Below are 115343 nucleotides of genomic sequence, written 5' to 3' on the forward strand. Positions count from 1 at the left end.
TCCCGCAACCTACGTTTCCAACGCGCTTTCGCCCGCCAAGGTCACCCGCGTGACCATCGACGAGGATAACCATTACGCCACCGTCGTCGTGCCCGACGACCAGCTTTCGCTCGCTATCGGCAAGGAGGGCCAGAACGCCCGCCTCGCCGCGCGCCTCACGGGCTGGCACATCGACATCAAGAGCGCTTCGTTTGCCGGTGAGCCGCCTGCGGTCGATAACGTGCTTATCGACGAGGAATCCGCGATCGACGAGGAACTCGTCTGCGCCCATGTGAGCGAAGACGGCGTGAGGTGCCGCAACCATGCCCGGCCGGGCAGTCGGTTCTGCGGCATCCATGCGGACGACGAGGCGTAAGAGGGCGTCGCGCGATGGCTCAGGTGCAAAAACCCAAACGCGAACGCAGTTGCATAGCATGCGGCTGCAAAGCGACCAAGGGGGAGCTTGTGCGCATCGTGCGCAGAAGCGACGGAGCCGTGGCGTTCGATGCGACGGGCAAGGCAGCGGGCAGGGGCGCGTACGTGTGTTCGGAAGCCTGCTTCGAGAAGGCCGTTCGAACGAAACGGCTCGACCGGGCGCTCAGGGCATCGTTGACCGAAGAGGATTACGAACGGATCGCATCGGATATGGCGGGCGCGATCCGTGGAGCTACAGGATAGAATGAGGAGAATGTATGGCCAGCATGCGTGTACATGAGTTGGCGAAAGAGTTCGGCATGTCCAGCAAGGAACTGCTCGATCGGCTCCAGGAGATGAAGATCCCTGCGAAGAGCCATGCGAGCATGCTTGCAGATGCCTACGTAGCCAAAATCAGGAAGAACTTGGAGCCTGAGATAAAGCAGCGCGCCGGTCAGCTTGAGGATAAGGAAGCAGCCGCACTCGCCGAGGAGCAGCGCGCTCAGGCTGAGAAGAAGGCCGAAGAGGAGCGCAAGCGCCGCGAAGCGGTCGAAGAGGAGCGCAAGCGCCGCGAGGCGGAGCGTGCCCGTCGCATGGGGGATGCGCCCGCATCATCGGATTCGCAGGGGGAGGCGTCTTCCGAGGATGCGTCGGATGAGCGTGCTGCGAACCCGGCTCCCGCATCTTCGGCGTTCCAGAAGCTCGCGAGCCAGATAGAAAGCGAAAAGGAACGCGTGGCGCGCGAGGCCGAAGAGGCCAAGGCACGTGCCCGTGCTGCCATCGCTGCCAAGGAAGTCGCCAAAAAGCAGGCTGTCGCCGAGGCGCTTGCGGCACGCAAATCGGGCGGCAAGGGCGCGAAGCAGTCCGAAGGCCCCAAAAAGGCCCCGGTGCTCGGCGCGAAGCCCAAATCGTCCTTCGACTCGCTGCTTTCACAGATCGAAAGCGAGAAGGCCCGCATCGAGCAGCAGAAATCCGAGCGCCAAAGCGCTCCCAGGCAGGGTGCAGCGAACCAACAGCGGCAGAAGCCGCAGCGCACCGATGCCAAAAAGCAGGCGACACCTAAGCAGGGCCAACAGAAACGATTTGAGCCCGAGGTTCCCGAGCTCGTCGACCAGGCATCCGGTGAGGACCGCTACGCCCAGATGGCCGTTCAGGCCGAGAAGCTCCAGCGCGACAAGGTGCTTGCCGAGGCGCGCGCCGCGGTTGAGGCCGCTACGCAGGAGGGCGGCGAAGGCCGCCGTAAGAAGCGCAAGGAGAAGCGCGAGGCTGAGAACCGCGAGCGCTTGGAGCTCGAAGCCATCGAAAAGGGCCTCGATCCCACGCTCGTGCTTGACGATTCGGTTGTCGAGGTTCCGCAGGGCACCACGGTGTCCAAGTTTGCCGAACTGCTCGGCGTCGCGCCCAACGACATCATCAAGCGCCTGTTCATGCTCGGCCAGGTGCTCACGCTCACCCAGTCGATGGGCGACGATCTCATCGAGCTCATCGCCGACGACATGGGCCGCAAAGTGCGCGTCGTGTCTCCCGAAGAGGAATACGCCGTCGTGTACCACGATCGCGACGAGGATCTGAAGCCCCGTCCGCCGGTCGTTACCGTCATGGGCCACGTCGACCACGGCAAAACCTCGCTTCTCGACGCGATCCGCCATACGGGCGTTGTCGAAAGCGAAGCGGGCGGCATCACCCAGCACATCGGCGCTTCGGTTGTCGAGATCGACGGACGCCAGATCACGTTCATCGACACGCCGGGCCATGAAGCGTTCACCGCCATGCGCGCCCGCGGTGCGCAGGTAACCGACGTCATCGTGCTCGTCGTTGCCGCTGACGACGGCGTTATGCCGCAGACCATCGAGGCCATCAACCACGCGAAGGCTGCCGAAGTGCCCATCGTCGTGGCTGTGAACAAGATCGACAAACCCGGTGCGAACCCCGACCGCGTGCGCCAAGAGCTTACCGAGTACGGCGTTATCCCCGAGGAATGGGGCGGCACGAACATGTTCGTCGAGGTTTCCGCGAAACAGAAGCTGCACATCGACGACCTGCTCGAAACGATCCTTCTGCAGGCAGACGTGCTCGAACTCAAGGCGAACCCCGATGCCTTCGCTTCGGGCTTCGTCATCGAGGCGAACCTCGACAAGGGCCGCGGCCCTGTGGCTACCGTGCTCGTGCATCGCGGCACCTTGAGACCCGGTGATTCTATCGTGGCGGGGTCCTCCTACGGGCGCGTGCGTGCGCTCGTGAATCCGCGCGGCGCCCACGTCGAGGCTGCCTATCCCGCTGATCCGGTGGAGATACTCGGCCTCAACTCGGTACCGACCGCAGGCGACGAATTCCGCGTGTTCGAAGACGAGCGCGATGCCCGCAAGCTCGCCGAGGAACGTGCGCTGCGCATGCGCCTCGCTGAGCAGGAAACGAAGTCTCATATGAGCCTCGACGACCTGTTCAGCCGTATCGAGGAAGGCAAGCAGACCGACTTGAACCTCATTGTGAAGGCCGACGTGCAAGGCTCCATCGAGGCGCTGCGCGATGCGTTCGACAAGATGGACCAATCCGAGGTGCGCATCAACATCGTGCACTCGGCCGTAGGCGGCATCACCGAGACCGACGTCACGCTCGCTTCGGCGTCCGACGCCATCATCATCGGCTTCAACGTGCGCCCGACGGGCAAATCGAAGGTCCAAGCCGAGAAAGAAAAAGTGGACATCCGCCTGTACCGCGTCATCTACCAGGCGATCGAGGAGATCAACGCGGCGCGCGTGGGCTTGCTTTCGCCCGACATCGTCGAAGAGGACACCGGCATCGCCGAAGTCCGCGAGACGTTCAAGGTGCCGAAGGCCGGAACCATCGCCGGATGCTACATCGTCGAGGGCGAGATCTCACGCGACGACAAGGTGCGCGTGGTCCGCGACGGTACCGTGGTGTTCGAAGGCACGATCGATTCGCTGCGCCGTTTCAAGGACGATGTGAAATCGGTCCGCAGCGGCTATGAGTGCGGCATCGGCATCACCGGCTATCAGGACATCAAGATCGGCGATACGATCGAGGGCTACAAAATCGTCGAAGTCGAGCGTACGGAATAGCACAGGTTCGCTACGATAGTGCGCTCATGTCGATGGCTCGGAGTATCATGTACCGGGCCATCGGCGTTTGACCTCACCTCTTCTTCCGAAAGGAGACGGACATCATGAAACAAGGTTCTTCCAACCGCAAGGTTAACGAGCAGGCCCGCGAAGTCATCGCGAGCATCCTTCTGTTCGAGATATCCGATCCGCGCCTTGCGCTCGTCACCATCACGGGCTGCGAAGTGAGCTACGACCGCAGCGTCTGCAACGTCTTCTACACGACCGAACCCGAGCGCTACGAGGCGGTTGCCGATGCGTTCTCCAAAGCATCCGGCCGCATCCGCTCGCTCATGGCCAAGCAGCTGTCATGGCGCGTGGCGCCCGAGCTGCGCTTCATGCTCGACAAGAGCGTTGACGAGGCGGAGCGCATCGCGTCTGCCCTGCAGCGCGACGCGGTGCGCAATACGGCGAGCGGCCATGCCGACGGCGATGCGACCGCCGACGCATCAGGCGATGCAGCAGCCGCAAAGGATGCAGTCGATGTGCGCGAAACGGACGGTGAATAGGTGGCAGTAACCCCGCAGACCAACTCCGATCTTGCCGGTATCGCAGAAGCGCTCCGTACGGCTGAGCGCTTCGCGGTATGCGGACACGTGAGCCCCGACGGCGATTGCCTCGGCTCGCAGCTCGTCGTCTACCATGCCCTCAGGACGCTCGGAAAAGACGTGACCTGCCTGCTTGCGAAACCCGATCCGATCGAGGCTGGCCTGTTGTTTCTGCCCGGCATCGAAGACATGGTCCCCGCCGCTGATTACGACGGGGCGCCCGACGTGTTCATTGCCGTCGACGTGCCGACTCCCGAGCGCATGGGGGCTGCGGCGGCTGCCGTGCAGGCGCGTTCGCAGACTACGGTTACGATCGATCACCATGCAGCCGATGATGCGATGTCAACCTATACCTTCGTCGATCCCGACGCAGCGTCCACGACGATGCTCGTGTGGGAGCTTGCCGGCCTGCTCGGCATCGAGCGCTCGCCTGAGATGGCAACGTGCGCCTATACGGGGCTCGTCACCGACACGGGCCGCTTCCAGTTCCAGAACACCGACCAGGCGGCGTTCGCGGCGGCCTTCGAGATGGTGCAGGCGGGGGCTGATCCCGCCGCCGTTGCCCGCGAAGTGTTCCAGAACCGCTCGATCGCATCGCTCGAGCTCGAGGGCATCGCGCTTGCGCGCATGCGCTTCGGCATGGACGGAGCTTACGTTGCGAGTTACCTCACGCGTGAGGATTTTGAGAAGACCGGTGCCGTGAAGTCGGATGCCGAGCCGCTCATCAACACCATCAGGGCTGTCGCGGGAATCCGCGTCGCCTGCATGCTGCGCGAAGAGCCCGAGCACGTACGGGGCAGCTTTCGCGCGAAAGACGATACCGACGTCGCCGCCATCGCGCGCACGATGGGCGGGGGAGGCCATAGGGCTGCGGCCGGGTTCACGCTCTACGACTCGCTCGATCAGGCAATCGAGCGAGTCGATGCGGCTGTTGCCGCCGCCCTCGGTGCGAGCGGTCCTTCAGGTGACGGGAGTGCGCAACGGTGAAGCGGGGCACTTCGGGGATGTCGCTTGTCGTGGGAGTCAACAAGCCGGCGGGTATGAGCTCGCACGATGTCGTGAACCGGTGCCGCCGTATCTTCGGTGAGCGCCGCGTGGGGCATGCGGGCACGCTCGATCCTTTGGCGAAGGGCGCGCTGCTCGTATGCGTGGGTCCCGCTACGCGGCTCGATGCCTTTTTCACCGAGCATGACAAGCGCTACCGCTTCCGCGTGTCGTTCGGTGCGGGCACCGATACCGACGACGCCGCAGGCGAGATCATCAAAAGGGGCGATGCGCCCCCTCAGGTGTTCGATAGGGAGTTCGCCGAGCGTTTCGTCGGTGGTCTTACGGGCAAGCAGAAGCAGATGCCTCCCGTCTATTCGGCCATCAAGGTGGCAGGGCAGCGCTCCTACAAAGCCGCCCGTGCGGGTACGATCATCGATCTGAAGCCCCGCGACATCGAGATTTACGAAGCGAGCCTCGAGCGCGTCGTCGAAGCGGGCGAAGACGGGCTGCCCGCGTGGGATATCTCCGTTTTCGTTTCGAAGGGAACCTATATCCGCTCGCTGGCGCGCGACATCGGCGCAAAGCTAGGGTGTCCCGCGTACGTGAGCGAGCTTGTACGAACGCAGGCGGGATCGCTTGAACTGTCGGAGTGCGTCACGCTCGAAACGCTTGAAGAACGCGGCGAGGCGGCGGCGCTCGATCCGGTACGTCTGCTCGGGTTCAGGTTCCTGTTTGCTGACGAAGCCGTTGCACGCGCGGTTTCGAACGGGACCGCTTTGCCTGCGGGTGCGTGCGAGATCTACGAGCGGAGAAGATCATCCGCTGCGCTCGAAATGTGCGCCTGTACGGCCGGCGTACTGAAGAGCTGTACACCGTTATCGTCCGGCGAAATCATCTCGGTGATTGCCGAGAACAAGCTGGTTGCACTGTACGAGTACGATGAGGCACGCGGGGTACTGAAGCCCCGGTGCGTGTTTGCTGTGGGGGTTTCACGTGGCAGAGATTCTTAAATGCGATGAGTCGTTCGATCATTCGTTCTTCTCCGGTTCGTCATGCGCGTTCGGCGTGTTCGACGGCGTGCATCTCGGGCATCGCTACCTGCTTGACTGCGCGCAGAAGACGGCGGCAGAAAGCGGTGGCAAAAGCATAGCGCTCACTTTCGATATCGATCCCGACGAGGTGTTTCATCCTGAGCGTTTGAAAAAGCTCATGACCAATGACGAGCGCATCGGCGCGCTTGCGCACAGCGGCGTCGATGCGGTGGTGGTGCTTCCATTCACGAAGCGGTTCTCGGCTTCGAGTCCCGAAGAGTTCCTCGTGAATACGTTCAACGGCCATGCTCCTGCATACTTGCACGTGGGTTACGACTTCAGGTTCGGGGCCCGCGCGAAAGGGACGGTCAAGGAGCTTTCGAGCTGGGCCGAAGTAGCTCAAACGAATATCTGCGCGCACGATTTGGCAAGCGCGGACGGAGCGCCCATCACGGCAACGAGGATCCGTTTGCTTCTTGCAGACAACGATATCCTCGAAGCGAACAAGCTGCTCGGGCATCCGTACTACATCGTGGGCACGGTCGAGCAGGGTCGTGGTGAGGGTAAGGATTTCGGCTTTCGCACGGCGAACCTCAAGATGCCCTCGCAACTGCAGGCCCTCGGGGCCGGGGTGTACGGGGCATACGCCTACGTCGATGGCGTTCGCTACAAAGCGGCCGTATCGGTGGGGGTGTCACCCGTGTTCGAAGACCGTACCGACGCCACCTGCGAGGCGCACCTGCTCGATTTCGAAGGCGATCTGTACGGCAAGCCCATCAAAGTCGAGTTCCATCACTTCCTGCGCCCCATGATCAAGTTCGACAACGTCGACGAGCTCATAGCAACCGTGATGGGCAACATCGCCTGGGTACGCGAATACCTGTAGCCCGCATGATGCACGTTGCGGGCTGTGTGCGGCAGGGATGCACAATGCCAACAGGCTTTCCTGCCGACGAAGCCCTCCGCCTACGGTCAGAGCAGCTTGCCCTTATGATCCGAACAGAAGGTTGTGTTGCACGATCGCGAGTTCGCCGAGCGTAGCGGCAATGCTTTCGGGGACGCCGTCTTCATCGCGGCCGTCCGACCAATGCCACAGGCCGCTGTCGTCCCGGTAGCCGTTGAGGTTGATGACCGGTATCGTCTGCTGCGCATCGAGTAGAAACTGCTGGTAGGCCGGAAGGGGAAGCTGGGCCGCCGCCAACAGATGCGCGCTCAGGTAGTTCAGGCTCATGTCGGTTCCGTCTTGGTACAACGGGCGCTCGAGCTCGTCGAGCACGGGTGCCATATCTTCGGCAAGAGCCGCCGCATTCGCCTTCGTTGCGCGGTCCGATTCGAAGTTCGTCCATATCAGGTAGGGAACCTCATAGCGCGCCTGTACTTCCTCGAGCGTGAAGTCCGAAACGTCCTTGCCGAAGGCGAGGCTTGCGAGCCAGTCCGAAAAGCCGGGCTGGTGGTCGCCGAAGATGCAGAGGACGACAGGACGATCCAGTTCGGAGAGGCCTTCGATCAGGTACTGCAGATCGAGGTCGGATTGGCGGATGCAGCTTACGAACTCTTCCAACTCGGCGGTGCGGTCGCTTTCGAGCGGCACCGAAACGGCCATTTCGTTGGGAATGAGGCCCGTGTCGTACCCGCCGTGGTTCTGGAGCGTCACGTCGAAGATGAACTGGGGGTTTTCATCGGTAGCGAGGCGTTCGAGAATGAGGTCGTACGTGGCTTTGTCGGTGGTGAATCCGCGCAGCGTGTCGGCTCCCTCGAAATCGGTCACGTCGAAAAACTCGTCGAATCCGAGTTGGCTGTACACCGTGTCGCGCCGCCAGTTTGTCGCATCGGCGGGGTGGATGGCGGTGGTATCGTAGCCGAGATTGTTGAAGTATGAGGCGAGGTTGCCCGTGCCCTCGAGGTCGTAGAGCATGTAGGGGTACACGCCGTCTCCGAGGTTCGCCATGGTCGCGCCGGTGAGAAATTCGAACTCGCTGTTGCAGGTGCCTGCGCCGAGCGCCGAAGCGTAGGCGGTGCCCTTGAGGTAAGCGTCGGAAATCGAGTTGAAGTACACCGGTCCGTCGTAGATGTCGGCGAGGTTCGGGTAGAGCGAAAGGTCGGAGAACGTCTCGTTCATGATGGCCACGACGGCGGGCATTTCACCGTCCACGCCGTATCCGGTTTCGTCCGTTCCGCGCGCTTCGTCATCGCTCGTTTCGTAGCGCGAAAGGATCTCGGCTGCGGCATCGTGCGAGTAGCCTTCCGGGGCAGCGGGCGAGAGGTCCTGTACGCGCTTGAGGAAGCACAGAACCGACCCTTGCTGCGAGTACGAGCTCGACGCGGCCCAGCCGTCGACCTGGACCCCGTAAGCGTGTTCGATATCGACGGACGAGAACCACGCGCCGAATCCGAGCACGCAGACGAGCGCAACCGCGCCGTTCGCCACGCCGCGTTTCAGGGCGAACTTCGTTTTCGGAAGGTAAGCGACTAACACGATGCCCGCCGCGAGGGCGGCGAACGCGGTTGCGATGTCGTCGTTTATGACGTAGGTGTAGCCGCCGCCGACCGCCGCCGCCGTGCTGAGTGCGAAGATATCGGCAGGCAGAACCGGCTGCCCCTTGAACGCGATGACGAAGTAGTTGGCCGTTCCCGCGATGAAGCACAGCGCGAGAAACGCGACGGCGGAGGCTTTGGTCTGCTGGAAGGCGAAGTACACGATGGCGAACAGCACCGCGATCACGCACAGGTTCACGAAAGCGTAGAAGGCTCCGATGCCGAAGAGCCCGGGATTGTACGGCTTCTCGAACAGGTAGAACGCGAGCGCTACGAGGGCGACCAGCACGAACGGCTTCGCGCGCCTCGCAAGCGGCTCGAAGCGCTTGAGCAGGTAGGGCCTTGCCGCGAGGGCGCAGAGCGCGCAGGCGAGTGTGAGCGCGACGGCGGGCGTGGTCCAAGCGCTGTCGTGCGCGACGAACCCGGCGGCATCGAGGGCGAGGTAGGCGGCGAGAAGGACGGCGAACGCGACGATGCTCGCAACCGTCGGCCTGTCCCACGCCGCCATGAGGGGCTTGAGGCGGTTCATAGGTCGGGTGCTCCTGTATATGGTATGCGCGCCGAGGGGCATGCGCACGGTAAGCTGTTACTTTGGTCATCGCCATTATAGCAGACGCCTCTCGCCGTCCATGCGAATAACGCAATGGCGGGCGATGCTCGCCATCGGACGCCTCCTGCTCGCTCTTTATTGATAAGGTGCTTTTGTGTGAAAACGGCTCCCGGATGCAGGCCAATCGCCGCTTTGCGATCGGGAAGTGGTTCCATGAGGTCTCCGAAGTCGAAACGCCCCTGCATATCGCCTGTTCGCGGTAAGTCAAGGTGAACATTCAGGCGTTAAAGAGGCGCTGAAGCGCGATTGCGCGTCGCAAAGCGGCGATTGGCCTGCACTGAAAGGCTGTTTTCCGACAAAAGTATGGGCGGACGCGCCTTCGCGGCGCACTTTTGCGTAACCCGATAGGATACTCATGCGCTTCGGTTTTCGTCGACGCTCGCGTTTGAGATAGGTAGTATATGACTGGTCAGTACGGGCACCATTTGCGAAGTTTTTAGCCGTCGCGTTCGGGCATGGAAAATCGAGGTTCGTGTATGCCCAGCTCACAGCCTCATGCCCTCGGATGAGCAGAAGTTAGCCAAAGGTACCCTTCTCAAATGATGCCCGTACTGACCAGTCGTAGGTTACCTTTTGCTTGTTTGCCCTCGTTGCGCTTGAAGCTCGAGGTTTGGGCGCCGAGGCCGACCGGCCCGCGACCGGCTAGGGTGCAGAGGTGCGCGATCGTGCGGGATGCATACCGTCGTGCGATCATGCAGGATGCCCACCGTCGCGCGATCACGCAAGTCGCCAGCCGTCGCTGCCCGTCGCATCCCGAACGCCCATGCTCCTTGCGGCTCGGCGCCCGCGCCCACGGGTTCTTCGCCGTGCTCTTGCCTCAAGCGGTCGAAAAATGCCGCATTCGCAGTTCACGAGCGCGGGCAAATACCCTAAAATGGGCCAGGTGCGTTTTTCCGGCCCTAATGCCCGGCTCGAAGGGCGCACGAAACCGGTACGACAACACAAGGAGGAAAACAAGTGACCGTCCAAGTCGCATGGATGGCCCCCATCTGCGCCCTGATAGGCATATGCATGGCGGGCTACCTCGGTTCGTGGGTCCTGAAACAGGATCCGGGTCCCGACAAGATGAACAACATCTCGCTGAAGATCCAGCAAGGTGCCAAAGCGTTTCTCATGAGCGAGTACAAGCTGCTCGTCATATTCATGGTCGTGGTCGCCATCGTCATGGCGATCGCCCTCTCGCCGATCACCGCCGTGGCTTTCGTCACGGGCGGCATCCTCTCGGCGCTAGCGGGCTACATCGGCATGCACGTGGCAACGCGCGCGAACACCCGCACCACCTACGCCGCCGAGGAAAGCGTGGCGAAGGCCTTGAACATCTCGTTCAAATCGGGCCTCACGATGGGCCTTTCGGTCGCGTCGTTCGCGCTTCTGGGCCTGTCGCTGTGGCTCATCCTCATCGTGTTCGGCGTGGATACGTTCGACCTCATGCATGAGCACATCGGCATGGTCGAAGGCTTCGCAACCGGCGCTTCGGCTGTGGCGCTCTTCGCTCGTGTGGGCGGCGGCATCTACACGAAGGCGGCCGATGTGGGCGCGGACCTCGTGGGCAAGGTCGAGGCGGGCATTCCCGAAGACGACCCGCGCAACCCCGCAACCATCGCCGACAACGTAGGCGACAACGTGGGCGACGTGGCCGGCATGGGCGCCGACCTGTTCGAGTCCTATACAGGCTCCATCCTCGCACCCACCATCCTCGCCGTCACATTCGGCGCGCTCGGCTACTTCGGCGGCATCGGCTCGGTCGACGCGACGTGGGCCATCGTGGTTCCCGTTATGATCGCCGCCTGCGGCATCATCACTTCGATCATCGGTTTGTTCGCGGTCCGCACCAAAGAGGGCGGCGAACTGCATAAGGCGCTCAACCGCGGCACGTACGTGGCTGCTGGCATCGAGATCGTCGCCATCCTCGTGATCTTCTTCCTCTGGAACGGCCAGAGTGCCTCTCAGCCCATCTGGCTGTTCGGTTCGGTGCTTTGCGGTTTGGTTGCCGGCCTTCTCATCGGCAAGACCACCGAGTACTTCTGCTCCGACCACTACAAGCCGGTCCATCAGATCGCCGAAGCGTCTGAGACGGGTGCGGCCACCAACATCATCCAGGGCCTCTCTACCGGTATGCTCTCCACGATCATCCCGATCCTGCTCGTGGCGTTTGCTATCATCGGCGCGTACACGTGCGGTAACATGGCGTTCGCGAACGTCGTCACCCCCGAGGGCGGCATCGCGGTGGGACTCTTCGGCGTCGCGCTTGCGGCAACGGGCATGCTCTCCAATACCGCCATCACCATCGGCGTTGATGCGTACGGTCCCGTGGCCGACAACGCAGGCGGCATCGCCGAGATGGCGGGCTTGCCTGAGGAGGTACGCGAGCGTACCGACTCGCTTGACGCGGTGGGCAATACCACGGCGGCCATCGCGAAAGGCTTCGCTATCGCCAGCGCCGGCCTCTCGGCCATCTCGCTGTTCGTATCCTACCAGGCCACCATGCATCATTCGATCGAGAACTTCGAGCTTACGCTTACCGATCCGCTCATCATCGCCGGCATCTTCATCGGCGCGATGATCCCGTTCATGTTCGCGGCGCTCACCATGGGCGCGGTGTCGCGTGCGGCCCATGCGATGGTCGAAGAAGTGCGTCGTCAGTTCCGCGAGATCAAGGGCATCATGACCTACGAGGCCGAGCCCGAGTACGATAAGTGCGTGGCCATCTCCACCACCTCAGCGCTGCGCGAGATGATGCTTCCGGGCATCCTCGCCATCGTGATCCCCGTCGTCATCGGCTGCTTCAACCCGGCCATGCTCGGCGGCTTCCTCGCCGGTGCGGTTGCAACGGGCATGCTGCTCGCCATCTTCATGTCGAATGCAGGAGGCGCATGGGATAACGCGAAGAAGTACATCGAGGGCGGTGCGCACGGCGGCAAGGGCTCCGAAGCCCATAAGGCTGCCGTTGTCGGCGACACCGTGGGTGATCCGTTCAAGGATACGTCGGGTCCGTCGATGAACATCCTCATCAATCTCATGACCATCGTATCGCTTACGTTCACCCCGCTTTTCATCTTCTTCCAGACGATGCTGTAAGGGCGCGGCGCTCGCATACGTGCAAGAGAAGGGTAGGGCCTGTGGCAAAAAGCTGCAGGTCCTTTCCTGTTTCATGCGGCGCAACTGGCTTACGAGTAAGATACCCGTAAGCCAGTTGCCTACGGGTATCCGCATCGACCCCCGCCAGTACGGTATACGGGAGTCCGCATCAGCCCCGCCTGCAGGCGCTTTATGCAGGCGGGGGATCGCATCAGGCCTTCCGGCTGCGGCTGAGGAAGAACCTGCTTGCCATCACGGCGCCGGCTGCCAGCACCGCTATCATCACCAGCACGGCCGCAGGGGCTGAAGCATCGCCAGTGGCGGGAGCCACAGAGAGGGGCTTGGCGCCCTCGCCGGTCAGGGCGATAGCCTGAGAACCCGCGCCCGCAGATTCGATCCAGAGCACGCCTGCATAGGTCTGGATCGAGGTGGGGGTGAACGTCACGACAAGCTCGCCGCCCGTGCGCGGGTCCCACCCCTCGCCGGGCTCGACGGCAAAGCCCTCGGGCGCCCGGAACGCTATCTCGGAGTCGAACCCTGGGGCGGCCACGTTCACCACCTGCGCGGCGCTCGTGGTGCCCACGTCCTGCGCGCCGAACGTCAGGCTCTTCGGCGTGGCTGAAAGCGCAAGCTCCCTGCCTTCTCCCGTGAGCGCCACTGCTGCGGCGTTCGCTTTGTTGGAGCCGATCCAGAGGATGTCGCCGTAGGCCCGCTCGTCGGTCGGATCGAACGTCACGAAAAGCTCGCCTCCCGTGCGCGGATCCCAGCCCTCGGCGCACTCGACGGTGAAGCCCTCGGGCGCGGCGAAGGCCATGTCGGCCGTGAGCCCGGAGGCCGTTACCCGCACGCGCTGCTCGGCGCTCTTCGTGCCCACCTGGTGCGTGCCGAACGCAAGCAAGCCCGCGCTCGCCTTCACTGCCGGGCTGCGACCCTCGCCGGAAAGCGCCACCGCCGCCGCGTCGGCATCTCCGGATTCGATCCACATGACCGACCCGTAAGCCCGCTCCTCGGTCGGGTTGAACCTCACGTGAAGCTCGCCTCCGGTTCGAGCATCCCAACCTGCAGCTGGCGTAACCGAGAAGCCCTCGGGTGCGGAAAAGGCCATATCGGCTCCAAGCCCCGAGGCGACAACCCGGATGCGTCGCTCGTCGCTCGTGCTTCCGAGCGGCTGGAAGCCGAATGCTGCAAGTCCCGGCACAGCCGCAATGGCCTTTTCGCGGCCCTCGCCGGTGAGCACCACCGACACCGCATCAGCCCCTTCGGCCTTGATCGACAGGAGCGAACCGTATTCTTTGGCCTCGGCCGGGCTGAACGCCACGCGAAGCACGCCCCCCGCGCGCGCATCCCATCCCTCGGCGGGCGCGACCATGAAGCCGTCGGGCACCTCGAAGCTCATATCCCCCGAAAGCCCGTGCGCTCCTACTGTTATGCGCTGCTCGGCGCTCTTCGTGCCTACTGGCTGATTGCCGAAGAGAAGGGCGGAAGGCGCCGCCTTGATGGCCGAAGCGCGCCCCTCGCCGGTTAAGGTTACCGGCTGGGAGGTGGTGCCGTCGGCGTGTATCCACATGATGTCGCCGTAGTCTTTCGCTTCGGTCGGTTTGAACGCGATGCGCAGCTCGCCTCCGCTGCGTGCGCTCCAGTCATCGGCCGGGACTACCGTGAAACCGTCGGGAACGGTGAAGGAAAGATCGCTCGTCAAGCCTGCGGCGGATATCAGTATGCGCCTTTCAACGCTCTCGGTACCCACCGGTTGATAGCCGAACGCCGCCAAAGCGGGCTCAGCCTCGATGGAAGAGGCGAGTCCGCTGCCCGCAAGCGACATCGACGCCGTATCGGCTCCGTTGGCTTCGATGCGCATGAGGGCGTTGTACGCTCTGGCCTCGACGGGAACGAACGTCACGCGAAGCTCGCCGCCCGTGCGCGGGTCCCACCCCTCGGCGGGCTCGACGGCGAAGCCCTCGGGGGAGCGAAACGAGAGGTCGCCCGTAAGCCCCGAGGCGGCCACCCGCACGCGCTGCTCGGCGCTCTTCGTGCCCGCAGCCCGGCCGCCGAACGACAGATGACCGGGCACGGCCTTGATGGTCGCGTCGCGGCCCTCGCCGGTGAGTACGACGGGTACGCCGTCGGCTCCAACGGCTCTGATCCACATGACGCCGCCATAGGACTTGACCTCGGTCGGGCTGAAGGTCACCCGCAAATCGCCGCCCGTACGCGGGTTCCAGGTATCGGCGGGCTCGGCGGCAAAACCCTGCGGAGCGGAATACGTCAGATCGCCGGTAAGCCCGTGCGCCTCAACATGCACGATCTGCTCTACGCTCTTTGTGGCAAGAGGCTGGTACCCGAACGCCATCAGCTCCTGCGAGGCCCCCACGGACGCGGCCACGCCCCGCCCGGTCAGCGTCACCGATTTCGCGTCGGCCCCGTCGGCCGACACCTCCATGACGCCGCCGTAGAGCTTCGACTCGGTCGGGTCGAACGTCACGCGCAGCGTGCCGCCGGTGCGTGCGTTCCAGCCGTAGGCCGGCGTCGCCGTGAAGCCCTCGGGCATGTCGACGACCAGATCGTTTTCAAGCGCGTACGCCTCGACCTTCACCAGCTGCTCGGCGCTCTTGGTGGCCACCGCCTGCTTGGCGAAGTCCAGGCGCGCGGGCGCGACCTCGATGTTCGCCATCCGGCCCTCGCCGGTCAACACCACCGGGACGGCGTCGACACCGCCGCCCGCATCAACCCACATGACGTCGCCGTAGGGCTTCTTCTCGGTGGGACTGAACGCCACCTTCAGGGCGCCTCCCAGCTTGCCGTCCCACCCGTCGGCAGGCGTGACGACGTACCCGTCCGGCACGTTGTAGGTGATGTCCTCGCCAAGGTTGTGACCCCGCACCTCCACCCGCTGCTCGGCGCTCGTCGTGCCGATGGTCTGGAACCCGAAAACCAGCATGCCCGGCGAAACCTCAACGGATTGGGTCACACCCGTGCCGCGCAGCGGCACGGTAACCGCATCGGCGCCGTCAGCCTCGATGCGCAGCGTCTGGCCGTACGCCTTCGCCTCGGTCGGGTCGAACGTCACGCGCAGGTGCCCGCCCTTGCGCGCGTCCCAACCGTCGGCGTGCACGGTGAAGCCGGTTCCGACGAGATCGCTGTAGTAAAGGTCGCTTTCGACGTTGGCCGCGCGCACCTCGACAAGCTTCTCGAAGCTCTTCGAAGTCACGGCCTGCTTGCCGAAGTCGAGGTCGGTCGGCGCGACGTCGATCTTCGCCGCGCACCCCGTGCCGTTGAGCCCCACTGCGCATACCTCGGTGCCGTCTCGCTGCACCCGCAGGAAGTCGGCGTACTCCTTCTCCAAGGTGGGGTCGAAGGTCACGCGCAAATATCCGCCCAAGACCGGGTCCCAATCCTCGTGCGGCGTGACGGTGAAGCCGTCGGGCGCCGTGTAGGTCAGGCTTCCCGGAGCGTCGGCCGGCTCGATCTTCACCAGCTGCTCGGCGCTTTTAGTGCCCACCAGCTGCGAGCCGAAGCTCAGGTATTCAGGCACCGCCTTCACCTTGTTCTCGAAGCCCTGGCCGGTCAGCGTCACGGGCACCGGATCGGCCCCCTCGGCCGTGATCCACAGAACGCCGCTGTAGGACACCGCCTGGGACGGCTTGAACCTCACCTTCACCCAGCCGCCTTTTCGACCATCCCAATTCGTTGGCGTTTCCACCTCGAAGCCTTCGGGGGGCGTGATGACAAGGCTGCTCGCAGGCAGGTCGGCCTCCACGAAGAACTCCTTCGCCTGAGACGTCTCCCCTGCCTTCGTGAATCCAAACGGAATGTTACCCCTGTCGGACGTGATGATGTTCTTGCACCCCTCGCCGGTGATCACGACGGGCACGCGGTCCACCCCGGGCAGCTCGATCCATATGGTGCCCTGGTACGTTTGCTCGGTCTGCGGGGTGAACGAGACGGATAGCGTGCCTCCTTTTACGTTCTCCCAGCCAGGCATGGTTTGGGCGTTTATGCCGGAGGGAAGCCCGGTCTGATCTACGACTATGTTGCGAGTGGTGTTAGACCCGTGCGCCTTCACCTCGATTCCCGCCATGCGGCTATGGCCTATCGGCGCCTTGCCGAACGCGACCAGCCCCGTGCTCACCTCAAGGGACACGTCGCGGCCGGTGCCCGTGAGCGACACCGATGCCCCGTCGGCCCCGTCGGCCTCGATGCGCAGCGTCTGGCCGTAGCCCTTCTCCTCCGTTGGGTCGAAGGTCACGCGCAGGGTGCCGCCCGTGCGGGGGCTCCACCCCTCGGCGGGCGTCACCGCGAAGCCCTCGTCGGGCTCGATGATGCGCATATCCTCGGCAAGGTCGTTCGCCTTCACCTCGACGAGCTTCTCCAAGCTCTTGGAGCCCACGGCCTGGTCGCCGAAGGACAGAAGCTTCGGGCTCACCTCGATGTCGGGCACCACGCCCTCGCCGGTGAGGGTGAGCGGCTCCGCATCGGCGCCGTCGGCCTCGATCCACATGACCGCGCCGTAGGACCTCTCCTCGGTCGGGTCGAACGTGATATGCAGCTTGCCGCCCGACTTCGCATCGAAGCCCGCGTCGGGAACGACCGTGTAGCCGTCGGGTGCCGCGAAGGCCATGTCCTGGGCGAGGTTCGTGCCCTTCACCTCCACCACGCGCTCGGCGCTCTTCGTGCCCACCTGCTGGGTGCCGAACGCCACCGTCTGCGGGTCCACCTCGATGGACGAGCGCGTGCCCGTGCCGTCAAGCACGACCGTCGCCGCATCCGCGCCGTCGGCGTCGACCTGCAAGAGCTCGGTATAGTGCTTCTCGTCGGTGGGAGCGAACGTCACGCGCAGCGTGCCGCCCGTGAGGGGGTCCCAATCGGCGGCGGGATCGATCACGAAGCCGTTCGGCGCGTTGAGCTGCATGGTGCCGGTCAGGCCCGTCGCAACCACGTGCACGCGCTGCTCGGCGCTCTTCGTGCCCACGGCCTGCGAGCCGAATGCGAGGCGCTCGGGCGCGACCGTGATGGTGGCGGTGCGTCCCTCGCCCGACACAGCCACAAGAGCCTCGTCAGCCCCGTCGGCGCTGATGCGCACGTGACCGGCGTAGGACTTGGCCTCGGCGGGGTCGAACGTCACGTGCAGCGTGCCGCCCGCTTGGGGATTCCAGTTCGCATCGGGCGCGGCGGTGAAGCCCGCGGGCGCGTCGACGGTCAACTCGCCCGCCAGTCCCGATGCCGTCACCACAACATCTTGCTTGGCGCTCGTCGAGCCCCTCGCTTGGGGTCCGAAGTCCAGATGATCGGGCACGGCTTGGATAATCGAAGCGCGCCCCTCGCCGGAAAGCGCTACGATTGCGGTTGCGTTCGCAGTCCCGATGCGCAAGGTGCCTTGGTACGATTTGGCTTCGACCGGGTTGAACGTCACGCGCAGCTCGCCGCCCGTGCGCGGATCCCAGGCGTCGGCGGGTACGGCCTCGAATCCTTCCGGCGCCTCGATGGCAAGCTCGCCCGCAAGCCCGACGGCGCTTACCCCTATGCGCATCTCGGCGCTTCTCGTGTTCGCCGCTTGAGCCCCGAAATCCACGTTCGGGGTCGAGGCTTTGACCGACGGGGTCACGCCCTCGCCGGTGAGTGCGACCGGCGCGGCATCGGCCCCGGCGGACTCTATCCACAAGGTGTCCGCGTAACCGGCCGATGCGGTGGGTGCAAACGTGACGTACAGCTGCCCGCCGCGGAGCGGATCCCACGAGTTACCCGGTACTACCTTGAAGCCCGCAGGCGCCGCGTAGGTCAAATCAGAGGACAGGCCCGCAGCCGAAACCGTCACGGTCCTCGTCTCGCTCTCGGAGTTCACGCCTTGCACGCCGAACGCGAGAAGCCCCGGACCGGCCACTACGGCCACAGCGCGCCCTTCGCCGGTCAGCGCCACCACGGCTGCATCCGCACCGCCGGTTCCTATCGTGAGCACCGCGCCGTAGGGTTTCGCCTCGGCAGGGTGAAACGTCACGCGCAGGGTGCCGCCCGTGCGCGGACTCCACCCCTCGGTGGGCTCCACCGTGAAGCCCTCGGGATCGTTCCATGTCAGATCGCTTGTAAGCCCCGACGCGGTTATCCGCACGCGCTGCTCTGCGCTTGCGGTGGCCACGGGTTGGTGCCCGAACGACAGGCGGCCCGCCGATGCCTTCACCGTCGAGACGCGGCCCTCGCCGTTCACCGCCACCTGCGCGCTCACGTCTTTCGCCGATCCCTGCGCGCGGAGCCAGAGTATGCCGCCGTAGGGTTTCACCTCGGTGGGTTCGAACGTCACCAGCACATCGCCGCCGGTTTTCGGATCCCACTTTTCGCCGGGTACTGCGGAGAAGCCCTCCGGCGCTTCGATTGCAAGCTCACCGGTCAGGTTGGTCGCCTGCACCTGCACGCGCTGCACGGCGCTTTTCGTGGACACCGCCTGGTAGCCGAACGAAAGCAGGCTGGGGCCGGCCGTGATGGCCGAATCGACGCCGTAGCCCTGAACCGCAATGGTTTCGAAGGGCGCGTCCCCCGAACGGAGTATCAGAAGGTCGCCGTAGGGCTTCGCCTCTGCGGGGGCGAACGTCACGCGGAGCTCTCCGCCCAAGCGCGCATCCCAACCTTCGGAGGGCGCAACCGAGAAACCTTCGGGCGCCTCGATGGTCATATCGATGAGAAGGCCGCTTGCCTTGACGGAGACGACCTTCTCGACGCTTGCGACGCCCACCGCCTGCGATCCGAAGTTGAGCAGATCCTGATCGGCTGCGATGAGGGGATCGGGAAGCGGGGTGCCGGCATCGTCGTACGGTTGGACTTCGGGGGGCGCGGCGCCGATCTGGATAGCGGCGTCCGATCCGCCCGAGGTGTTGTCGGCGGTTGGCGAGCCGGTGGGATCGGCGGAGTTCGGGGGGTTTGTGCCATCGGGGCCGACGGGAGCTACGCTGATCGAGGGAGTGCCGCTGCCGCCTTCGGGGTCGACCGGCGAGATGCTGATCGAGGGGGAGTTGGAATCGCGGTTTTGGCCGTCGTCCGATCCGGCCTCCCGTGCGGGCCCCACCGTGATCGAGGGACCGTCCGCCGCGTTATCGGCGGTTGCATCCTTTATGCCGGCGGTGTCCTCATCCTGCTCTGCCTGCGCCGCCGCGGGGGGGGGCGAATCTTTTCCCGCAAGCGCAACCGGCGGAATTCCGGTTGTCACGGCCAACGCAACCGCGAGAAACACTGCTCCGAGCTTCCACCGGCGAGATTTCATAGAGGCCCCCTGTTCGTACTGTCATGCCTGCATCCTGTGCGGTCAACAGAGCGTCTTTCGGTTATCGGCACCGCTTTTACGAACCATTACCGAATAGCTCAGTGTAGCAGATCCGATCATGGTTCGCGCCCGGCCAAACGCAGACGCGCATCCTCGAATTCCCGCATACGGCCATGATTGCACAGACGGCAGCACCCGGCTCAACCATGACGATTTTGTCAGCTTTCCGCGTTTGCGCCCGCGCTTCGGCCGTGTGCGTTGGCTCGGCCCCGATAAAGGGCGCAAGGGCGCTTGCAGGTCTGCTAGAATTTACGATGATGAAGCAACGTAGCATTTAGCGCGCAAGGCGGCGCTTCGTGCAAAACGGCGGCTTTGCTGTATTCGCGTGCTTCGCCTACGGTCGTCAAGAGATTCGTGCGGTGCGCGCCGTGGCGTTGAAGCGCTGTTCGGCAGCCGTCGCGTCGTGCGGTGGCGATGAAGGAAGGGGTGCATACGTGGAACGAAAGCGCGAGCTGCGATCGCTTCTGATCGTGCTTTCCGTCATTCTGCTCGTGTGCCTCTCGCTGCTCTACCTCAGAAACCCGTACCGCTACGACCTCGTCGACCTGGTGAAGGTCGAATCGGAAGCGGGCACGTGGGATTTGACCGAGGTGGATTTCTCGAACACCGTCGTCCAGCTTATGGGCGAGGTGGAATACGTAGACGACGCCATCCTCGACCCCGACGAGTTCGACTCGGCAGACGGGGTAGAAGTGGGAAGTCCCGGTTACGCGTACCAAGCGGCAACGAGCCGCATGCGCGTGCTTCTGCCCGAGGAGCGCACCTACCTCATCGCCGATTCGAGCATCGATTTCGCGCACCGTCTGTTCGTGGACGGCGAGGAGCGCTATGCGGCGGGAACTCCCGCAGAGACGGCCGACGCGTTCGAGCCGGGCTACGGGCGGTTCTCTCTTGAGGTGTATGCGCAGGGCGGCAGCATCGAGATCGTACAGCAGGCGGCGAACTTCGTGCACCGCGAAAGCGGCGGCCACGACGGGATGCTCATCGGCTTGCCTGCGGTGGTGCATGCATTCAGCGACGTGAAGCCCGCCGTCGAGCTTGTCACGGTCGGCCTGTTCCTTGCGCTGTTCCTCGTCCATCTGGCGCTCTGGACGTTCTTCCGCTCGTACAAGAGCAACCTCGTCTTCGCGGCGCTCTGCCTCACGTGGGCCGTGCGGGCGAGCGTCACCGGGTCGAAGGCGCTCTACTCCATCTTCCCCCTGCTTCCATGGGAGCTCGCGTTTCGGGCCGAATACCTCACGCTGCCGCTCGGGTGCATCCTCGTGCTGCTGCTTATCCAGGACCAGTTCCCGCACGTCATGCACGCGGCGGTGCGCCGTGCGGGCATCGCGGTGTCGGCGGCGTTCGCGCTCTCGTTCGTGCTCGCCGATACGCTTTGGATGAGCAACGCGCTCACGGCGTATTACGGCGTGTTCACGGCGATCATCGTCTACCTGATCGTGCGGTTCGCCCAGAAGGTGCCCTCCATGGTGCGCGCCCGGACGCTCACGACGGGGCAGGCGGTCGCGCTCTTCGCGCTGGCCGTGTTCATGTACGCCGCCGTGCACGACGCGCTGTACTACCTCGGCATCTACCTGTTCGGCGTGAAGAGCTCGCTCGCCGAGGGCGCCATGCTCCTGTTCGCGCTGTTCCAGATGGTCGCGAACTTCTACGGCACCATGCGCGAGGTGGCCGACGCCCGCGAACGCGAGCGGCGCGCTGAAGACGAGCGGGCGGCCCTCGCCGAGATGAACCGCCTGAAAAGCGAGTTCTACGCCGACGTGTCGCACGAGATGAAGACGCCCCTCACGGTGATAGCGGCCAACGCGCAGTTCGCCGCACAGATGCTCGAAGCGGGCGAGGCCGATGGGGAAACCGTGGGCGATCTGCACGCCATCTCGTCGGAAGCGCGCCGTCTGACGGAGCTCGTGGCGGGCATGGTGGATGTGAGCCGCATGCAGCAGGGCGCTGCGCGCTGCGCGTCGGTGGACGCGGGCGAGCTCGTGCGCGATACGGCGCAGATGTACCGCTCGCTTCTGGCGCGGCGGAGAAACGAGCTCGTCGTGGAGGTCGGGGAAGGCGTGGGCGAGGTGGAGGCCGATGCCGACCAGCTGACCCAGGTGCTCGTGAACCTGCTCGCGAACGCGAACCGCCACACGTTGGGCGGCACGGTGAGCGTTTCGGCGAAGCGGGTCGAAGGCGGCGTGCGCGTGAGCGTGTCCGACACCGGCGAGGGCATCGACGGCGAGCTGCTTTCCCGCGTGTTCGAGCGGTCAAGCAGCGGGGAAGGGCGAAGGTCGGGGCTCGGGCTTCCCATCTGCAAGGCCATCGTGGAGCGCCACGGCGGGACGATGGAGATCGAAAGCGCGCCGGGCGCGGGCACGCAGGTGCGGTTCACCCTGCCCGTGCCGGACGAGACGAGATGAGGACGGCTATGGGAACGAGCGCCGATACGGTATTGCTGATCGAAGACGATGAGAACGTGCAGCGGACGAACCGCCGGGTGCTCGAGTACGCGGGCTACGCGGTGCAGTGCGCCGCGACGCTCGACGAGGCGTGGCGGAGCCTGCGCGCGCGTCCGCCCGACGCGATCGTGCTCGACATCCTCATGCCCGACGGCAGCGGACTCGATTTCTGCGAGAAGATCCGCCCTCTCACCCCGGCGCCGGTGCTGTTTCTGACGGCGCTCGACGAGAAGAGCGAGGTGGTGGGGGGCCTGAGGGCGGGCGGCAACGATTACATCACGAAGCCCTACGACGTCGACGAGCTTGTGGCGCGCGTGGACGCCCTGCTCTCGCTCGTGCGCATGAACCGCGTCGCCCAAAGCAAGACGCTCGTACGCGGGCCGCTCGTGATCGACCTCGTTGCCCACCGGGCCTACGTGAACGGGCGCGACCTGCTGCTCACGGGCAAGGAGTACGCGCTTCTGCTCGTGCTCGCGCGCCGCGCCGGGTGCACGCTTGCGCCCGAGCACCTGTACGCCACCGTGTGGAACGAGCCGTACGCGACGGGCACCGCAACGCTGCGCCGCCACCTCTCGTCGCTGCGCCACAAGCTCGAAGAGGCGGGCGGCGGCTGCACGGTCGAGGCCGTCTACGGCAAGGGCTACCGGTTCGAAACGCCGTAAGGCGGCTTCGGGATTCGGGCGCGCGGCGGTGTAGCCGCGCCGACACCGCGAGATTGTGAAATTCCCGTAATCTTTTCTTTATGCAGATGCGTTCGTGGTTCGATACGACGATAGGTAAAAAGGCGCGAGAAGGGCTGTTCATGTTGGGATGTGCACCAAGTAAGCAGGTAGGACGAATGGTGTTTGCGGTGGCGATCGGAGTATTGCTCTGCGTTGGTGCGGGCTTACTCGCAGCGATGCCCGCAACTGCCCACGCCCAACCGGTCCAGCACACGATCACGATCACTGCCGATGACAATGTGGCGACCGATCCTGCCGGGTCGCCTCTCCACTCTCCCACGAGAACGCTACAGGTGAACGAAGGCGACGACGTAACGTTCATGATCATGCCGCTATCTGGCTACGCCATCAAAGAGGTGAAGGCAGACGGCACGAACGTGCCCATCAGCGATCTCGTGAGCGGCACCTACACGTTTCGCGACGTGCGCGCAGACCACACGTTCGAAGTGTCGTCCAAAACGAGCACTCAGAATATAGAGAATTTTCCAACCATATATTCTATAGTGGAGGGCGATACGGTGAGCTGGACGCCTTCGATCTCGGGCGGCACGTGGTGGATATCCGATCCGTCGTATATTTCGTATCGGGAGACCAGTCCCGGCACCTACGAGTTCACGGCCCTCAAAGTCGGTTCTCCCTATGCCATGTACGCTGTGGGCGACTTGACAAGACGGGTGTCTTTCGGAATCACCGGCGTACCGTTCGATTCGGGCGACTTGAAATACGAGGTGACCAGCGAGCGCGCTACCGGGGGTGCGGGTGCGCCCGGCGAGAACACGGTGATGGTGAAAGGTCCCGCTGACGGAAAAACTCCGACCGACATCGTCATCCCGGCGCAGGTTTCCGGAAACCCGCGCAGTCCGGGTACCGTGTACGAGGTGACGAGGATTGCATCGAGCGCTTTTTCGGATAACGGTGCGCTCGAGACCGTCGATTTCTCGAACGTGACCCTTACTCCCAACTTCGTCGGGAATGACGCTTTCTGGACGTGCGGCAACCTCAACGCGCTCGTATTCGGGCAGCTCACGGCGCCCGAGATCGTCAACGGTTTCTATAACTCGGGCCCAAGCGGCGGCACGGTCTACTATCCCAAGGGGGCAACAGGCTACGTGCCATCCATGTTCAAGCCTGGCGACCCTAGCGATCCGTACCATCTCGCTGGTTGGGACTACGAGCCCTATCCCGCTCCCAGCGCGCCGCAGAGCTTTGCCGTTGCGGCGGGTAACGGCACGGCCGATCTTGCGTGGCAGGCTCCGGCCGAAGGGATGGGAATCTGGAAGTACCAGTATTCCGTCTCGTACGACGGCGTGGACGCCTGGCAAGACGTTCCCGATTCCGACCGCTCGACCACGAGCATCGCGCTTTCGGGTCTTGAGAACGGGAAGACCTACGAATTCAAGGTGCGTGCCGTGAACGGCGCGGGCGAGGGAGAGGCAGCGCTAGCATCGGCTGTGCCCGCTGCCAGGCTCCTCAGCATCCAGGCGCCGAGCGCGATCACGGGCATCTCGCACGCAACGTCTCTGGCCGACATCCTGCTGCCGGGCCAGCTGACCGTTGCCGCCGAAGACGGGGAGTACAAAGCCGATGTCACCTGGGACCGGAAGTCGGCAAAGCCCGCCTACGATCCCGAAAAAGCGGCCGAGCAGACGTTCGTTCTCAAAGGCGTGGTAACCCTGCCCCCGAACGTGACCAACCTTGACAACCTTCCCCTTGAAACGAGCATCTCGATAACCGTGGAGGCGGCCCCGGCGAAGCTGGCTACCGTGGGCGATACGGCGCTGCCGCTTGTCGCGCTTGCGGTTGCAGCGCTTGCCGCGTTCGTTGTCCTGGCCGCACGGAAGAAGCTGAGCCGCCGGTAGGCGCTCCCGCGCGGCCGCCTCGTCGGGCGAGAGCTTCGCGCGGCGGGTAACCTTGCTGCCGTCCGCGGCCTCCGAGCTTTCTCGCGTGTTGGGTACGCGGTGCCGGAGCGAGGCGCCTTTCAAAGGTAGGAAACGGGCAGCGCCCAGGCATCGTCGGGAAGCGGAAGCGGGCTATTCGTTCTGCAGACGACGACGCCGGGTTGCCGGTGGTATCCTTTGAATGCGTCGAGCGCCGCGAATGCCCGCGTATCGGCGGGTCGTGCGATCTCGGCCTTCTTTATCTCGATGGGGAACAGCTGGCTCCCGCGCTCGATGACGAGATCGATTTCGCGGCCGTTCGAGTCGCGATAGAAGTAAAGCGAGGGTATGGATCCGCTTGCGTTCAGGAAGCTTTTGACGATTTCGGACAGCACGAATCCTTCGAAGAAGGCCCCCGCTTGCTGGCTGCGTTCGAGTTCTTCAGGGCTTTCACATTCGCAGAGGCGCGCCGCAAGGCCCGAATTGAGGAAATAGAGCTTCGGTGTTTTAACGAGCCGTTTCGTGGTGCTCGCGGTAAAGGGTCTGAGCAGATAGACGATGCTCGATGCTTCGAGTACGGAAAGCCACCGGTCGACGGTGTTGAAGCTCGCATCGATTTTGTCGGCGAGGTCGCTTTTGTTGAGCATCTGCCCGTGGGCGCGGGCGACGATTCGTATGAACCGGTTGAACTTCGCAAGGTCTCCCACATGCGCGAGATCGCGCACGTCCCGCCGAAGGTACGTTTCGATGTACGAGTCGTAGTAGCGCGTGATGCTCATAGCCGGGTCCACGGCCAATTCGGGAAGGTCGCCCCTGAATATCGTCGTCCAGATATCTTCGGTTTCCCGTTTTGGCTGGCGGCCTTCAATATAGTCTACGGTCGGAACGAAGGGCTTGTCGAACGGGTCGCGACGAAGCTCGCGAAGCGAGAGCCCCAGCATTTCGACGATACCGGCGCGCCCGGCGAGCGATTCGTCCACGCCCTGCATCATCTGAAAACGCTGCGATCCGGTAAGGAGGATGCGTCCCTTGCTTCGGGGGTGGGCATCGCTCTCGAGCTTGATGTAGCGAAAGAGATCGGGGGCGTATTGCACCTCGTCGATGACTGCGGGCTTCGGAAGCGCTCGCAGAAAGCGTTCGGGTTCCTGCTCGGCAGCCTCGAGCGCGTCGAGCCGATCGAGGGTGGTGTAGGAGGCGTCGGGCGCGACGTGCGAGAGCAGGGTGGTCTTGCCTGCTTGTCGTGGTCCGGTCACTAAGGTGACGGGGAAGGTTCTCGCCGTTTCTTGCACGACGGATGCGAGGTGGCGGGGTATGTAGTCCATAGAAAGCTCCTAGCCTATGAAAATCATTCAGTAGAAGTATGAAATAGCATAAAATATAGTGATGAATTTGCATAAAGTCAAGGATGCTTGGGTAACGGTTCACCATCTTAGAGGCTGGGAGCGTACCGCTATTGGATCAGGCAACGATATAGTTTCGGGCTGGTTGGGCTGCCCTGAAAGAGAATCGCGCCCGGCAGACTACAGCGAAAGCCCCATCGCCACCGAGGCGAAGGCGATGAGCACGCCCACGATCGATTCGCCCCCGAGCAGGCCCGACGCTACGACGAGCCCCGTTTCGCCTTGGGCCTTCTCCCGCGCGGCCGCCTCGTCGGGCGAGAGCTTCGCGCGGCGGCGTTTGCAGACAGCATCGTAGCCCACCTTCGCCATCGCGCCCAAAAACGCGGTGAGCGACATGTAGAAGGGCAGGTAGATGCCCAGCCCGAGCATCATGACGGGCAGGCCGAGCATATACAGCGCGCATCCGGCGACAAGACCTGTGGCGAAGGCCGGAACCGATGGGATGCCGCTCACCATGGTGGCCACCACGTTCGCCTGGGCGGCCACGAACGCGCCTTCGATGCCGAACGCGTCGGCGCCGTAGGCGGTCACGAGGACCACCATCACGGCGACCGCCACGAGCGCGCCGAGCACGCCGCCGATGGCCTGCCCGATCCACTGCGCCTTCGGATCGGTGCCGAGCACATGCCCCGCCTTGAAGTCGTTCATCACGTCGCCCGCAAGGCCGCACGCCACCGCGATGATGCCTGCGACGAAGAAGAGCTGCACCTGCGCCACGTTGGATGCGGCGGCCACGATCAGAAGCACGATGAGGCCGAATATCTCCATCGGATCGATGCCGGTCTGCCCGACGCTCTGCGCGCTCATGGCGCAGGTCACCCATGCGAGCAGCACGACGATGACGCTTGCGAGCGGGTCGAGCGAAAGGCCGATCGAGACGATGAGCGCCACGGCGGCCACGGCCAGCGCCGCGAGTCCGGCGGTGAGTCGCATGCGGCGCTTGTTCGGCTGCACGCCCTCGTGCACGACGGGTGCGGCGACGAGGCGAAACGTCGATGACGCGGCGCCCGCTTTGAGCATGCGGGCGGCCTTCGGCAGGATGTTCTTGAGGATGACGCCCACGCCGCAGCCCATCATCACGCCCATGCCGGCACTCGAGGTGATGCCCTGTCCGGTCGCTGTGTCCCAGAAACCGAGCGCCGATCCGCCCACGATGATGCCGAAGTTGCCGATGAGCGCCCCTAAGAACCACACGGACACCGCAACGGTTCCCACCAAGAACCCGACCGCGAGCAGCATGGGGGAGAGGTAGACGCCGAACGCGACGCCCGGGATGGCCGCATTGCCGAACAGCATGGCGGGGATCGCGCCGAACCAATCGCGCAGCGCGCAGAACGCGCCCGCAAGGCCCATCGAGCCGAAGAGCTTCGCGCCCGTTTTCCCGCCCGTATCGCCCGCGATGAGCGTTTGGGCGGCGGCTTCGCCGATGGGGAACTCGAGCGCTGCGTCCTCGATGAAGTGCTTGCGGATGGCCGCGGTGCACACGAGCCCGAGGATCACGCCCGCAAGCGCCACGATGAGCATCTGCCACCAGTCGACGACGGGGGCCTTGTTGATGATCCAGATGCCCGGGATGGTGAAGGCGAGGCCGCCCGCAACCATCGCGCCCGCCGACATGATGGTGTGCGTGACGTTCGCCTCGTTGAGGTTGGTTTTGCCGAGCGCCTTGAGGAAGAACAGGGAAATGATTGCGGCGAAGATGATGGGCCAGGGAAGCGCCCCCATCTTGAGGGCCGTGTAGGCCGATGCAGCCGTGATGATTGCGCAGCCGATGCATCCGATGACGATGCCGCGCACGGTCAACTGACCTTTCGCAGGGTTCATGCGTGCTCCTTTGAGTATATCCGCTTCCTCGAGGAAGTCGGGTTACCAGACGGACTCGTACAGTATAATCGCCCTAACGCGCGATTGCACGGGGCAATTGCGCAGACGTGAGGAAGTACGGACGGTGCGTATGATGAAGGCAAGCGAAGGCGGGCGGGGCGATACCGGGCGGTCGGACGAGCGGGCGGTCGTGCTCGCGGTGGACGTGGGGAACACCGTGACGCGTTTCGGCTTGCTCGCGGGCGGGGAGCTTGCGGCATCGTGGGAATTCACCACGCCGGGCGCGATGACCGCCGACGAGGCCCGGCTTCACATCGCGAACTTCCTCTTCATGCTCGAGCACGAGGGGCATGCGGGCGACCGAGGGTTCCATGGGCGATCGGCACCTGGCGATGCGGCTTGTGTCGGCCCCGTCGCTTCGCCCGCCGATGCGATCCTCTCATCGGTCGTGCCCGACTTGACCGACGTGTGGGTGCGCGCACTCTCGATCGAGTGCGGACGCAAGCCGTTCGTGGTGGGGCCGGGGCTCAAAACGGGGCTCAAAATGCACTACAACGATCCGTCGGAGGTGGGCTCGGACCGCGTCGCCACGCTGGTTGCCGCACGCGAGACGTACGGCTACCCGCTCATCGTAGTCGATTTCGGCACGACGACGAACTTCGACGTGCTCGACGCGGACGGCGCGTTCGCGGGCGGCGTGATCGCGCCGGGCATCGCGCTTGCGGCCCGGGCGCTCGCGCAGGCCGCCGCGCGCCTCCCCGTCATCGAGATCAAGGTGCCTGCGTCGGTGATCGGGAAGAGCACGCGCGAGGCCATGCAGGCCGGAGTGGTGCTCGGGGAAGTCGCCCGCATCGACGGCCTCGTGGACGCGATCTGGGCCGAACTCGGCTGCACGACGAAGGTTGTCGCGACAGGTGCCCAGGCGGCGGCCGTCGCCGCGCTTTCGCAGCGGATCGAGAGCGCCGACGAATCGCTCGTGCTGCGCGGCCTCGGGATGCTGTACGCGCTCAACGCCAAGCGCTGAGCAGGCAGCCGCCTGCGGGATTCGAGGTTGCGCCTCACGGCTTGGCGATAAAGGATTGGTAACCTATGACTGGTCAATATGGGCACGGTTTGCGAAGTTTTTGGAAGCCGCGCGCTTGGTTGAGAAATCGGGCTGCGAATATGCCCAGCTCACAACCTCGTCCGCTTCGGCGACCAAAAGTTAGCCACTAGCGACCTTCGCAAATGGTGCCCATATTGACCAGTCGTAGGTTACCTATCGGTGTGGGAGCCCGTGCAGGGCTCGGGCGGCTGCGGGGGCGAGGCGCACTAACAACCATGCGCCTCCGGCGCGCAACCGAGCCGTACGGGGGTCGGCCGGTGCCGAGGAACGGGGTGGCGAAAGGCCTACCGATCCGATACGTGCTCGCAGAAATCCCCGTACAGGGAGTACTTCTCGCCCGCGACGATCTCGGCTCCGTCGTAGGGGTCGAGCGCGATGAAGTTCGCGAGATCGAGCGCATCGGGGTCTTCGACGTCGCGGTATCCGATAAGCGTGATCCAGTGCTCGTTGTAAGCTCCCATGACGTGGATGACCGTCGGCTTTCCCGAAGCGATCTGGTCGTAGGCTTCCCTCAGCAGCGCATCGTTCGAGCCGAGCGAGCGAAACGACGAGTTGCCGCCGCCCCATCTGGGCCAGGTGCACATGCCGCATCCGTAGACCGCGTGGTCGTTCGCGACTCCCTGCACGATCGCATCGCCGTACGCGCACGCGAATCCCGGGCAGCAGATCGTGTGACCGCTTTCAGCCTGGTTGCCGATGGCGGCGATGAGGGCCGGGTCGTACGCGAGCCGTTCGTCGCGTGCTTCGCGGGCGAGCTTCTCCTGCTCTTGCTCGTAGGCCTGCCTGAGCTCGGCGAGCGGATCGCTCGTGTCGAGGGAAAACGCCGAGAAGGGGAGCGTCGAGGAAAGCGACTGTACGGCCGCGTGCGCATCGGCGAGTGGCGCGGGCTCGTCCGGATCGACGGGGCCCGCCGCCTCGTCAGCAGGTGCGATGGCGAGCGCGGCTGGGGGCAGCGCTTCCGATTGCGCGGCGGGTTCGGGTAAGGGGGCTGCGAAGGCGGGCGCGGCGAACAACGGGTACGCCGCAACGGCGGCAAGGGCGATGGCTGCCCCGAGGTAACGACATTTCAGCAAGAGGCTTTCCTGCCTTTCGCGACCGGGTAGTGGATAGATGGCTGTGTTTCCGGTCTCAAAACGCGCTCGATGGTACCGCACCTGCGATCTCGAAGCGCACTGATCCGCCATCCTGCAGCGAAGCGCCACACGTGATGCATGAAACCTTCATAACGGTTCGGTAACGGTTCGGCGGGCTCGGCGGCTGGCGGGTGCTACCGTCTGCGGATTCGGTAGGCGGCCGGTGCAGAGCCCTGCCGCAGACTCCGGCGGCAAGGCATGCGCTCTGCGGCCGGTGCAGGGCCCCTATCGCAGAGCCAGCGGCAAAGCATGCATGCGCTCTGCGGCCGGTGCGGGCCCCTACCGCAGACCCCGGCGGCAAGGCATGCGGACGCTCGCCCGTTCGCTCACGCGTTTTCTCTCTTTCACGTCACCAAGACCTTCCCTTTGTGGCACAATTTGAAAGATTGGTTCGGGGTAGGGCCCGAACTGCCGCTTGGGCGGTATCGGATAGAAAAGGGGATGACACGTGAGCAAAAACAAGCCAGTGCCCACCATGGGGGCTCAAGACAGCCCGGATGCCGTGTACGATGCACGCACGCTCGGCGCGCCGAAGATGACCGTATTCGGTTTGCAGCACATGTTTGCCATGTTCGGCGCGACGATCCTGGTGCCTACGCTGACCGGCCTTTCCGTTTCAGCTACGCTGCTGTTCGCCGGCGTGGGAACGCTTCTCTTCCATTTTCTCTCGAAAGGGAAGGTGCCGGCGTTTCTCGGGTCGTCGTTCGCGTTCATCGCGGGCTATGCCGCCATCGCCCCCAACGGTGAAGTGGACTTGCTGCCCTACGCCTGCTTAGGCGTTGCCTGCGCAGGCCTTCTCTACCTTGTGCTGTCGGCGCTGTTCCGCGTGTTCGGACCTGCGCGCGTCATGCGCTTCTTCCCGCCTGTAGTGACCGGTCCCATCGTCATCGCGATCGGGCTCATCCTCGCAAGCTCAGCCATCGGAAACGCGTCGACGAACTGGTTCATCGCCATCGTTGCCATTGCGGTTATTGTCGTATGCAACATCTGGGGCAAAGGCATGATCAAGATCATCCCCATCCTGATGGGCGTCGTCATCTCCTACATTGTCGCTGCGGTGGCGGGCGAGGTCGACTTCACGCCGGTGGCTGAAGCCGCATGGATCGGTGCGCCGTTTTTGTGGGATAATACGGTGTTCTCTCTCTTCGGAGCCGACTTCAACGCGGGGCTTGCCATCACGGCCATCATCACCATCATGCCGCTTGCCTTCGCCACTATGATCGAGCACATCGGCGACATGACGGCCATCTCATCGACCGTCAACCGCAACTACATCGCGGAGCCGGGCCTGCATCGCACGCTTCTGGGCGACGGCCTTGCAACCATACTCGCCTCGCTGTTCGGCGCTCCGGCCAACACCACCTACGGCGAGAACACCGGCGTACTCGCGCTCACTCGCGTGTTCGATCCGCGCGTGATCCGCATCGCCGCGCTGTTTGCCATCGTGTTCTCGTTCTGCCCGAAATTCGCAGCCGTCATCGCAGCCATGCCTGCATGCGTGATTGGCGGCGTGTCGCTTGTGCTTTACGGCATGATATCGGCCGTGGGCATCCGCAACCTCGTCGAAAACCACGTCGACTTCATGAAGAGCCGCAACGTCATCATCACGGCGCTCATCCTCGTGCTCTCGCTCGGCATCGCGTACAGCGCTGCCGGAGGCATCATCATCTTGGTAGGCGGCATCACGATCTCGCTTTCTGGGCTCGCCGTCGGCTCGGTCGTGGGCATCGTCTTGAACATCATTTTGCCGGGCCATGAGGATGTGCCGGGCGAAGAGCCGATAGCCCTCGAAGAGTTTGACGATCTCGAGGGGCCGCTGCCGCTCGAGGGATCGTACGAGGGGATTTTGAAACAGAAAGATTAGCGCGCGGCCGATGGGCGCGCCGCTCTCGTTCGTGCGTCTCGGTGCACCCATCGGCTTTTTTGCTAGTCCCAAAAACTCTTTGTGGCCTCGAGGATGTCGGAGGCGGGAAGCACCGTCGCATCCGCGATGTCGGTGCCCGTTTCGATAAGGAACTGTTTGACCAGATGATAGCCGCATGCATATCCGGCGCAGTAGGGAAGGCCCGCCGTCGGATAGCCTTGGAGCGCGGCTATCTCGTCGCCGTACAGGTAGGCCGAAAGCGCCGCCATCCCCTGGACGCCCAGGGCCTCGCGCAGCTTCGGCTTGATCGCGTGCCTCAACGTCTCCTCGCTCGTCTTGGTCACCCAAGGGCCCACGTTCTTTTTTCCGAACAGGCTTTCCGCAAAGTTCTCGGCCAACCCCTCGCTCACGAGCATCTCGGCTAAGGTGATGTCGTTGGACCATTCGATGAACTGGAAGCGAACGTTGTGGTTCGCTTCGTGGGCGAGCGCTGCGGGCATGCGTGAAAGCGTGAGGTCGTTCGGGTCGAGCCAGACGAGGATAAAACCGGGAATGCCCCCGTCGCCCGCGTATCCTTCGCTTGCCATGACGGAGGGATTTGCGGGGTTCGCAAGCAGTACGGTGAAGCGGTACTCCCAAACGGGCAGCTCAATGCCGCGTTCGGCGAACCGGGACAGCGACCGCTCGACGGCGACTTGGCACGTGTTCCAAAATCCGTCGTCCGATATGAGCGCAATTTTTTCGAGGAGGCTTTCATCGACTGAGGACGGCGCGAGGATGCCGAGCATATCGCTTGCCATGACGACGTCGTAGCCGCCCGGTCTCGACGCCTTGACCGGAACGTGATAGCAATCCCATTTCTTCTTGAGTGGAGTCATGAGCTCGTATCGGTAGATGTCGTCGCGCTTGCTTTCCGGTGCGAGCGCCATGGCACGGTAGGCATCGTCTGACCTGATGGACTGTACGTTCATTGCCGGTATCCTTTCTCGTGAAGCTTGCTGTGTGCTCATCGTAAACTCTGACGTTGCGTGAGGGTCAAGCCAGGATTCCGCAAGCAGCCGTGGCTTTCTCGGCTACCGACCCAAGACGGCGATCGGCGATGGGATTGAACTCGCCGATGTCCGAAGGTTTCGTGGGCGACCGAGCCCCACGCCAGAAATCGGCCAAATGGATGATTTCTGCCATTGCTGCGCGCGCCGTTCCGAGCGCTTCGAAGAGCCGTGAACATCGTGCCTGTTCAGACGATCGACAGCGCAGGGCCCGCCGGTTATCCTCGCCAAAGATCATCCATTTGGCCGATTTCTGGTACGCGCACGCCGCCGTCGCCGTTGAGGCAGGGGCAGCTGCCGTTCGGAGCGCTCGAGCACTGGACCGCCATCCGGCGCTCTGCAAGGCTGTGCCGATCCCGGTTTTTTGGGCGGAAGCGGGGCCGCTGTCCGCCAACCGTCGCTACACGACATTTTCTGGGGTCGGTTTTCAAATTAGAAATTTCTGAACAGGCTTTATTCAGATTATGAATACCTGAAATGTCGTTTAGCGGACCTTGACGGACATCGCGCGATCGACGTTCGTATTAAAAGTTAGATTTAGTTAACTTATGATATCATAGTTGGCGGCAATACGACGAAAGGCGGTTTCTATGGTGGTTGGCGTGCGCAAGTCGCTTGAAGAAGGCCGGGTTTACACCTACGACGCTTTGCGCGATCGGTTCGGGCTTACGGGCGGGGATTTCGAGCGAATACTCGATCTTCTCGTCGAACGCGATTGTTTGAAGCCCATGGTTTTCGATTGTTCGGCGCGCGCCGACCGAGCCGCATTCGTGTACGCATCGCGTGAAAACCATCTCAGATGGAAGGCGGCCCATCGCTCGACTGATCGGCATTTGCCTGCCTGCCGGCGTATGCGATTGCGGCATACCGAATTTATTGAGAGGTTGCTGCGGGGCTACGCAACGCGCGTGGAGGATGGAGCGCCGCTTTCGGGCGTCGGCCGTCGGGCGTCGGACGACGGCGAATCGTCACCGCCCGCGCCATCAAACGGAAGCTCGGCGGACGCGAGGCGGCTGCGGCGGGGTAAAGCGATGCGGACCGCCTCGCCTCGGCGGCCCTCGTCGTTAATAAATTAACTACGGTTTACATTTTGCATGGATTTCGGTACTATGTACGGTATAAGTTAACTAAAGCGAACAAAATGATACGAACCGATGCGAGGAGATACGTATGCCACTAGGCGAATTCGAACTGGCTGGAGATGTGGCCAAGGGCGCGGGATGCGGTTCTACTGTGCGGGATACCCGACGGGAATCCGCCGCGCGGGATAGCCGATGCGCTTCGCAGAGCGCCCCCGAGCCCCAAGGGCGCACGAGCGCAACCAAGGCGCTGTGGGCAGTCGGCGGTTTCGCGTGCTTCGGGCTCGGTGTGCTCGGAGCCGTCCTGCCCATCATACCGACGACGCCGTTTCTCCTGGCAGCTGCGTTCTTCTTTGCACGTTCGTCCGACAAGCTCAACGCGTGGTTCAAATCAACCGCGCTCTATAAGCGGGTGCTCGAGGGCTACGCAACCAAGCGGAGCATGACCGTCAAGGCGAAGCTCGCAATTCTCGTACCCGTGACGGTTCTGCTCGCCATCGGATTCATGCTCATGGCGAACGTGCCTGTCGGCCGGGTGGTGCTCGCCGTCGTGTGGATTGCCCATGTCATCTACTTCGGGTTCGTCGTTAAGACGGAAAGGGCTTCGTAGCGTCGAAGCGTCCGCTTGAATCCTTCGGCGAAAAGTTGACCGAATCTAACCGCAATGTGTTAGGCTTGGATAACAACTTTTTCAGGACTGCGGAAACGGGGATACATGTTCAATAAACGGCTTTTGGCCATGGTGCCGACGGCCATGCGCTATATTCTAGCCAATGTGCTGTTCCAATGGATCGCTCTTGTCGCCAACATCGCAGTGATGGTAACCATCGGGTTGTTCATCTACGACACGCTCGGTCGCACCGAGGCAGCCATGCCGCTCGTCCAGGTGCTCGCCGTAGCCGCCGTAGCTATCGCGGTTCGGATGCTCTGCACGACGTTTGCGCAGTCCATGAGTTTCAAGGCAGCGTCGATTGCGAAAAAGACGATGCGTCAAGCCGTCTACGACAAGCTTGCACGCCTCGGGCCTTCCTACGCCGAAAACGTGTCGACGAGCGAAGCGGTGCAGATGAGCGTCGAGGGGACCGAGCAGCTCGAAGTGTACTTCGGATCGTATCTCCCTCAGGTGCTCTATGCGATCGCGGCACCCGTCACGCTGTTCTGCTTTCTTGCACCCTGGAGCTTCCCTGCGGCTGTCGTGCTGTTCGTGTGCGTGCCGCTCATCCCCGTATCGATCATAGCCATCCAGCGCATCGCGCGCCGTGTCGTTCGCACGTACTGGGGTAAATACGCCGATTTGGGGGCGACGTTTCTTGAGAACCTGCAAGGCCTCACCACGCTCAAGATATACCGAGCCGACGGCGCGCGCCACGAGCGCATGAACGAAGAGGCCGAAGGCTTCAGGCAGGCGACCATGAAGCTGCTCTCGATGCAGCTCAACTCTATCAACGTGATGGACCTGCTTGCGTACGGCGGCGCTGCGGCGGGCATCATCGTCGTGTTGTTCCAGTTCGCGGGCGGCGCGGCTTCGCTTGCGGCGGCCTTCATCATTGTGTTCCTCTCGGCCGAATTCTTCATACCCATGCGTACGCTCGGCTCCTTCTTCCATACCGCGATGAACGGCATCGCGGCGGCGGAGAAGATGTTCGATCTCCTCGATACGCCTGAGCCCGAGCGCGGAAACGAGCGGATCGATCCGGCGAACTGCTCGATCAGCTGCCGCAGTCTCACGTATTCGTACGACGGTAAGCGCACCGTGCTCGATCACATCTATTTCGATGTGAAACAGAATCGTTTCACGGCGATCGTCGGCGAGAGCGGCTCGGGTAAATCGACACTCGCGGGCATTCTTTCGGGGAAGAACGCGGCGTTTAGCGGAACGGTGACGATAGGCGGCACCGATGTGAACGCCATTTCGCGCGAATCGCTCATGGAATCACTCACCACTGTCTCGTTTTCGAGCTACCTGTTCAAGGGCAGTGTGCGGTCGAACCTACTTATGGGAAACCCCGAAGCGACCGACGAAGAGCTGTGGGCCGTCCTCGACCGATGCCGCCTCGGCCAGTTCGTGCGCGCTTCGGGCGGACTCGATATGCCGCTTGCGGAGCAGGCGGCGAACCTCTCGGGCGGGCAACGCCAGCGCCTCGCCATGGCGCGGGCGCTTCTGCACGACAGCGCCATCTACCTGTTCGACGAGGCCACCTCCAACATCGATGCCGAAAGCGAGGCGGCTCTGCTCGAGGCGATCGACGAGCTTGCGCGTACGAAGACCGTCATCATGATCTCGCACCGTTTGGCGGCCATCAAAGGTGCCGATTGCATCTATGCGATGGAGGACGGGCGCATTGCCGAGGTGGGCACGCACGACGAGCTCCTTGCGCACGGTTCGGTGTACGCGCGGCTGTGGAACCAGCAGGCGAGTCTCGAGGCGTACGTCGCGTCTGAAGAAGCCGCGTGCGGAGCTGCTGAGCATGCGGTGTCGCTCGGGGGCTCGGCAGCTTCGTGCGGCGTTCAGGAAACGGACGGTTGCGGCGTAGGGGACGAACGCCGCCAGAGCGGCGCCCCCGCGGTCAGCGAATGCGGCTCTGGGGTCGGTGGTGCCGCGGTCGGCCTTCGCGCGGACGACCTCGTTGCGCGCGGAACCGTTACCGCCGCCCCCGACGCCGCCGTGTCCGCAGAGGCGCCGCGGCGCAAGCGCTCGAACCTCTCGATCATGCTGCGCCTCATTGCGCTCGTGGGACCGCTGCTGCCGGTCATGGTGCTCGCCATCGCGCTCGGCGTCGGAGGTTTCCTCGCAGCCATTTTCCTCACCACCTTCGGCGCGTACGGCATCACCGATGCGGCCGGCATGCCCGCGGGCATCGGCTTCGCGACGGCGTGCGTGCTCGTGACGGTGTGCGGTATCGTGCGCGGGCCCCTTCGCTACGGCGAGCAGCTCTGCAACCACTTCATCGCCTTCAAGCTGCTCGCGCTCATCCGCGACAAGGTGTTCGGGGCGCTAAGATCGCTCGCCCCGGCGAAGCTCGAGGGACGCGACAAGGGCAACCTCATCTCGCTCATCACTTCCGACATCGAGCTTCTCGAAGTGTTCTACGCGCACACGATCTCGCCGATCGCCATCGCGATCATCGTCTCGCTTGTCATGGCGGCGTTCATCGGGTCGTTCTCGGTGCCGCTCGCTCTGCTCGCGGTGCTCGCGTACGCGGTTATCGGCATCGTCGTGCCCCTTGCGGCCTCCCGCGCTTCGGGAAGATCGGGCCGCGCGTTTCGCGACCAGGTGGGCGATATGAACACGTTCGTGCTCGACAGCCTGCGGGGGCTTCGCGAGACGCTCCAGTACGGCTTCGATCGGAAACGCTCCGTCGAGCTAGGCGCGCGCACCGAAGGTCTCGCATCGGTCGAAGCGGGCCTCAAGCGCTCGACTGCGCGGTTCATGGCGCTCACCGGCGCGCTCGTGCTCGCTTTCGACGCAGGCATGGTGGCGGTTGCGTTTTCGCTGTACCAGGCGGGTTCGGTGGGCTTTTCGGGCGCGCTCATCTGCACGATGGCGTTCATGTCTTCGTTCGGACCGGTGATCGCCGTTGCGAATCTGGGTTCCACGCTTCAGCAGACGTTCGCTTCGGGTGCGCGCGTGCTCGACGTGCTCGATGAGGATCCGGAGGTACGCGATGTGGAAGACGGCGTCGATATCGCGTTTGACGGAGCCGAAGCGCGCCATGTCTCGTTCTCCTACGGCGCCGAACCCATTCTCGACGACGTGACGCTCGCGATTCGGCCCGGGTCTGTTGTGAACATCGCCGGGCGCAGCGGCTCGGGAAAATCGACGTTCCTCAAGCTGCTCATGCGGTTCTGGGATGTATCGGACGGCTCGATCGTGCTGTCCGATACCGACATTCGCCGCATCAACGCCGAGAGTTTGCGCGATTCCGAAAGCTACATGACACAGGAGACGCACCTGTTCTCCGGTACGGTGCGCGAAAACCTTACGCTCGTCAAGCCGGACGCAACCGATGAGGAGCTCGATGATGCGTGCCGCAAGGCGGCGATCCTCGAATTGATCGAGCGTTTGCCGAAAGGCTACAACACGCCGGTCGGCGAGCTGGGGGATACGCTCTCGGGCGGCGAGCGGCAGAGGATCGGCCTTGCGCGCGTGTTCCTCTACGATGCGCCGTTCGTGCTCCTTGACGAGCCCACCTCGAATCTCGACAGCCTGAACGAAGCTGCCGTGCTCTCTGCGCTCGAAGCGAGCAAGGTGGGCAAGACGATCGTGCTCGTGAGCCATCGCGCTTCGACCTGCCGGTTCGCCGATGTCGTGTATTCGGTCGAGCGGGGAAGGGTGAGCTAGTGGACGGTGCGGCGCTCACCGCTTCTGCGCAGTCGGGCGAATCGGGCGCGTTTTCCGGCAGCATGGCGCGGCCCGCTGTTCTCGTGAGCGCGTGCTTGCTCGGCGAGCCGTGCCGCTATGACGGGCGGGCGTGTGCCTGCGAGGGCATCGGGGCGCTTTCTGCCGCCGTCGAGATCGTGGCCGTATGCCCCGAGGTTGCGGGCGGTCTCCCGATTCCACGCGAACCAGCCGAACTGTCAAGGGGCCGCGCAACAACCCGAAGCGGCGTCGACGTCACCGAAGCGTATCGTCGCGGAGCCGCAGAGGCGGTTCGCCTGGCTTGCGAGCGGGGCTGCCGCTTCGCCGTGCTCAAGGAGCGCAGCCCTTCCTGCGGATACGGCGAAGTGTACGACGGCACATTTGCGGGCATACTTGTCGAAGGCGACGGTATAGCCGCAGCTCAGCTTGCGAAAGCGGGTATCGAGGTGTTCGGTGAATCGCGTATCGACGAGCTGATTACCCTGGTCAAGCGGTGAGGTTGCCTGATTCGTCTACTCTTAGTACGTGATGGCCGACTGGCCGAGCGTTGGGAGCCGGACCAGCCGGTCACAGCTCGACCAAAATCGTGCCATTTGGCATGATTTTTGCTCTGCTTCCCTCTGCATTCATGAGCAGAATGAAAGCGTCTCTGCGTAATACCAGATCAGAAGCGTATATCACTTTTTGAGGATATTGTCTCACGATGAGGACCATGCCAAATGGCACGATTTTGGTCGGAGCTCGCCCGCTGGGTTGCTCCACCGATCCGGGATCTTTTTGCACTCGCCGAGCCGGTTCGCGGCGAACGAGAAAAACCGGGCCGAAGCCCGGTTTTCGCTTGGATCCGTTTGCTTGCTGCGGGAGGCACATGCGCACGATGCGCCTTTGAAGCGACAAACGAGCAGGCGCTTACTTCGCCGACTTGAAGAACCTCCAGATGAGGGCAGCCAATGCGGCACCGACGAGCGGGGCTGCGATGAATACCCACACCTGCGAGATGGCTGTGGCGTCGATCGGCGCCATGAAGAGCGCCGGACCGAAGCTGCGGGCGGGATTGACCGAGGTGCCGGTCAGCGGGATGCCCATGATGTGCACGAACGTAAGCGTGAGGCCGATGATAATGCCCGCGTACGGCGCGGTCTTCTCGTTGGCCGTAGAACCGAGCACCGAAAGCACGAAGATGCAGGTGAGGATGACTTCGACCACGAGCGCGCCCGCAAGGCCGAGGCCCACCGATGAAGCGGCGCCGTAGCCGTCGCAGCCGAGCCCTGTTGCCGCAACGCCGCCGAGGGCGGTGCTGCTCGAGATGATGAAGTAGAGGATGCCCGCGCCGACGATGCCGCCGATGAATTGCGCGATCCAGTATCCTGCGAGGTCTTTGCCCGACAAGCGCTTGTCGAGGAACAGACCGAAGGATACGGCGGGGTTGATGTGGCAACCCGAAACGTTTCCGATGACGAACGCCATGGCGATGATCGACAGTCCGAACGCGAATGCGATGCCGAGCGTGCCGAGCACCGCCCCCGCAACAGCAGCGCTTCCGCAGCCGAACAGGGTGAGCACGCAGGTGCCGAACGCTTCGGCGGCGTACTTCTTGATGGAAGATGCTTCCATGCTTTGTCCTCCTTGCTAGATGATGGTGTGCAACCGCACATGCTACCACCCAAGCAGGGGATACGTTCTTGGTTCATCTAATAGTTGCGCCCCATTGCGGGGCGGTTCGGGCTGGGTGCACGGTCGGGCGCCGGCCTGCTGTCGCACGGCGCGGCGGAGTCGACACGGTTGCGCTTTACATGGCCCGCAGTGCGGCGCATGCGCCCGCCCGATCCGCCGGTCGAGGCTTTTGCCCGGGCGCCGACCTTCTTACCGGGCGGGTGGAAGCGCTCTCTCGGCAAGCGTTGTCCCGTCGAGCCCCTTGAGGGCGAACGCACCGTCCTTATAGACTGCGTAGCTCGCCGATCCGTCCTTCGGGATCGAGATGCTGCCGGGGTTCACGAGCAGGATGCCGCTTTGCTCTTCAAGCAGCTTTACGTGCGTGTGTCCCGAGATGAAGGCGCTGCCGGGCGCAAGGTAGGGAAGTTCGTCGGCATCGAAGAGGTGCCCGTGGGTTGCGAACAGCGTGCGCCCCCGGTCGATCAGCTCGATGTAGTCGCCCCCGCAGGGAAACTCGAGCACCATCTGATCCACCTCGGCATCACAGTTTCCGCGAACGGCGATGATGCGCTCTTTGAGCGCGTTCAGCATCTCGGCTACGGCCATCGGATCGTAGCCTTCGGGCAGGGCGTTGCGCGGGCCGTGGTACAGAAGGTCGCCGAGCAGAAGGATGCGGTCGGGTTCTTCTGCGTCGATACGGCAGACGAGCTCGCTGCAGAAACGGGCCGAGCCGTGCAGATCGGATGCGATGAGCAGTTTCATGGGCTGCCTTACTTTCTCAGATCGGCGCAATAGTCTTGCGTGATGATGTGCTTGTCGCTTTTCGGGAAGAGGAACGCGTAGAGCGTCGTGAAGTAGCTGTCGGTCATCGACGCCATGTAATCGACGACGATCTGGTTCGGTTCTTCCTCAAGGTACTCCTCGGCGCGCACCGTGCGCGATTTTGTTACGAGGTTTGCGATGTGGTGCTTGAATATGGGTGACTCCTCGTTGTGCGCAAGCAGGTCGGATAGCAGCCGCTCGTACATTTCGGAGAACATCTCGCCGACGATGTTGCCGTATCCGGAAATCACGCCCTCGTTGTAGTAAATCTGCTCGTAGTTCTGCCGCTTCGCGCGCTTGAGGTCGTCGAACACCGCCTTGCTCATGGCGATGCGATCGGTTCCGTAGCTGTTGTTGACGATATCGACGGTGAGGTTATTGATGATCTGGGCATTTCCCCGTCCGATTACGTCTGAGTCGAACGACGAGAGCGATCCGAGCACGCCCATATCGATGGCGTCCTGGCGGTCTTTGCCCACGTACGCGATCATATCGCTCACGCGCACGACGCAGCCTTCGAGCGTCGAGGGCCTGAGTGTCTTGATCGTCGACTCGTCGACGTAGCAGCGCTCGACGGTTGCATCGAAGTCGTCGAAATTCGAAAGTTCGCCCATGACAAGTACCTGCTGGGCAAATTCGCCGTTGTGGCACAGCACGCCGTCGAGCGTTTGCAGGCTGATGTTGCGGCGGAAGAGCTTGTCGAGCACGCGCACCGAGTGCACGTTGTGGTTGAAAAAGCGCCCGGTGTTGCCGCGGTAGAGCTCATTCAGGAATTTCTCGCCCGCATGGCCGAACGGGGTATGCCCCACATCGTGGCCGAGTGCGATGGCTTCGATGAGGTCGATGTTGAGTCCGAGTATGCCGCCGATGTTGCGGGCGATGCGGCTTACGAGCTGGACGTGCAAGCCGCGCCGCGAGATGTCGTCGTTTTGTATGAACGAGAACACCTGGGTCTTGTCGGCGTAGCGGTTGTACGCGGGGACGTTGATGATCTTCTCGATGTCGCGTCCGAACGCAGGGCGCGTGAGCGTGGCTTCGTCGTGGTCGTTGCCGAGGCGGCGCATCACGTTTCCATCATCGAAGCGGTACGGGTTGCGTGCGCCGCTTTCCCGATCCTCGCGGATCGCATCGGCGATGTGCGGATCGAGCGAAAGGTAAGGGATGGTGCTTCGGGTACGTGCCGCCTCATCCGAAGCGGTTTTTTTGGATTCCATAAATCGTGTGCTCCTCAGCGAGTGTCCGGGTGCAGGTTGCCGTGCGTGTTGTTCGCCGCTATTGTATCGCATTGCGGATGCACCGTCTTTCCGCGTCTGCAATGCGGTGCGCCCTGACACTCTGCGGTATCGCGGTTTGTTGCGTTTCGCGGGTGCCGTCGCGCCGCATTCTCGTGGTACCATTGAAAAGGCGCACCGAAACGCCTGTTCCGGCTTGCGTTTACCCGCCTTGAGAAAAAGAGGTATGTCAGTATGAAGCTTGACCAACGATCCGACCTCTCGCTCCAGCAGCATTTGCACCTTACGACCGAACTGAAGCAGGGCATTGCCATTTTGCGCATGTCCGCATCCGAATTGAGCGAATACGCGCGTAAGTGCGTCGAGGAGAATCCGTTTTTCGACGAGGACGATTGGATCGAGCCGCGTCACCCGATGGTTCCCGAGCGCTACGAGCAGGATGTGAGCGCCGACGCGCTTTTCGAGAAGCGCGGGCACGGCAGCCCTGAGAACTTCGACCGGGAGCGCGGCGATATGTCGCAGCGCCAGTTCTCGTTCGACCGGTACCTCACGGTGGGGGATTCGCTTGACGAGCATCTCATCGACCAGCTGCGCATGCAGTCGGATTGCGAACGCACAACGGTCATCGGTTCGTACCTTATCGGCAACGTCGATGGAAACGGGTATCTGCAAGTTTCAATCGAGCAAGCTGCGGAAGCGCTCGGCGTACCCGCCTGCGACGTTGCTTCGGTGCTTGCGCTCATCCAGCAGTTCGAGCCGACCGGCGTCGGCGCGCGCAACCTTGCCGAGTGCCTCGAGCTGCAGTTGAGGAAAAACGGCGATTTGACCGCGACGCTCGAGCGTCTGATCAAAAACTACCTTTCCGATTTCGAGACGCGCACCCCGGCTTCCATTGCCAACACGATGGGCATCACGCTTGCCGAGCTCAACGATGCGCTCGATGTCATCCGCACCTGCAACCCCCGCCCCGCGAGCCAGTTCGGCAGCCCTTCGCGCCCCGTTTGGCCGGAAGTGGTCGTGGAACTGCTTCCGGGCGGCGAGTACACGGTGAGCCTCCAGGATTTCTATCTGCCCCACATGAAGATCAACCCCACGTATCGCGCGCTTGCGTCGAGCACGAAAGAGCGCGAAACCCAGACCTACCTCAACGAGAAGCTCAAAGAAGCCGAAGGCCTCATCAACGGCGTCGCGTTCAGGCACGCGACGCTGTACAAGATCGCCTGCTGCATCGTGCAGATGCAGATCGAGTTCTTCGAGAAGGGCTACGATTGCCTGAGACCCCTTACCATGGCTCAGGTCGCCGAGGCCACAGGCGTTTCCGAATCGACAGTGAGTCGCGTGGCGAGCGACAACTACATGCAGACCCCGCGCGGCGTGTTCGAGCTGAGGTTCTTCTTCCACTCGTCGGCCTACCAGGCGGCCGATCGCGTAGTGTCGTCGGTGAGCGTGAAGCACCGCATCAGCGAGCTCATCGCAAAGGAAGATCCGTCGAATCCCCTGAGCGATCAGGCCATCTCGGAGCTGCTGGCCAAAGACGGCGTTGCGGTGTCGCGCAGAACGGTTAACAAGTACCGCGACGAGCTGGGTTTTCCCGCCCGATCGGCGCGTCGGCGCAGCTAGGGTGCCTCATCGGGCGAGTATATCCCGTCTTATTTTGGTACTAATCTCATACATTCTCATATCGCGACGAGTGCGGCGCGGCTTCGGCGACCGTGCGCTCAACTGTGCGCTCAACTGACCTGCTTTTTCCTCCGCGTCAAAAAGTGGCACGGTTTTTGCATTGATGGGTACAAGGCGTTTTTCGGTTCGGCTGAAAAGGGATCAGCCGAGTGAGGGGGCGCGCAGCTTCGCGGGGGATCGTGGGCTGCTATCCCTGTGTCCGCTCAAGTCGAGTGCGCTTCGAAACCGGTTTCATGCATAGACGGGTATTGCCGGAATAAGGAGGAATCGGATTGACTAAAAAACAGAAGACGGCGGCCGCATGGGTCGTCGTGATCATCGCGTTCTTCGGCGGCTTCGCACTCGCCAATGTCCAAAACAAGACCCCACCGTGCCTCGATGTCATCATGCTGTACTTCAATATCGGCGAGACGGATGCGGGATGGCTCACGTCGATATTCACCATTATGGGCATGGTCACCGCCATTCCCGCTTCCATGCTCATGCGCAAGCTCGGCCCGAAGAAGATCGGCGCCATATCGCTTGCATGCGCGGCCGTCGGCGGCATCATCGGCGCGTTCGCGACCGACCTGTCCGTGCTCATGGCAACCCGCGTGCTCGAAGGCGTCGGCGTCGGCATGATCGCCGTCGTCGGTCCTGCGGTCATCGCGATGTGGTTCCCTGCCGAGAAGCGCGGTCTGCCCATGGGCCTGTGGGGCTCGTGGATGATGTGCTCGCAAACGCTTCTGTTCTTCATCGCGGGCGGTCTCACCACGGCGTTTGGCTGGCAGGGCGTATGGTGGTTCTGCGTCGCGTTCTGCGTCGTCGTGCTTGTCCTGTACATGTGGAAGGTCGACGCGCCGCCCGAGGGCACCCCGAACTACGCAGAGGGCGAAGATGAGGAAGAATTCAAATTCGGCGACGGCTTCAAATCGGCTTCGACCTGGATCCTCACGCTCGCCGGCACCATCTTCACGTTCTGCTGCTTCGGCTTTGCCACCTACATCTCGCTGTACTGGGCGCAGACGTTCTTCGGTGGCGACATGAACCAGTCAAACTGGTGGGTTTCCATCATGTACGCCATCGAGATCCCCGTGGTCATCCTGATCGGCTGGTTCCTGAACCATATTAAGATCAACAACCGCCGCTTCGTCGGCGTGGTCGGCTTCGCGCTGTACACGTTCATCCTGTTCTTCTGCTTCAGGATGAACGAGCCCGGCTTGCTGATCCCGTTCATCATCCTGTATCCGTTCCTCGAGGGCTCCATCCCGACCGTGTACTGGACGTTGATCGCTTCGACGGCGAAGAAGCCTGAATACTCCGGCACCGCCATCGGCATCCTGAACGTGGGATTGAACGTCGGCACGCTGCTTGGCCCCCCGGTAACCGGCTACTTCATCGAGTTCCACGGATGGGAAGCCGCTACCGTTCCTTTGGCTATCGCCTCCATCGTCGGAGCGATCCTGTTCATATTCGTGAAGACGTACGATCACGATTCGAGCAAGGCGACCTCGCGTGCGGAGAAGGCGAACAGCTAGCACAGTATAGTGAGCAAGCGTATCAGTAATCGGAAGGATTGGGTTTTATGAAAACGAAACGAGCCTGGATCGTCGCTTTTGCGACCATCTTCGCAGGAGTCTCCCTGGCGCTCGTGCAGAACAAAGTTGCACCCAGCATGACCACCTTGATGGAAGCGTTCAGCATCGACATGGCTACGGCCGGTTGGCTGAGTTCGCTCTTTTCCTTGGTGGGTATCGTGATCGCGATTCCGGCAGCCGTCATACTCAACAAGGTCGGACCGAAAAAAGGCGGCATCATCGCGCTTGCGTGCGCCGTCGGCGGCTCCCTCATCGGCATTCTCTCCGGGGGCAGCGTCGCGGTCCTCATGGCGAGCCGCGTCATCGAGGGCATGGGCGTCGGGCTGATGTCGGTCATCGGGCCATCGCTCATCGCGATGTGGTTTCCCGAGGCGAAGCGCGGCTTGCCCATGAGCATTTGGGCAGCGTACCAGATGGGTGCGCAGGCCGTCATGTTCTTCTTGGGTGCCGTTCTCACCGCGAACTTCGGATGGCAAGGCGTGTGGTGGTTCGGGCTCGTTGCGTGCGTTGTCGCGCTCGTGTTCTACGTTGTCTGCGTGAAGAGTCCGCGGCCCGAAGACAGCTACGCGGATGTGGAAAGCGAGAACGTGTCCATTGCCGAGGGCATCAAATCCCCGTCGGCGTGGGTGCTTGCGTTGGCGACGATGCTGTTCTGCATCGGCTGCTTCGGCTTCGTCAACTGGATAGCCACGTGCTGGGCTCAAACGTTCAGCTGGTCTGAGGGCGAGGCCAACATGTGGGTCGGCTACTTCTCCATATTCGGCGTCGTAGCGGCGGTCATCATCGGTGCGCTGCTCAACCGCGTCAAGAACCGCAAAATATTCGGCGTGGTCATGCTCGTGGCCTACGGTGCGGCATCGGTGTTCGGCATGTTCATGGACAATCCGAGCTTGCTCATCGGATTCGTGATCATTTACGGATTCGTCGATGCGGGTTTTCCGTGCGTGCTGTGGACCATGGCGGCCCAGACGGTCAAAAAACCAGAGCTTGCAGGCGTTGCTCTGGGCGTCGTATCGATCGGGTTCAACGTGGGTATCCTGCTCGGCCCCCCGATCATCGGAGCCATCGTGGAAGCTGCAGGCTGGCATGTGGGCGCACTCGCCATCTTCGCCTCCTGCGCGCTCGGTGCCGTGGTGCTGCTGTTCACCAAGCTCTACAGTGCCGATGACGAACCGGCTCAAGAAGAATCTGTTGCACCTGCGCTCTCATAGGGTGCCCAGCGACACCTCAGCGTCTTCAGAGCGTGCTTACGCGGAGGCGCCGGGTTCCAAGCAAGGAAGCGGACACGTGCTCAGCGCCGTGTCCGCTTCCTGTTTTGCTTCCTTGCAAAGCACGCGCGATACGACTGCGCGTGGCCGAATGGATTCTCAAAACGAGCAAGGATACGCGATCGTCTCAATATGCGAGCAGCTTCGCGCCGTGGTCGCGGCATGCGAGAAGCAAATTGAGAAAGCGCGTGCGACGGACGGCATACGCGTGCGGACGCTTTGCGGTTAAAAAATTAATCACAAGCGTTTGAACAGGGAAAATAAGAAATTTTCAGTTAGTTTAGCCCCTGTTGGCACGGTGCATGCAACTACCTATAGCAGAGTGTGCGTGCGGTGGGAAAGCCGCGGGGGCGCATTCAATTCACGGTTAAGGCCATGCTGCAGGCATGGCAGAAGAAAGTCGGAAGGAGGGCATGTACATGGCAGAGAAGAAGAGGCTGGATTTGGACAAGGACTTCCAGGAGAAGCGCAAGACGCAGCACCTGGCCGATCCCGACAAGAACAAAGAGGCATGGGAGCAGAAGGCACAGGATGCTTCGGGGCGCGATTGGACGAAGCCTCGTCGTCCGACGTTGAAAGACGGAGAAGTGTAGATCCGCCAGACGAGGAGAATCAGAGAGAGAGGGATAGCAAGTTATGCTTACCAATGAACTCGAAGGCGTCAACAAAGACGTCTACAAAACCGATTGGCAATGGCAGGAAGGCGAGTACACGGTCACGCGTACGAACATGTGGACTGCCCCCGGTTGCCATAACGGTTGTTCCGTTCTGTACTACACCAAAGACGGCAAAGTCGAGAAAATCGAAGGCGATCCGCTTTCGCCGTACAACCAGGGCCGCCTTTGCATGCGCTGCCTGGACGTCGTTGAGACGTTCTATCATCCGGACCGCTTGAAGTACCCCCTGAAGCGCGTCGGCGAGCGTGGCGAGAACAAGTGGGAGCGCATCACGTGGGACGAGGCGTACGACGACATCGCCGAGCATGTCCGCGCGATCTGGGACGAGTACGGCCCCGAGAGCATCGTCTCCATGCAGGGTACCGGCCGTAACATCTGCTGGCAGACCCCGTATCTGAGCTACGCCGCCTTCGGCAGCCCGAACTTCGTGCTCGGCTTCCTCTCCGGCGACGCCTGCTACCTGCCCCGTACCACTATCGGCCACTGCTTCATGGGCGACTTCTTCGTAGCCGACTGCTCGCAGCACCTCGAGAAGCGCTTCGCCGATCCCGAGTACGTGTTCCCCGACTACATGCTCATCTGCGGCAACAACGCGCTTGTCTCCAACGGCGACGGCTTCTTCGGCCACTGGATCGTCGACGTCATGAAGGAAGGCGGCACGAAGCTCATCGTGCTCGACCCCTCGTGCACCTGGCTCGCCTCCAAGGCAGAGCACTGGCTGCAGGTTCGTCCCGGCACCGACGCTGCGGTTGTCATCGCCATGCTCGGCGTTATCATCGAAGAAGACCTCTACGATCATGACTTCGTTGAGAACTGGTGCTACGGCTTCGACGAGCTTGCCGAGCGCTGCAAGGAGTACAGCCCCGAGCGCGCTGCCGAAATCGCCGGCATTGACGCTGAGGCCATCCGCGCCGCCGCCCGTGCCTACGCAAGCGGCAACCCCTCCACCATCCAGTGGGGTCTCAAAGTCGACCAGACCGTCTGCGGCATCCCGCTGGCTCAGGCTCTGCTGTCCCTCGGTGCCATCTGCGGCGACATCGACGTGCCCGGCGGCATGATGATCCCGCGTTGCGCTTACGACATCCCCGACTCCTACGGCTGCGGCATGTGGAACCTCTCCGACGAGATGCTCGGCAAGATGCTCGGCGTCGACACCTCGCCTCTGCACGCCCTCGGCTTCGACCCGACGGCCAACGGCGACACGGTCCTCGAGGCCATCGAGACCGGCGAGCCGTATCCGATCCGCATGCTGTTCATCCAGTCCACGAACCCGATCGCCAACATGGCCGCCGACGCCCCCCGCGTGTACCGCGCCATGCGCTCGGTCGACTACAACGTGGTCGTTGACGTGTTCATGACCCCCACGGCCGTTGCCTGCGCCGACATCGTGCTGCCCTGCGGCATGAGCTGCGAGCGTAACTCTGCCCGCGTGTGGTGGTGGCCGCTGCGCTCCATCGTCAAGGTCGCCGATTACTACGAGGCCAAGTCCGACGAGCAGATCATCCTCGAGCTGGGCAAGCGCCTCAATCCCAGACTGTTCCCGTGGGAGACCGACGTCGAGCTCATGACGTGGTGGATCCAGTCGGGCAACCGCTTCCATGCCGGTTGGCCGCACAAGACCGACCAGACGTTCCTCGATCTGACCGAGAAGGTCATCGACTGGCCGGACGACTGGGCGTACCGCAAGCACGAACTCGGCTGGCTGCGCGACGACGGACAGCCCGGATTCAACACGAATACCGGCAAGTGCGAGCTGTACAACACCCTGTTCGACGCGTGGGGCTTCGATCCGCTGCCGTACTACGAGGAGCCGCCAGAGAGCCCGATCTCTACGCCCGATTTGTTCGCCGAGTATCCCTACGTGCTCACCACCGGTGCCCGTACGTGGGAGTACTTCCACTCGGAAGAGCGTCAGGTTCCGCGTCTGCGCGAGTCGCATCCCGATCCGCTGACCGATCTGCATCCCGATACCGCCGCCAAGATCGGCGTCTGCGAGGGGGATTGGATCTGGGTTGAGAACATGCGCGGCAAGTGCAAGCAGCGCGTGCGCTTCAACGCCTCTCTCAAGCCCGACACCGTGCGCTCCGAGCACGGCTGGTGGTTCCCCGAGACGGACGGCGCAGAGCCCAACCTGTTCGGTGTGTTCGATTCCAACATTAACAACCTGACGGTTCAGGGCGTAACCGGACCCACGCTCTACGGTGCTCCGTACGCCAACCAGATCTGCAAGATATATCCGGTCACGGAGGAGAACGATTGCTCGCCGAGCGAGATCGTGACCCGCAAGGGAGGTTTCTAAGATGGCGGAGAAATACGGACTTTTGATCGACTACCAGTGGTGCACCGGCTGCCACTCCTGCGAAATGGCCTGCAAGGTCGAGCATGGCTGGCAAGCGGGCGAGGCCAACGGCATCGTCTTGTTCGAAGATGGCCCGCGCTTGATGCCCAACGGTAAGTTCGAGTACAACTATCTGCCCGTTATGACGTCGCTGTGCGATCTGTGCGCCGATCGTACGGCTGCCGGCAAGCTTCCGACGTGCGTGCATCACTGCCAGGCGGCTTGCATGAAGTATGGTACGGTTGACCAGTTGGCCGAGATGGCCAAGGATATGCCCCGTAGTTGGGTGTACGTACCTGAGCAGTAAACCTGATCGTTCGTCGGTGCCCCGTATCGCCGCGGGGCACCGACCTCGACTGTGCATAAGGAGATTGAGATGTGTTACAGACCGGCTAATACCGTTACCATTGTCAAATGCCTCGAGTGCGGCGCGTTCAACAAGCCCACGAACGAGACGTGCCAGAAGTGCGGAGCGGACTTGAACGAGTCGCGTAAAGCCGCCGACGAGGCCGTAGCGCCCCCCTCGGGCAAACCCAAGGAGATTTCCCTTACGCCGCAGGGCCTCGACAACGCCCCGAAGGCTCCCGGAGGAGCACCGTCGGCCCCAAAAGCGCCCGGCGCCCCGAAACCTCCGACGAAGTAAGCACGCTGAGCCCGACGGCATACAGCGCCTGTTTCAGAATGAGGCGAAACGCTCATGCCTAACTGCAGGACATGCAGCCCGTGGTGTCGTCGTTGCCACAAGAAAGCCGAATACAAGTTTCCCATCGAGTGTCCCGAATGCGGGTGGTACAACCCCTACGAGCGGGAAACCTGTAAGAAGTGCGGGGCGCCAGTAGCTCATGATGAAGAAAAGGCGGTTACTCACCTCAACACCGAGGTGAAGAAATCCTGCTTCTTCTGCACGCCGTTCGAAAGGCCGCTGTGCAACGAATGCGTCGAAAGGGGTCGAACGAAGGTGTGTCCGGAATGCGGCAGCTACGCGTTGAGTACGCGGACTGTCTGCAAGAAATGCGGACACGTGTTCTGAGCGATTGACGAGCGCATGCAAAGCGAGCCGCGGTTGGTTTTCGGATACCACAGGGCGGCGGATGCAGTACCGTGCCGTATTGACTGATCGGGCTGGGAAGTGGATACCGCTTGTCCCAGCCCTTTTTTCTTTATACGCTCGCGATGCTGCGCACGGCGCTTACGAATCTTTGAGTTTGCGGTACAGCGTCGCCTTGCTGATGTTGAGAATGCCAGCCGCTGCCGCAATGTTGCCGCCGGCTTGCTTGATCGCCTCGTCGATGGCGATGCGCTCGAGTTCGCCGAGCGAAAGCGTCGGCAACGTCGTGCTCTGGCCGGCACTGGCAGGCACGGACGGGGCGGACGGATGAGAATCGTGTACCTTGACAGATGAAGACGATTCTGGGGAAGATGCCGCATCGGGTGTCGGGGGGGGGTTCAACGCCTTGTCTGCCGGTGCGTGATAGCTGCCGTTCTGCGCGATGTAGAGCGGGAAGTCGTCGATGGTAATGATTCCGTTTTCGCACGTGTAATACGCCGAGTATATGGCGTGCTTGAGTTGGCGCACGTTGCCCGGCCACGAGTAGGTGCGCACGAAGTGCTCGGCGTCGTCGGAAAGGGCGACCTTGCCGTTGCCGGTTCTTACTTGGCATTCGTTGAGGAAGAATCGGGCGAAGTAGAGTGCGTCGTTGCCGCGTTCGCGCAGGGGCGGAAGGTTGACGGTGAGCACCGAGATGCGGTAGAGGAGGTCTTCGCGGAACCGATGCTCGCTTACGAGCAAGGGGAGGTTCTGGTTCGTTGCGGCGATGAGGCGGAAATCGATCTGCTTGTACGATTTACCGCCCACGCGGATGACGCGCTTGTTCTCGAGTACGCGCAAAAGCGTTGCCTGGAGTTCGAGGGGCATGTCGCCGATTTCGTCCAGAAAAAGGGTGCCGCCTTCGGCGAGCTCGATCTTGCCGGGCTTGCCTCCTTTTTCCGCGCCGGTGAAGCTGCCGCTCTCGTATCCGAACAGCTCGCTTTCGATGAGGCGCGGCGGAATGGCTGCACAGTTGATAGACATGAACGGACCGTTCGGACACGCCTGGTTATGGATGGCCTGGGCGAACAGCTCCTTTCCCGTACCGCTTTCTCCGACGAGCAGGATGTTCTCGCTCGATCGGGCGAAGCGCGAAGCGAGCGTTTTCGCCTTGGTGATCTGCTCGCTCTCCCCAAGAATGTCCTTGAACTGGATTTCCGCAGCGTCGCCGACTTTGCCGCGCGAAGCCCCGAGCGTCGCGCGCTTGGTTTCCTTCAGCGATATGATGTAGCCTTCGAGATCGTTCTCGGAGCCCGATATTTGCGAGATCTTCGTATCGTGCAGCTCGTCGCCGATGATGGCTGTGGTCGAGCCCCCTTGCTCGACGATCTCCCTGAACGACCGACCGTCCCCAACGAGGGATCGCGCGTCGGTGCCGAGCAGGTCTTCGGGCGGTACCTTGAACAGGTGGGCGGCCTCAGGTGTGGCAAGGGTTATAAAACCCTCGGTGTTGCAGATCAGAATACCGTCTTTCACCGTGTTGATGACGGTGCGCGAAATGCTCTCGAACCGCTGGGCCTCAAGCGACGCTTCGCTGTACTTCTGCTCGGTTTCGGCGAGTTTCGCATCGTATTGGTTGAGGCGCAGCTGGTCGCTTAAGGCGATGGCGATCGAAGAAGCGAGGCTCATCGCGTGGACGAGGATCTTCTCGTCGGACGACGAGAGGGGCCCTTCGGGAATCGACTGGGTGAGCGTGATCGCGGCGACGCCCGTGTCGAACTGGTCGATGACCGGTGCTGCGCACGCTATGAGGCCTTGCAGGCCGAAGCAGTAGTGCTCGGGACCGACGACGACGAACGGTTTTTTGTGGCGCATGCACAGGCTGTGCGCGTTCGTGCCGACGTTTGCCTCGTCGCAGCGGTAGTTCGGGCCGACGAACTGGTGCTGTTCGAGATTTCCCACCTGCACGAGCGCGATGCCGCTCGCGTCGAGCAGCTCGAAGATGTAGTCGTTCTGCAAGTTGAGCGATTCGATGTTCCTGATGAGCGATCGGGCCGTTTGCACGATCTCGGCATGGTCGGAAAGCGAGCGCTCGAGGTCTTCTTCGGTGATGTGCTCGCCGAGGTTCGCATCGTCGGCTTTAAGGCCGCTGTTATACGAGCGGATCCATGACTCGGCGATCTCGGGCCGCACGCAGCTGTGGAGGCGCGGGTCGGTGCCGTTGTTGAGGAAATCGAGCTTCGCATCGAAGATGCAATCCCAGAAAGAATCGTCTTCTCGTATGGATCTGATCAACTGGAGGTCTTCCACGTAATCAGAATTCATGGTACCTGCAGCGTTGTCCATGAGAACCCCCGTACGCTGGTAAGGAATATGCAGTACGTCAAACGGTTTTATCGTTAAACGACATTATAGGATATTACGGTGATACAAGCTGGTAAAGAATATCATTTTGAGAAAAGCTCCTCGGATGGCGGCGCATCGGCGCACGACGATCTGGCGCGGGAATTCGCCGGACGCAGGCCCTGGGGTCTGGATGCGAAGGGCGCCGACGAGGACTGCGTGCCGCTCGCGTTCGACCACGGCATCCGCCGCTCCCCAGCAGAGAAGCTCGTCTCGAAAGGATATTCGGTGTCGCCGCGACCCGTGCGCGGCGAAGAGCTAGGACCGGAGCGCTGCGCGGGCGCGTACCGCTACCGTACGGCACGCTCGGGCGGCGTGCGCCTGCTTTCCTACGAGGGTGATACTCCGTGCGTCGACATCCCGGCGCGCCTCGACGGCGTCGAAGTCGTATCGCTTGCGACGAACCTGTTCCGAGGCCACGGGGAAATCGAGGCCGTCTCGATGCCCGATTCGATCGAACATGCGGGCAACCACGTGTTCGACGGCTGTGAAAACCTCAAACGCGTGCGGCTTTCGGCCTCGCTAAGCGAAGTGAACCCGACGATGTTTCTCGGGTGCTCCTCGCTCGCCGAAGTCGAGCTCTCCCATCCTTCGGTGCACCTCGAAGGCAACTCGTTTTCCGAGGCGCCGGTCGAATGCATCGCGTTCGGCCCCCGGGTGCGAACGCTCGACGCGCTGCCGTCGAGCCTGCCGCATCTCAAGCGCATACGCGTCGATGCCGAAAACGAGTGCTTCGCCACCGACGGCAAAGCACTCGTTTCGAAGGACGGGAGCCTCTTCTATCGCCTCGTCGTTTCGTGCGGGTCCTACGCGGTTCCCGAATGCTGTACGGCTATCGCCGAGCACGCTTTCGATTCTCACGCGAAGCTCGACACGATCGTGCTGCCGCGATCGCTTGAGCGCATCGGCAGAATGGCGTTCGCGAAAACGGGTCTGACCGAGGTACGGTTTCCTGCAGCCCTGGTGTCGATTGGAGAAAAGGCGTTCTTCCACTGCGCGAAGCTCCTTTCCGCAGATCTGCCGAGCGGGTTGAAGGGTATCGGAACGGAGGCGTTCGCGTTCACGGGCCTTCTTGCCGCATGTTTGCCCCATACGCTTGAAGAGCTGGGACATCGCGCTTTCGACCATACGCCGGCTCAGGCTCGGGTGGGCGAGGGGGCGCTTCGCATCGCACACGAAAACGGCCGGCTCTCTCTCGACGATGCGGGCGGTCTGTACCGGGAAGACACGTTCGTCGAGCTGATCGGGCAGGTCGAACACTACCGCGTGCGCAACGGCACCCGCATGATCGCCGACGGGGCCTTCAAGCGCCATGCGAAGGTACGCGAGGTCGTCGTGTGCGAGGGAGTCGTGTCGATAGGCCGCGAGGCGTTTAGGGGAGATCGCCATCTTGTGCGCGTCGAGCTCCCCGAAAGCCTCGAGCGCATCGGTGAGGGAGCGTTTCTCGATACGTCGCTTGCAACGCTTCGGCTGTCGAAGAACGTACGGTTCATCGGAGACGACGCCCTTCTGGTCCAAGGCGGAAACCAGCTTATGCCGAGAAGCCCGCTTGCATCGCTCGACCTCGATCCAGAAAACCCGGAGTTCTACGTGGAAAACGGCCTTCTGTGCCGCCGCGGCGGCGGCAGGCTTTCGGGGGATGCGTGCATCCTCTACGTCGGACCCGATGCCGTGGTGCGGATTCCCGAGCGCGTGACGCACATCGCCAACCTCGCGTTCTGCGGTGCCGACGGCATCGACGAGTTGTACGTGCACGGACACCTGCACAGCATCTGCGCAGGCGCGTTTTCCACCGCGCGCACCATCCCTTTGGTGCATGTGCGGTTTCCCGAGCCGATCGACGGCTGCGAGTCGGCGGACTTCTTCGTGCCCGACCTGTCGGCGAGATACCGCTCGCCGTCGTATCTGTTCGAAGCGGGTCCGGCGGGAACCGTTTTCGACTTCGAGTACTACGACTCGTGGGTAAGCCATACATCCGATATGGGCCAGTTCGCGCCTGCTGCGCTGGGGCGGCTTATGAACCCGATACGCCTGTCCGAGCACATGCGCGAGATATACTGCAACATATTTGCGCGAAAACCCCGCCAAGCCTGCCGTGTGTTCGCTGATAAAGGCGATATTCAGGCGCTTGCGTGGTTGAGCGCACACGGCTTGCTCGACGCTTCTGCCGTCGAGGCGGAACTGGACGCATCGTCGCACGAAGGGAGGACGCAAGCTACCGCCTGTTTGCTCGAGCTCAAGCACCGCTTTATGCCGAGCACGGGCGTGGATTTCAGCTTGTAGCGCATATGAAAGATCTGACACCCATTGCAGAAGGCGACGTGGTTTTGCAGGAGCGGGAGCTGAAGAGGGCTCAGGGCGCACCAGCGCCCGCGGTGGGCCTTGCTTCCGAGAAGCGCATGGCCGAAAAGCGCGAGCGCTACGAGCGCTGCCTGCCGGTGGCCCTCGACATCCTCGAAGAGGCGCGCACCTCGCTCGCGGTGCGGTTCCGCTTCCTCGACCGGGCCCTGTGGCGCATGCCGCTTCAGCCGAGCTTCGAGATATACGGCATCGCGAGCGACGGCGTGAAGCTGTACTTCGACCCCGAGTACGTGGTGGCGCGCTTCAAGCTTTCTCCGAACGAAGTGGTGCGCGATGTCATACATTGCCTGTTCCACTGCATATTCCGCCATCCCTTCATGCTGTACTCAGTGCTCCGCACGCCTTGGGACGTCGCCTGCGACATAGCCATCGAGACGCTTTTGCTCGATCTGGTGGGCGAAGCGTTTCCCTGCAACATGGACAGGCGGGCCAAAGAATCGCTCAAGGTCATTCGCGCCCAGCTCGACGGCGTAGTCACGGCCGAGCGCCTGTACCATTTCTTCGCCAACGAGGGAAACCAGATCGATCTTCGCTCGCTTTCTCCCTTGTTCTTCCGCGATACGCACGGTCTGTGGTACGGCGAGGGCGAGGGGGGATCTTCGCAGGGCGCACGGGGCGCGGCCCGTCAGGTTCCCGAGGAGCGCGAGGGCGGAGCGCTGCCCGAAACATCGGGAAGCGAATCGCTCGACGATGCGCTCGATGCGGGCGAGGCTCCCTCGGGCGGAGGCGACGAGGGCGATGCGTCGTCCGATGCACAGGATGGAGCCGGGGAAACGGGAGCCGATCGCGACGAGGCGGACGAGGAAGCCTGCGAAAGCGGAGAGACGGGCGAGAGCGCCGAAGCGCCGCGCGACGAGCGGCAGGTGGACAAGGACGCCATGGATGCGTGGGAGGATATCAGCCGCCGTATCCAGATAGAACTCGAGGCGCATCTCGTGCGCCAAGGCGCGGGTGCGGGATCCTTTGCTGCGGCGCTCGAGGCGGTCAACCGAGAAACCTACGACTATGCCCGGTTTCTCGAACGGTTCGCGACGCTGCACGAGCGCATGCGCGTCAACCCCGACGAGTTCGACTACATCTACTACGTCTACGGGCTCGATCACTACGGCAACATGCCGCTCATCGAGCCGCTCGAATACCGCGAGGCACGCTCGGTGCACGATTTCGTGATCGCCATCGATACGTCGGAATCGGTGTCGGGCGAGCTCGTGCAGGCTTTCATCCGCAAGACGTACAACATCTTGAAGCAGGTCGAAAATTTCACCGAGCGCGTGAACATCCACATCATTCAATGCGACGCGCGCGTGCAGGAGGATACGGTGATCACCTCGCTCGAAGAGCTCGATCTCTACATCGATTCGATGGAGCTCAAGGGGTTCGGCGGTACCGATTTCCGTCCGGTGTTCGAGTACGTGAACCTTCTGGTTGCGCGGGGGGCATTCGCCGATCTGCGGGGACTCGTGTACTTCACCGACGGACAGGGCACCTTCCCGAGCAGAAAGCCGCCTTACGACGCGGTGTTCGCGTTTATCGACGACGGGTACTCCGATCCGAGCGTACCCCCGTGGGCGCTCAAGGTGATCTTAGACGAAAGGGGACTGACATGATCGATAGGGTGGGAACCGACGTGCGCACGATAGGCGCCCGAGTGATGCGAGGAGCATGAGATGAACATAGCGGAAGCGAAACAGCAGGTGAAAGATACGATCGAAGCGTACTTGGCACGCGATGCGCACGGATGCGCCCTCTTGGACACAGCAAGGCAGCGCCCGGTGTTTCTCGTGGGTGCGCCCGGCATCGGCAAAACGGCCATCATGGCGCAGATCGCCCAGGAGCTCGGGATGGGGCTCGTGTCCTACTCGATGACGCATCATACGCGGCAAAGCGCGCTCGGGCTCCCGTTCATCGTGCACGAAACGTACGACGGGGTCGAGTACGCCGCATCCGAGTACACCATGAGCGAGATCATCGCATCGGTGTACGATTACATGAAGCGCACCGGGGTCAAACAGGGCATCCTGTTTCTCGACGAGATCAACTGCGTGTCCGAGACGCTCTACCCCTCGATGCTCCAGTTCCTGCAGTTCAAAACGTTCGGCCGCCATGCGGTTCCCGAGGGTTGGATCATCGCGTGCGCGGGCAATCCGCCCGAGTACAACAAGTCGGTGCACGAGTTCGACATCGTCACGCTCGACCGTGTCAAGAAGATCGCCGTCGAGCCTGATTTCGGGGCATGGAAGGCCTATGCTCTGTCGAAGGGCACGCATCCCGCCATCCTCACCTTCCTTGAGATCAAGAAGAACCGATTCTACTCCGTCGAAACGTCGCTTGAGGGCAAAGCGTTCGTCACGGCGCGCGGCTGGGACGATCTGTCCGACATGATGGCCGTGTTCGAAGAGCTGGGCAAGACGATCGACTACGATCTGATCGTGCAGTACGTGCAAGACGATACGATCGCCCGCGAATTCGCCGCGTACTTCGATCTGTTCAACAAGTACAAAGACGATTACCGCATCGACGAGATTCTCGACGGCGGGGATGTCGCAGACGTTGCCGAGCGGGCGCGCGGTGCGCAGTTCGATGAGCGCCTCTCGCTCATCGGTCTTCTGCTCGATGCCGTCGTCGGCGATATGGCGGACGTTGTGGGTGCTACCGACGTGCTGGTTGCGCTGCGCGACGATCTGCGCTGCGTGAAGCAAGCCGTCAGCGAAGGCGGCGATGCGCTTGCGCTGCTCGAAGACGTCGAAAGGCGCAAAACGGCTCAGCTCGAACTTGCGGCAGCCGCAGGCACGCTGTCGAAAGCGCGGCGGAAAACGGCCGAGGGCGAGCTTGAAGAGCTTGCCGAGCTTGCGCTCGCCGCGGCCGGGGCCGCCGATTCGCAGGAAGCATACGAGATCGTCTCCCAAGAGTTTTCGGCTAAAGCCGAAGCTTTGCAGAGCCGTGCCGCCGAGGTGGAAGAGCGCCTTGCCCGCGCGTTTCGTTTCGTGGACCAGGCATTCGGCGACCAACAGGAGCTGCTCGTGTTTACGACCGAGCTCACTTCGCGCACGCACTCGGCACGCTATATTGCCCAATACGGAAGCGAATCGTATTTCGCTCACAACGAAGACATGATACTCTCGGAACGCCAACGCGATCTCAGGCGGCGCGTCGAGGATCTGGACCTATAGGAAAAACGCATCGAAATCGACTACGAAAGAACGAAAAAGGAGACATGCTATGAAGAAGTACACGCTCACCTCGTACGACCCGATCGAACTGGATTTGCCGAAACCCCAGGTTCCCCCCTCGCTCGTCGACGCGCAGATCGAAAAGCTGCTTGAGCCTTTGGCCGAGTACCATGAGATCGCCGAAGACCGCGAGGTCGCCTTGGGCGATCACGCGGTCGTAACGACCGTCGATGCGTGCATCGACGGCAACCCGGCTTCGAACTTCGTTTTGGAGCACTCCCTCTACCATGTGGGCGGAGGCGAGATGCCACGCACGTTCGACGAAGAGCTTCTCGGCATGGCCGCAGGCGAGACGAAGGATGCCGAAGCGAAGATCAAGCTCCCGCTTTCGCAGGACGGCGAAGCGTCGCTGCTCACCATGAAGGTGACCGTCGAGAAGATCCTCAGCTGCCGCATACCGGAGCTCACCGACGAGTTCGTGAAAGAGCACTTTTCGCCTGCGACGACGATTGAAGAGTTCCGCGACGGCGTAGCCAAGCAGTTTGGTAAGCCCGATATGGCGAAAGACGACGCGCAGTTTCCCGACCTCGTGCTCGACGAGCTTGCCAAGCGTCTGGTGGAAGAACCCGACCCGGTCGACCTTTTGCCCGGCCAGCCCTTGGAGGCACTGAAGGTCACCTGTGCGATCGATGCGCTCGCCGAGCATCTCGATATCGAGCTTTCAGACGACGAGATCACGGCGCAGATGCCCGGAAACGATCTCGAGCAGCGTATCAAGATTCGCAAGCAGCTCGAAGATCAGGGTCTAGGCGACGAAGCGGTCGTGTTCGCCCGCCGCGAAGCGGCCCTTTCGTGGCTCGTGAACAATTCGCGCGTGTCGTACAAGTAACGGGCTCGGGCTAAGGCGGTTTGCCATGGAAACGCACCATCCGATTGACGAGCGGATTCTGAAGGAGCACTACGAGCGGCTGCCCCAGGAATACGGGTTTGCAAGCCAGTGCAAGATGGTTCTTTTGGGCGATCTGAAGCACAAGCGCGTCCTTGACATCGATTGCCGGAGGGGCAAGGGCGTCGTGAAGCTCTCCGACTACGTTGGGGCGCGCGGACATGTTGTGGGAGTCGATCCGAACCCGGAGTGGATAGCCGTTGCGGAATCGTTCATGGAAGACGCATGGCGCAGAAACGGTCTGCCTGAGAACAACATGGAGTTTCGCCATGCTTATCCGGAAGATCTCGCTTCTGCGGGTTTGGCGGACTCCTCGTTCGATCTCGTGTTCGCGAACAGCAGCATCGCTCTCGATTACAGCCCCGAAATGATTGTGCGCGAGGTGTTTCGCGTGCTGCGACCGGGAGGCGTATTCGTCTTTGACGGGGTTGTCGCCGAATCGCTGCGGGATGCTGATACGTTGGCGTGGGCGCGCGCGATCGGCAACGCGGTGCAGGCGGCGTTTTACCGCAAAGCGTTCGAGCAGATGGTTGCGGATGTGGGGTTCGACCGGCCCGAGTACTACGAAGAGTCGGACGTGCGGCCCGAAACGGGCTCTGCCGACGGGATCGAAGTGCCGGTTGCCGAGACGGGCGAAGAGGTCCGCTTCGTGAAGACGACGGCGCGCATCTGCAAGCCGCGCCGGTAAACCGAACAGACGAGCGCGCGGGGTTTTCGCGCGCGGACGAGAAGATACGGCTGGGGGACATCGCTTCGCCAGCTTTGGACGTAAGGGGACGCTATGAACTACGAGGAATTGAAGGCGCAGATCGGGGCTTTAGACGGTGCGCAGGCGAAAGACTATCGGGAGCTTTTGGCCGTAGCGAGCATCGCGGGCGGCGTGTGGCCCCAGTTCGCGGGGCATCTGAGCGATGCGCAGGATTACAAGGGTTTTTTCAAGGCCATTTACGACGACGATGCCTGCCGTTTCGAGAACGCCTGGGCTTTGTGGGCGAAGATGCACAAAGAGCCTTGGGCCGACCGGTTCGAGCCCGAGTGCGCGCTTCGGGGCGTGCTGCTGGAAAACAAAGGCATCTTCCTCGAAGGCGGCGGCAACGAGCTTCTGATCCCGCTTCACGGGCGCGGGCACGGAGCGAACGTGTACGTGTTCGCCGACAACGGGTTCAACGCGAAGGCCGCGGAGTTCTACGGCTCCATCAACGGGTCGTTCACCTGCGTCGGGATCGAGCTCGAAGGTGCGTTCGACATCTTCCGCGCGCACCGTGCGCTCATCTTCGAGCGGTGGACCGTCGATAAGCTGAGGAGGCGTGCCCACGGGAAGGGCCAGATCCGCACGGGGTGCGACTGTTCCGCTCAGTGGTAATGCCTGGCTGCCGGTAAAACCCCGCTGCGCTCAGGGGCCTTGCTCGCGTGGGCGTGGCTTTGCGTGCGGCGCGTCGGCGTCTGTTTCGGTGCGGCGCACGTGCGAGAGCGCCGCGCCGCTTATCTGATGGCAATTTCGGCGAACGCGCCGATGCGCGAACGCCTCGGCGGTGCGCGATAGGGTATACTGGGCGCGGATCATACAGGCGCAGGTATCGCGGCAAAGGAATGCATCGGCAGTGGCAGGGTTCAGCGAGGAAGACATCCGCAAGGTCAGAGAGGCGAACGATGTGGTCTCCGTCATTGGCGACCGTGTTCCCGTGCGTCAGCGCGGGCGCGATTTCTGGTGCTGTTGTCCCATCCACGACGAGAAGACGCCGTCGTGCAAGATCGATCCAGCGGCTCAGCTGTGGCACTGTTTCGGGTGCGGCGCAGGCGGCGATGTGTTCAGCTTCGTCATGCAGGTTGACGACCTCGATTTTCCCGATGCCGTGCGCAAACTCGCCGAGCGGGGAAACGTGCAGATCACCGAAAGCGGCAAACCTGCCGTAGCCCACGGCTACAAAGCACGGCTCAAAGAGATATGCAAGGAAACCGCAGCGTTTTACCACACGCAGCTCATGCGCGGGAAAGAGGCGGGGGCCGCGTCAGCGCGAAGCTACCTTGCCGGGCGCGGGCTCGGCGGCGAGGTGCCTAAGCGCTGGGAGCTCGGGTACGCTCCGGGCGGCGGCCAGCTCGTCCGTCATCTCAAGGCGAAGGGCTTCAAGGATAAAGAGCTCGTCGATGCGAATGTCGCGCTCGACGGATCCTCCGACGGGCGGCGCGGCGGTTTGAAAGACCGTTTCTACAACCGCATCATGTTTCCCATCTACGATGTGCAAGGGGAGTGCATCGCGTTCGGCGGCCGCATCATCGGCGACGGGCAACCCAAGTACCTTAATTCGCAGGAAACCCCCGTGTTCCATAAATCGGAGGTGCTGTTCGGGCTCGACAAGGCGAAGGCGGCTATGGCGTCAAGCGGCGTGGCCGTCGTGGTCGAAGGGTATACCGATGTGATCGCGCTCTCCGAAGCGGGCATCAAAAATGCGGTGGCAACGCTTGGCACCGCGCTTACCCATCAACACATCCGCGCGCTTTCGCGCCACGCGAAGCAGCGGATCATCTACCTGTTCGACGGCGACGAGGCGGGGCAGCGCGCTGCGGATCGGGCACTCGGGTTCATTGACAAGTCCATGACGCCCGAAGCGGGCCGCACGAAGATCGAGCTTGCCGCCGTTACACTTCCCGACAATCTCGACCCTGCCGACTTCGTCGAACAGCGCGGGGCCGCTGCGCTGTCCGAGCTTTTGGCTTCGGCGCGGCCGCTGCTCAAATACGGTATCGAGCGCCGCATCGCAAAACATGATCTTTCTTCGGCCGAGGGCCGTGCTACAGCTCTTGCCGACGCACTTTCGGTGCTTGCGCCCATCAAGGATTCTATCCTAGCGAAGGATTACGCGATTCAGATAGCGGGTATGGTGCGGGCGCGCGAGAACGACGTGCTCGATCAGCTGGCGGCCCTCGAAGCGCCGCGGGCGCAGGGGGATCGCGACGAGGCCGAAGCGCAGCCGCACCTGCGGCGTGCGCCGCAGACCTCAGGGCTTTCTCAAAGCGAGCTTTCGCGCCGCCGTTACGAGCGGGAATTTTTGAGTTTGATCGTGCGCCATCCCGAGGAGGGCTTGCGCTTCGCCGATGCACTCGCGCAGACGCAGTGGCACGAACAGGTGCACGGCCTGCTTGCGCATAGCATTCTCGATACGCTGGCCGCAAACCCCGATGCCAAAGGCCCCGAGCTTGTCACAAGGGCGCAGGCGACCATTCCCGCTGCAGCGAACATTCTCACGGCGGGTTCGATGACCGAGGATTCGGGCGCGCAGGCGCTCGCGTCGTTTCTGGCTGAGGAGCTTGCGCTCGGAGACATGGAGGATGCGATGGCTGCGCTCAAGGCCCAGCTTTCCCGCGCCGAAGGTCTTGAGGCGCAGGAGTACGAGATGTTGTTCGAAAGCGCGGTTGCCATGCAGAAGGAACTTGCGCGCCGAAGGCAGGCACACCGCTCTGTCGGGTAGGCTGCCGAAGTCAGGCGCACTGCTCTGTTAGGGTTGCGCTCCGTGTGGTTTGCGGGCGCGTGCTCGGTTCTGCGGCGCGGATTTTGCGGTGCTTTCACCCGGGTTCGCGGCGCTGGGTCCTGTTGCGCGGGTTTTGCGATACTGCTGCCCGGGTTTGCGGTGCTTCGCCCAGGTTTGCGGCGTTGCCGTTTAAGCGCCGCGAGCGGAATTTGCCATGTGCCCGGGTGCCGCGAGCGGATTTGTGGGGAAACGATGATCGTAACGGTAACGGTTTAGTTTGTTCGAAAGAAATGTAATAGAAGTAGTTACATTATTGTATACTGGGAGCATACAAGAAAGGAGACGCTATGAGTCCTTTTATCTGGTTAGGCGTCGCCGCGGTGATGGGCATCGTCGAGGTTATCTCGTTCGGCCTGATCACCATGTGGTTCGTTGTGGGAGCTCTCATCGCTTTCCTCGCGAATCTGCTCGGCTTCGACCTCGTCGTCCAGCTTGTCGTGTTCTTCGTGGTGTCGATCGTGTGCTTGATCGTGCTACGACCGATGTTTCTCAAGTACCGCAAGCGCGGCGAGAAGGAAGAGCCCGACGTGGTCGGGCAGGCGGCCATCGTCATCGAAACCATTGACAACGAACGGCTCGCAGGGCGCGTCGAAACCGCTAACCGCATGACGTGGGCGGCGAAAAGCGCCGATGGCGCAGTGCTACCGGCCGGCGAGACGGTCGTCATCACAGGTAGGGAGAGCATTAGGCTCATCGTTGAAAGGAAACCCTCATGAACGTTTTGATCGTAGTCGCAGTGCTCGTGGTGCTGCTCGTGCTCTTCTCGGTCACGTGCATCAAGATCATCCCGCAGGCGACCGCTGCGGTCGTCGAGCGCTTCGGCTCGTATTTGACGACCTGGAACAACGGCATCCATGTCAAAGTGCCGTTCATCGACCGCGTGCGCGGCGGCATTTCGCTCAAAGAGCAGGTGTTCGATTTCCCGCCGCAGCCCGTCATCACGAAGGACAACGTGACCATGTCGATCGACACGGTCGTGTTCTTCCAGATCATGGATCCGAAGCTGTACTGCTACGGCGTCGAGAACCCCATCATCGCCATCGAGAACCTCTCAGCTACTACGCTGCGCAACATCATCGGCGACCTGGATCTCGACACCACGCTCGTGTCGCGCGATGTGGTGAACGCGAAGATGCGCGCTATCCTCGACGAGGCCACCGACGCCTGGGGCATCAAGGTCAACCGCGTCGAGGTGAAGAACATCACGCCGCCCGCCGCCATCCAGCAGGCCATGGAAAAGCAGATGAAGGCCGAGCGCGAGAAGCGCGAGGCGGTGCTGCTCGCCGAGGGCGAGAAGCAGGCGGCAATTACGATTGCCGAAGGCAACAAGCAGGCGCAGATCCTTGCCGCCGAGGCCGACAAACAGCAGGTCATCCTGGCCGCCGAAGCCGAGAAAGAAAAGCAGATGCGCGAGGCCGAAGGCGAGGCGGAGGCTATCCGAAACGTTCAACAGGCAACGGCCGACGGCATCCGCGTGGTGCGCGAGGCGGGGGCGGACAACGCAGTGCTGACGCTGAAGGCGCTCGATTCGCTCGGCGTGCTCGCGAACGGCACCGCAACGAAGCTCATCGTTCCCTCCGACATCCAGGGCATCGCCGGCTTGGCCGCATCGCTCAAAGAGGTGTTCGTTGATGAGCCTTCTGTTAAGCAGGATAAAACCGCTGGACAAGATCGGTAACCTGACCGACAATGGCCTGAGAAACCAGAGGCCCGCAGCCGTCTTTGGCAGCGGGTCTTTTCACCATACGCAACGAAAAGGAAACGTGCATGAAGATAGTACTTTCTCCCGATCCGGTGCTCCGTCAGGTGTGCGAACCGTGCCGGGTCGAGGATGCAAGCATCAAGAAGCTTGCGAAGCAGATGGCGAAGGCCATGTACAAGAACAACGGCTGCGGCTTGGCCGCCTCCCAGGTCGGGGTGTTGAAACGGCTCGTAGTTATCGACTGCGACACCGAGACTGACGAGCAGAACCCGATTTTTCTGGTGAACCCCGAAATTGTCGAGCTCGAGGGCGATCCGGTGGTTGAAGGAGAATCGTGCCTTTCGTGTCCCGGCATCACCATTCCCATTGCGCGGCCCCCGTTCGCGAAAGTCCGCTTCCTCGACCTTGACGGCGAAGAATGGACCATCGAGGGCGACGGGCTTTTGGGCCGCTGCCTGCAGCACGAGATCAACCACCTCGACGGCAAGACCATGTTCGAGGTATGCGACCCCTTGGCACGCATCGAGGCGCTCAGGGATTACGAAGCTGCGCTTGCCGCAGGAGCGAAACCGGGAGAAACGGGCGCCAGCAGATGAGAATCGTCTTCATGGGCACCCCCGAGTTTGCCGCGACGATCCTCGAGGATCTCGTGCAGCAGCACGATGTCGCTGCGGTGTACACCAGGCCCGACGCGGTGCGCGGGAGGGGCTCAGACGCCGAGGCGTCGCCCGTGAAGCGCGTCGCCGAACGCTACGGCATCGAGGTGCGTACGCCTAAAACGCTGCGCGATGAGGGCGAGCAGCATTATCTGGCGAGCCTTGCACCCGAGGTCATCTGCGTGGCTGCCTACGGCATGATCCTGCCGAAGGAGGTGCTCGAGGTGCCTCCGTACGGCTGCATCAACGTGCATGCGTCGCTTCTGCCCGCGTGGCGCGGCGCAGCCCCCGTCGAGCGCGCCATCCTTGCTGACGAGACCGAGACGGGCGTGTGCGTCATGCAGATGGAAGAGGGGCTCGATACGGGCGCGTATTGCATCTGCCGCACTGCGAACATCGAAGATAAGGGAGCCGAAGAGCTCACCGACGAGCTTGCGAACCTCGGATCGCACGCGTTGCTCACGGCGCTCGTCCACATAGAAGCGGGCGTTGCCGAGTGGACGCGGCAAGACGATACCCTCGCAACCTACGCGCACAAGATCGAGAAGCACGAACTCGATCTATCGCCCGATGCCCCGGCGCGTGAACTCGTGCTCAAAGTGCAGGCTTCGGGTTCGGCCCATCCGTCGCGCGCGGTCGTTGCCGGGCGCGCGGTGACGGTCCTGAAGCTGCGCGAAGTCGCAGGAGACGAACAGGCCGAAACGCTTGCAGGCGGATTGGCCGCAGGCTCGGTGCGCTTTGCGGGCAAGCGGCTGTTCCTCGGCGCGGCCGACGGGGCGGTCGAGGTCCTGTCCGTGAAGCCCGACGGCAAGAAGGCCATGGACGCCAAATCGTTCGCTGCGGGCATTCAGGGCATCAAGGGCGATACGCATACGTGGGGCGCTCCCGATGGCCTATAAGGGAAGCACGCGCATCTCAAAGGCGAGCCCTGCGCGCAAAGCGGCGCTTGAGGTAGGTGCGACCGTTCGGGCTCGAAGCGCGTTCACGCAGGATATTATCTCCAAAACCATCGATCGCTCTCCGCTTACGCCCGAAGACCGGGCTTTTGCGACGAGGCTTGCGCTCGGGGTGACGAGCAGCGTCGGCACGCTCGACGAGGTGATCGACCGCTGCCTGAAATCGCCGAGCGACATCAAGTGCGATGTGCGCGACGCTTTGCGCGTAAGCGCTTACGAGATACTTTTCCTCGAAAAGAGCCCCCATGCCGCCGTGGATCAGGGGGTCGAACTCGTGAGGTCGGTTGCGCCGAAGGCGGCGGGCCTCGCCAACGCCGTGCTCAGGAAGATCGTGGCTGCAAAAGCCGAATTCCCGTTCGGCGATCCGGAAACCGACACCGCGGCGCTCGCGCGGCAGCATGCGTTTCCCGTCTGGCTTGCCGAGCGCCTCATAGCCGATCTCGGCCGCGATGCAGCGTGCGCGTTCATGCAGGCTTCGAACGAGCCCGCGCCGGTGTTCGTCGCCGTCAACAGCTTGAAGGCGACCGATGACGAAGTCCTCGAAATATTCGAGCGCGAGGGTGCGCCCCTTTCGCCCGTTTCGTTCGGCGAGAGTGCGGTTCCGGGGTGTTTCCGCCTCGCTTCGCCGAGGACTCTTGCCGGGAAGGCTGCCGAGCGGCTTTTCGCCGCAGGTAAGATACTCGTGAGCGATGCCGCCTCCCAGGCTATCGCGTTCGGCTTGCTTGCCGACCGCGGCGCTCCTGCTACGTTTCTCGAGATCGGTGCCGGCCGCGCGACGAAAACCATTCTTCTGCAGAGCAACTCAAACCGCCTCTTCGAAAGCCAGATCGCGCTTTCGACGCTCGATAACCACGAGTTCAAAACCAAACTGCTCGAAGAGCGGGCAAAACGCTACGGCGCGAGGGTTGATCGGGCCTATACCGGCGATGCTACCGATCTTGCCTCTGTCGTGGGAGCCGAGCGCTTCGATACCGTGTTCATCGACGCCCCGTGCTCGGGGCTCGGCACCCTTCGCCGCCATCCCGAGATCAGATGGCGCATCACGCCGCAGGACGTTGCCTCGCTTGCGAACACCGGCTTCGACATGCTCGTTTCAGCGGCAGCACACGTCAACCCTGGCGGCTCGCTCGTCTTCGCTACCTGTACGGTTTTGCGCGAGGAGAACGAGGCGGTCGTGCGAAGGTTTTTGGAAAGCGAAGCGGGCGCGGCGTTCGATCTCGACAGCTTACTCGGCAAGCGCGTGTTCTCGGTGCGGCTCGCTCCGCGTTCTTCTGATGCGCATTTCGCGGTTCGTCTGGTACGGGCCAGGTGAGTGGTGTAGAATCCCGTTCATCAGCTTTGCCTAATGGACAACTACGAAAGGGTCAGAATGCAATCTGCACGAATCATGGAAATCCTCAACGTAGCCGAGACTGCAGCCATTGCGTGCGCCGATTGGTCGGGCCGCGGAGATAAAGTCGCAGCGGACCAGGCGGCTACGACCGCCATGCGAAACGCGTTCAACGACATCGAATTCTCGGGTCGCATCGTCATCGGCGAAGGCGAGCGCGATGAGGCTCCCATGCTGTTCATCGGCGAGGAGCTCGGTCGCGGGGGCGAGGAGATCGATATAGCGGTCGATCCGCTCGAGGGCACGAACCTCTGCGCGTACAACAAGCCCAACGCGCTCACCACGATCGCCATTGCGCCGAAGGGTGCGCTCCTGTTCGCCCCCGATACCTACATGCAGAAGATTGCAGCCGGCCCCGCATGCGTCGGCAAGGTGCATATCGACAACACGCCCGAAGAGAACGTGCGCGCCGTTGCTGAAGCACTCGGCAAAGACGTGGCCGACGTGAACGTGTGCATCCTGGACCGCGACCGTCACAAGGATCTCATCCAGGGCGTGCGCGATGCGGGCGCTCGTGTTCGCCTCATCGATGACGGTGATGTGTTCGGCGCTATCGCGACTGCGGTTCCGGGAACGGGCATCGATCTGTACATGGGATCGGGCGGCGCTCCCGAGGGCGTGTTAGCCTGCACGGGCCTCAAGGCCATCGGCGGCACGTTCATGGGCCGCTTCCGCTTCCGCTCCGACGACGAGCGCGCCCGTGCCGAGAAGACCGCCGAGGTCGATCTCGACGGCGTGCTTACCATGGACATGCTCGTGCGTTCCGACGACGCGGCGTTTCTGGCTTGCGGTGTGACCGACGGCGAGATGGTCTCAGGCGTGTCCAAAGCCGACGGCTGCATTACCACCGAGTCCGTTGTGATGAACGCCGCCGATAAGACGGTGCGCTTCATCAAGACGTGCCGGCGCGGCGAGAACGGCGTGGTTCGCTTCCATTAGGATCGCAATAACCCGTACCGAACAGCATCAGTAAACAGCGAACGGATGTTTCACATGAAACATCCGTTCGTTTTTCGTATAGGCGCCGTTCACGCCTTTGCAGATGCGTGCAACCGCTCGATCACCAAGCCCATGCACTTTCAGAAACGCAGGCACCCGCATTCGTGAACATGAGGGTGCCGCGGATTCGTACGTGCTCAATCGCTTCCCGATTGTAAACGGGTGCATCCTTCGCGACCGCGCGGTTGACTAGTAGCGGTAGAGCGCGGCAGTGCCGGTGTCGGCGGGCATGCGCTCTTTTGGCAACACGTACACTTCGCCGCCCTGCAAATATGTTGCCTGGGCAAGGTCGTCGGTGATGTCGTCCGAAGCGTCGAGCATGTCGGCGCCGTAGGAGAGCGCCCCCGTTTCGGCGTCGAAGCTGCCGGGGATGAGCAGATCCTGCTCGATGAACAGCACTTCGACCTTCCGTTCGACAAGCGCGTGGGCGATCTCGCGAGGATCGGATGAGGCGCGGCCCTGCGACGATTCAGTACCGAATCGCTCGACGCGTTCGCCAATACGCGCCTCTTGGACACCGGTAATGATGGCGACGGCGCGCTCGAGCACTTCTTTCTCGTCCATCGAAGCGATCGGCTTGTCGATGTTCTCTTCCAAAAGCGTCGGAATAGAAGCGACTGCCCTGAAGATCGCCTGGTTCTCGGGCAGGCCTACAAGGATGATCGGACATAGCCGATGTTTCGCGAAGGCGTCTTCGATAGCTTTCGCCGCATAGCGGAAGTGCTCTTCGGTATCCTTTTCGCCGACTTCGCTCTTATCGCCGTAGCGATGATACGTGGGCGAGTGGCTTCCTTGATGGCCGTTCATGCCGGTAAGCGCGTTCGTGTAATCGTCAAATTCCTTGCGGAATTCCGTTTCGATGCCGTCGGGCATTTCGAGTTTTTCGATCGAGTGGAAGTCTCCCTCGAATACCTGAAAGCCGTTTTCATCGATCGCGACCAGATAGTAATGCGATCCGAATTGGAAATTCCTGATGAGCGGCTTGATATGGAAGGTGTCGGTGACTGAAACGAACTCGTCGACGGGGTAGTCGAGCTTATAGACGGTCATGCCGTCGTTGCTTGCAAGCACGGCAAGGCCGTCTTTCGCCTTTCTCCAGATATCTGCGTCGCGGTATGTCTCGAGCAGGTCGAGGGGCTCGAGGATGCCTTCGTAGTCTTTGCGATCGTAATTGAGTTCGAAGAGGCTCTTCGTTTCGGTGACGAGGTTCTTGTAGCGAATCGGATCCTGCCGGTTCTCAGGTGCGTGGCGATGCGTCGTCATGTACAGCGAAACGAGCGGTCCTTCGTGATTCGCGAACAGCGCGGGGTCGAATTCGTTTGATACGGTTATGTCCGACAGATCAGGTCTCATTGGTGCTCCTTATCCTTGATTTGCTGAATGCAAAGCGGGCGCGCTTCCGCTTCGATTGGCTTGCGTCGTTCGCGCCGCCTGCCGGCTGCTTCGCGCCGCCCGTCGCCTGCGCCGTTCACGCCGCTCGCATTCGGTAATGAATTGAGTATCACGATACGCGCTTGTACGCCGGGGGGCCATACGGTGAACAGGACTGTTTTTCGATGGTTGCGAGCCTGTTGACTTACGAGCAACGTTTCGCCCCTGGGAGCCACGCATGCGAGCGGAAGGCTCCTCGAACCGGGCTTGTTTGCGGGAGTGGTCCGGCTCCGGGGGCGTTGTGCGTTTAAACGCCGCTTGCGCGAGCACCCGGCGTGGAGGCTGCCGTATCGGTGCAGCGATCGTGCCATATGGCACGATTTTTGTCAGGAATTGTGGCGCGATTTTCTTCGTTGTAGCAGCCTGTGAACATCATGCCTGATTGGATTTATTTCGATACAGAGATAGTAAGTTCTCGCCAAACAAAGATCGTGCCATTTGGCACGATCTTTGTAGCGCGCCTTCTGCATGCGCCCGTACCGCGGACGGCGTGGGATTTTCAGGCGATCGCTCAAAGAGGACGGCTTGTGTCCTCTATGGTAGGCTATTCTGGTTCCAGGGAAATCGAAGAAAGCGAGCATGCATCCATGGGAATCGTAGCCGTAACCGAAGAGAACATCGACAGCGAGCACATCTGCTGCGCTTTGACCGAAAAGAAGGGCGAGACCTGCGTTGCCTCGAAGAAGACGTGGATGCGCGAGCGCTTCGCCGACGGCCTTGTGTTCAAGAAGCTCGACGTGCGCGGCAAGGCGTTCATCGAGTACCTGCCTGCCGAGAAGGCGTGGTGCCCGATCGATGCCGATGGCTACCTGCACATCGACTGCTTCTGGGTGTCGGGCCAATACAAAGGCAAGGGTCATGCGAACGAGCTGCTCGAAGCGTGCATCGCCGATGCGAGGCGGCTCGGCAAGCACGGTGTTACGGTGCTCTCGTCGCCCAAGAAGATGCCGTTTCTCTCCGATCCGAAGTTCTTGCGGTATAAGAGGTTCGTGCTCGCCGATACAGCCGAGCCGTACTTCGAGTTGCTCTACCTTCCCTTCGAAGCCGACGCTCCCGTCCCACAGTTTCGCAGCTCGGCAAAGACCGCACGCATCGACGAGGAAGGCATCGTGATCTCCTACACCGACCAGTGTCCCTTCGCGGGCAAGTATGCCCAGCTTGCAGCTGGTATCGCCGAAGAGCGCGGCGTGCGTATCGATCTTCGGAAAATCGAGTCGCTCGATGAGGCGAAGAGCGCACCTTCCGCATTCACGACCTACAGCCTATTCGCAGACGGACGCTTCGTCACCAACGAGATCATGAGCGAGAAGAAGTTCGCGGCGTTTTTGGACGAGCGGGAAAGCGCGGAATAACGGCAGCCCGGCGGAAGGGCGCGAGGCATTATCCGCCGGGCATGCTTGCGATACACGGCGCGTTCGCCGCACGTTGGCGCAGGCCAAAGTATCTGATTACTTCTCTACATGGCAGGTATTGCATTCGTACACATCGGCATGGTGGCAATTCCTGCAGACCTTCGGAGCGATTTCATCCGGGCCGTCGGCAGCGTGAATTTTGTGGCACGAGGAGCAGGTGATGCTTTCGTGGTCTTCATGCTCGGGTAACGCGTGGGGATTTATTACCAGCCCGTTTTTATCGGTGAGTACGGTGCATTGTACCGTTGTATCCGCAAGCTCTCGCTTGTCGTGGCAGGAGATGCATGCGTCGTTTGCGATTGAGGTTTTCTTGAGCGTCGCCTTCTTCTTCGTGCTGTCGAGTGTCACTTTTTTATGGGCCTCACTCAGCCCTTCGGTATCGGCGTGACAGCTGAAGCAATCAGCTTTTTGATCAGCATGCGACGATGCGGTACACGCTGTATCATCGAAAGAGGCGATGGCGTTTTCGTGACATGTTGAGCAATCGCTAGCATCCGACCAGGTGAATTCCAATGATGTCGTCTCCCTTTCGGCGTCGGCGGCGTTAGGTTTCGCGGTTTCAGATGGCTGTGGGGAGCATCCCGCGATCGTAAACAAAAAAATAAAGCAAACGGTGATTGCAACGGTTCGACGCAATGCTGAAACAGGTGAAAAAGCCATTACTCACTCCTTCTAAGGGTCGGAACCGCTATGGCAGCGGTTCCGACGGGACACGTATGCTACTTCTGCTTGTCCCAGGTGTCGAGGCCTGCGCATTCTTGTCCTGCAATGCGTCCGGAGGCTACGGCTTCGCTGATGTTGCCGCCTCCGTTGTACATGTAGCCGTATATCGTTCCGAATTCACCAGCAGAATACAGTCTGGGAATGGGCTCGCCTTCGAGGTTGAGAACCTGACAGAGTCCGTTGCGTTTTGCTCCTCCTTGCGTATTGAGCATTCCGAGGGCGATTTCGATAGCGTAGAACGGCGGCTCAAGCGGCACGAGAGGGAATTCTTTGATGATGGTGGTTTCGTCGGTTGACTGCTCGCCTTCGCCATAGGCAGTCGTCGCATCTGCCGCGTTAAAATAATAATCGTCGTATACCGCTTCGCCTCTACCGAAGTCTTTGTCGGCACCTTCGGCGCAGTATTGGTTATAGGTGTTTACTGTTTCGGTGAGGGTTTCGGGCGGATAGCCGATCTTTTCGGCGAGCTCTTCAATCGTGTCGGCTTTCACCATGATGCCGGCATCGATGAGTTCTTCGTTCGTCGTCTTTCCCGTTTCCATGATAACCGACCATGCCATGTAGGTGACTGCTCCGAGGATATCTTTCGACCCCGCATCGTTCCCGAGTATCATGTAGGAAGGGGTTGGGATCGCGAGCAGCGGCCATACGCCGCGCTCCTTGCCTTTGCCGTGGCGAAGCGTACCGCGAAGTTCTTCGTACATGAATCGCTTGCCCTCGTTGTTGACGTATATGTAGTCAAGTCCCATGGGATAGGGAATATTGCAGATAAGAGAATCGGGAGATTCGGCACGTACGCAAGTGCTTGCGGCTGCATAGCTGTTCATGTGCCAGAGATCTGCACCGATTTGCTGAGCCATTTTGACTCCGTCGCCGACGTTGTAGGGGCTGCCGCAGACGAAGCTTCGCGGGCACCCGAGCGACACCGAGTAATTCTGCATCATTTCCGGGTTCGCCGCAAAACCGCCGCATGCAAGTATAACGCCCCTTTTTGCCTTGATATGTTTACCCTCAGCTGCGATTCCGTACACTTCTTTGGTTTCATAGTTGTAGATTAGCTCGGTTGCTCGAGTGTCGTACATCACCTCAACACCCAGTTCGTCTGCCGTTTCTCGCAAAGGGATCCAGAGCGACGACATACCGCAGATGCCATCGACGTAGTACGTTTTGATCTTGTCGCCACCTGGTATGCCTGGGAATTCCGGCGCTGCAGCGGTTGCGGGTTGCAGGTCGTATCCGAGTTCGTCGCTGAGCCACTCCATGTTGCCGCAGACTCCTTCGGCCCACGCTTGCATGAAATCTTCCGGCACTTCGTAGCCCGCATTGAGTTCAGTTTGATACATGACAGCTGCATCGACCGACTCGGGAATCATCAGCATGTCGCCCGACACGCGCGTCGTACCGCCCGAAAACTCTTCGGGTGCCACTTCGAGAGCAAGTACGTGTTCTGCGCCGGCCATTTTTGCAGCGATCGACGCGGAGAGTCCTGCAGCCCCCAATCCGACGACGACGATATCGGCTTCCGCATCCCATGATTCGGGTAGATTGCCGTTAGGGCCAGTCGTTTCTTGCGAAGCGCACCCCGCAAGCCCGACAGTCGCAAGTCCTGCTGCGGCAAGCGTCGAGCCTTTCAGGAAGTTACGACGTGATATTCCTCGGTTGAGCTGTTCCTTTCTCATGATCATCTCCCTTTCCTTGAGTTATCGATACCGTTCGGTATCCGCTATGCGCAACGGTACGCGCTTGGGGATGCCGTGAGAAACAATGAAAGAGAATGAAGGGGTGCTTGTTTGGAATAAGGGCAGGTTGGCAGAGGTTTGTGTAATGTTCCAATTCGTCATAAACGGGAGGAATCTCGGAATAAGGCCAGATCGTGCAATGTCATGAAAAAACCAGCCGTAGTGAATGTACTATAATAGCGATCAAGGGAGCTGCCGCAGGCAGGTGTGGTTGCCACGGGCAACTGCAGGGAGCGCGAGGGGTTGTCGATATGGATTTTAGCTACTGTAAAGAGCTGATCGAATTGGCGGACCAGCTCAATTTCAGCAAAGCGGCTGATCGACTCTACATTACGCAATCGACGTTGAGCAAACACGTTGCGCTGATGGAGCGCGAAACGGGATTCAGGATATTTGACAGAAGTACAGCTCGAGTAGAACTGACGAAAAGCGGAAAGATATTCATCGACAGCATACGTGAAGTTGTCGAGCGGTACGAAGCTGCTCTCAGGGAGGGGAGAGAGCTTGAGAAGGAGCAGGGAACCACGGTTCGAATTATCGGCCCGCTGCTAAACGAACAGATAATATCAAAGGTGATAACCGCCCAGTCAAAGCTTGCAGCGGAAGGGACCGGCGTGCGATTGTCGTTGTCCGATACCGGCGTTCGCGATTGCCACGAGGCTCTTCTGAGCGGACGAACCGATATAGCGGTAGGGTTTCGCTACGGTATCGACGAGGAGGGGCTTGAGTACGCGCATATCGGGGAGATTCCGTTTGGCATCGCGTGCCATGATTGCCATGGGCTTGCTCGCAAAACTCATCTTGGATTCGACGACATAATCGGGCAGAAGATCGTTTCGTATCCCATTGCGGGAAGAAAGCGCTACCATGCATACGTCGAAAGCGTACGTCGAAAGCATGGCATTGTGCAAAAGATCGAGTATCTAGAAGAGGGTGTGCTTTGCTTTCCCGATGATGAGCGAAGCATCGTTTTCGGCATTCATTTCCCTGGCTATGCTCGCTACGGCGGCGATATGATCGCGCGACCGCTGGATGAACGAAGCGATGTGTTCGATGTGTGCGTTGTCAAACGAACGGTTGAAGACAGCCTTGTCATCGACGCGCTTTTCGAGGCTATTGCTGCCTGCTAGCGGTATCACGCAGTATAATGCGGTGCGGAGGTGGCAGTTCACGTGGAAATTTCGAAAGTGCGGTTCATCGAGCCAGGGAACAGACCCTACCGGCCGAGCCCTAAGAATCTCTATACCTACGAGCGGTATATTCGCAATCCATCCATCGGTCTTATGACGCTTGCGACCATCGTGCACGAGAGCGTGCCCGATACGTTCATGTATTCCGAGTCGGTTTCGAAGGTCGTATGGGACGATGTGCTCGATGCAAATGTCGTGTTCATCGGAATATTCACGTTTGCCGCTTTGCGGGGATACGAGATTGCCGAACGCATCAGGCGCGAATCCGATGCGGTAGTGGTGTTGGGCGGCCTCCATGCGTCGATGAACTATCCCGAGGCTGTCGAGCATGCCGACTACGTACTGCTTGGGGAAGGCGACGAATCGGTCCTCGAGCTCTTGGCTTCGCTCGAACGCGACGAGGTGCCGTCGTTTCCGGGTATCGTTTATCTGCGCGACGGCGAGGTCATATGCGCGGGGCAGAGGCCTGCTCCCCATGATATCGATACCGTACCCGATCGATTGCTTCTGTATCGCTACGACAGGATGGCATCGCGCAACACGCTCTGGCCGCAGGTGCACGCTTCGCGCGGGTGCCCGCACTCCTGCGATTACTGTGCGGTTGTGCGACATTTCGGCAGAAAGGTTCGCACGCGCAGCGTGGAATCGGTGCTTGAGGACATTCGGCAGGCGATCGCTTTCCACGAGCGGGGGACGCTCCCTCGGTTAGCCCGAGTCGTATGGCTCACCGACGATAATTTCTTCGCCGACCGCGCGTGGGCGATAGAGGTGCTCCGGGCCATTATCGCATCCGACATCGACTACGCGTTCACCGTACAGGCGCGCTACGAGGTCGGATTCGACGACGAGATGCTCGATCTTATGAAACGCGCGGGATTCTTCGAAGTGGCGATGGGCATAGAATTTCTTGAAGACGAGAGCTTCGAGGCATACCATAAACGCTGCACGCACGACGATATTGTGAGGGCCATCGAGAACATCCAGGCACACGGCTTGAACGTCCGCGGCCTGTTCATCGTGGGTGCCGATACCCATACTTCAGGTGTGGGCGAGCGCCTTGCGCGTTTCGTCATCGAGCACGGTTTGCGTGGCGTGCTCATTCAGGCGATGTACCTGGTGCCCGGAACGCCGGCCTACGATGCGGCGAGCGATCGCCTTATCGATGACGACTGGTCGCGTACCGACGGCAAGGTGGTCATGGAACCCCTGAGGATGTCTGCCTGCGAGTTGCAGGAGGAGATCATTCACGCGAGCAGGACCATTTACTCTCGGAAGCGGCTTATACACGCGATACTGCGCGAATCGGGCCTCGATCGGCTGTTGTTTGTCGGAGAATACTTTTGGCAGAAGAGCATTCGGTCGGATTTGAAGGCCGATTTGCCGTATCTGCGCGCGCGGGAAGGGGCAAAAGCAAATCGGACATGAAGGCGGCAGGACCGTTGGTCGCAAGACGATCGGCGATCCTGTTTGCTAGCGCCCGCGTTGTGCCTCATCCTGAGGCAAGAGCGCGCGTAGCCGGCTCAACGCGCGCGGGCTTTCCCTCGTCTTTCGCTCGTCGTATACTTGACGAAAGCGGTTAGCGCAGAATATCGCGCAGGCGAAATCACCGAAAGGACGGGGCATGATCGAGGGAGTAGCGTTCGACGCGTACGGTACGTTGTACGACGTGTATTCGGTCGAACAGAAATGCGAGGAGAACTATCCTGGCAACGGCGCAGCCATCAGCCGCATGTGGCGGCAGAAGCAGCTGGAGTACTCGTGGCTGAGAACGCTCATGGGGCGCTACGAGAACTTCTGGCGCGTTACGCAAGACGCCCTGCGCTACACGCTTGCCGACATCGGGCTTAAGGCAGATGCGGCCGTACTCGACGAGATCATGGAAACGTATCTGAAGCTTGAAATGTATCCCGAGGTCATCGAGGCTTTTGCTCTACTTGGATCCCGCAAGAAGGTCATACTTACCAACGGCAACCTCGAAATGATCGAGCCGCTCGTTGAACGTTCGGGCCTTGCCGCCCATCTCGACGGCTGCCTGAGTGCCGATGAAGTGGGCCTGTTCAAGACGCGACCGGAAGTGTACGGGCTTGCGATCGAGCACATGGGCCTTGAGAAGGAGCAGGTGCTGTTCATATCCTCGAACGGATGGGACGTCGCGGGGGCGAAATCGTTCGGCTTCACGGTCGGATGGATCAATCGCGCGGGAAAGCCCGCCGAAGAGCTGGGCGTTCGGGCGGATTACGACGTACCGAACCTGCTTGCGCTTGCGCAGGCGGTTGCGGGCTCGTAGCCCTGTATGCAGAAACCCCCGGTATGCATCTCGGCAAACGGGGGTTTCTGCGTGAACCGTACGGGATGGGTTTTCGCACGCAGCTGCGTGCAGCTATTCGGCCTTCCCGTCTTTGTTGCGGATAACCGCGCGGCGGATCTTGCCGTTCACGGTTTTCGGCAGCGCATCTACGTAATCGATGATGCGGGGGTACTTGTACGGCGCGGTCTGGTGCTTGACCCACGTCTGCAGCTCCTTGGTGAGCTCGCTCGAAGCTTCGAATCCAGGGGCGAGCACGACGGTAGCCTTTACGGCGAACCCGCGCAGCTCGTCGGGCACGCCCGTAACGGCGCACTCGGCAACCGCTTCGTGCTCGAGCATGACGCTTTCGATCTCGAAGGGCCCGATGCGGTAGCCCGACGATTTGATCACGTCGTCGTTTCTGCCAACGTACCAGAAGTACCCGTCTTCGTCGCACCATGCGGTGTCGCCGGTGTGGTACCAGGTGCCGTGCATCGCATCGGCAGTCTTCTCGTCATCGCGATAGTACTCGAGCATAAGCCCGGGCATCTTCGGCTCGCACCGGATGCATATCTCACCGGTTTCGCCGGTATTGCAGAAGGAACTGTCCTCGCGCAGGATGCGCGTCTCGTACAGCGGTACGGGCTTGCCCATCGATCCCGGCCTCGGCACCGAGTTCGTGAGGTTTGCGATGGTGAGCGGCGTTTCGGTTTGTCCGAAGCCCTCGTAGATCGTGAGTCCCGTGTGCTCCTTCCAGAACGTGAAAATATCGGGGTTGAGCGCTTCGCCCGCCGTCGTCGAGTACGAAAGCGACGTGAGATCGTAGGCGTCCACATCGTCCTGCATGAACATGCGGTACATCGTCGGGGGGCAGCACAGCGTGGTGATGCCGTATTTGGGAATGAGCGAGAGGATGTCGCCCGCGTGGAAACGGTCGTAGTCGTAGGTGAACACGCACGCTTCCATGAGCCACTGGCCGTAGTACTTCCCCCAGACCGCCTTGCCCCAGCCCGTGTCGGCGATGGTGAAGTGGATGCCGTCGGGCTGTACGTTGTGCCAGTGCTTCGCCGTGATGAGGTGGGCGAGCGCGTAAGCGGAATCGTGCAGGACCATCTTGGGGTTTCCCGATGTGCCGCTCGAGAAGTACATGAGCATGGGCTCGGCCGAAGCCGTTTCGCAGCGCTCGAAATCCTCGGAAGCTTCGCGTACGATCGTGTTGAAATCGAGCCATCCTTCGCGGACGCCCGGCTTCGCGCAGATGCCCTGCGCTCCCGAGAGCTCAGGGCCGATCGGGTGGTCTTCGGGGGAGAACACGAGGTTGTGCTCGGCGTCTTCGGGAGTGAGGCCGCCGCCTGCGCCGTTCACGATGATCTTGGTTTCGAGCGTCGGGCAGTTGGCCTCGACGTTGTCGCATACCTGGGCGATATCGCCTAAGTCGGTGCAGATGATGGCCTTGATGCTCGCACCGTTCAAACGGTATTCGAGATCGTGCTCCTTGAGCATGAACGTGGCAGGCACCATGACCGCGCCGAGCTTGTGGAGCGCGGTGGCGACGAACCAGAACTGGTAATGGCGCCGCAAGATCACCATGACCATGTCGCCGCGGCCGATGCCCTGGTCGCGCAGAAAATTAGCGGTCTTATCCGACCAGTATTTCATATCGGCGAACGTAAAGGTATGCTCTTCGCCCTCGGGGTTGCACCACACCATAGCGCGGCGATCGGGGTCGTTTACGGCGATGTCGTCGACGACATCGTAGCCGAAGTTGAAATCGTCAGGGCAGGTGACGACGAAGGTTTCGAGCTGATCGAGCTCGTTGTAGGATTCGGTGACGTAGCGGAGGTTTATGTTTCTCATGGTGTCTTTCTTTCGATGGGCGGCTTGGCCGCAGGGACGAGGCGTTCGCGTTTTTACGGCACTGTCGACTGAGCGGCAGTGCCTACGAAATCGAGTCGTCCTGGGGTTTCATGACGATTGCGAGAAACACGCACGGCTCGCCGCCCGTTGCGATCATGCCGTGGCCGCGGCCGGAATCGTACATGAGCATATCGCCCGCTTCGAGCTCTTCGACATGGTTTTCGTAGGCGAAGCGCAACGTGCCTTTGAGGATGAAATCGATCTCCTGACCTTTGTGGTACGACAGGTGGATCGGCACGTCCTGCTCTTCTTCGAGGTACGGTGCGGTTACGAGGAACGGCTCGGCGAGTTTGTTCTTGAAATGGGGCGCTTTGTGCAGGTACTCGAATCCGGCGCGGCGCTTGATCGATAGGCCCTCGTCGGCCCGCATGAGGGAATAGCCGCTCAGGTGCGGGTTTTCCCCGGTGAGGATCTCGATCACATCGACTCCGAGACGCTCGGCGCACTTGTAGAGAAACGTGAACGACAAGTCCTGTTCTCCGCTTTCCTGCGCTGCGTATTCGGAAACGGTGCGCCCGGTGGCGTCGGCCATCTCCTGCATCGTGAGGTCCATGTCCTCGCGCAATGCGCGAATGCGGCCCGCTACCTCTTTGATGTTCGGCTCCATGAACGCTGCACCCCTTTTCTTTGCTTTCTCGGTTCGGTGAATTTTCCAATTGTATAGCAAGCGATTCTTATTGGGTGGAAAGATCGCATAAATCTCCAAGGTGTTCCAGAAATTCCGGTCAGAGAAGCGCGCGGAAGGGCAGAAGCGGGGGAAGAGCGGCGGTGCGCAGATGGTGGGGAAAGGCGGGTGCACCTTCCCGCCTGAGGAGCGGGGTTTACGCGAGAGGGCATGGCAAGCGGGAGACCGAGGGCGAAGCGCCAACCTTGCAACCGTATGGAAATCTTGGAAGGTTGCGCTTGACTTGGAGTCGGCTCTAAGTGGTATAAAGGTTGAAAGGAAACCGATACGCGAGGAGCACGCAATGCTGATCGCTGAAGTGAGCAAAACATACGACATATCCGCCGACACGCTCAGGTACTATGAGCGCGTGGGCCTTATCCCGACGGTCAACCGCCGCGCCAACGGGATCCGCGACTACGACGAGAGCGATCTGAGTTGGGTCGAATTCATCAAATGCATGCGCGCTGCCGGCATCCAGGTCGAAGCGCTCATCGAGTACGTGGCGCTTTACCAACAAGGTGATGAGACCAATGAGGCGCGCAAGGAAATCCTTGTCGAGCAGCGCGCTCAACTGGTGAAGCGCATGGAAGACATGACTGCAACGCTTAAGCGACTCGATTACAAGATCGACAACTACGACCGCATCATGCGCGGCGATATCGGCGAGTCGAAGTGCGGAGCTGAGTCGTCCGACTAAGCGGTTTCCGGGTTTTCGCAACGGGGGTCTCGATCGAGGTGTGGCCGTTTCGAGCTGCAGGTCGAAAGGTTTCGGATCGCGCCGTCTGCCGACATTTTTCCTCGGTGATTTCTCACAGAGGAAACACGGCATCGTCTGGGTGTGCGCGCGGAAGCAGGTTCGGCAGCTGCGAAAGCACGATTCCTGCGAGGATCGTGATGATGCCGATTGCCTGGATCATCCCAAGAGGCTCTCCGATAACGAGGGTCGACAGGGCAATGCCGCAGGGGAGCTCGGAAGACGCCATGATGGTGGCGATTCCCGGCAGGAGGTGCGGTGTTGCGATTCCGAACAGAATCACGGGTATGAAGAGGGCGCACAATCCCAAAACGAAACCGTACTTCCAGATGCCCGCGCCGAGTACGCCGCTTGCGAAATAATCGGGGCACAGTATGAAGCCGAGAATGCACGCCCCCATACAGACGACGAGTCCCCGCTCGATGGGTGGAAGTCCGACGCCGACGCGGCTCGAGAAGAACATGAACGAGGTGCAGCTGACGGCTGAAAGCAGACCGCAGGCCATGCCGATAGGGTCGAGCTCGCCCGCCGTATCGAACAAAAGACCGCTTGCCATAAGCGTTCCGCCCAAGATGACGGCAGCGGCGATTACCTCGGCTGCATGCGGGCGGCGGCGCGTGACGATCACCTGGACGACGATCCCCATCCACGTGAACTGGAACAGCAGCGTGATGGCAACCGAAACCGGCAGCACGGCGAGCGCGTAGTTGTACAAAACGGTCCCGATGCACGTGTTCAACCCCAATCCCAGCAGGGCGAGCACCTGTTTGGGCGCAAGGGGGACGAGGCGTACGCCGCGCGCTCGCAAGAAGAGAACCGCTGCGGCAAACAGGAGCGTGGCGAACAGCGCTTGGCTCGCCACGACCTGGGCCCAGGTGAAGCCGGCGGCGTAGGTGATTTTCACCGTAGTAGCCTGCGCGCCGTAGCTGGCGCCGGCCAAAAAGACGATCCCCGAGTATTTCAAAGCGTCCCTGCGCATAGGGTCATTCTAACGTATGGCGGCCGTTCGGGCGGTTCGCGAAACCCGATCGACGGTTTGTGCGGCAGAATGATGGGCGATGTGGTTGAATGGAATCGAACAGGAAGGATAGCCGCATGAACGAAGTCGGGACGCACAGCGGGCCCCCGGGCGAAACGGAGTCCGAAAAAGTCGGTTCGGGAAAGGCGTCGAACCGTACGGCAACGCTCTTTCCCCTCGCGCCGATAACGGTGGTGATCGGGCATTACGGGGTTGGAAAGACGAACTTTTCCATCAATCTGGCGCTCGATGCCGCCGCGCGCGGATATGCGGTTACGCTCATGGATCTCGATGTGGTGAATCCTTACTTCCGCTCGAGCGATTACCGCGAGCTGCTCGAAGGTGCGGGCGTGCATGTGGTGAGTCCGATCTTTGCCGGCACGACGATCGATTCGCCGAGCCTGTCGGGGGCGGTCTACACGGCCATCGAGGATGCGATTCGGCAAGGAGATGACGGAGAGACGTGCGTCATCATCGATGCGGGCGGTGACGATGTGGGGGCTACGGCGCTCGGCAGGTTCGCCCCGCGCATCGCCGAGGGCGACCACGAGGTCCTCTACGTGGTGAACCGCTACCGCAACCTTACCCAAGAGCCACGGGAGGCGGCAGAGCTGCTCGGAGAAATCGAGGCGAAGGCGGGGCTTTCGGCGACGGGCATCGTGAACAATTCGCACCTCAAAGAGGATACGACCGAAGAGGTTGTGGTTGCAGGCACCGCCTTTGCAAACGAGGTATCCGAGCGCCTCGGTTTACCAATCGTGTGCACTGCGGTGCCAAAACGGATCGTTGACCAGAAAAACGGCACGTTTTCGAAAAACGCAGCTATCCAAAACGTGTATCCTGTGCAAGTGTATGTTCGTACCCCGTGGGGCACCTGACAACCCGGTACATATCTGCACCGAGCGGCCGCGTAAAGCGGCTTTGGTGTACTTAGGCGGGCGTTCGCGCGGTACGCAATCAGACGAGGAAGGTTGATCATGCCGAGAATTATCGTAGACGATCATTTCTGCAAGGGGTGCGGCTTGTGCGTCGACGCATGCCCGGTGGATATCATCGAGCTGGACTACAAGAAGATCACCGCGAAGGGCTATCACCCGGCGCGTCTGACCGATGAGGAAAAATGCACGGGTTGCATGTCGTGCGCCACGATGTGCCCCGACGTTGCGATTACGGTGGTGAGGTAGACATGGCCGAAAAAGTACTGATGAAGGGCAACGAGGTCTTGGCCGAGGCTGCGCTGCGCGCTGGATGCCGGTTTTTCTTCGGCTACCCGATCACGCCGCAGACCGAGCTTGCCGCCTACATGTCCAAGCGCATGCCGAAGGTGGGCGGCACCTACCTTCAGGCCGAAAGCGAGATCGCGGCCATCAACATGGTCTACGGGGCTTCGGCGGCGGGCGCGCGCGTTATGACGTCGTCGTCGTCGCCGGGAATCTCGCTGAAAGGCGAGGGCATCTCGTACATGGCGGGTGCCGATCTGCCGGGCGTCATCGTGAACGTGCAGCGCGGCGGCCCTGGCCTCGGTGGCATCCAGCCCTCGCAAGCCGATTACTGGCAAGCCACGCGCGCTACCGGTCACGGCGATTTCCAGCTCATGGTGTTCGCGCCCTCGACGGTGCAGGAAATGGCGGACTGCGCGTTTCTCGCCTTCGAGAAAGCCGACGAGTACCGTATGCCCGTCATGATCCTCGCAGACGGCATGCTCGGCCAGATGATGGAGCCGGTAGTGTTGCCCGAGCCCAAAGACGATCTGCCCGACAAGCCGTGGGCGACGACCGGCCACAAAAACGAGCGCGAGCACAACATCGTGAACTCGCTGTATCTCCAAGCCGCCGATCTCGAGCGCCTCAACAACGAGCGCTACGAGCGCTATGCAAAAATAAAGGAAACCGAACAGCGAGCCGAACTCTTCATGACCGAGGATGCCGATATCGTCGTTGTCGCGTTCGGGGCTTCGGCCCGCATAGCGAGAAGCGCTGTGGTCGCGGCTCGCGAGAAAGGCATCAAGGCGGGTCTCATCAGACCGATCACGCTTTGGCCGTTCCCGAGCGACGCGATAGAGGGCGTGATACCCCACGCGAAAGCGCTGCTATCCGTCGAGATGAACATGGGCCAGATGGTCGACGATGTTCGCCTTGTCGCTGCAGGGCGCGTTCCAGTTGAATTCTTCGGACATACGGGCGGCATCATCCCGACGCCCGCAGAGGTGCTCGAGCAGATCGAGGCATTGGACGGAAAGGCAGGTGCTTAAGGCGATGGCAGCTGAGGAAACAGTGATCTTCGAACGCCCCCGTTCGCTTCTTCCCGTTATCACGAACTACTGCCCGGGGTGCCCCCACGGCATCGTGCACCGACTCGTCGCCGAGACGCTCGACGAACTCGGCGTCGAGGGCAAGACCGTCGGCGTGGCGCCGGTCGGATGCTCGGTTACCGCAACCGATTTCTTCGGATGCGACATGATCGAGGCTGCGCATGGGCGCGCGCCTGCGGTGGCTACGGCGGTCAAGCGCGTGCACCCCGACAACGTCGTATTCGCATATCAGGGCGACGGCGACCTCGCGAGCATCGGCATGGCCGAAACCATCCATGCGGCAACGCGCGGTGAGAACATCACCGTCATCTTTATCAATAACGCGATCTACGGCATGACGGGCGGCCAGATGGCTCCCACGAGCCTGCCGAACCAGGTCACCCAGACAAGCCCCTACGGTCGCGACGTCTCTTCGGCGGGCTATCCCATCCGCGTGTCCGAACTGCTTTCCTCGCTCGACGGCGTCGCCTACATCGAGCGCGTGTGCGTAGACAGCCCGAAAAACGTGCGCAAGGCGAAGAAGGCTATCAAGCACGCTTTCCAAAACCAAATCGACGGTGTGGGGTATTCGCTGGTCGAGGTCGTTTCAACCTGTCCTACCAATTGGGGTCTTACGCCTCAGGACGCGTTTGCATGGATGCGCGAGAACATGCTTCCGTACTACCCGCTCGGGGTGTATAAAGATGTGATCGCCGAGGGGCACGCAAGCGTGGCTGAAGCTGCGGCAGAGCGCGCCAAGGGCTGCCCGATCGCCTCAGGCAAGGGGGAATAGCAATGGCTCAAACGTACAACATCGTTCTCGCTGGGTTCGGTGGCCAAGGTATCCTGTTCGCGGGCAAGATCATCGCGACAGCAGGTCTCATCGACGACCGCGAGGTATCCTGGCTGCCCTCCTACGGTCCCGAAATGCGCGGCGGCACCGCAAACTGCAGCGTCTGCCTCTCCGACGATCCCATCGGCAGCCCGCTTGTGGTTGCGCCCGATACGCTCGTCGTCATGAACCAGCCCTCGCTCGACAAGTTCGAGGATGCGGTAGCCGAAGGCGGCATCGTCATCGCTGACTCGACGCTCGTACAGAACATTCCCGCAATCGAGGGCGTTCGCATCTGCGCGATTCCGGCCACCGAGATCGCAGAGGAAAACGGCCTCAAAGGCCTTGCCAACGTCGTATGCGTAGGCAAGCTTTTCAAAGAGACGGGTTTTTGCAGCTCCGAGACGCTCGATGCGGCAATCGAGAAATGCGTTCCGGCGTCGAAGAAGGGCATGCTCGACAAGAACAAGCGCGCGCTCGCGCTTGGCATGGAAGCGTAAAGGAGGCCGCATGGTCACGGAGTTCGCCGAAATCGGCTTGCGCATCAAAGGGTTGCGCGAAGCCTGCGACGTTACCCGCGAAGAGATGGCGAAAGAGCTCGGCGTTTCGCTCGACACGTACGTCACCTGGGAGGAAACGGGTGCCGACGTGCCCATTTCCGCAATCTACCACCTGGCTCACAAGTTCGGCGTCGAGTTTACCGAAATACTTACCGGCACGGCAGCCAAGCTCAACAGCTACCATGTGGTTCGAAACGGCGAAGGCCGCGAGGTCGATCGGTACCCGGGATACCATTTCGAGGATCTCGCATGGCGCTACAGCGGCAAGATCATGCAGCCGCTTTTGGTGGTACTCGATCCAAGCGACGAGCCCGCCAAGCTCGTTACGCATTCGGGACAGGAATTCAACCTGGTGCTTGAGGGGTGCGTAGTTGTCACCTGGGGTGATAAAGAGTTCGAGCTGCGCCCTGGCGATAGCATCTACTTCAATCCCGAGTACCCTCACGGCCAGCGCTGCGGGGGAGACGTGCCCGCCAAGTTCGTCACCATCATCGCCGAGTGACGAGCGCGCTGCTCGAAGTTGCCAGAATGCTGTTTCCCTGCGACGAGTTTCGCCTCACCGGTCAGGGCAGACCCGACGTTCGTTCTGGAATCGCAAACTTGCCCGCCTTGCCGACCCGCTGAACGCCGCACCGCTTCGGCGCATGCATGAACAGGAATAGGAAAAAAGATAGTGGATTACATATTGAGCAAGTACTGCCCCCGCATCGAGTTCGACTCATACGAGGATTTCTTGGAGAACTTCACGATCGAAGTTCCTTCCGATTTCAATTTTGCGTACGACGTTGTGGACGAATGGGCGCGCGTAGAACCCGACAAGCAGGCGCTTTTGTGGTGCGATGACAGCGGCGAGGAGCGTGCGTTCACGTTCACCGATATCTCGAAGCTCTCGAACAAGGCCGCGAATGCGTTTCGCAAGCTCGGCATCCACAAGGGCGATGTGGTCATGATGATCCTGCGCCGTCGCTGGGAGTACTGGGTGTGCGCGATGGCGCTCTGCAAGATCGGTGCGACCATCATTCCGGCGTCGTTGCAGCTTACGAAGAAGGATATCGTGTACCGCGCCGAAAGCGCGAACGTGAAGATGCTTATCTGCGTGAACGACGACTACGTGTGCTCGCAGGTTGAGGAGGCGATGCCCGAATCGCCGAGCATCGAGGAGCGGATCGTCGTCGCAGGCGACCGCGACGGATGGCGCAGGTTCGCAGAGCTCATCGAGGACGAATCGGAGCAGTGGGAGCGCCCGACGGGAGATGCGGCCACGACGGCCGAAGACATCATGCTTATCTACTTCACGAGCGGCACGACCGGGCTCGCCAAGGCGGTCGAGCACAATTTCGCGCATCCGCTCGGCCATATCATCACGGCGAAATACTGGCAGCAGGTCAAAGAGAACAAGCTGCACATGAGCGTGACCGATTCGGGCTGGGCCAAATTCGGCTGGGGCAAGATCTACGGCCAGTGGATCGCGGGTGCAACCATCTTCGCCTACGATATGGACAAGTTCGTGCCGACTCACCTGCTTCAGAAGATCCAGGACTATCAGCTCACCACGTTCTGTGCGCCGCCGACGATGTATCGGTTCATGCTGCAGGAGGATGTAGCATCCTACGACCTTTCATCGGTTGAGAACTTCGCGACGGCGGGAGAGCCTCTCAATGCGGAGGTCACGCTTGCTTGGGAGCGCCTGACGGGCAAGAAGATCCGCGAGGGGTTCGGCCAGTCGGAGGGCCCTGTGCTCCTCGCAACGTTTCCCTGGGTCGTCCCGAGGCCCGGATCGATGGGCAAGCCATCGCCGCTGTTGAACATCCGTCTGCTCGATGCAGAGGGCTCTGAGGTCGAAGATGGCGAAGAGGGTGCAATCTGCGTCACGAAACTGAAGGAAGCGTACCCGCCCGGCCTGTTCGTCGGCTACTACAAAGATGACGAGAAAACGCGTGAGGCGGTAGGCGGCCCGTACTACAACCTGCACGATATGGCGTGGCGCGACAGCGACGGCTATTACTACTTCGTCGGGCGCGACGACGACGTGATCAAGTGCAGCGGCTACCGCATCGGGCCCTTCGAGGTGGAAAGCGCGCTTGTGGAACACGATGCGGTCATCGAATGCGCGGTCACGGCGGCGCCCGATCCCATCCGCGGCAAGGTCGTGAAAGCCACGGTCGTGCTCGCGAAAGGATGGGAACCAACGGATGCGCTTGTGAAGGAGTTGCAGGATCATGTGAAGCACACGACGGCTCCTTACAAGTACCCGCGCATCATCGAGTTCGTCGACGAGTTGCCCAAAACCATCGGCGGCAAGATCAAGCGCAAGCTCATCCGCCAAAACGACGGAATCAACGACTAGGATACTCGTGCGGCACGTAAATCTGCCCAGGCCCTTCTGCGCATGAACGCGGAAGGGCCTTTTTAGCACCTGGCGGCGGTGTGCTGTAAGCGCGCTGTCTTGGCTGCCTAGACCGCCGAGCCGCGCTAGGGCGCAGCGCTACTCGAGGATGTCCTTCACGGCCTTTGAAGCGGCTTCGTTGAAACCTTCGCTGTACGCGCTCGGCACGACCACCATGCCACCGTGCTCCTTCACGCTATCGTACACGAGGTTCATGGTACGAAGCTGCAGGGCTTTCTCGGGTTTGCCGTAGTTCGTGGCTGCATCGACGTACATGTCCGAAATATCGCGCTCCACTTCGGCGAGAATCAGGCGTGCATCGCGCTCGCGCTCGGCCTGCGCCTGGCGGGACATAGCGGCTTGGAGCTCTTTGGGAATCACGATGTCGCGGATTTCGACCGAGACGACGGTGATGCCCCAGTCGTCGACCTTTTCCGATATGATGCGTTTGAGCTCCTCGTCGAGGTAGGTGCGCCGCATGGCGATTTCCGAGAGGCAGATCTGCCCGATGACGTCGCGCATGGCCGTTTGGGCCGCAAGCGAGATGATGGCCTCGTAGTTGCGCACCTGTTTGCACGCCCGCTCGACGTCCCAGACCACCCAGAACAGTACCGTGTCCACGTTGACGGGTACCAGATCCGAAGAAAGCGTTTCCTCGGCGTCGAACGATATCGTCCGTATGCGCTGATCGATTTTGGCTGTTTCGGATTCGACGATGGGAATCGTAAAGTAGATACCTGGGCCTACAATGCGGTTGAACTTTCCAAACCGGACTATGACGGCCTTCTCCCATTCGTAGGCGATGTGGGCCGAAAGAAAGCAGAGAAAGCCGACGAACAGGGCGGCGAGCACCGTCCAGACGTTCGCGATACTCCATGTGGCGGCGAGCACGATGCCTGCGGGAACCGCGAACGCCGCTGCTGAAAATGCCATGGCCCCGCTGCGCGAGGTCGTACTGCTTTGGCTGTCGAACTCGAATCGGTCTTGGTGGGCGGGCAGCTCGTTTGCCTTACTCTTCTTCATCGGGTGCCTTCCTCTTCCTTTGCTTCGCTTGCGCGGCGGCGCTCGACACGTTTTGCAACCTGATTGGGGATGTCGTCGAGTGGAACGCCCATGTCGAGGCATTGTTTGATCATCATATCGATAACGTTATCGGCGGGGGAGTCTTCGACCGGGGCGCTTGATTGCGAGACATCGCGAACGAACGTGCCGCGCCCTCGATGCGAGACGAGGTATCCGTCATGGAGAAGACTCAGGTACACCTTGTTGACGGTGTTGTAGTTGATTTTCAGGGATATGGCCAGATCGCGTACTGTCGGAAGCTTATCGCCTGGTTGGTAGTGCCCCGACGAGATGAGATACACGATGCGGTTTTTAAGCTGCAACCAGATGGGAAGGCTGCTCGCTTCGTCGATTTCGAATATGTCCAACAAGCTCTCCATCTGCCGTCTGTCGTCAGAATGCAAACATGAACGCGGAAAGGTGCACTCCGCCGAATATGGTGCAGTACCGCAAGAAAAACGCTCCTGTAAGAATAAGGCATCCAAGCACGATGAAGTACGTCGGATACCCCGATAAGCGCGAGGAAAAAACAACTTCCAAAACGATCGGAAGCACGAGGCCGCAGGCGGCGAAACCGATCCAGAACTGCCCGGCGAGCTGTCCGGCGACGAGCGCTTCTACCGAAGCGAGCGCTGCGGCATCGCCCGAAAGATGCACGGCAAGCGCGACCACTGTGGCGATTTCGAGCGCGATCAGAACGACATCGACGGCAAGAAGCGTGCGAAGCGCTGGCACCGTTTGGCGCATGGTGGATTGGGGGAATGCCGAAAGAAGCATGACGCCCGCGATTCCCGACGAAAACGACGAAAGCGTAAACAGTACGGGAATGCATACGGAAAGCCACAGCGGCACAGCTGCCATGCTGCTGAGCAGAACCCCCGTGTAGACGATGACGACGAGCGAGAGTACTGCCGCGGCCGCCCGTAGCGCAATGCCGGGCAGGGGACGGGCGAAGGCTCTTTCCCTGAACGCGAGCACGGCAAGCAACGCAATGCACGCCATGAGGCCGGTGAGCGCGTACGTTCCCACGGTGATGGCCGAGAACGTCGGTTTGACGAAGAGCAGCAGGGCTTTCTCGGGCAGCGCAAGATCTTTCATGAGGCATGCAGAGCCTGCGGCAAGCGCTGTGAACGCAACGACGAGTGCAGGTTTGGCGATTGCGCGATTCAGTTCGACCCACGGGCGCTTTCCGCTTCGCGCGCGGTGCTCGACGAAGAGCGCAGCCAGACACAGGCCTCCGCCTACGCCGCCGAGGAACAGGTACCATACTATGAGATCGCTGAACAACACCGTAACGTTCGTGACCTCCTCATGAAATTCCCGTTATTCCCTTGCTGGAATGCTCGATGCCTTCGAAGTCTGCGTGCTTCGCTCGCGTATGGCTTTTCCGATCCTCAGCACGCAGTACGATCCGAAGAGTACAGTATAGACGATGATGCTCGTCGATGCCTTCTGCCCGAAGCCCGAGGCCGATGGCCCGAGAATCAGCAGCACGTGGACGAAGACGAGCAGAAAAAACGGATAGGCGAGCCTTTGGATGCGCTTCCACGCTTCGCCGCTCATGCGTTTGCGAACCGCTTGGATGGAGGTAGCGGTAAGGGCTGCAAGGAGCGCGACAAGAAGAAAGCTCACGGCGAACGAGGCTATCATCGTTGTGGGCATGTTGCCGAGGCGCGATGCGAACTGCCCCGCATACGAGGCGAGGTAGTTGACGACGTGGCCGATTGCAAGGATCGCAGCGATGATGGAAAGCTCGCCTCTGATGGGAGCAAGGTAGGTGCGCGCTTTCGACGCTTCGGGCAAAACGCCTATGAACATGACAACAGCGATCAGGCCGAACGCAAGCAGGCACCGCTGAACGTAGGGATAGGCGATCCGCGCGAGTGCGGGGATGTCGCCGCCGAAAGACAGCGCTGCGAATGCGGCGACGATCGCCGTCGCAATAAGGTAGAACACCGCGGGATGAGCCCTGATCGCATTTCTGAGCGCGCATGCAAACACGACGCTGATAACGAGCGCTAGAATTATGTCCATGGTGACTCCTGGCTCGCAGGCGTACCGCCGAACAGGGCAATCCCCATCATCCCCACGGCATCGTAAAGGGAGCACCTGCTTTCCTCCGCGCAGCGCTCGAAGAAGCGCAAGAACCATTTTTCGACGTGAAGGCGGGTGAACTCTTCAAGGAGCGTTTCGGTTTCGCCGAGCAGCGCATCGTTTTCTTCGGCGATTGCGCGGGCGCTTTCCGCATGCAAATGGGCGAGGAACTCGAGCTCAGTTGACATGCTGTCGGCGGGGAGGTTCATCGCAGTACTCTTCTTGAGTCCCGCTTTGCGGTAGCAGCGCTCGGCATCGAGCGCGGCGGGATTCACGAACAGGCGTGCACCGGTGCCCGGTTTGCCCTCGCGCATACGTTCGTCATCGAGAAAAACTCCCTCGAAAAGCTTGACTGCGGGGTGATCCGGATGATTGAAGAGCCTCGTGTACTCGCAGCGGATCGCGTGCATGGCCTCGTGGTCGCAGCGAACTTCGTGTGATGCGGCGCGAAGGCGATCGACTGCGGTGTCGAAGGCGGATCCCGAAAGACCCGCTTCCCGTCCTACGGCCAAGAAGTCTTCGTGCAGCGTGCCTTCTGCAAGGCCGCCTTCAAGCTCCTTCGTCGGAAACTGCACGAGCAAGGCGAGCAGGGAGAGGTAGTCCGACAGTGCGGTGTGGAGGATCACTGCAAGGCGTGCAGGCTTGGATGCGATCGTTGAGCTGATCATGGCAGAATACCTTCCAAACGGGTGGGGTCGAGGTTGATGCTCGACCCCATGCTCATTTACACAACGTAGTACACGTTCGGTTCGGTCCCTGCGTCTTCAAGCAGACGCTCATAGGTTTTTCCTTCGAGGAACTTGCTGATCTCGCTTTCCGGATCGTCGAGGTCGCCCCAGTAGCGTGCGCGACCGAGACACAGTTCCATGCATGCGGGCTTCTCTCCGCGCTCGAGTCGGTGGATGCAGAACGTGCATTTTTCTGCGGTGCCAGCAACGTGTTTGGGGGCATCCCAATCGCCAAGCTGGAAATCAACGACGTATTCGGGCTCTTCGCTTATGAGGGTGCGAACGTCATAGGGGCACGAGGTGATGCAAGTTCCGCAGCCGATGCACTCGTCGGTGTTCACGGCAACGATGCCGTCTTCCCGTTGATACGATGCTCCCGTCGGACACGTTGCCACGCATGCTGGCTTGCTGCAATGCTGACAACCGATAGGGTAGTGCTTCTTGGTCAAATCGGTCGGGTAGGTACCAGAAGCCGTATCGAGGTAATCGCCGCCTTTCGTTGCGACCCTACTATACAAAATGCCGTTGGGCAGGTTGTTGTTCGACTTGCAGGCTACGGTGCAGGCGTGGCAACCCGCGCACGATTCAACGTCTATTGCCATAGCGTAACGCATATTCGGTCCTCCTTATCAAATCGTGGTCTTCTCGACTTCGCACAGCGTGTCGAAAGGATGCGTGCCCGGGCTGAACGTACCTTGTTCGAGGGGAAGCAAGCTGGGATAGCTTCCGTCAACATATTGCTTATCCCACCATGTGTGCTCCGTCTTAATCATGCCTGGTCTCATACCTGCATCCAGATGAGCTCGAAGCACTACCGAGCCGCGATCGTTATAGACCTTGACGTAGTCGTTCTCCACAATACCGCGCTCGTCAGCATCGATTTTGTTAATCGAAAGCGTTGGTTCAGGCTGTATGTCCGTAAACCATGGATGCGTTGAAAACTGCGTATGTACCTTCAGCCGATCACGGTGTGAAATGAGGTTGAGCGGATACTTCTGGCTGAGAGGATTTTCGGGGTTATACGCTTCGGTGGTTGGTTGGTAGGTGGGCAGATACCAAGGCGTCGGATCGAAATCTTGGCCTATGTCGAACCAAGGCCGAGGCTTTTCAAGATAGAACTCCGCGCGACCGGTATCGGTTGCAAAGGCAAACGTCTTGTCGTTCGGATCGCCAAACAAATACGGTATCGGGCAGACTTGGATGTGCTTCTTTTCCTTGAGGGCATCCCACGATAGGTTCCATGCTTCGCTTGCTTCGCCTTGGAGAAAGAGCGATTGATACGTATCATTTTGGTAAACCGAGCTGTCGTAGCCTAAGCCCTCGGCCAAAAGCCGAACGATTTCAACGTCGGTTTTGCATTCGAACGGTGGGTCGACTGCTTGCTCGTTGAATTCGGCATACGGTGTCGGGCACGTAATAAAGGTTTCGTATTCGAACCAATGAGGTACCGGTAACACGATGTCGGAGAATCGTGCGGTGTCGTTCATAACCGTGTCGGCCGTAATGATGAGCTCGATCCCCTCCATGGCTTTGAGAAGCTCAGTGCGTCCCGACATGTTCGATAACGTATTTCCGCAGAAAAAGAGAAGGCTTTTCGGCGTGATGGTCTGTTCGCCGTACGTGTTGCTTTCCATGATCGCAGGAAGGTTGTCTATGCAGATGCTCGTTGTGGGCACAGGGTTTTCCGGGAACATACCTGCAAGGAAGTTCACGCAATGAGTTCCCATGGTGGAGCCTCCCATGGTACCCGCTATACCAGCACCCGTTTTTCCCATCTGCCCGGTTACCATGGGAAGCGCGAACACGGCTTGCGTGCCGGAAGCACCATGACTCCGATGATCCATGCCGAAGCCGATTTCTAAGGTAGTCGGTCCATCTACGTACATATGGGCCATATCGACAATGGTGGCGGCATCGATTTCGCAGATCTCCGCTGCCTTTTCAGGTGTCCATTCCGACACGTGATTGGCGAGAAGGTCGAACGCGGTGGTGACGCTGATGCCTTGCGCGTCGAAGCTTCCTCTGATTTGGGGATCGGCGATTTCATCGACTGGTCCGAACGTTCCGTCGGCAGCGCAGACGGCCAAAGGGTCGATCATAGTTGGCTTGCCGTCGCGGCCGACAGGACCTTCGGTAGGTTCGACGCCCAAATCGCTCATACGCAGATACGAATGATCTTCTTTCACCAAAAACGGTGCGACGGTCATACTTGCAAGATAGCCCTCATCCTGAGTGCCTTCGCTGATGATTACGTTGAGCATCGCGAGCGCCAAAGCGACATCGGTACCCGGCTTGATAGGAACCCAGAGATCGGCACGTTCGGCCATGTCGGTGAAAACGGGATCAACTACTATGATCTTCGTTCCGTTTTTGACCGCTTCACGTATATAGACCCATCGCGTGATCTGGGCAATAGAACCATTACTACCCCAGCAGAATATGTGCTTGGCATTCTTCACGTCCGAACCGTCGTTGCCGTGAAGATATATACCGCGTCCAACAAGGCGCTTTCCTACATTGAGCGCGGCCATATCGTACCCTGAATCCCAGTTGACTCCCCCAAAATGATTGAATAGATGCTGGTAAACGTACTGGTTGTATGCATAGGTTCCCGCACCGTAGTTCATGGATACGCTGGTGCCGCCAAATTCGTCGATGTAGCTCTTCCACCGCGTTGTGATGTACTCAATTGCTTCGTCCCAGGAAAGACGTTCCCATTCGCCTGCACCGCGCTCAGTGCCCTCGACGCGGCGCATTGGGTATTGGATACGATCGGGATCGTAGATGCGTTGCGCATGGGATAGGCCGCGTTGACACAGGCGCGTGTCGAGCGGATCGTCGGCTTCGATAACCGATGTCTTAACAACTTTCCCGTCGCGTACGTGCACGTTCATCCGGCAGCCGCCGCCGCAGTTTCCGCGGCAAACTCCCTGATACAGCTTTTCTTCAGGTGCTTCGATCGGTTGCGATGGCTGCTCTTCGAGCTCCTCTTTGGGCGCGCAGCCAACGCCGGTGAGCGCCGCAAGGCCGAGCGTCGCCGCGGTTCCTTTGAGAAAAGCACGGCGTCCGAACGGTGTTTTCGATAGATTGACAGTACTGGTATCCAGACTCATGTTTTAAAACCCCCTTGTTCCACTTTCGATTTTCTTCCGAGTACAGAAAGATCGTTCAGCGGCTTACCCCCTTTGACATCGTTCGAGTTTGGGATCCCACTCCGATACTTGAAACGACATGTCGCAAGAAGGATGCGGATACGTGCCCTAGAACACGGCAATGATTTAGCTTCGTATCGTCTTCCCCCTATGATTGTCTATATTATCATACTAAAACTATGATTACTAGATACAGGAGTGGAACGACTATTCTTTTTAGAGATGAATGAACGCTGCGTGTCGCCGCTTGTTCGTTCTTCGTCTTGCAGCAGGACGACAGGGAAATGCCGAAACCCTACGCTCTATGACATCCCCGCTACGAACTCGTGACGAATTCCTGGAAAGCACCCATGCGCGCCTATGATGAACAGGAGCAAACTACCGAAGGGAGAACCTTATGAACAGCCCTCGCGATACCTTCGTACTCCGCAACGGATACGAGATACCCTGCATCGGATTCGGCACGTGGCAAAGCCCTAACGATGAGAAGACCATCGATGCCATCAACGTGGCCATCGACGCCGGATACCGCCATATCGACACTGCCGCCGCCTACGACAACGAAGAAGCGGTGGGGAAGGCCATCAAGGGCCTTGAGATCCCCCGAAGCGAAGTATTCGTAACGAGCAAGCTCTGGAACAGCGAGCGAGGTTACGATACGGCGCTCAAGGCGTTCGATCAGTCGCTCAAGAAGCTCGGGCTCGACTACCTCGACCTGTATCTGATCCATTGGCCGGCCGCACGCGGTCCCGAGGATGAGTGGCAGAAAACCAATTCAGAAACGTGGCGTGCGTTCGAGAAGCTTTACAAGGACGGCTATGTGAAAGCCATCGGCGTAAGCAACTTCAAACCGCATCACCTTGAAGCACTCATGAGCGAAAGCGAAATCGACCCGATGGTGAACCAGATCGAGATGCATCCCGGCTTCCCAGAGACCGAAACCAGGGATTTCTGCGATTTGAGCGGCATCCTCGTCGAAGCGTGGTCGCCGCTCGGATCGGGGCGCGTCCTCGATGACGACCGCTTGCTTGAGATAGCTGCCAACTACGGAGTCACGGTGGCGCAGCTGTGCATCCGCTGGATCCTGCAAAACGGTGCGCTCCCGCTGCCGAAATCGCTTACGCCCGAGCGTATCCGCGAGAACGCCGACGTGTTCGGATTCGAGATCAGCAAAGAGGACATGCACAAGATCAACGAACTCGAGCAGTTCGGCATGTCGGGTCTCGATCCCGATGAGGTCACGTTCTAGGAGATCGAAACCTTGGAAAACGAAAGCCGCCGATCGATTCGGCGGCTTTCGTTTTGCGGGCATGCGCAACCTGTTTGCTTAGAGGGCGATCGGCAGTTTCACTTCGACTTTGTCTTTGATAAGGTTGTCGAAGACGATGAAGTAATCACCGTTGTCCTCGTACAGGACGTGCATGGTCGATTCGATGGTTGCACCCGGTCGTGCGTCGCCTGCGAAACCGATGTTGGAATCAGAGAAGAAGCTCGATACGTCTTCGAGCTGCGTTCCGCTCGGACCGAAGGCTTTGTAGTAGAACATGTTGAGGCCTTTGGTCTCATCGGAGTTGTTGGTCACCGAAATCGGTATTGCGATGACGGTCGCTCCGTCATGGTCGCTGAATTGGTTTTCCAACGTAGCTGTCTGAATACCGGAGCCCAGCGTAATCGTGAGTCCATCGAATTCGAACGGCGTGTCGAAAGTGATTTCAGCGGGTGCTTCGGGCTGTGCCGGTTCGTTGTTCTGCTCGGCCGAGCTCGAAGAACCCGCATCCTGGCTTCCCGAAGATGCGTCGTTCGAGCCTGAGTCGGCTCCCGAACAACCGGCGAGTGCGAGCGCCATGATGCAAATGGCTGCGCACAAAGCGATCAGTCTGTACTTTGCTTTCACGTGAGTGTCCTCTCTCTTGTTGTATCCGGTTAGGATATAGATCGATCATAGGGAAGCAGCCTCGCTTGTTCATTAGCTGACAGCTAATAAAAGGCGAGCGGATGCCCGCGATTTTTCCGTTGCGGGCATTAGCCGTGAGCTAATGAAATGGCGTTTCGTTTTGACTAGCATTATCGAAACTGGGCGACTATTCTTTTTGGCCAAAGCACGGCGATTCGGCTCGTACCCAGAAAGGCGAATCGCTACAATGGAGCAATCGGTGATCCGCAAAAGAAAGCGACGAATGAAAGAACCTTTAACAGAAGAACTCCTCCAAGAGCTGCTCGCCTCGCCCGACCCGCTTCGATTTGCCGACAAGCACCGCATCGGCAAGCGCAACCTTCCCGAATACCTGCAGCAGCTTCTAGACGAAAAGGGGCTTGTTCGTTCTGCTGTGGTGCGCGAGGCGGGTATAAACGAAACATTCGGTTATCAGATATTCATGGGCCAGAGAAACGCTTCGCGCGACAAGATTCTCCAGCTCGCCTTTGCGATGGGGCTTACCCTTACAGAATCGAACCGCCTGCTGCAAGCGGCGGGAGTGAACGAGCTGTACTGCAAGAACCGACGCGACGCGATCATAATCTTTTGTTTGGACAAGGGCTATTCCCTTCAGAAAACCGACGAGGAGCTCTACCGCTTCGGCGAAGAGACCATCTGCTAAGATACTCTGCATGACCTACGACGAGCTATCCGAACACCTCAATGCCCTTCAGCGCGATGACTGCTATCGCGTTGATGTTGTCATGAAGGAAAGTCCCTACGAAGTAACGGAGAAAGTGTACTTCGTCGGGGCAAACGGATCTGAGCAAGGTCCTTTTGTAAGGAAACGCATACAAGCGGAAAGCAGCCTCGGTTCGGCATATGAGAGCCTCTACGATGCGCAGAAGAGCGGGCGGCGGTTCTCGTATATCCCGCGTCTCGTCGAGTGCTACTCGACGGGAGACGAGCGCATCGTCGTCATGGAATACGTGCAAGGCGAGACCTTGCAGGAAGTGGTGTATCGGTGCGATCCCTCGATCGCGCTTGCGGTCGACCTGTTTCCCCGCATATGCGAAGCGGTCAGGGAGCTTCATACCTCGTTCTCGCCGCCTTTGATCCACCGGGATCTCAAGCCGTCGAACATCATGGTTTCGCAAGACAGCTTGACGGTCATCGATTTCGGAATCGCACGATCCTTCAAAGCGGGCGCAGAGGCGGACACGAAGCAGTTCGGTACGAAAGCGTACGCGCCGCCCGAGCAATTCGGGTTCGGGCAGACCGATGAGCGAAGCGACGTGTACGCGCTCGGCATGCTTTTGTACTTCTGTCTGACGGAGAAGACGCCGGATGCGAAGGCGCGTGCAGCGTCGTTTAGCGCACCGTGCATACCCGAGCGGTTCAGGCAGGTTATTGAGAGAGCGGTCGAACTCGATCCGGCGGACCGGTTCCAGTCGGTGGAAGCGCTGATGGACGCCTTCGCGAAAGTTGCCGGTTCGGTATCGCCGCTTGCGGAGCCTTCCGTTTTGCAGCCGGTATACGTCAACGGGCAGTCTTCAAACGTCCCAAGTCGCGCGGTGCGCGAGGAAGCGGCGCGCATGGGCGCAGGGAAGGCGGGCGGCTTTCTGTCCCGTATTCCGAAAGGCCTGGGCGTTGCGTGGGATGTGTTCTTGCTCGCAGTGCTTGCGCTGTTCGTGGCTACGGCGGTCAGGATAACGATTGCGCCGGATCCGACTTCGGCATTCGCCGAAAACTCGCTACTCAGCCGGGCGTTGACTTACGGGTCTGTGCTCATGCTCTTCTTCGTTCCGCTCCTATACGTCGTTTCAGACAGAAGGCCGCTCAAAAGATTCGTGCCGTTCTTGGAGAAATCGAGCTTCTTGAAAGATCTCGTGTTCTTTTTCGCATGTATCGTAGCTTTGTTCGTTGCCGCCATGCTCATCATGACGATCCCCTGAGTGCTGTAAAAGGGCGATGCCATTTCTTAAGGTTTATGCAGTCGATTGCGAATTTTTTAGTCTTTTCCCCTGATGGGGTTCGTGGCTACTGCGATCAGTGATACCATACCTTTTCAGTTATTGTTTCTATTCGGAAGCGGATTGCTTTCGATTATACAGGCTCTGAGCATCGGGATGACCGCTCTTCGGCGGTTCGGCATCCATCAGCAGACATATCGAGCGGCACGCGCAGCGCGCATGAACGGATACCTGCATACTCAACACTGCCTGTCCCGTCTGAAAAGACGCGCAAAGAGGTGAAGGGAGAACGATTTGAGCTGGCGAAACGAAATGAGGGAATGCGTTAGAACGCTTGAAGATCTGCAGACGTACATCACGTTCGACGAAGGCGAACAGGAAAAGATTGCCGAGATACTCGATCATGCCCCCATGGCCGTTCCCCCGTACTACCTCTCGCTCATCGATTTCGACGACCCCGACGACCCCATTCGCAAGCTCGCCATTCCCTCCTTGCGCGAAGCCGATCCATCGGGAAGCCTCGACACGTCGGGCGAGGCGGATAACACGGTTGTCGTAGGGCTGCAGCATAAGTACCGTGAAACGGCGATGATGCTCTCGACCAACGAGTGCGCGATGTACTGCCGACATTGCTTCAGAAAGCGCCTTGTCGGCTTGCCAGACGAAGGCATAGCCCATGACCTCGATGCGGTGCGCTCGTACCTCATGGATCATCCCGAGATTACCAACGTGCTTGTGAGCGGGGGAGATGCGCTTCTGAACTCCAACGCGCGCATTGAAGCCATACTATCGATGCTCACCGATATCCCGCATCTCGATTTCATCCGCATTGCCACACGCGTGCCGGTGACGCTTCCTTCGCGCATAACCACCGATGACGATCTGCTCGGCATCCTCGCTCGATACCGTGAGAAAAAGCAGCTGTTCATGGTCACGCAGTTCGACCATCCTCGTGAGATCACGTCTGAAGCTGCGGCAGCGGTGCGGGCTGTTCTCGATCGAGGCATTCCCGTGCGTAACCAGACGGTTCTTCTGCGCGGCATCAACGACGATCCGGCTGTTTTGGGAAGCTTGCTGCAAAAGCTCACCTCGATCGGGGCCGAGCCGTACTACGTGTTTCAGTGCCGTCCCGTTACCGGCGTGAAGAGCCAGTTCCAAGTACCTCTCAAGGAAGGCTGCCGCATCATCGAGGGCGCGAAGGCGATCCAGAACGGTATCGGCAAGTCGTTTCGCTACTGCATGTCGCATGTGACGGGCAAGATCGAGATTCTCGGAGAACTGTCCGACGGTTCGATGGCGTTCAAATACCACGAGGCCAAGGATCGCGAAAACCTCGGGCGCGTGTTCACCCGCGAGGTCGCCGACGATCAAGCGTGGTTCGAATAGCCTGCGGCACCGTCGAACAGGTGCACACGTAGCGAAACGAAACGATAACGGCATATCAAGCATCGAATGACAGTGCTCGATAGCCTTCCTTCCCAAGAGTAAAGTAGGGAACGGCAAGCCACCACCCTGTACCCGGCCTTGCCGCAGGAGGCCAATGTCATGCAAGGAAAACCGGCGACGGCAGATTCCGTCGCGCCGTCGAAGGGCGCACCGCAACTCAAGAAGGTCATGTCGGTTTCCGATATGGTCGTGTACGGACTCATCTTCATGGTCCCCATTGCGCCGTTCGGCATTTACGGCGGCATCTTTACCGAATCGGGCGGCATGCCGACGCTCGTGTACATCGTCGGCACGCTGGCCATGGCGTTCACGGCGCTCTCCTACGCTTCGCTCGGCAGGGAGTTTCCCGTTTCGGGTTCGGTGTACGCGTATGCGAGCAGGGCGATTAATCCCGGTGTTGGCTTTTTGACCGGGTGGGCTCTCATGCTCGATTACATCTTGAGTCCCGTATTGCTCTACGTGGTCTCGTCGACGGCGCTCCACGGAATCGTTCCCGAAGTGCCTGCCTGGGTATTCGGCGTCGTATTCGTGGTAGCCAATACGTTCGTGAACGTGCGGGGCATCGAGACCGCTTCGATCGTAAACCGCATCGCGCTTGTGCTCGAGATACTCTGCCTCGCCGTGTTCGTGGTGCTCGGCGTGCACTGGCTCATGACCGACCCCGCCTCGCAAGGGTTCTCCCTCAAGCCGATATTCAACGCCGAGACGTTCGATCCGAACCTTGTCATGGCTGCTGTTTCCCTCGGTGTGCTGTCGTTTCTCGGATTCGACGGCATAGCGACGCTTGCTGAAGAAGCCAAAGATTCCCGCAGGGGTCCCGGTCGTGCGATGATGGTCTCGCTTGCTATCGTAGGCACGCTGTTCGCTGTGCAAACCTACATCGCAGGTTGCATCAGCCCCGACGGTGCTGTGTTCGCACACGATCAGGACAACGCCTTCTACCTCGTCGCCGGGGTGGCGGGCGGCAAGGCGCTTTCGATCACCTGCGCGCTTGCTACGGCGCTTTCATGGGGCATCTTCACGGCGCTTGCAGCTCAAACGGCCATATCGCGCATTTTGTTCGCCATGGGGCGCGACGGCAACCTGCCCCATGTGCTTGCGAAGGTCCATCCGAAATACAAGACGCCGTATGTGGCGACCCTGTTCGTCGGTGTCGTATCGCTTGTCCTGGTGCTCGTGCTCGGCAGATTCGGCACCGATACGATATCGCTGTTCGTGAACTTCGGGGCGCTTTCGGCCTTCCTTGTGTTGCATGGTACGGTTATCTGGTATTTCTTCATCAAGAAACGCGACGGCAAAGTGTTTTTGCATCTAGTATGCCCGCTAATCGGCTTCGCCGTGATCGGCTACACCTGGATAAGCTTGAGCTTGCCCGCAAAGCTGCTCGGCGTGTCGTGGGTTGCCGTCGGGGCTTTGTACTACCTCATCATGCGCAAGGTGCTGAAGAAAGACGTACGGATCACGGGGGCATGAGGAAACGCGGATGCCGTTCCCGAAAGGAAAGCGGAACGTTGCAGAATTCTGCTCGGAACCGCCCGCGGTTACGCTATCATGATCAAGCGCCTCGTTCAGGGCGCGGTTCTCTTATGCGGAGATGGATGGGTCCTGGTGGGCCCCGCGGCCTTCAAAGCCGTTGCGAGGCGCGCAGAACGTCTTGGATGTGTTCGATTCGCATGCATCTCCGCCATGTTCTTACCTGATCATCGCAGATAGCGCAAATCCCCTTCGCGGCGCGTCATGCCCCGCGCGTCGAAGTACTCGAGCAGGGGGATGGCGTACTTGCGGCTCGTTCCCATCGCCTCCTTGAGATCGGCTGCGGTTGCCGGGCCGGCTTCGAGGCGCTCGCGTGCGGCTGCCTCGAGATGCGCAAGCGCCGAAGCGTCGAAAGAGAATTCCTGGCCGATGCGCTTTGCGAATCCCCGCTTCTCGAGCTCGCCTAATGCGCGATGGGCGAGCGACGGATCGACGCCGCTCGCAGCGACGAGGTCGCTTACGCTCGGTGGCGCGGTGCCCGCATCGGCAAGCGATGCCTTAAGGTTGTCTACGGCAGCCTCGAGGGCTTTCTGGGCTCCCGCCCCCGCCCTCGGATGGCTGACTTCGCCGCCCGTTGCGATGGCCGCCCCCGCGACGACGGCATCGGCGAGCACGGCGTCGAAGGCTTCTTCGCCTGCGCGGGGCATGGTGCGCTGCCTGAGCGCATCTTTCGCAATGCCCGTTGCAGACGGATTCTCGGTATGAAACTTCATGAGGGCGTTCTCGAGGGCCGCCCGATGTCGCTGCAAAGCGGGTTTCGTGGTGTAGAAAGCTGCTCGGCCTTCGAGGCGGACGGCTTTGCCCTCGCGGACGAGCGCGTCGAGTTCGGCTCGGGCCGTCTCTTCGTCGACGCCCGAGCGATGTGCGATGTCGGCAGATGTCTGGGGTAGCGTCTCGAGGGCGAACGCGGCACGGACGACGGCACCCTCGTCTTGCGCACGCAGCGCATCGAGCAGCGCTTCGGTATCGGGTTTCAAGGCGGTGGTCCGGCGCGGATGCGCTCTGAGCACCATGCCGCCCCCGATCACATGGACGGGGGAGAACGAGCGCATGACGAACCGATCGCGCCAGGCAACCGGCAATGCTTCGTCGAGGCGCACCTGCGCAAAGGCACGGTTTCCGCTTGCGAGCGAATCGGCGTCTCCGAAGAACAGAACGCGGCCGGTCACCTCGCGCGTACCGTGCGCAATGCGCACGCGGGTGCCGCTTTCCAGAGGCTTGGCGGCACCGGGGGCACCGAGGTAGGTGATGTCGGCATCGAAACGGTCGGTCGGCGAGAGGCTGTTCGGCAGGGCGACGAAATCGCCGGGGCGAACCTCGTCGGTCGACACCGCGTTGAGGTTTAAGGCCGTGCGATGCCCCGCGACTGCCCGCTCGACGGATTCGCCATGAACCTGCATGCTGCGGATGCGTGTGCGCAGACCGCTCGGAAGCAGCTCGACTTCGTCGCCGACGGCGAAGCTTCCCGCCCAGAGCGTGCCGGTGACTACGGTGCCGGCTCCTTTGATCGTAAACGCGCGGTCGATCGGGAGCCGTGCGGTTCCGCCTGTTTTCGTATGCTGCGCTGCGCGTGCGGTGCGTTCGAGCGCTTCTGTCAGCTCTTCGAGGCCTCGTCCGGTACGGCTCGATACCGCCACGATGGGCGCATCGGAAAACGGCGAATCGGCCAGCCGCGCGCGCACTTCGTCTGCCATGAAGATGAGCCATTCCTCGTCGACGAGGTCGGCCTTGGTGAGCGCGATGACGCCGGCGCTGATACCGAGCAGCTCGAGCACAGAGAGATGCTCGACGGTCTGCGGCATGATGCCGTCGTCGGCTGCGATGCATATGAGGGCCAGATCGATGCCGGTGGCGCCGGCGATCATCTGCCGCACGAACCGCTCGTGGCCCGGTACGTCGACGACCCCGAGCGCGTCTCCGCCCGGAAGCTCGAGGCGTGCGAAACCGAGCTCGATCGTGATGCCGCGCTTCTTCTCTTCGATAAGCCTGTCGGGGTCGGTGCCTGTGAGCGCGCGCACGAGCGACGATTTGCCGTGGTCGATGTGGCCTGCGGTGCCGAGTACGAGATCTCGTGATGCTTCGGTGCTCATCGGCCTTCCCCCGGTATGCGCATGCTGTGCGTTTGGGGGGAGGACTCGTCTGGATCGAGGCTGTCGAAATACGCGCGAAGCGCAGCGGCTACCTCGGCGATGTCGGCATGCGTTAGGGTGCGTGCGTCGAGCAGCACGGCATCCTTCTTGATGCGGCCGATGATCGGCACGCGGCGCGACGTTGCAAGGAATGTCTCGCAGCCCTGCGCGTTGCCCCGCTCAAACGAGATGCGCACCGCAAAGGAATCGATGTCGCACAAGGGAAGCGAGCCGCCGCCCGCACGTGCCGTTTCGGCCACGACGTCTACGGTGGCCGCCCCTTGGGGAATCGCCTCGGTAATCGCGCGTGCAAGGTTTTCCGCACGATCCTGCACCGCGCCGCTCGGTTCTGAGAGCATGCGCAACGTCGGGATAGCGCGAAGCGCACGTTCGGGGTCGAGGTAGATGCGCAGCGTCGCCTCGAGTGCGGCGAGCGTCATCTTGTCAAGACGCAGCGCGCGGGCTAGCGGGTTTTTCTTGAGCCGCTCGATCAGGCGGCGCGAGCCCACAACGATGCCCGCCTGCGGTCCGCCCAAGAGCTTATCGCCCGAAAACGAGACGAGGTCGCAGCCGGCTTTGAGCGATTCGGCGACGGTCGGCTCGGCGTAGGAGCCGAAGCAGTCGAGGCGGATGAGCGAGCCCGAGCCCTGATCTTCGTATACGAGCACCTCGTTCACCGATGCGGGGCCGGCCTCGCTGTGGCGCGCCGCGTTCTCGCTGTCGGCTATGCGGCGCAGCTCGTGTACCGGAACCGATTCGGAGAAGCCGACGATGCGGTAGTTCGAGGGATGCACTTTGAGCAACATCGCGGTGTCGGGTCCGACGGCGCGCGCGTAGTCGGCGGCATGGGTCTTGTTCGTCGTGCCCACCTCGACCATTTCGGCGCGCGAAAGCGCCATGATGTCGGGGACGCGGAACGACCCGCCGATTTCGACAAGTTCGCCGCGCGACACGATCGCCTCGCGTCCCGCAGCGAACTCCACGAGCACCATCATGACCGCCGCCGCGTTGTTGTTGACGGCGATAGCCGCCTCAGCTCCCGTGACGGCGCAGATCAACCGCTCCACATGATCGTGACGGCTGCCGCGCGCGAGCGCGGCGGTATCGTATTCGAGCGTCGAATAGCCCCGTGCTACTTCTTCGACGGCATGCACGGCTTCGTCGGCGAGCACGCTGCGGCCGAGGTTCGTGTGCAGGATGACGCCCGTGGCATTGATGACGCGGCGCAGCGAGGGCCGCAGGTTAGCAAGCGCACACGAGCACGCTTCATCGGCGATGGCCTGCGCATCGACGCTCGATCTCGACCCGGTGAGAATGGCGTTGCGCTCATTGTCGACGGCTTCGCGCGCGCAGTCGGCGAGCACGCTTCGCGGCATGAGCGCCTCGAGCGCTTTCAGCTGCGGATCGCGCAGCACTTCCTCGATCTGGGGAAGCGAGCGGAGAAGATCGGTATTCGGCGGTTGCGCCATGGACGTGCCTTTCTCGAATTGCGGGGTGCGCTTCTGTCCGCAGTATACCAGTACGGTATCACGCCGAAAACGAAACGGACCCCCGAGCTCCCTCGACGACGGTTCCGATCCGCGAAGGGCGCCGTCCCGCGCGCTCGAGGTACTCCCGTTCGAAGGTCTCGGCGTTCTCGGGCGGAATCGAGCAGAGCAGGCCTCCCGAGGTTTGCGGGTCGCAGATGACGGCGAGGCGGTTGTCGAATTCTTCGTCGTCGAGTCGCCCCTGCGAAACATACGCGATCGCTTCGTCCATGATGGCGAATGCGCGGTTTGGCCTGCAGTACGCTTTCGCGAGCTCCCATACCCCGTCGAACAAAGGAAGCTTCTCGAAGTCGAGCACGGCGGAGCATCCGCTCGCGTCGAGCATCTCGTGGAGGTGGCCTGCGAGTCCGAAGCCAGTCACGTCGGTCGCTGCGCGGGCTTTCGCACTAAGGCACGCTTCGGCGCCGCTTGCATTGAGCTCGGACATCGATGCCACGGCGGCGCGGTAGGCGTTTTCGTCGTCGAGCTCGCAGGCGTGTGCCGAGACTAGGATTCCCGTTCCGAGGGGCTTCGTGAGGTAGAGTGCATCGCCTGGCTTCGCGCCGGCGTTGCGCAGGATGCGATCGGCCGGCGCGGTGCCGAACACGGCGAGGCCGTATTTGGGCTCGGCATCGTCGATGGTGTGGCCGCCTGCCACAACCGCGCCCGCTTCGCGCACCGCATCGGCGCCGCCGTGCAGGATTTCCGATGCGACGGATGAGCCGAGCGCACAGTCGAGTGCAAGGAGGTTGAGTGCGACATGCGGCTTCGCGCCCATGGCGAATACATCCGAAAGCGCATTCGCGGCCGCGATGCGGCCGAACTCGTAAGGGTCGTCGACGATGGGCGTGAAGAAATCGGCGGTGAAGACCGCTGCGCGCTCGTCGTCTATGAGCCATACGGCGGCATCGTCGCTCGTCTCGAACCCGAGCAGCATGTGCTCGTCAGCCCCCGGAACAAGGGAGCGCAGAATGTCGTCGAGGTCGCCCGGACCCCACTTGGCGGCTCAACCGCCCTTCGAGGTGAGCTTCGTGAGCTTGATGCGTTCGAACTCGTCCATGGGCCTCCTTCCTCCGTGATGCGCACATGCCGTGCCACCGTACTCGGTGCATAATTTCAACCAGTATACCAGTCCTTGTGCCCAGGCCGAACAGAGCTGTTCGCCGAAAGGAACGACCGACCGTCGAAATAGGGTAATACCCTACCTCGCGCCGTTTACCGATGCAGGGAGTGCAAACAAGCTTGCAATCGCCGGATTTGCCCGAAATCCGTGCCGCTTGCAGGAAGAAAGCGACCGCTCCCGCGCGGGTGTTCAGGGCGAAAAAGCCGCTCGCCGAAACGCAAGCAAGGAAGTCGGGTATCTTGGGCGGCAGCCGCGCCGAAACCAATGGTACGATCAAAAAGCCGGACGGCGTAGGGCACCGTCGGGCGGCCCCGACGGGTCGGGCCGTGCAGCTTCGCGATGCGTATCTTCCATGCCCTCGAACGCATTGCCAAGACGCGGCCCAAAAAGCGCTTTTTTTGGAAACGGAAGGAAGGAGATCGAGGACATGAATCTCTCACGCAGGGGCTTTTTCAAAGCTACCGGCGCTGCGCTCGCTACGAGCATGGCGTTTGAGTTGTCCTCCCGGTCGGAGGCTCTCGCCGCCGAGCCGGAAGCGGGCTGGAAGCTCGTAAACACCGAGGAATACACCAATATCTGCTGTTACTGCTCGGGGGGATGCGGCGTCATCTGCTCGGTGCGCGACGGGGAGCTGGTAAACCTCGAAGGCGATCCGGATCATCCGATCAACCAGGGCGGCCTGTGCCCGAAGGGCGCGACCATGTCGCAGCTTCGAAACATCGTGGATCCCGCAACGCGCGAAATCATGAAGAACACGAACCGCAAGACCAAACCCATGGTTCGACGTCCCGGCGCAAGCGCATGGGAGGACATCTCATGGGACGATGCGGCAACCGAAATCGCGCAGTGGGTCAAGAAAACGCGCGACGAGACCTTCGAAGAGAAGGCGGGCGATCTTACGGTCAACCGCTGCCACGGCATCGCGAGCCTGGGCGGATCGCAGCAGAACTCCGAGGAAGAGTACCTCATCAACAAGATGATGCGCTCGCTCGGTGTGATTGCGATCGACAACCAGGCGCGTGTTTGACACAGCCCCACCGTTGCCGGTCTGGCAGCAACCTTCGGTCGCGGTTCGATGACGAACCACTACTGCGATCTCAAAAACGCCGACGTCCTCATGACGATCGGCTCTAACAACGTCGAAAACCATCCCGTTTCTTCGAAATGGGTGCAAAAGGCGCTCGATAACGGTGCGACGTGGATCGTCGTCGATCCCCGCTACACCCGTTCGGCCGAGATGGCCGACATCTACTGCCCGATACGCTCGGGCACCGACATCGCCTTCTACGGCGGCATGTTCAACTACATCCTCGAAAACGACCTGTGGCAGCACGAGTACGTGCTCAACTACACGAACGCATCCTTCCTGCTCGACGAGCAGTACTCGTTCGACGTGAACGAGGGCATCTTCTCGGGCTTCGACGAGGCTACAGCCACGTACAAAAACGATACCTGGCACTACCAGGTGGAATCCGAATCGGAGTGGGATACCTCCGAAGGCGGCGCTTACGCGTGGGTTGCCAAAGAAGGCGTTCCGGCCTTCACGCCTCCGAAAAAAGAGGTTCCGAAGCGCGATATGACGCTCGAGGATCCGATGTGCGTGTTCCAGCAGCTCAAAAAGCACTACTCCCGCTACGATCTCGACACGGTGTCGAGCATCTGCGGCATGGACAAAGATCTGCTCGAGAAAGTGTATGCGGTGTACGCCTCGACGGGCGCTCCCGAGAAATCGGGCACGATCCTCTACGCGCTCGGTCAGACGCAGCACACCTACGGCGCCCAAAACTGCCGTTCGATGGGCATCCTGCAGCTTCTACTCGGCAACGTCGGCGTCGCAGGCGGCGGCGTGAACGCGCTGCGCGGCGAGCCGAACGTGCAGGGCGCGACCGACATGGGCATGCTCGTGGCGAACCAGCCGGGTTACCTCAACTGGCCGACCGAGTACGGAACCCCGTCTCTGCGCGCTTGGTTCGAGAAGGAGACGTATTCCGACGGCTACTACACCAACAAGCCGAAGTTCATCGTATCCGCACTGAAAGAATGGTTCGGAGACGCGGCTACGGTCGAGAACGATTACGGCTACGATTGGTGGCCGAAGGTTCCGAAATCGCCCGACTATTCGATCATCGGCTCCTTCGAGCTCATGAGCCAAGGGCTCATCAAGGGCTACTTCAACTGGGGCATGAACCCGTGCCACTCGGCCCCGAACGCATCGAGCGTCCGCCGTGCCATGGCCAACCTCGACTGGCTCGTCGTTGCCGACTGGGTGGAGACGGAATCCGCCTGCTTCTGGAAAGCCCCGGATATGAATCCGGCCGAAGTGAACACGACCGTGTACTTCCTTCCCGCCGCGCTCATCTTCGAAAAGCCCGGAACGATTCTGAACTCCGGCCGCTGGCTCCAGTGGCGCTACCAGGCCGTCGAGCCGTGGGACGAGGCGAAGCCCGACTACGAGATCTGCGACATCCTGTGGAAAGCCATCGTCGCCGAGTACGAAAAGGGCGGCGTGGCTCCCGAGCCCATTCTCAACACGAAATGGGATTACTACGTCGACGGCAAGATCGATCCGCGCCCGGTGGCGTGGGCGCTCAACGGCTACACCATCGAGGGCACCGATTTCGAGCGCGCCGAGGTTGATTTTTTGAGCACGTTCGCGAACCTGCAAGCCGACGGCTCCACCGCCTGCGGCATGTGGATCTACACGGGATTCTGGGCGAATAAGGAAGCACCGCTCGATCCGGCCGAACAGGCCATCGGCAGCCGCGATGCGGAGGACCCCTCGGGACTCGCCCTGCATCCCAAATGGGCGTTCGCCTGGCCGCTCAACCGCCGTATCATCTACAACCGCGCTTCGGCAGACCTCGAAGGCAAGCCGTGGAATCCCGAGAGAAAACTCGTCGAATGGACGGGCGAGAAGTGGGATCAGGTCGACGTCGCCGACTTCGTGGCGACCGCGAACGGCGTGCCTGTGCCTCCCAACGACAAGGCTTTCTTCATGCTCTGGGAGCAAAGCGCGCGTCTTGAGAGCTACGGCATGGGCGACGGGCCTTTGCCCGAGCACTACGAGCCGTTCGAATCGCCTGCCGAGAACCACATCAACGGCCGGCAGAACTCGCCGTGTGTCCGTTTCGCCGAGTTCGATTCGGTGAAGAGGGGCGACCGTTCGCAGTATCCGATCGCTGTGACCACGTATTCGGTGACCGAGCACTGGCAGACTGGCGGCCAGACGCGCAGCTGCCCGGCGCTCAACGAGGCCATGCCCGAGCAATTCGTCGAAGTGTCGCTCGAGCTTGCTGCGGAGAAGGGCATCGAAAACGGCGATACGGTGCGCGTATTCAACAACCGCGGCTCCGTTATGGTCACGGCACTCGTGACGCCGCGCTTCAAGCCTTTCACTGTGAACGGCGAAATAGTGCATCAGGTGGGTATGACGCATCACTTCGGCTGGGCGGGCGAATACGCCACGGGCGATATCGTGAACGACCTTCCGCCGAACGTGGGCGACCCGAACTGCTGGGTTCCCGAGTACAAGGCGTTCCTCGTCGACATCGAGAAAGCGTAGGGTGGTGAACCATGAGCGATAAAGCGATATTCTTCGACACCTCCCGGTGCACCGCATGCCGCGGATGCCAAGTGGCGTGCAAGACCTGGAACGAGCTGCCTTCGTCGATCGAGCTGAACGGCAATCCCTCGACGGGGTCCTACCAAAGCCCGATGGATCTGAGCGGCGATACGCGCATCCTCGTATCCTTCAGCGAAGAGGCGGGCGGCAGCAAGGGCGTCATGTGGGCGTTCGGGCGCCGCTCCTGCCAGCACTGCACCGATGCGCCCTGCGCGACCATGTGCCCGGCAGGCGCCATTTTCAAGCACGAGGAGACGGGGCTTGTCACCGTCGACGATTCGAAGTGCGTCGGCTGCCAATACTGCTCGACGGCGTGCCCGTTCGACGTGCCTCGCTACCGCGCGACCGGGCCGCTCGGGCAGAAAACCGTCATCAACAAATGCACGGGATGCGTCGACCGTATCGAGCAGGGCAGGGCGCCCGCATGCGTGAGCACGTGCCAGCCCGAGGCCCTCAAGTTCGGCGACCGCGACGAGATGATCGCGCTTGCGAAGGAGCGGGTCGAGGTTCTCAAGGGTCGCGGATACGACAATGCCGTCGTCTACGGCGAGAACGAAGTGGGCGGTCTGCATGTGATCCAAGTGCTCAAGTACGGTGTGGCTGCGCACGGCCAGATCGAGGATCCGCAGGTGAGCCCAACGGTTGCACTGACCCAGATCATGAAGCCGATCACCGCGGTCGGCACCGGCGTGACCGTGGTAGGCCTTGCCGCCATGTTCGCGCTCGGCATCGGCTACAAGCGCAACAAGGTCGTCTACAACGCCGATACCAAAGATACGATCGATGCCGAAACCGGGCAGGTCGTGAAGCACGGCGACGGCCAGGACACCGAATCGGTCAAGGAGCACATCTTCGAAAACCTTCCGGGAAAGAAGGGGGGCAACGATGAATAAGGGACCAGTTGCAGTTTCGGCGCAGGAGGCCGCCCAGAACAAGGCGTTTCTGGAGACCATGAAAGCGAAGGGAACCGAGCGCTACATCAAGCGCCACTCCCTGCAGGCGCGCATCACTCACGGCGTGACCATCATCGCCTGCATACTGCTGTGCATTTCGGGTCTGTTCGTGTTTGTGCCGGCGCTTGCGCAGGCGGTGGGCGCCGATACGGTGTTCGCCATCCGCATGTCGCATCGCGTGCTCGGCGTGATCTTCGTCGCCGTACCGCTTATCAGCGCCATCATGGCACCGAAGGGCGTGGTGCATGTATTCAAGAACCTGTTCGAGCGCTGGGATTCGGACGATAAGAAATGGATGATGCTTTTCTTCCCGTACTTGTTCATGGCGAAGTGGATCCACATGCCCGACCAGCACGAGCTCAAGAGCGGCCAGCGTTTCGCCGACGGCATGCTGTGGCTGTTCGGAGCGCTTATGGGTGTGACGGGCGTGATCCTGCTGCTCGGGACGACCGTAGTCGACCTCGGCGGCGCGCATGGCGTGGTTTTGTTCCTGCACGACATCGGATTTCTGATGATCTGCATTTTCGGACTTGCGCATATCTTCTTGGGCGCGGGCATCTTCCAACCGTACCGCGGCACGGCGAAGCTCATGTTCGGCGACGGCATGGTGTCGGAATCCGACGCCCTGTACCACTGGGGACATTGGGCGCGTGAAGAGATTGAAAGCGGCGAAAGAATCGTCGAGAAGAAGGCGTAAAGCCTTTGACCGAAGCGCGCCTCGGGACGGTTTGGCCGGATCCCGGGGCGCGCGATGTGACCGCGCGGGCATACGGCGATTCTCGAGTGCCCGCGCGGCGGAACTTTGAGTAAAGGACGCAATGAGCATGAATCTCAAGCAGATCGACGCGGCGATTACCGCGTATCAGGACACCCTCGACGAAACCGGGCGCACGCGGCTCGCGTTTTTCCGCACGCTGTGGGAAGAGCAGGACCGCATCGCGAAGGCCTCCCTTTCTCAAGGGTACCAAACTCCCGACGAAGCCGTGCTGCGCGATGCCATATCGAAGGGTGTCGCCGTGTTCGCGCTTGCGCCCGCACCCGTATCCGAGGAAGAGCTTGCCTCGGCCATCGGCTCGATCGCGGATTCGATGGCCGAACACGGTGGATTTACCGAAGAGCTTTCATCGGCGCTGAGGACAGGGCCGTGGGAGCGGGCTGCTCGGGATGCCTCGGCGACGCGTGCCGGGAGCGATCCCGCAGCGTTCGCAGAAGCGTTCGCGGATGCGCTTGCAGTCGAGGGCGCAGACGAGCAGGCCGTCCACGTGGGTGTCATCGCGGCGATGCTCGCCGTGCGGGCGTTGATCGACGGGCCGGCTCGTAAAGCGTCCGAAGGGCTTCGCCGCATCGGGGCGGGTGACGCCCATACGCTCAGCTGTCCGGTGTGTGGTGGCGATCCGGCCCTGGCGCGGATCGGCGATACCGACGGCGTTCAGGGCCGCGGAAAAGAACTCTGGTGCGCCCAGTGCGGAACAACATGGCCGTTCGATCGTGTTCGGTGCGCCCGATGCGGCACCCGCAACCAAGGTCGCTTGCACTATACGAGCATCGAGGGCGACGCGGCGCATCGGCTTGCCCTGTGCGATGAGTGCGGCGGCTATATCCGCACTGTGTACCAAGAGGATTCGCTCGCACCGTTTTCCTACGAGGTTGAAGATGTCGTCACGGCACCGCTCGACGCGGTGGCGGCAGACTTGGCTGTGCAGGACGAAGCGTAGCGCGCGCTGAAGCGAAAGGAGGCCAAGGTGGCTGTTGTCGAATATCTGCCGCGCACGTGCGCGGCGCCGAGCGAAACCGAGGAACGTCCTATCAGGATATACCTCAACGAAACGCCGGTGGCGGTAAGCCAGGGAAGCCCCTATGGGCTCTCGGAGCTCGCCGTCGGCTACCTGCTTTCCGAAGGCCTTATCTTCGACCGCGACCAGCTTCTGCACGTCGAAGTAGACGAGGCGGGAGCCGAAGTGTACGTGCAAAGCGGTGAAAGCGCCGAAGCAGGCTACGTGCCGCTCCATCGCGTCACCTCGTCGGGGTGCGCTCAGTCAGCGCTTCTGCGGAGCACTTCGGCGATCGCTTCGCCCCGGGCGCTTTCGACCGAGTCCCGCTTCGATGCCGATGCGCTGCTCGCGTGTATGGACGAGCTGTGCGAGCGCAGTCCGCGCCGCAATACGGGGGAGTGCGTTCACGGCTGCGGTCTCGGCGAGCCGGGCGCGGACGGGCTTCTGCTCGTGCGCGAGGACATCGGCCGCCATAACGCGATGGACAAGCTCATCGGCCAGGCATGGCTCGATCGCATCGATGTGCGCGACAAAGCGCTGTTCATCACGGGGCGCATCAGCGCGGAGATGGCGCTCAAAGCCCACCGCGGCGGCTGCCCGGTGCTCGTATCGCGCAAGTCGGCGACCGATGAAGCCGTGCGGCGCGCCGAAAGCCTCGGCGTCACGCTCGTTTCCCACTGCCGGGGCGGCCGCATGCGCGTGCTTTCCCGCCACGACCGCATCGCGCACTGCGGTACACAGCCGGCCAATACTGCATATTTTTCAGAAAAATATGCATAAAGGGGTTACAAAGCAGCTCCAAAGCGCATATACTGCGCTCTAGTCCTTTAAAAGCGGTACAGAGAGACCGACAAGGCTTGCAAGCTGCATCACATCACATACGCAGCCAGCAACTCGGAAGCCTTTGTCTGTCGCAGAGGCATTTTTTATGCCTTGGCGCAGGCGGGCACACGGTTTCGGGCACGTCCCAAACCGGCGCGGCGGGGAACCCCAGCCGACGAGAGCCGAATGGTCAGTCTGTACGCACTCGAGAGAAGTAAGGAGTGTGTATGAAAGACACCGGCAACGTCAAATCCGTATGCATGGATGCGGACGAGATCGAGCGATCGCTCACGCGCATCGCGCATCAGATTCTCGAACACAACAAGGGAGCGGGAAACATCGCTATCGTGGGCATCGTGACCCGTGGCGATCTTTTGGCCAAGAAGCTCGCCGAAAAGATCGAGGAGATCGAGGGTGCGAAGGTGCCGCTCGGCAAACTCGACATCAGCTTCTACCGCGACGACTTCATGACGCACCTTTCGCCTGAGGTGCACGCGACCGACATCCTGTTCAACATCGACGGCAAGGACGTCGTGCTGGTCGATGACGTGCTCTACACCGGCCGTACCATCAGAGCCGCGCTCGACGCCATCATGGACCTCGGCCGCCCGGCAACCGTCCAGCTCGCGGTGCTCGTCGACCGCGGCCATCGCGAACTTCCCATCCGCGCCGATTTCGTGGGCAAGAACGTTCCCTCGGCGGCCGATGAGAACGTGCGGCTGTTCCTCGAAGAGGTCGACGGCATCTCGGCGGTCGAGATATTGGAAATCGAACCGGGCTCGCGCGCGGGCTCTGCACCTTTGGGAGGTGAATAGGATGGCGTTTTCCCACAAGCACCTTATCGACATCACGGAATATTCTGCCGATGACATCATGCTGCTTCTTGAGACCGCTGTTAAGTTCAAGGAGGTCAACGAACGCAAGATCAAGAAGGTTCCCACGCTCAAAGGCTTCACGGTCGTGAACATGTTCAACGAGCCTTCGACCCGTACGCGTTCGTCGTTCGAGATAGCCGAGAAGCGTCTTTCCTGCGACAGTCTGAACTTCGGCGGTTCGTCCACCTCGGCGGTGAAGGGCGAAAGCCTCGTCGACACGATCGAGACGCTGTGCTCCTACAAGATCGACATGGTCATCGTGCGTGACAAGCATGCGGGTGTTCCGCGGCTCATCGCCGACGTTTCGGGTGCGCACGTGATCGACGCGGGCGACGGCAAGCACCAGCATCCCACCCAGGCCATGCTCGACCTCTACTCGATATGGGAGGCGAAAGGAGATCTTTCCGGGCTCAAAGTGGGCGTCGTGGGCGATATCGGCCACTCGCGCGTGTGCGGAAGCCTTATCCCCGCTCTCAAGATCATGGGATGCGAAGTGACCGTCATCGCGCCGCCGACGCTCATGCCGGCCCGTCCCGACGTGCTCGGAGCCGATCACGTGACTTC

Annotated in this window: 89 protein-coding genes and 1 tRNA gene (2 of these 90 running past the window's edge); 63 read left to right on the forward strand and 27 right to left on the reverse strand. The window is 61.2% G+C overall.

What is annotated here, in order from left to right; translation table 11 throughout:
* From nusA to ribF, 7 genes are all read left to right on the forward strand, one after another.
* Positions 1-355, forward strand: the 3' portion of a protein-coding gene (gene nusA / locus FJE54_RS11275; RefSeq protein WP_139652867.1) for a transcription termination factor NusA. It extends 854 nt beyond the left edge of the window; the window shows 355 of its 1209 coding nt (coding positions 855-1209); the start codon falls outside the window, past its left edge; its stop codon occupies positions 353-355.
* A 14-nt stretch (positions 356-369) separates the two neighbouring features.
* Positions 370-657 carry an RNase P modulator RnpM gene (rnpM, locus tag FJE54_RS11280; protein ID WP_139652868.1) on the forward strand — a complete coding sequence of 96 codons (288 nt, stop codon included), beginning with the start codon at positions 370-372 and terminating at the stop codon, positions 655-657.
* 14 nt (positions 658-671) lie between these two features.
* Positions 672-3473, forward strand: coding sequence for a translation initiation factor IF-2 (gene infB, locus FJE54_RS11285; protein WP_139652869.1), 2802 nt, complete (start codon positions 672-674; stop codon positions 3471-3473).
* A 104-nt stretch (positions 3474-3577) separates the two neighbouring features.
* Positions 3578-4021, forward strand: coding sequence for a 30S ribosome-binding factor RbfA (gene rbfA / locus FJE54_RS11290; RefSeq protein ID WP_139652870.1), 444 nt, complete (start codon positions 3578-3580; stop codon positions 4019-4021).
* Complete coding sequence (locus FJE54_RS11295; protein WP_139652871.1) at positions 4022-5047, forward strand: DHH family phosphoesterase; 1026 nt, start codon at positions 4022-4024, stop codon at positions 5045-5047. It abuts the gene before it with no gap.
* On the forward strand, positions 5044-6057 hold the full coding sequence (truB, locus tag FJE54_RS11300; RefSeq protein ID WP_255467406.1) for a tRNA pseudouridine(55) synthase TruB: 1014 nt from the start codon (positions 5044-5046) through the stop codon (positions 6055-6057). Before FJE54_RS11295 ends, truB begins: the two co-directional genes overlap by 4 nt.
* Positions 6041-6964: a riboflavin biosynthesis protein RibF gene (ribF, locus tag FJE54_RS11305; protein ID WP_139652872.1), complete on the forward strand. Its 924-nt coding sequence runs from the start codon at positions 6041-6043 to the stop codon at positions 6962-6964. The genes truB and ribF overlap by 17 nt, the downstream gene beginning before the upstream one ends.
* Before the next feature lie 102 nt (positions 6965-7066).
* On the opposite strand, the gene FJE54_RS11310 is transcribed toward ribF, so the two are convergent.
* Entirely contained in the window at positions 7067-9142 is a 2076-nt protein-coding gene (locus tag FJE54_RS11310; protein ID WP_180326713.1) for an LTA synthase family protein, read from the reverse strand.
* A gap of 1059 nt (positions 9143-10201) precedes the next feature.
* On the opposite strand from FJE54_RS11310, the gene FJE54_RS11315 reads away from it, so the two are divergent.
* Positions 10202-12301, forward strand: a complete 2100-nt coding sequence (locus tag FJE54_RS11315) for a sodium-translocating pyrophosphatase (protein ID WP_180326801.1) — start codon at positions 10202-10204, stop codon at positions 12299-12301.
* A 211-nt stretch (positions 12302-12512) separates the two neighbouring features.
* Here the strand turns inward: FJE54_RS11315 and FJE54_RS11320 are convergent, their stop codons facing one another.
* Entirely contained in the window at positions 12513-19547 is a 7035-nt protein-coding gene (locus FJE54_RS11320; RefSeq protein WP_139652875.1) for a choice-of-anchor D domain-containing protein, read from the reverse strand.
* A gap of 494 nt (positions 19548-20041) precedes the next feature.
* Here FJE54_RS11320 and FJE54_RS11325 point away from each other — a divergent pair, with 494 nt between their 5' ends.
* The 3 genes from FJE54_RS11325 (at position 20042) to FJE54_RS11335 (ending at position 24632) form a co-directional block, all read left to right on the forward strand.
* The gene (locus FJE54_RS11325) at positions 20042-22012 is read left to right on the forward strand and encodes a sensor histidine kinase (protein ID WP_139652876.1); all 1971 of its coding nucleotides are present in this window, start codon (positions 20042-20044) and stop codon (positions 22010-22012) included.
* A complete protein-coding gene (locus FJE54_RS11330; RefSeq protein ID WP_255467407.1) occupies positions 22009-22713 on the forward strand; it encodes a response regulator transcription factor in 705 nt (234 codons plus the stop codon). Before FJE54_RS11325 ends, FJE54_RS11330 begins: the two co-directional genes overlap by 4 nt.
* A gap of 188 nt (positions 22714-22901) precedes the next feature.
* A complete protein-coding gene (locus FJE54_RS11335; RefSeq protein ID WP_180326714.1) occupies positions 22902-24632 on the forward strand; it encodes a fibronectin type III domain-containing protein in 1731 nt (576 codons plus the stop codon).
* Between the two features lie 119 nt (positions 24633-24751).
* Here the strand turns inward: FJE54_RS11335 and FJE54_RS11340 are convergent, their stop codons facing one another.
* Together FJE54_RS11340 and FJE54_RS11345 are read right to left on the reverse strand one after the other, a co-directional pair.
* Positions 24752-25972 (reverse strand): ATP-binding protein, encoded by a 1221-nt coding sequence (locus FJE54_RS11340; RefSeq protein WP_139652878.1) that lies wholly within the window; start codon positions 25970-25972, stop codon positions 24752-24754.
* Positions 25973-26170: 198 nt separating this feature from the next.
* Positions 26171-27874, reverse strand: a complete 1704-nt coding sequence (locus tag FJE54_RS11345) for an OPT/YSL family transporter (protein WP_139652879.1) — start codon at positions 27872-27874, stop codon at positions 26171-26173.
* A 130-nt stretch (positions 27875-28004) separates the two neighbouring features.
* On the opposite strand from FJE54_RS11345, the gene FJE54_RS11350 reads away from it, so the two are divergent.
* Positions 28005-28898: a type III pantothenate kinase gene (locus FJE54_RS11350; RefSeq protein ID WP_255467408.1), complete on the forward strand. Its 894-nt coding sequence runs from the start codon at positions 28005-28007 to the stop codon at positions 28896-28898.
* A gap of 365 nt (positions 28899-29263) precedes the next feature.
* On the opposite strand, the gene FJE54_RS16335 is transcribed toward FJE54_RS11350, so the two are convergent.
* Complete coding sequence (locus FJE54_RS16335; RefSeq protein ID WP_255467409.1) at positions 29264-30052, reverse strand: hypothetical protein; 789 nt, start codon at positions 30050-30052, stop codon at positions 29264-29266.
* Positions 30053-30587: 535 nt separating this feature from the next.
* On the opposite strand from FJE54_RS16335, the gene FJE54_RS11360 reads away from it, so the two are divergent.
* A complete protein-coding gene (locus FJE54_RS11360) occupies positions 30588-31976 on the forward strand; it encodes a uracil-xanthine permease family protein (protein ID WP_180326803.1) in 1389 nt (462 codons plus the stop codon).
* Between the two features lie 62 nt (positions 31977-32038).
* On the opposite strand, the gene FJE54_RS11365 is transcribed toward FJE54_RS11360, so the two are convergent.
* Positions 32039-32947: a DUF2268 domain-containing putative Zn-dependent protease gene (locus FJE54_RS11365; RefSeq protein ID WP_139652881.1), complete on the reverse strand. Its 909-nt coding sequence runs from the start codon at positions 32945-32947 to the stop codon at positions 32039-32041.
* A gap of 128 nt (positions 32948-33075) precedes the next feature.
* On the opposite strand from FJE54_RS11365, the gene FJE54_RS11370 reads away from it, so the two are divergent.
* The 5 genes from FJE54_RS11370 to FJE54_RS11390 all read left to right on the forward strand — a co-directional run bounded on the left by FJE54_RS11370 (position 33076) and on the right by FJE54_RS11390 (position 38961).
* The gene (locus FJE54_RS11370; protein WP_139652882.1) at positions 33076-33471 is read left to right on the forward strand and encodes a hypothetical protein; all 396 of its coding nucleotides are present in this window, start codon (positions 33076-33078) and stop codon (positions 33469-33471) included.
* Between the two features lie 144 nt (positions 33472-33615).
* Positions 33616-34101: a hypothetical protein gene (locus tag FJE54_RS11375; protein WP_139652883.1), complete on the forward strand. Its 486-nt coding sequence runs from the start codon at positions 33616-33618 to the stop codon at positions 34099-34101.
* Positions 34102-34195: 94 nt separating this feature from the next.
* Positions 34196-34714 (forward strand): YbaN family protein, encoded by a 519-nt coding sequence (locus tag FJE54_RS11380; protein WP_139652884.1) that lies wholly within the window; start codon positions 34196-34198, stop codon positions 34712-34714.
* A 105-nt stretch (positions 34715-34819) separates the two neighbouring features.
* Positions 34820-38446 (forward strand): thiol reductant ABC exporter subunit CydC, encoded by a 3627-nt coding sequence (cydC, locus tag FJE54_RS11385; protein ID WP_139652885.1) that lies wholly within the window; start codon positions 34820-34822, stop codon positions 38444-38446.
* Positions 38446-38961 carry a 2-thiouracil desulfurase family protein gene (locus tag FJE54_RS11390; RefSeq protein ID WP_255467410.1) on the forward strand — a complete coding sequence of 172 codons (516 nt, stop codon included), beginning with the start codon at positions 38446-38448 and terminating at the stop codon, positions 38959-38961. Before cydC ends, FJE54_RS11390 begins: the two co-directional genes overlap by 1 nt.
* A gap of 412 nt (positions 38962-39373) precedes the next feature.
* Here FJE54_RS11390 and FJE54_RS11395 read toward each other — a convergent pair whose 3' ends face one another.
* From FJE54_RS11395 to FJE54_RS11405, 3 genes are all read right to left on the reverse strand, one after another.
* Complete coding sequence (locus FJE54_RS11395; RefSeq protein WP_139652886.1) at positions 39374-40078, reverse strand: aquaporin; 705 nt, start codon at positions 40076-40078, stop codon at positions 39374-39376.
* A gap of 249 nt (positions 40079-40327) precedes the next feature.
* On the reverse strand, positions 40328-40879 hold the full coding sequence (gene yfcE / locus FJE54_RS11400; RefSeq protein ID WP_139652887.1) for a phosphodiesterase: 552 nt from the start codon (positions 40877-40879) through the stop codon (positions 40328-40330).
* A gap of 8 nt (positions 40880-40887) precedes the next feature.
* Complete coding sequence (locus tag FJE54_RS11405) at positions 40888-42153, reverse strand: deoxyguanosinetriphosphate triphosphohydrolase family protein (RefSeq protein ID WP_139652888.1); 1266 nt, start codon at positions 42151-42153, stop codon at positions 40888-40890.
* Positions 42154-42405: 252 nt separating this feature from the next.
* On the opposite strand from FJE54_RS11405, the gene rpoN reads away from it, so the two are divergent.
* The 7 genes from rpoN to FJE54_RS11435 all read left to right on the forward strand — a co-directional run bounded on the left by rpoN (position 42406) and on the right by FJE54_RS11435 (position 50354).
* Positions 42406-43791 carry an RNA polymerase factor sigma-54 gene (gene rpoN, locus FJE54_RS11410; protein WP_139652889.1) on the forward strand — a complete coding sequence of 462 codons (1386 nt, stop codon included), beginning with the start codon at positions 42406-42408 and terminating at the stop codon, positions 43789-43791.
* Between the two features lie 332 nt (positions 43792-44123).
* The gene (locus FJE54_RS11415; RefSeq protein ID WP_180326715.1) at positions 44124-45368 is read left to right on the forward strand and encodes an MFS transporter; all 1245 of its coding nucleotides are present in this window, start codon (positions 44124-44126) and stop codon (positions 45366-45368) included.
* Between the two features lie 47 nt (positions 45369-45415).
* Complete coding sequence (locus FJE54_RS11420; protein ID WP_139652891.1) at positions 45416-46639, forward strand: MFS transporter; 1224 nt, start codon at positions 45416-45418, stop codon at positions 46637-46639.
* A gap of 476 nt (positions 46640-47115) precedes the next feature.
* Positions 47116-47289 (forward strand): hypothetical protein, encoded by a 174-nt coding sequence (locus FJE54_RS16065; RefSeq protein WP_180326716.1) that lies wholly within the window; start codon positions 47116-47118, stop codon positions 47287-47289.
* A gap of 43 nt (positions 47290-47332) precedes the next feature.
* Positions 47333-49672: a molybdopterin-dependent oxidoreductase gene (locus FJE54_RS11425; protein WP_139652892.1), complete on the forward strand. Its 2340-nt coding sequence runs from the start codon at positions 47333-47335 to the stop codon at positions 49670-49672.
* A gap of 1 nt (position 49673) precedes the next feature.
* Positions 49674-50018 (forward strand): oxidoreductase, encoded by a 345-nt coding sequence (locus tag FJE54_RS11430; protein WP_139652893.1) that lies wholly within the window; start codon positions 49674-49676, stop codon positions 50016-50018.
* A gap of 69 nt (positions 50019-50087) precedes the next feature.
* A complete protein-coding gene (locus FJE54_RS11435; RefSeq protein WP_139652894.1) occupies positions 50088-50354 on the forward strand; it encodes a hypothetical protein in 267 nt (88 codons plus the stop codon).
* A gap of 546 nt (positions 50355-50900) precedes the next feature.
* On the opposite strand, the gene FJE54_RS11440 is transcribed toward FJE54_RS11435, so the two are convergent.
* Positions 50901-53084, reverse strand: a complete 2184-nt coding sequence (locus FJE54_RS11440) for a sigma-54-dependent Fis family transcriptional regulator (protein ID WP_139652895.1) — start codon at positions 53082-53084, stop codon at positions 50901-50903.
* 78 nt (positions 53085-53162) lie between these two features.
* On the opposite strand from FJE54_RS11440, the gene FJE54_RS11445 reads away from it, so the two are divergent.
* The 13 genes from FJE54_RS11445 (at position 53163) to glpX (ending at position 68788) form a co-directional block, all read left to right on the forward strand.
* Positions 53163-55424: a leucine-rich repeat domain-containing protein gene (locus FJE54_RS11445; RefSeq protein WP_139652896.1), complete on the forward strand. Its 2262-nt coding sequence runs from the start codon at positions 53163-53165 to the stop codon at positions 55422-55424.
* Between the two features lie 5 nt (positions 55425-55429).
* Positions 55430-57109 (forward strand): vWA domain-containing protein, encoded by a 1680-nt coding sequence (locus FJE54_RS11450; RefSeq protein WP_139652897.1) that lies wholly within the window; start codon positions 55430-55432, stop codon positions 57107-57109.
* A 60-nt stretch (positions 57110-57169) separates the two neighbouring features.
* On the forward strand, positions 57170-58672 hold the full coding sequence (locus FJE54_RS11455) for an ATP-binding protein (RefSeq protein ID WP_139652898.1): 1503 nt from the start codon (positions 57170-57172) through the stop codon (positions 58670-58672).
* Positions 58673-58721: 49 nt separating this feature from the next.
* Entirely contained in the window at positions 58722-59561 is an 840-nt protein-coding gene (locus FJE54_RS11460; protein ID WP_139652899.1) for a trigger factor, read from the forward strand.
* Positions 59562-59586: 25 nt separating this feature from the next.
* Positions 59587-60306 (forward strand): class I SAM-dependent methyltransferase, encoded by a 720-nt coding sequence (locus tag FJE54_RS11465; protein ID WP_139652900.1) that lies wholly within the window; start codon positions 59587-59589, stop codon positions 60304-60306.
* 93 nt (positions 60307-60399) lie between these two features.
* Entirely contained in the window at positions 60400-60981 is a 582-nt protein-coding gene (locus FJE54_RS11470; RefSeq protein ID WP_139652901.1) for a hypothetical protein, read from the forward strand.
* A gap of 238 nt (positions 60982-61219) precedes the next feature.
* A complete protein-coding gene (gene dnaG / locus FJE54_RS11475; protein ID WP_139652902.1) occupies positions 61220-63085 on the forward strand; it encodes a DNA primase in 1866 nt (621 codons plus the stop codon).
* Between the two features lie 347 nt (positions 63086-63432).
* Entirely contained in the window at positions 63433-63861 is a 429-nt protein-coding gene (locus tag FJE54_RS11480; RefSeq protein WP_139652903.1) for an NfeD family protein, read from the forward strand.
* Positions 63858-64823 (forward strand): SPFH domain-containing protein, encoded by a 966-nt coding sequence (locus FJE54_RS11485; protein ID WP_139652904.1) that lies wholly within the window; start codon positions 63858-63860, stop codon positions 64821-64823. The genes FJE54_RS11480 and FJE54_RS11485 overlap by 4 nt, the downstream gene beginning before the upstream one ends.
* Positions 64824-64912: 89 nt before the next feature.
* Positions 64913-65443 carry a peptide deformylase gene (gene def / locus FJE54_RS11490; RefSeq protein ID WP_139652905.1) on the forward strand — a complete coding sequence of 177 codons (531 nt, stop codon included), beginning with the start codon at positions 64913-64915 and terminating at the stop codon, positions 65441-65443.
* Positions 65440-66402 carry a methionyl-tRNA formyltransferase gene (gene fmt / locus FJE54_RS11495; RefSeq protein WP_139652906.1) on the forward strand — a complete coding sequence of 321 codons (963 nt, stop codon included), beginning with the start codon at positions 65440-65442 and terminating at the stop codon, positions 66400-66402. Before def ends, fmt begins: the two co-directional genes overlap by 4 nt.
* Positions 66392-67771: an RsmB/NOP family class I SAM-dependent RNA methyltransferase gene (locus FJE54_RS11500; protein ID WP_139652907.1), complete on the forward strand. Its 1380-nt coding sequence runs from the start codon at positions 66392-66394 to the stop codon at positions 67769-67771. Before fmt ends, FJE54_RS11500 begins: the two co-directional genes overlap by 11 nt.
* 57 nt (positions 67772-67828) lie before the next feature.
* Positions 67829-68788, forward strand: a complete 960-nt coding sequence (gene glpX, locus FJE54_RS11505; RefSeq protein WP_139652908.1) for a class II fructose-bisphosphatase — start codon at positions 67829-67831, stop codon at positions 68786-68788.
* A gap of 249 nt (positions 68789-69037) precedes the next feature.
* Here glpX and FJE54_RS11510 read toward each other — a convergent pair whose 3' ends face one another.
* Complete coding sequence (locus FJE54_RS11510) at positions 69038-70201, reverse strand: baeRF3 domain-containing protein (protein ID WP_139652909.1); 1164 nt, start codon at positions 70199-70201, stop codon at positions 69038-69040.
* Between the two features lie 614 nt (positions 70202-70815).
* Here FJE54_RS11510 and FJE54_RS11515 point away from each other — a divergent pair.
* A complete protein-coding gene (locus tag FJE54_RS11515) occupies positions 70816-71631 on the forward strand; it encodes an N-acetyltransferase (RefSeq protein ID WP_255467478.1) in 816 nt (271 codons plus the stop codon).
* A gap of 96 nt (positions 71632-71727) precedes the next feature.
* On the opposite strand, the gene FJE54_RS11520 is transcribed toward FJE54_RS11515, so the two are convergent.
* Positions 71728-72351: a cytochrome c3 family protein gene (locus tag FJE54_RS11520; protein ID WP_139652910.1), complete on the reverse strand. Its 624-nt coding sequence runs from the start codon at positions 72349-72351 to the stop codon at positions 71728-71730.
* Between the two features lie 59 nt (positions 72352-72410).
* Positions 72411-74099 carry an FAD-binding protein gene (locus FJE54_RS11525; RefSeq protein WP_139652911.1) on the reverse strand — a complete coding sequence of 563 codons (1689 nt, stop codon included), beginning with the start codon at positions 74097-74099 and terminating at the stop codon, positions 72411-72413.
* A gap of 305 nt (positions 74100-74404) precedes the next feature.
* Between FJE54_RS11525 and FJE54_RS11530 the strand changes: the two genes are divergently transcribed.
* The 3 genes from FJE54_RS11530 to FJE54_RS11540 all read left to right on the forward strand — a co-directional run bounded on the left by FJE54_RS11530 (position 74405) and on the right by FJE54_RS11540 (position 77630).
* Positions 74405-75283 (forward strand): LysR family transcriptional regulator, encoded by an 879-nt coding sequence (locus tag FJE54_RS11530; RefSeq protein WP_139652912.1) that lies wholly within the window; start codon positions 74405-74407, stop codon positions 75281-75283.
* A gap of 42 nt (positions 75284-75325) precedes the next feature.
* Positions 75326-76768 (forward strand): B12-binding domain-containing radical SAM protein, encoded by a 1443-nt coding sequence (locus tag FJE54_RS11535; RefSeq protein ID WP_180326717.1) that lies wholly within the window; start codon positions 75326-75328, stop codon positions 76766-76768.
* Between the two features lie 196 nt (positions 76769-76964).
* The gene (locus FJE54_RS11540; protein WP_139652913.1) at positions 76965-77630 is read left to right on the forward strand and encodes a haloacid dehalogenase type II; all 666 of its coding nucleotides are present in this window, start codon (positions 76965-76967) and stop codon (positions 77628-77630) included.
* A 93-nt stretch (positions 77631-77723) separates the two neighbouring features.
* Here the strand turns inward: FJE54_RS11540 and FJE54_RS11545 are convergent, their stop codons facing one another.
* Both FJE54_RS11545 and FJE54_RS11550 read right to left on the reverse strand, forming a co-directional pair.
* Positions 77724-79487, reverse strand: a complete 1764-nt coding sequence (locus FJE54_RS11545; RefSeq protein ID WP_139652914.1) for an AMP-binding protein — start codon at positions 79485-79487, stop codon at positions 77724-77726.
* Between the two features lie 82 nt (positions 79488-79569).
* Positions 79570-80154 carry a helix-turn-helix domain-containing protein gene (locus FJE54_RS11550; RefSeq protein ID WP_139652915.1) on the reverse strand — a complete coding sequence of 195 codons (585 nt, stop codon included), beginning with the start codon at positions 80152-80154 and terminating at the stop codon, positions 79570-79572.
* A gap of 361 nt (positions 80155-80515) precedes the next feature.
* Here FJE54_RS11550 and FJE54_RS11555 point away from each other — a divergent pair, with 361 nt between their 5' ends.
* A complete protein-coding gene (locus FJE54_RS11555) occupies positions 80516-80911 on the forward strand; it encodes a MerR family transcriptional regulator (protein WP_139652916.1) in 396 nt (131 codons plus the stop codon).
* Between the two features lie 112 nt (positions 80912-81023).
* Here the strand turns inward: FJE54_RS11555 and FJE54_RS11560 are convergent, their stop codons facing one another.
* Entirely contained in the window at positions 81024-81947 is a 924-nt protein-coding gene (locus tag FJE54_RS11560) for an EamA family transporter (protein ID WP_139652917.1), read from the reverse strand.
* 116 nt (positions 81948-82063) lie between these two features.
* Here FJE54_RS11560 and FJE54_RS11565 point away from each other — a divergent pair, with 116 nt between their 5' ends.
* The 7 genes from FJE54_RS11565 (at position 82064) to FJE54_RS11595 (ending at position 88015) form a co-directional block, all read left to right on the forward strand.
* Entirely contained in the window at positions 82064-82864 is an 801-nt protein-coding gene (locus FJE54_RS11565; RefSeq protein WP_139652918.1) for a nucleotide-binding protein, read from the forward strand.
* Between the two features lie 99 nt (positions 82865-82963).
* Entirely contained in the window at positions 82964-83170 is a 207-nt protein-coding gene (locus FJE54_RS11570) for a 4Fe-4S binding protein (protein WP_139652919.1), read from the forward strand.
* Between the two features lie 2 nt (positions 83171-83172).
* Positions 83173-84237: a 3-methyl-2-oxobutanoate dehydrogenase subunit VorB gene (locus FJE54_RS11575; protein WP_139652920.1), complete on the forward strand. Its 1065-nt coding sequence runs from the start codon at positions 83173-83175 to the stop codon at positions 84235-84237.
* Between the two features lie 4 nt (positions 84238-84241).
* Positions 84242-85069, forward strand: coding sequence for a thiamine pyrophosphate-dependent enzyme (locus tag FJE54_RS11580; protein WP_139652921.1), 828 nt, complete (start codon positions 84242-84244; stop codon positions 85067-85069).
* 2 nt (positions 85070-85071) lie between these two features.
* Complete coding sequence (locus FJE54_RS11585; RefSeq protein ID WP_139652922.1) at positions 85072-85608, forward strand: 2-oxoacid:ferredoxin oxidoreductase subunit gamma family protein; 537 nt, start codon at positions 85072-85074, stop codon at positions 85606-85608.
* A 10-nt stretch (positions 85609-85618) separates the two neighbouring features.
* Positions 85619-86170 (forward strand): helix-turn-helix domain-containing protein, encoded by a 552-nt coding sequence (locus tag FJE54_RS11590; protein ID WP_139652923.1) that lies wholly within the window; start codon positions 85619-85621, stop codon positions 86168-86170.
* Between the two features lie 171 nt (positions 86171-86341).
* The gene (locus FJE54_RS11595) at positions 86342-88015 is read left to right on the forward strand and encodes an AMP-binding protein (protein ID WP_139652924.1); all 1674 of its coding nucleotides are present in this window, start codon (positions 86342-86344) and stop codon (positions 88013-88015) included.
* A 138-nt stretch (positions 88016-88153) separates the two neighbouring features.
* On the opposite strand, the gene FJE54_RS11600 is transcribed toward FJE54_RS11595, so the two are convergent.
* From FJE54_RS11600 to FJE54_RS11630, 7 genes are read right to left on the reverse strand one after another with little or no spacing between them, the layout of a single operon-like run.
* Positions 88154-89077: a slipin family protein gene (locus FJE54_RS11600; protein ID WP_139652925.1), complete on the reverse strand. Its 924-nt coding sequence runs from the start codon at positions 89075-89077 to the stop codon at positions 88154-88156.
* Positions 89074-89484 (reverse strand): GntR family transcriptional regulator, encoded by a 411-nt coding sequence (locus tag FJE54_RS11605; RefSeq protein WP_139652926.1) that lies wholly within the window; start codon positions 89482-89484, stop codon positions 89074-89076. Before FJE54_RS11605 ends, FJE54_RS11600 begins: the two co-directional genes overlap by 4 nt.
* A 25-nt stretch (positions 89485-89509) precedes the next feature.
* A complete protein-coding gene (nrfD, locus tag FJE54_RS11610) occupies positions 89510-90406 on the reverse strand; it encodes an NrfD/PsrC family molybdoenzyme membrane anchor subunit (protein WP_139652927.1) in 897 nt (298 codons plus the stop codon).
* A gap of 33 nt (positions 90407-90439) precedes the next feature.
* The gene (locus tag FJE54_RS11615; RefSeq protein ID WP_139652928.1) at positions 90440-91150 is read right to left on the reverse strand and encodes a ferric reductase-like transmembrane domain-containing protein; all 711 of its coding nucleotides are present in this window, start codon (positions 91148-91150) and stop codon (positions 90440-90442) included.
* Positions 91141-91878 carry a TorD/DmsD family molecular chaperone gene (locus FJE54_RS11620; RefSeq protein ID WP_139652929.1) on the reverse strand — a complete coding sequence of 246 codons (738 nt, stop codon included), beginning with the start codon at positions 91876-91878 and terminating at the stop codon, positions 91141-91143. Before FJE54_RS11620 ends, FJE54_RS11615 begins: the two co-directional genes overlap by 10 nt.
* A gap of 56 nt (positions 91879-91934) precedes the next feature.
* Entirely contained in the window at positions 91935-92552 is a 618-nt protein-coding gene (locus tag FJE54_RS11625; RefSeq protein ID WP_139652930.1) for a 4Fe-4S dicluster domain-containing protein, read from the reverse strand.
* A gap of 15 nt (positions 92553-92567) precedes the next feature.
* A complete protein-coding gene (locus FJE54_RS11630) occupies positions 92568-95051 on the reverse strand; it encodes a molybdopterin-containing oxidoreductase family protein (protein WP_139652931.1) in 2484 nt (827 codons plus the stop codon).
* Between the two features lie 436 nt (positions 95052-95487).
* On the opposite strand from FJE54_RS11630, the gene FJE54_RS11635 reads away from it, so the two are divergent.
* On the forward strand, positions 95488-96339 hold the full coding sequence (locus FJE54_RS11635) for an aldo/keto reductase (RefSeq protein WP_139652932.1): 852 nt from the start codon (positions 95488-95490) through the stop codon (positions 96337-96339).
* Positions 96340-96417: 78 nt separating this feature from the next.
* On the opposite strand, the gene FJE54_RS11640 is transcribed toward FJE54_RS11635, so the two are convergent.
* Entirely contained in the window at positions 96418-96984 is a 567-nt protein-coding gene (locus tag FJE54_RS11640; RefSeq protein WP_139652933.1) for a DUF4352 domain-containing protein, read from the reverse strand.
* Positions 96985-97267: 283 nt separating this feature from the next.
* On the opposite strand from FJE54_RS11640, the gene FJE54_RS11645 reads away from it, so the two are divergent.
* The 5 genes from FJE54_RS11645 (at position 97268) to FJE54_RS16070 (ending at position 102111) form a co-directional block, all read left to right on the forward strand.
* Positions 97268-97687, forward strand: a complete 420-nt coding sequence (locus FJE54_RS11645; RefSeq protein ID WP_139652934.1) for a helix-turn-helix domain-containing protein — start codon at positions 97268-97270, stop codon at positions 97685-97687.
* A gap of 10 nt (positions 97688-97697) precedes the next feature.
* Positions 97698-98960, forward strand: a complete 1263-nt coding sequence (locus FJE54_RS11650) for a serine/threonine protein kinase (RefSeq protein WP_139652935.1) — start codon at positions 97698-97700, stop codon at positions 98958-98960.
* A 312-nt stretch (positions 98961-99272) separates the two neighbouring features.
* A complete protein-coding gene (locus tag FJE54_RS11655) occupies positions 99273-100364 on the forward strand; it encodes a KamA family radical SAM protein (RefSeq protein ID WP_139652936.1) in 1092 nt (363 codons plus the stop codon).
* A 159-nt stretch (positions 100365-100523) separates the two neighbouring features.
* Complete coding sequence (locus tag FJE54_RS11660; protein WP_139652937.1) at positions 100524-101897, forward strand: APC family permease; 1374 nt, start codon at positions 100524-100526, stop codon at positions 101895-101897.
* Positions 101898-102014: 117 nt separating this feature from the next.
* Positions 102015-102111 (forward strand) — tRNA-Sec (locus tag FJE54_RS16070).
* Between the two features lie 13 nt (positions 102112-102124).
* Here the strand turns inward: FJE54_RS16070 and selB are convergent.
* From selB to selD, 3 genes are read right to left on the reverse strand one after another with little or no spacing between them, the layout of a single operon-like run.
* Positions 102125-104047, reverse strand: coding sequence for a selenocysteine-specific translation elongation factor (gene selB / locus FJE54_RS11665; protein ID WP_139652938.1), 1923 nt, complete (start codon positions 104045-104047; stop codon positions 102125-102127).
* Positions 104044-105555 carry an L-seryl-tRNA(Sec) selenium transferase gene (selA, locus tag FJE54_RS11670; RefSeq protein WP_139652939.1) on the reverse strand — a complete coding sequence of 504 codons (1512 nt, stop codon included), beginning with the start codon at positions 105553-105555 and terminating at the stop codon, positions 104044-104046. The genes selB and selA overlap by 4 nt, the downstream gene beginning before the upstream one ends.
* Positions 105556-105613: 58 nt before the next feature.
* The gene (selD, locus tag FJE54_RS11675; protein ID WP_139652940.1) at positions 105614-106672 is read right to left on the reverse strand and encodes a selenide, water dikinase SelD; all 1059 of its coding nucleotides are present in this window, start codon (positions 106670-106672) and stop codon (positions 105614-105616) included.
* A gap of 490 nt (positions 106673-107162) precedes the next feature.
* Between selD and FJE54_RS11685 the strand changes: the two genes are divergently transcribed.
* From FJE54_RS11685 to FJE54_RS11715, 7 genes are all read left to right on the forward strand, one after another.
* Positions 107163-110297: a molybdopterin-dependent oxidoreductase gene (locus FJE54_RS11685; protein WP_218971928.1), complete on the forward strand. Its 3135-nt coding sequence runs from the start codon at positions 107163-107165 to the stop codon at positions 110295-110297.
* Positions 110298-110308: 11 nt separating this feature from the next.
* The gene (locus FJE54_RS11690) at positions 110309-111250 is read left to right on the forward strand and encodes a 4Fe-4S dicluster domain-containing protein (protein ID WP_139652943.1); all 942 of its coding nucleotides are present in this window, start codon (positions 110309-110311) and stop codon (positions 111248-111250) included.
* Positions 111243-112007: a cytochrome b/b6 domain-containing protein gene (locus FJE54_RS11695; protein WP_139652944.1), complete on the forward strand. Its 765-nt coding sequence runs from the start codon at positions 111243-111245 to the stop codon at positions 112005-112007. Before FJE54_RS11690 ends, FJE54_RS11695 begins: the two co-directional genes overlap by 8 nt.
* Before the next feature lie 121 nt (positions 112008-112128).
* Positions 112129-113025, forward strand: coding sequence for a formate dehydrogenase accessory protein FdhE (locus FJE54_RS11700; protein WP_255467411.1), 897 nt, complete (start codon positions 112129-112131; stop codon positions 113023-113025).
* Positions 113026-113052: 27 nt separating this feature from the next.
* The gene (gene fdhD / locus FJE54_RS11705; RefSeq protein ID WP_255467412.1) at positions 113053-113862 is read left to right on the forward strand and encodes a formate dehydrogenase accessory sulfurtransferase FdhD; all 810 of its coding nucleotides are present in this window, start codon (positions 113053-113055) and stop codon (positions 113860-113862) included.
* Positions 113863-114131: 269 nt separating this feature from the next.
* Positions 114132-114719: a bifunctional pyr operon transcriptional regulator/uracil phosphoribosyltransferase PyrR gene (gene pyrR / locus FJE54_RS11710; protein ID WP_139652945.1), complete on the forward strand. Its 588-nt coding sequence runs from the start codon at positions 114132-114134 to the stop codon at positions 114717-114719.
* A gap of 1 nt (position 114720) precedes the next feature.
* Positions 114721-115343 carry the 5' portion of an aspartate carbamoyltransferase catalytic subunit gene (locus FJE54_RS11715; protein ID WP_139652946.1) on the forward strand. It continues 322 nt past the right edge of the window, so only the first 623 of its 945 coding nucleotides appear in the window; the start codon lies at positions 114721-114723; its stop codon lies beyond the right edge, outside the window.

Source organism: Raoultibacter phocaeensis (assembly GCF_901411515.1).
Taxonomy (GTDB): Bacteria; Actinomycetota; Coriobacteriia; order Coriobacteriales; family Eggerthellaceae; genus Raoultibacter; species Raoultibacter phocaeensis.

Bases quoted from the DNA above. Each gene is read 5' to 3' on its own strand.
- def (WP_139652905.1), top strand. From the start codon at position 64,913: ATGAAGATAGTACTTTCTCCCGATCCGGTGCTCCGTCAGGTGTGCGAA.
- FJE54_RS11450 (WP_139652897.1), top strand. From the start codon at position 55,430: ATGAAAGATCTGACACCCATTGCAGAAGGCGACGTGGTTTTGCAGGAG.
- rpoN (WP_139652889.1), top strand. From the start codon at position 42,406: ATGAAGCTTGACCAACGATCCGACCTCTCGCTCCAGCAGCATTTGCAC.
- FJE54_RS11440 (WP_139652895.1), bottom strand. From the start codon at position 53,084: ATGGACAACGCTGCAGGTACCATGAATTCTGATTACGTGGAAGACCTC.
- cydC (WP_139652885.1), top strand. From the start codon at position 34,820: ATGTTCAATAAACGGCTTTTGGCCATGGTGCCGACGGCCATGCGCTAT.
- FJE54_RS11540 (WP_139652913.1), top strand. From the start codon at position 76,965: ATGATCGAGGGAGTAGCGTTCGACGCGTACGGTACGTTGTACGACGTG.
- FJE54_RS11550 (WP_139652915.1), bottom strand. From the start codon at position 80,154: ATGGAGCCGAACATCAAAGAGGTAGCGGGCCGCATTCGCGCATTGCGC.
- FJE54_RS11365 (WP_139652881.1), bottom strand. From the start codon at position 32,947: ATGAACGTACAGTCCATCAGGTCAGACGATGCCTACCGTGCCATGGCG.
- FJE54_RS11455 (WP_139652898.1), top strand. From the start codon at position 57,170: ATGAACATAGCGGAAGCGAAACAGCAGGTGAAAGATACGATCGAAGCG.
- FJE54_RS11375 (WP_139652883.1), top strand. From the start codon at position 33,616: ATGGTGGTTGGCGTGCGCAAGTCGCTTGAAGAAGGCCGGGTTTACACC.
- FJE54_RS11570 (WP_139652919.1), top strand. From the start codon at position 82,964: ATGCCGAGAATTATCGTAGACGATCATTTCTGCAAGGGGTGCGGCTTG.
- FJE54_RS11345 (WP_139652879.1), bottom strand. From the start codon at position 27,874: ATGAACCCTGCGAAAGGTCAGTTGACCGTGCGCGGCATCGTCATCGGA.
- FJE54_RS11585 (WP_139652922.1), top strand. From the start codon at position 85,072: ATGGCTCAAACGTACAACATCGTTCTCGCTGGGTTCGGTGGCCAAGGT.
- FJE54_RS11330 (WP_255467407.1), top strand. From the start codon at position 22,009: ATGAGGACGGCTATGGGAACGAGCGCCGATACGGTATTGCTGATCGAA.
- FJE54_RS11360 (WP_180326803.1), top strand. From the start codon at position 30,588: ATGGGGGCTCAAGACAGCCCGGATGCCGTGTACGATGCACGCACGCTC.
- FJE54_RS11645 (WP_139652934.1), top strand. From the start codon at position 97,268: ATGAAAGAACCTTTAACAGAAGAACTCCTCCAAGAGCTGCTCGCCTCG.
- infB (WP_139652869.1), top strand. From the start codon at position 672: ATGGCCAGCATGCGTGTACATGAGTTGGCGAAAGAGTTCGGCATGTCC.
- FJE54_RS11600 (WP_139652925.1), bottom strand. From the start codon at position 89,077: ATGAAGAAGAGTAAGGCAAACGAGCTGCCCGCCCACCAAGACCGATTC.
- FJE54_RS11430 (WP_139652893.1), top strand. From the start codon at position 49,674: ATGGCGGAGAAATACGGACTTTTGATCGACTACCAGTGGTGCACCGGC.
- FJE54_RS11340 (WP_139652878.1), bottom strand. From the start codon at position 25,972: ATGGACTACATACCCCGCCACCTCGCATCCGTCGTGCAAGAAACGGCG.
- FJE54_RS11575 (WP_139652920.1), top strand. From the start codon at position 83,173: ATGGCCGAAAAAGTACTGATGAAGGGCAACGAGGTCTTGGCCGAGGCT.
- FJE54_RS11520 (WP_139652910.1), bottom strand. From the start codon at position 72,351: ATGGCTTTTTCACCTGTTTCAGCATTGCGTCGAACCGTTGCAATCACC.
- FJE54_RS11380 (WP_139652884.1), top strand. From the start codon at position 34,196: ATGCCACTAGGCGAATTCGAACTGGCTGGAGATGTGGCCAAGGGCGCG.
- FJE54_RS11565 (WP_139652918.1), top strand. From the start codon at position 82,064: ATGAACGAAGTCGGGACGCACAGCGGGCCCCCGGGCGAAACGGAGTCC.
- yfcE (WP_139652887.1), bottom strand. From the start codon at position 40,879: ATGAAACTGCTCATCGCATCCGATCTGCACGGCTCGGCCCGTTTCTGC.
- rnpM (WP_139652868.1), top strand. From the start codon at position 370: ATGGCTCAGGTGCAAAAACCCAAACGCGAACGCAGTTGCATAGCATGC.
- glpX (WP_139652908.1), top strand. From the start codon at position 67,829: ATGCAATCTGCACGAATCATGGAAATCCTCAACGTAGCCGAGACTGCA.
- FJE54_RS11660 (WP_139652937.1), top strand. From the start codon at position 100,524: ATGCAAGGAAAACCGGCGACGGCAGATTCCGTCGCGCCGTCGAAGGGC.
- FJE54_RS11320 (WP_139652875.1), bottom strand. From the start codon at position 19,547: ATGAAATCTCGCCGGTGGAAGCTCGGAGCAGTGTTTCTCGCGGTTGCG.
- FJE54_RS11480 (WP_139652903.1), top strand. From the start codon at position 63,433: ATGAGTCCTTTTATCTGGTTAGGCGTCGCCGCGGTGATGGGCATCGTC.
- FJE54_RS11315 (WP_180326801.1), top strand. From the start codon at position 10,202: ATGGCCCCCATCTGCGCCCTGATAGGCATATGCATGGCGGGCTACCTC.
- FJE54_RS11405 (WP_139652888.1), bottom strand. From the start codon at position 42,153: ATGGAATCCAAAAAAACCGCTTCGGATGAGGCGGCACGTACCCGAAGC.
- FJE54_RS11525 (WP_139652911.1), bottom strand. From the start codon at position 74,099: ATGATCATGAGAAAGGAACAGCTCAACCGAGGAATATCACGTCGTAAC.
- fmt (WP_139652906.1), top strand. From the start codon at position 65,440: ATGAGAATCGTCTTCATGGGCACCCCCGAGTTTGCCGCGACGATCCTC.
- FJE54_RS11460 (WP_139652899.1), top strand. From the start codon at position 58,722: ATGAAGAAGTACACGCTCACCTCGTACGACCCGATCGAACTGGATTTG.
- FJE54_RS11485 (WP_139652904.1), top strand. From the start codon at position 63,858: ATGAACGTTTTGATCGTAGTCGCAGTGCTCGTGGTGCTGCTCGTGCTC.
- FJE54_RS11560 (WP_139652917.1), bottom strand. From the start codon at position 81,947: ATGCGCAGGGACGCTTTGAAATACTCGGGGATCGTCTTTTTGGCCGGC.
- FJE54_RS16065 (WP_180326716.1), top strand. From the start codon at position 47,116: ATGGCAGAGAAGAAGAGGCTGGATTTGGACAAGGACTTCCAGGAGAAG.
- FJE54_RS11555 (WP_139652916.1), top strand. From the start codon at position 80,516: ATGCTGATCGCTGAAGTGAGCAAAACATACGACATATCCGCCGACACG.
- FJE54_RS11545 (WP_139652914.1), bottom strand. From the start codon at position 79,487: ATGAGAAACATAAACCTCCGCTACGTCACCGAATCCTACAACGAGCTC.
- FJE54_RS11370 (WP_139652882.1), top strand. From the start codon at position 33,076: ATGGGATTGAACTCGCCGATGTCCGAAGGTTTCGTGGGCGACCGAGCC.
- FJE54_RS11465 (WP_139652900.1), top strand. From the start codon at position 59,587: ATGGAAACGCACCATCCGATTGACGAGCGGATTCTGAAGGAGCACTAC.
- FJE54_RS11350 (WP_255467408.1), top strand. From the start codon at position 28,005: ATGATGAAGGCAAGCGAAGGCGGGCGGGGCGATACCGGGCGGTCGGAC.
- FJE54_RS11630 (WP_139652931.1), bottom strand. From the start codon at position 95,051: ATGAGTCTGGATACCAGTACTGTCAATCTATCGAAAACACCGTTCGGA.
- rbfA (WP_139652870.1), top strand. From the start codon at position 3,578: ATGAAACAAGGTTCTTCCAACCGCAAGGTTAACGAGCAGGCCCGCGAA.
- pyrR (WP_139652945.1), top strand. From the start codon at position 114,132: ATGAAAGACACCGGCAACGTCAAATCCGTATGCATGGATGCGGACGAG.
- FJE54_RS11395 (WP_139652886.1), bottom strand. From the start codon at position 40,078: ATGGAAGCATCTTCCATCAAGAAGTACGCCGCCGAAGCGTTCGGCACC.
- FJE54_RS11310 (WP_180326713.1), bottom strand. From the start codon at position 9,142: ATGAACCGCCTCAAGCCCCTCATGGCGGCGTGGGACAGGCCGACGGTT.
- FJE54_RS11510 (WP_139652909.1), bottom strand. From the start codon at position 70,201: ATGAGACCTGATCTGTCGGACATAACCGTATCAAACGAATTCGACCCC.
- FJE54_RS11625 (WP_139652930.1), bottom strand. From the start codon at position 92,552: ATGCGTTACGCTATGGCAATAGACGTTGAATCGTGCGCGGGTTGCCAC.
- FJE54_RS11650 (WP_139652935.1), top strand. From the start codon at position 97,698: ATGACCTACGACGAGCTATCCGAACACCTCAATGCCCTTCAGCGCGAT.
- FJE54_RS11435 (WP_139652894.1), top strand. From the start codon at position 50,088: ATGTGTTACAGACCGGCTAATACCGTTACCATTGTCAAATGCCTCGAG.
- FJE54_RS11580 (WP_139652921.1), top strand. From the start codon at position 84,242: ATGGCAGCTGAGGAAACAGTGATCTTCGAACGCCCCCGTTCGCTTCTT.
- FJE54_RS11425 (WP_139652892.1), top strand. From the start codon at position 47,333: ATGCTTACCAATGAACTCGAAGGCGTCAACAAAGACGTCTACAAAACC.
- FJE54_RS11690 (WP_139652943.1), top strand. From the start codon at position 110,309: ATGAGCGATAAAGCGATATTCTTCGACACCTCCCGGTGCACCGCATGC.
- FJE54_RS11615 (WP_139652928.1), bottom strand. From the start codon at position 91,150: ATGGACATAATTCTAGCGCTCGTTATCAGCGTCGTGTTTGCATGCGCG.
- FJE54_RS11590 (WP_139652923.1), top strand. From the start codon at position 85,619: ATGGTCACGGAGTTCGCCGAAATCGGCTTGCGCATCAAAGGGTTGCGC.
- selB (WP_139652938.1), bottom strand. From the start codon at position 104,047: ATGAGCACCGAAGCATCACGAGATCTCGTACTCGGCACCGCAGGCCAC.
- FJE54_RS11635 (WP_139652932.1), top strand. From the start codon at position 95,488: ATGAACAGCCCTCGCGATACCTTCGTACTCCGCAACGGATACGAGATA.
- FJE54_RS11500 (WP_139652907.1), top strand. From the start codon at position 66,392: ATGGCCTATAAGGGAAGCACGCGCATCTCAAAGGCGAGCCCTGCGCGC.
- FJE54_RS11515 (WP_255467478.1), top strand. From the start codon at position 70,816: ATGGTAGGCTATTCTGGTTCCAGGGAAATCGAAGAAAGCGAGCATGCA.
- FJE54_RS11470 (WP_139652901.1), top strand. From the start codon at position 60,400: ATGAACTACGAGGAATTGAAGGCGCAGATCGGGGCTTTAGACGGTGCG.
- FJE54_RS11620 (WP_139652929.1), bottom strand. From the start codon at position 91,878: ATGATCAGCTCAACGATCGCATCCAAGCCTGCACGCCTTGCAGTGATC.
- FJE54_RS11695 (WP_139652944.1), top strand. From the start codon at position 111,243: ATGAATAAGGGACCAGTTGCAGTTTCGGCGCAGGAGGCCGCCCAGAAC.
- FJE54_RS11420 (WP_139652891.1), top strand. From the start codon at position 45,416: ATGAAAACGAAACGAGCCTGGATCGTCGCTTTTGCGACCATCTTCGCA.
- FJE54_RS11700 (WP_255467411.1), top strand. From the start codon at position 112,129: ATGAGCATGAATCTCAAGCAGATCGACGCGGCGATTACCGCGTATCAG.
- selA (WP_139652939.1), bottom strand. From the start codon at position 105,555: ATGGCGCAACCGCCGAATACCGATCTTCTCCGCTCGCTTCCCCAGATC.
- FJE54_RS11530 (WP_139652912.1), top strand. From the start codon at position 74,405: ATGGATTTTAGCTACTGTAAAGAGCTGATCGAATTGGCGGACCAGCTC.